This window comes from Actinoallomurus purpureus (assembly GCF_024055795.1).
GTDB lineage: Bacteria > Actinomycetota > Actinomycetes > Streptosporangiales > Streptosporangiaceae > Actinoallomurus > Actinoallomurus purpureus.
Genome location: NZ_JAMXMY010000010.1, coordinates 1 through 111,985, shown reverse-complemented (window position 1 = coordinate 111,985; position 111,985 = coordinate 1). Strand labels below are relative to the sequence as shown.

Genomic DNA, 111,985 nt, shown 5'->3' with positions numbered 1-111,985 from the left:
GTCTTCGACCAGGGCGGGGCGGTTCCGGCCGACCGGGCGGGCGCGGGCGACATCGTGAAGCTCTGGGGGCTGAAGGACGTCCGTATCGGTGACCGGGTCGGCGGCCCCGGCGACGGAGCGGACGAGGCGCACTTCGCGCCGCCGGCCCTGGAGACCGTCGTACGGAGCGTGCGCCCGTCCGACGCGCCGTTGCTGCACGCCGCGCTGCAACGGCTCGCCGAACAGGACCCGTTGATCAACATTCGGGTCGACGACCTGAACCGCGAGATCTCCGTGCTGCTGTACGGGGAGGTCCAGAAAGAGGTGCTCAAGGCCCAGCTCGAGGACGAAGAGGGCATCGCGGTCACCTTCGATGAGACGCGGGTCGTCTACCTCGAGCGGCTCGCCAGAGTCGGTGTGGCGGTCCACGAGATCGACCGGCACGGCGACCACGAGGTGTGCGCGACCGCCGGCTTCCGGATCGAGCCCGCCGCGGCCGGGACCGGCGTGCGGTACCGCCTGGAGGTCGAGCCGGGATCGCTGCCCGCCGCCTTCCACACCGCCATCGAGGACAGCGTGCGCGCCGCCCTACGGCGCGGGCCGCACGGCTGGGAGGTCACGGACTGCGTGGTCACGCTGACGCACTCGGGCTACGAGAGCCCGGTCACCACCGCCGGTGACTTCCGGACGCTGACGCCCCGGTTGCTGGAGAGGGCACTGCGCCAGGCCGGGACCCACGTGTGCGAGCCGGTCGCCCACGTCGAACTCGAGGTGCCGTCCGACCTCGTCAGCGGAGTGTCGGCCGCGCTGGCGGAGGCCGGCGGGACCCCGACCGATCTGACCGTACGGTCCGGCACCGCGTACGTGACGGGCGTGCTCCCCCTCGGCCGGGTGTACGAGTTCGGGCGGCGACTGCCGGGCCAGACCAGGGGAGAAGGGGTGTTCCTGTCGGAGTTCGCCGGGCACCGCCGCGTCGAGGGAGCCGCTCCGCGCCGGCCGAGTCCCGTGACCGGCGCGGCGGCGGCAGGGTGACGGGGCGCCTGGGCGGGTAGTCACCCCGCCAGGTTAGGGAGCACATTGGTCGGGCCGTAAGGACCAATTCGGGGGAGACCGATTGGGCCGATGGTCGGGGCCGACGTTGCCGAGGGCGACGGCGGATCGGCGGGACGACCGGTCGGCTCCATAGGATGACCCCGGACCTGCTGCGCCAGGCGGGAGGTGCGCTCGACGACGTTCCTGGGAGCCCGATTGGACAGTGACGAGCCGATGCGGCCTGATGTGACGGTCGTCGAGGTGCCGCAGTGGCAGGGGTCGTCGTCGGTGACCGCACACCGGCTCCGCGCCGGAGCCCGCCTCCTGAGCGACCTCATGCCCGCCGGCCGGCGGGTGTGCGTCGACGTCGCGGACCACGCGGGCCCACAGGCACTGGCCGTCAACGCCCTGCGGTGCCGGGCGGCGCTGGAACGCTCCGACGGCCGGTTCGCCGTCACGCTCGGCGGTGACTGCGGCGTCGAGCTGGAGCCGATCGCCGCGGCGGCGCGCCGGTACGGTGACCGGCTCGCCGTCGTCTGGTTCGACGCGCACGGTGACCTGAACACGCCGGGCTCCTCGCCGTCCGGAGCGTTCCACGGCATGGTCCTGCGCACGCTGCTGGGCGACGGGCCGGCGGACCTGGTGCCCGGCCGCCCGCTGAAACCACGCCAGGTCGTGCTCGCCGGAGTCCGCGACCTCGACCCGGCCGAACGCGACTACGCGGCCGCCACCGGCATCCCCACGGTGACCGACCCGGAGGGGCTCGTCGAGGCGGTCGGCGACGCATCCGCCGTGTACGTCCACATCGACCTCGACGTCCTCGACCCGGCGGTCTTCCGCTCCGTCGGCGTGCCCGCACCAGGGGGGCTCACCCCGGACCGGCTGCTCGCGATGGTGACCGCCCTCGCGCGGCGGTTCGAGGTGGCCGGTCTCGGCATCACCGAGTACGAGCCCGCGCGGCCCGAGGACCAGGACCTCCTCGCCGACCTGATCCCTTCCATGGTGGAGGCCTGCCGTTGGTCGGTCGCCGGGGTCGTCGAACCCCGGGCCCGCGCGGCCTGGCCGGCGGGGTCCGCCGAGGAACACGCGGGCTGGCTACTACGGCACACTCCGGGCGTCCGGCGGCGCCGCTCGAACTCCGCGGTGCCACCCCTGGCGGGCGGGGAGACGACGATCGGCGACATCGAGACGTTCTACCGCGAGCGCGACCGGCCGGTCGCGATCCAGGTCGGTGCCGGCCTCGACGACCTCGACACGTTCCTGGACCGGCGAGGCTACCGCCGGGAGGCCAGAACGGCCGTGCTGACCGCCTTCACCGACGAGGTCGTCGCCACCACGGCGCGCGCGGAAACGGTCCCCGTCGACCTGGACGCGGGCCCCGAGCGCTGGCTGCGGGCCTTCACCGAGCTGGACGACCACGCGGACACCGACGCGGTCGGCGAGAAAGTGATCTCCCGCATTCCCGGGCAGGTCGGGTTCGCGAGCGTGACGCGGGACGGGCGGCCCGCCGGCATGGGACTGTTCGTGGCCGACGCGGGATGGGCGGGCGCCTTCTGCATGGCCACTCGCCCTGAGCTGCGCCGCCAGGGCGTCGGCACCGCGATCCTCGGCGCCGGGGCCCGGTGGGCCGCCGGCCAGGGCGCGGACCGGCTCTACCTCCAGGTCGAGGCGGACAACGACGCGGCGTGGCGGCTCTACCGGAACGCCGGCTTTACCCGGTCGTACACCTACCACTACCGCATCGCGCCGTGATCCGTCAGCGACCGGCGCGGTCGGGCGAGCCCGACTCCACCCAGCGGTAGACCGACTCGATGCCCTCGGCGACCGTGGTCCGCGGCGTCCAGCCGAGGTCGCGCGCGGCGCTGTCGATCGCCAGCGCGCTCCGCTGCAGCTCGCCGGGGCGCGCCGGGGAGAACTCCGGGTCCAGCTCACGGCCGGAGGCCTGGCCGAGCAGGGCGATCAGCTCGCGGACGCTCGTCTCGCGACTCGTCCCGATGTTCCACACGCCCGGCCGGTCGGTCCGCGCCGCCGCCACGAAGGCCTCCGCGACGTCCCCGACGTACACGTAGTCGCGGGTCTGGTGGCCGTCGCCGAAGACCGTCGGCCGCTCCCCGCGAACGGCGCGGCCGCAGAAGATGCCGACCACGCCCGCCTCGCCGGCGGGATCCTGGCGGGGGCCGTAGACGTTGGCCAGGCGGAGCGCGGCGTGCCGGGTGCCGTACAGCCGGTTGTACAGGGCGAGGTACTGCTCGGCGCAGTACTTCGCGGTGCCGTACGGCGCCTCCGGCCCGGGCGCGACGTCTTCGGGCGTCGGCACCGGCGCGTCCACGCCATAGATCGCGCCTCCGGTGCTCGCGAACAGCACCCGGGCCCCGACCGTACGGGCGGCCTCCAGCACGTTGACGGTGCCGACGACGTTGACCACCGCGTCGTCGGCCGGGGCGTCCACGGAGACCCGGACGTCGATCTGCGCGGCGAGATGGCAGATCAGCTCCGGCCGTACGCGCTCGACGACCGCGCGCAGCGCGGGGGCGTCCGTGATGCTCGCCTTGTGGACGACGACCGAAGGGTCGAGGCGCCCCGGCCGGCCACGGGACAGGTCGTCGAGCACCGCCACCTCGTCACCGTTGTCGAGGAAGGCGTCCGTCAGATGAGAGCCGATGAAGCCGGCGCCGCCGGTCACGAGGATGCGCATGTTCGGCAAGCCTAGGCGATCCACGCTCTTGACGGCCTCGACCCCGCGAGGTGCACCGATACGGCCGGTGCCGTCTAGCTAGCCCCGATCGCCCAGCAGGTCAGGAGCCACAGCGATCAACATTGCTGTACCAGTTGGAGCCGCCGGCGGTGTGCCAGACAGTCTGCGCGTAATCGCCGGTAGGGCACGTCCACGCACCGGACTCGGCGACCTTCCCTCCATTGACGAGGGTGACGTAGCCCTTCTTCCAATGGATGACGGTCTTGCCTCCTCTGGGGTTACTGAAGGCGACGCCGATCCTGCCCCTGACGGACGACTTCCCCTTGACCCGGATCCCGGCGTACCCCTTGAACATCCGCACCCTCTTGTTCTTGCTGACAATTCGAGTCCACTGCGTGCTGCAGACCTTGGGCTTCGTCCACTGGCAGTGGTTCCCGGGCACGGGCGGCGGCTTGGACGGGCCGCTCGTCGTCGCCGAGGCGGCGGGGACGGTGAGGCCGGCGATGGCTGCGATCGCTCCGGTGGCGATGGCGGCGCGGATGACTGCTCTCAACCTGATCTCATTTCCCTGGGGGCACTTGACCTCAGCCAAAATAGTGATCGGCTCACGAAGTCGAACAGAGTTCGAGGTCCTGATTTGAGACGTCCCCAATGAGGCTCAGGACCTATGCCGAACCCTGTTCGCGGCGGTCGCCGAGCCGGCCCGCAGGGAGGATCCCGCGTCGGCTCGGGTCAGACGGCGGGCACCTTGTCGAGGAAGCCGTGGACGTTCTGGATCCGGCCGTCCTCCGCGAGAACCACCACGTCGAAGCCGATAACGACCGCTTCGGCCCCGGCCGGGCCGAGCTCCCAGGTGAACCGCGCCAGCTGGTGGTGGGCGTCGACCGCCGGGCCGGGCCGGAAGACGAAGTCGGGGAACTGCGCCTGCACGGCGCCGATCACCGCGTCGATGGCCTCGTGGCCCGCCACGTCGGCCAGCGGGTCGACGTAGGTGCCGTCCTCGGTCCAGAGTGCCTCGACCGCGGCGCGGCGGGCGGCGGGGTCCTTCTCGTTCCAGGTGTCGAGGTAGCGGCCGACCAGCTCGTTGATGTCGCTCATTGCGTTCCTTCCGTAGATCCGATGCCGCAAAGATGCCAAGGGACGAGCGGAAGATCGATTACGTGGGAGGTAACGGCCCGGCCGCTCCGGACCCGGAGTGGGGGCGCCGCTCGCTGCGCGGGGCTCGGCGTCGAATCCCCGAGTCCCGGGTATATCGAGACTCCCTTCCCCGATGCGGCTCTCGTCCGCGCGGGAGGCCGTGGCCTGACCCCAGGAAGGATTCACCCGGGATGAGGAGATTCGCGGATCGTCAGGTGGGCGCGGTCGGGCTCGGCTGTATGGGCATGAGCTGGGCGTACACCGAATCGGAGCGGGACGATCGTCGGTCGGTCGCGCTGATCAGGGAGGCCGTGGACCTGGGGGTGACCTTCCTGGACACCAGTGACGTCTACGGCGCCGGGCACAACGAGAGCCTCGTCGGCCGCGCCCTGCAGGGGATCCGCGACCTCGTGGTGCTGGGCACCAAGGTGGGGCTGGTCGTGGACCCGAAGACGCGGCGGATGATCCGCGACGGTTCACCGGAGCACGTCCGCGCGGGTGTGGACGCGAGTCTGTGGCGGCTGGGCACCGACGTCATCGACCTGTACTACCTGCACCGCGTCGATCCGGACGTGCCGCTGGCCGAGACGTGGGGAGCCATGGCCGAGCTGGTGACCGAGGGCAAGGTCCATCACCTCGGCCTGTCGGAGGTGACCGTCGCGCAGGCCGAGGATGCGCACCGGATCCATCCCGTGGCGGCGATCCAGTCGGAGCTGTCGCTGTGGACCCGCGACGCGCTCGGTGACGGCCGCGCCGACGGCCCGGGGGACGTCGTGGGCTGGTGCGCAGCCAACGGCGCGGCGTTCGTCGCGTTCTCGCCGCTGGGCCGGGGCTTCCTCACCGGCGCGGTGACCACGGGGGAGTTCGAGGACACCGACTTCCGCCGGAGGCTGCCGCGTTTCCAGGGGGAGGCGCTCCGGCTGAACCTGCGCATCGTCGACGTCGTGCGCAGGGTCGCCGAACGGCACGGGGTCACCCCCGCGCAGGTCGCCATCGCCTGGACGCTCGCCCAGGGCGGCCACGTCATCCCCATCCCGGGGACCAAACGGCAGAGTTACTTGTATGAGAACACCCGGGCGGCCGGCGTGGACCTCACCGAGGACGACCTGATCGAGCTCGACGCCGTGCCCCCGCCGGTCGGCGCCCGCTACTGAGTTCCGTACGGGCGTCGTCCGGCCCGGCGGTCACAGGTCCATGACGGCGAGGACGAAGCGTACGTCCTCATCCCCCTCGTTGGCGTACGAGTGCGGCCGGTCGCCGTGGAAGACGGCCGCGTCGCCCGTGCCGATCTCCGTACGGCTGGCGTCCACGGTGAGGGCCAGCCGTCCGGAGTCCACGGTGACGATCTCCCGGGTGCCGGGCGTGTGTGGTTCGCTGTCGCGGCGTTCGCCCGGGCGCAGCACCCAGCGCCACAGCTCGACCGACGGCCGCGGGTCGCTACCGGCGAGGAGCGTGCCGGTGCCGCCGGAGGGCCCGTGCCACAGGACGACGTGACGGCCGGCGGGGAAGAACTGGATCGGCGGCGCCTCCTCGACCTGCACGAGCCTGGTCAGTGGCACACCGAGCGCCTCCGACACCCGGATGAGCGTGCCCAGGTTGGGGTTGCCGCGGGCCTGTTCGAGAGCGACCAGGACGCCCTTGCTGACCCCTGCCCGCGCGGCGAGCTGGTCGAGGCTCCACCCGTGGGCGGCGCGCAGGGAACGTACGGTGCGGGCGACCGCGTCGCCGACCTTGTCCGTCACGGAGGACACCCTAGATGGTCATTCCATTGAACCGCACGGTATGCTGAACCGACCGAACGGGAAGGGAGATTGTCCGATGCTCGACCAGATCGCCATCGATGAGGCGGTCCAGGCCCTGCGGCCCGACTTCGCGGTGCTGCTCATGACCGCGGAGGGGCTGGCGAACGGGCCGTCGGACGGCCGCACCGATGACGTCACACCGGCCGACGGCGTCGACGGCGACCACGTGGAGGCCTGGCGCGAGGCGTACCGCGGCTTCGGCGTCAACCCCAAGCGGGCGCGACCGTCGGTCGACGCCCTGCTGCGCCGGGGCGACCTGCCGGAGATCAATCGAGTGGTGGACGCCTACAACGCGATCAGCGTACGGTTCGAGCTGCCCATCGGCGGCGAGGACCTCGACGCGTACGAAGGGCCCGCCCGGCTCGTCCGCGCCACGGGTGACGAGCCCTTCGACACCGTCAAGAACGGTGAGGCCGTCGTCGAGCAGCCGGAGCCCGGCGAGGTGATCTGGCGTGACGACACGGGAGTGACCTGCCGCCGCTGGAACTGGCGCCAGTGCACCCGCACCCGCATCACCGAGCGGACGAAGAACGCCCTGTTCATCCTGGAGCGGCTGGAGCCGTACCCGATGGACCGGCTGGTCGCGGCGGGTGAGGCGCTGGCCGGAACGCTCACCGGCGTCGCCCCCGGCGCCGTCATCCGTACGCGCCTGATCGAACCGTGATCGTTGTCCTGGCCCTGCTGTCCGCGATCGCCTTCGGCGCCGGTGACTTCTGCGGAGGCTCCGCCTCGCGGCGAATCGACGACCTGAGGGTCCTGCTGGTCAGCCTCCCCGCCGGGCTGTGCCTGCTCCTGCCCGTGGCGGCGTTCGGCGGGCACTGGCACGCCGAGGCGCTCGGCTGGGGCGCGGCCTCCGGGATCGCCGGAGGGTGCGGGCTGCTGGTCTTCTACCGGGCGCTGGCCATGGGGCCCATGAGCGTGGTCGCCCCGGTGTCCGGCCTGATGGCCGCCGTCGTGCCCGCGGCCGTCGGCATCGCCCGCGGCGACCGGCTGAGCCTCACGACGATCGCCGGGATCGTCCTGTGCCTCGTGGCCATCTGCTTCGTCAGCGTCGAGCGCGGGGCCGGGCCGATCCGGCTCACCGGCGGTCCCGTCCTCGCCGCCGTGGCGGGGACGTGTTTCGGCCTGTTCTTCGTGATCATCCATCTGGGCGACGACGGCACCCTGTGGCCGCTGGCGGCTTCCAAGGCGTCCGGCCTCGCGGTCGTGCTCGTCGTCGCCGTCGTGACCCGCCGCGGTCCTCTCCCGCTGCTCAAGGACCGCGGCACGCTCGGCGTCGCCCTGCTGGCCGGCGGGCTCGACATGCTCGGCAACGCGCTGTACGTCTTCGCCGCCCGGGCCGGGACGCTGAGCGTGGCCGGGGTGCTCAGCTCGCTCTACCCCGCCAGCACCGTGCTGCTCGCCCGGCTGGTGTACGGGGAGCGGTTGCGGCCGGTCCAACGCGTCGGCCTGGTCATCGCGGTCGCCGGCGTGAGCCTCGTCACGACCGGCTGAACGACGAGACGCCGGGCCCACCGCGAACGGTCGGCCCGGCGCGTCGGGTCAGCGGCTGCCGAGGTGGGCCACGACGTTCGAATGCTGCGGGCTGGAACGCAGGCCGGCGGACTCCAGCGCCTTGCGGTAGGAGTTCATCATCCCTTCGCTGTCTCCCGCCGCACCGAACAGGTCGCCCAGCTCTCGCCACACCCGCGCGGTCGCCCGCGACGGCGGAAGCGAACCGAGCTCGTCACCGGTGGCGCGCAGCGCCGTCAACGCCTCCTCGCGCTCGCCGGTCGCCACCAGCGCCTCGGCCAGCATGAGCCGGGCACGGATGACGGTCACCGAACCGCCAGGGTGCGAACTCAGCTCGGTCAGCACCCGCTGGGCGATCGTGACGGCGGCACCGGGCTCTCCGAGCACCATCTTGGACCGGGCCGTCTCGATGAGGCACTCGGCCGCGTCGACGCCGCTCAGCGCCTGCTCAGCCGAGCGCAGGAGCTCTAGGGCCTGCTTCGCGGACTCCGGCGACGCGTCCGCGGGCAGGAGGCTGCGCGCCGAGGCCACGCGGAGCCGGGCCTGTGCCGTGGTGAGGATGTCGCCGGCGTGCAGCGCGAGCGCCTGGTCGGCGAGATAGAGGGACTCCCCTCCCGCGCCTTCCTCCAGCGCTCGCTGGCTGGCCTTCCGGTAGGCCATGATCATGACGGTGGGGTCCGGCTGGGACGCGGTGAGCAGGCGCTCGGCGAGCGTCCGCGCCTGCGTGGCGTCACCGCGATCGAGGTAGGTCGCGATGAGGGTGCGTCCGACCTCGGCCGCCTCCTCGCCACCGAGCAGACCCAGCTCCGCGAGGCGTTCGAGGGCCGACTCGCCGAGCGCGATCGTACGGCCGAGGTCGCCGGCGGCGCGGTAACAGCGGGCGAGGACGACGATGACCGGCAGCCAGCCGGCCCGGCCGCGGTCTCGTCCGGCCTCCTCGCGGAGTTCTTCCAGCGCCTTGATCGCCTCTTCGCCGTCCCCACGGGCCTCCAGCGCGCGCGCCTGACCCCAGTGGGCGCGCTTGGCCAGGTCCGGGTCGTTGTCGACGGCGGAGAGGATGTCGGTGAACAATCGGAGCGCCTGGTCGGCGTCGCCGCCCAGCAGGGCGAGCTCCGCGTGGCGGACGCGCACCTGCAGGTGCAGGCGCTCCTCCGGCTCGATGCCCTCGGACAGGTACTCAGGCAGGCAGCCCAGTCGGCTCGCGAGCAGCCGGACAACTGCGGGCGTCGGGGTTCGCTTACCCGACTCGATCAATGAGATGTAACTGTCGGACAGCTCTGTCCCCGCAAGCTGCGCCTGAGATAGATGCTTACTCAGACGTAGGTTACGGACTCGCTCACCGACGCTTCCTTGACCCGGCATCTCGACTCACTTACCGAAGGGCTTCACCCGTAATGGGTTACGTCTTGTTCGTAGGGTGCACTACCTCACACATGGAGAGTAACCCAAACAACACGGACAACGTGGAGAAGTTTTGGTCAAGGCGGGGGTCGAATCAGTCGTCAGCGTCGTCCTTGCTCGGAAAGATCATGCTGCAGACCTCGAGGTAGAGCTGTTCGGGGTAGGGGAGGAAGCTGACGACGCGGAACGCCTGGTCCTGACCTGCGGATTCCAGCACGAACTCGCCGTAGCCGAGCATCCGCCCGGTGATGGACCGCTGGAAGCTCATGTCGGTGACCTTCGACAGCGGCATCATCGCCACCTTACGGGTGAGCAGGCCCGTGGTCAGGAGCATGCGCTGGTTCGTGATGACGAAGTAGTCGACCGACCACTCAGCGACCTTCCACACGAACCAGGCCAGCAGTATCAGCCACGCCCACCAGATCCAGCTGACGACCGCACCGCCCTGCTTGGCCAGCAGGTTGCTGAGCACGCCCGCGACGATGAGGCCGCCGAGCACGAAACCGATCGGTGTCATCAGCACCGCGGGGTGGCGCCGGACGGTGATCACCTGATGCTCGTGCGGCAGGAGGTACCGGTGGATGGATGCGGGCGCCGAATCGCCCGGCGTCACCAGCCTCATAGCGCGTTCACGAATTCGGAGGGCGAATCGCTCGCCGAAGCCGGGCCGCCGGCCGCGTCGGAGGCGATCTGCGCCGCACCCCGGGACTTCGGCAACGAGAAGGCCGTCAAGGCCTCGCCCGCCCGAGTGAGGTACTTCTTCAAGGAAACCCCGCCTCCTGAAGGCCGACCCACTGACCCATTTAATTTGTACACCAGGCGGCGTTCCAGCCGCAAAGAGACGCGCGCCTGGATGTTCGGACCGCCCGGATCGCCCCGATCCGGCGGCCGCCGGCGTACGGCGGCTGGCCGGGAGGCCGAGACTCGCCCCGCACGGGCCGCCTCAGGGGGCGTTCGGAGCTCGCGCGGCATCCACCCTCACGGCTCGGCCGAGAGGGCGTGAGACGCCCGGAGGCGCGCGCTACACGACGCCGTACAGGCGGTCCCCCGCGTCGCCGAGCCCCGGCACGATGAAGCCGTTCTCATTCAGGTGCGAGTCGACCGCGGCCGTGACGACACGGACCGGCACCGGGCAGTCCGCGAGCTTCTCTTCCATGTGGGCGATGCCCTCCGGTGCCGCGAGCAGGCAGATCGCCGTGACGTCGTCGGCGCCCCGGTTCATGAGGAGCTGGATCGCCGCGGCCAGCGTGCCGCCCGTGGCCAGCATCGGGTCCAGCACGTAGCACTGGCGGCCCGACAGGTCGTCCGGCAACCGCGTGGCGTACGTCGTCGCCTTCAGGGTGCCCTCGTCGCGGACCATGCCCAGGAAACCGACCTCGGCGGTCGGCAGCAGCCGGGTCATTCCGTCGAGCATCCCGAGCCCGGCGCGCAGGATCGGCACGACCAGAGGCTGCGGCCGCGTCAGCCGTACGCCTTCGGCCGACGCGACAGGTGTGTCGACCGTCACAGCGGCGACACGGACGTCGCGGGTCGCCTCGTACGCCAGCAGCGTGACCAGCTCGTCGGCGAGCCGGCGGAACGTGGGCGAGTCGGTGGTCGCGTCGCGGAGCGTCGTGAGCTTGTGCGCGACGAGGGGGTGGTCGACGACAAGGGTCTTCATATCCCGAACGGTATCTGAATGGATGCCTGAGCATGGGGAACGTACCCGCCATGAGCGAAGGGATGAGCCCCGAGGAGGTCCGTGACCGACTGCGTCGCAGGGCGGTCTTCCTCCGGGAACTGGCCGAGGCGAAGGAGCTCCGCAAGCGCGTGAGCCCACGCCGATCGCGCCGTGAACGCGTCCGTGAAGCACTCCGCATGCGCACGTTCAGAGCCAACTGACCGAACCCGGGTTTCCCGTGCCGCGACTCTTTGCCCCCGGCATCTGCAAAGATGCCCGAGCAGGACGCGCGCGGGTGGGGTGGAGATGACTGAACTGGATACGGCCGACTTCGCTGTCGTCGTCTATCGCGAGGACGACGCCTGGGAGGTGGAGCAGCTTCCCATCGCACTGACCGAAGACCTTGAGGGGCTGATCCACGCCCTCAGACAACAGCCCAGCCTGGCGGGCACCATCGGGCTGATCGCGGTCGGCGACGACTTCTTCGTCGCGCTTCGGGCGCGCGCCGACGAGGTGATGGTCTTCCTCTCCGACGTCACCGCGTCCGTGGACTGGGTCCTCGCGCAGCAGATCGTCGAGTACCTCGAACTCGACATCCCCGACGACGAGGAGCTCGACCAGGTGCTCCCCGCCGGAGACATGTCGATCTTCGCGGACCTCGGCCTCGACGAGATGGAGCTCGGCGCCGTCTCCGGCGACCTCGACCTGTATCCCGACGAGATGCTGTCGAGCATCGCCAAGCGACTCGGGTTCGGCGCGGCGTTCGAGCGCGCGATCGACTGACGCGCGCTTCGGGAGAGAATGGAACCGTGCCGTACTTCTCCGCGGTGTTCGCACGCAGCGACACCGGATGGATCGGGACCGAACCCGACCTCACCGAGGTCACCGGTCTGGATGACATCGCAGACATCATGCGCGAGGCCGCCGTCGAGACGGCGGCCGACACGGTCGTGCTCCTCGTCGAGCAGGAGGACGAATGGTTCGCCGTGGTCCGCCTGGACGACGGTGAAGACCCCCGAATCTTCCTCTCCGACGACAGAGCGCCCCTCAGCAGCGAGCTGGCCGACATGCTGAGCGAACAGTTCGACGACTCCGAGGACGCGGCGACCGGGGACCCGGTCGGCGACCCGGAGCTCCTCGGCGACCTCGGCACCCGCCCCGACGCCCTCGCCGCGCTCGGCGAGCGGACCCTCCCCGGTGACGCGCTGTCGGTCATCGCCGAAGGCGCCGGGTTCGCCGAGGAGTACGACCGGCTCCGGTAGCCACGGCCGTGAGGGGCGCCGCCGGCGGGCCGACGATGGACGAGGCGATGAGGCTCGCGCTGAAGGAGGCGCGGCGCGCCGCCGCCGACGTGCCCGTCGGCGCGATCGTGCTCGCCCCCACCGGCCAGATCATCGGAGCCGGCCACAACGAGCGGGAACGCACCGGTGACCCGACCGCGCACGCCGAGATCGTCGCCATCCGCCAGGCCGCCGCGTACCGAGGCGAATGGCGGCTGTCCGGCTGCACCCTCGTCGTCACCCTCGAGCCCTGCACCATGTGCGCCGGGGCCGCCGTCCTCGCCCGGCTCGACCGCATCGTCTTCGGCGCGTTCGACCCCAAGGCCGGCGCCGTCGGCTCCCTGTGGGACGTCGTACGCGACCGCAGACTCAACCACCGCCCCGAAGTCATCTCCGGCGTCCTCGCCGACGAATGCGCCGCCCTGCTCACCGAGTTCTTCACCGCCCGACGGGACCGAGGACCGTCCGACTTCCGGTAGGCTCCCCTCTTGGTGGAGTCGCCTAGTGGCCGAGGGCGCACGCCTCGAAAGCGTGTGATGGGGCAACTCATCCGTGGGTTCAAATCCCACCTCCACCGCCATGTTCGGTGGTCCTGCGGACCGCCTTCCCGCTTCCGGATCCCATCCGGGGGGGCGACCCCCCGGACCCCCCGGGGCGCGGCTACGCCGCGCCGCTGCGGTCGCTCTTCGGCATCGCATGCTCGATGTCCCTTTCGGGCCACCCACCGCTGCGTTCGGCGGCCTTTGGTCGTCTTCGCGCGTGCGACCGACGTCCAGGGAGGCCACGACGTTCACCGCACACCGCTACGCAGACCCCGAGCACCGGCCGGAGGGCTCCGGCTCCCCGTGATCATCGGGGGTCTCGGCATCGCCAACGCGTGGAAACCTCGATGATCAGGCGGTGTGCGCGGCCCGGCACCCCGCATCTGCGGTCGCTCCCGCACGTGGTGGGTGCGCTTGCGGCTGTACCTACTAGTATGTACGGTCGGGGTATGGATACGCGGGAGCGGCTGATCGAGAGCACGCGCGAGTTGCTGTGGGAGCGCGGGTACGTGGGGACGAGTCCCAAGGCGATCCAGCAGCGGGCCGGGGCCGGTCAGGGCAGCATGTACCACCATTTCGCCGGTAAGCCTGATCTCGCGCTGGCGGCCGTACGGCGCAGCGCCGAGGAGATGCGGGCCAAGGCGGAGGGGGAGCTGTCCGGGCCGGGCACGGCGTACGAACGCATCGAGACCTATCTGCTGCGCGAGCGGGAGATCCTGCGTGGATGCCCGGTCGGGCGGTTGACCCAGGATCCGGACGTCATCGCCGACCCCCTGCTCCGCCGGCCTCTGGAGGAGACCTTCGGCTGGCTGCGGGAGCGGCTGGCGCGGGTCCTCGCGGAGGGCCGGGAGCGGGGGGAGCTGGCGAGCGGCCTGGATCCGGTCGCCACCGCGGCGACCATCGTCGCGACGCTGCAGGGCGGCTACGTGCTGGCCCGTGCCGCCGCGTCGGTCGAGCCGTTCGAGTTTGCGATCAAGGGCGTGCTGGGCCTGCTCGCCGCCCAGACGACGCCGTCCGCCTGATCACGAGAGAGACCACCTGTGCACGCGATGCAGTACGAGATCACACTGCCCGCCGACTACGACATGAAGATCATCCGTGATCGGGTCGCGACGCGGGGCGCGGCCATGGACGACTTCCGGGGGCTGGGGCTGAAGGCGTTCCTCATCCGTGAGCGGGGGGTCGACGGATCGCCCGTGAACCAGTACGCGCCCTTCTACCTGTGGGACGCCGTCGGCGGCATGAACCGCTTCCTCTGCGGCGGTGGAGGGTTCGGCGGGATCGTGGACGACTTCGGCCGTCCGGACGTGCGGCACTGGACGGGGGCCGCCTTCGAGCGCGGGCCGGCGTACGGCGGGACGCCCAAGGCGGCCACGCGCCGTACGGAGCCGGTTCCGGCCGGGGAGGACCCGCAGGCGGCGGTCGCGGCGGCGTTGGAGGAGGTCGGGCGCCTCGCCCGTACGCCCGGAGTGCACGCGACGGCGCTCGCCGTCGATCCCGGGCGGTGGGAGCTCGTGCACTTCACGCTCTGGACGGACGAGCCCTCGGTGACGGACGGCGCCCGCTACGAGGTGCTGCACCTGTCGGCTCCGCACCTGCACGACCTCCCGGGGGGACGGCACTGGTGACCGGCGAGGCGGCAGAGGCGCGGCTGGACGGGGAGGCCGTGGAGGAGATCGTCGAGGTGTTCGTGCACTTGGCGCCCTACATCGGGGTGCCGAAGGCGCTGGCCGGGCTGCGGATCGCCGCAGCGGCGCTTGCCGGGGAGGGACGATGACGGTCGCGCGTACCGTCCTCGGCGATGTTCCGGCGGACGCACTCGGGATCTGCGACGCGCACGACCATCTGTTCTTCCGCAGCCCGCGGCTGCCGGGCCAGGAGCTCGACGACGTCGACGCGGCAGTGGCCGAGCTGCGCGGGTTCCGGGCGCTCGGCGGCCGTACGGTCGTGCAGTGGACGCCGTACGGGCTGGGCCGGCGCGCGGACGCGCTCGCGAAGGTGGCGCGGGCCGGTGACGTGCACGTGATCGCCGCGACCGGGCTGCACCAGGCGGTGCACTACGACCCGGACGTCCTCGAGAGGGTTCGCGGGCGGCTGGACGAGCTGTTCGTCGAAGAGCTGACCGAGGGCATGCACGGGGGCGGGCTCCCCCGGGCCGGGATGATCAAGGTGGCGGGTGGTTTCCACGGCCTGGACGACCACGCCCGTACCGTGATGGCCGCGGCGGCGCGCGCCCACCATGCGACGGGTGCCCCCATCGGCGTGCACCACGAGCTCGGCACGGCCTCGCTCGACGTCCTCGACCTGCTCTGGGGCCGGCACGGCGTGCCGCCGGAACGCGTCATCCTCGGGCATCTCAACCGCTTCCCGGACCCGAGCGTGCACGTGGAGGCGGGTGAGGCGGGGGCGTTCCTGGCGTTCGACGGCCCGTCCCGGGCGAACCACGCGACCGACTGGCGGCTGTTCGACCTGCTCGCGGCGCTCGTGGAGGCGGGGCACGCCGACCGGCTGCTGCTGGGCGGCGACACGACGACCGCCGCCGCGCGGGCGTCGACCGGCGGCGGGCCCGGCATGCCGTACCTGCTGCGGGTGATGCGCCCGAGGATCGTACGGGACCTCGGCGAGGCCGTCGCCGAAAAGATCTTCGTCGAGAACCCGGCACGGGCGTTCGCCGTCGACTGGCGGCGCTGAACGCTCTGTGCCGGAAGTGGGTAAAGGAAACTTGGTGTTCCGGCAGGCTTCATCGGGATCTATCACGCTGCCGCGGACGTCATGCTTACTGACCGGAGTCGTCCGGCCGAGCGTCGAGGGCACGGGGTAGGGAGGGTCGTGTTCGGTCCACAGGGCTTCCTCACCTTCACCGCGCTCGCGATGGGCTTCATGGGCGCGCTGTACTGGCTGGTTCGGACCCGGATGCTCGCGTTGAAGATGGTCGCCGGGGCGGTCGCCTTCGCCCCGGCGATGCTGTTCGGCGTGGCGCTGGTCAACAGGTTCTACGGCTACTACCAGAGCTGGGACGACGCGTGGCGTGACCTGACCAACCAGGCCCCGGCGAGCGTGGCGCGCGTACCCGACCTCGGTGACCGCCTCGACCAGGTGCTCGGCGAGGCGGTGAAGAAGCGGCAGGCGCGCAAGAACGGCTTCGCCCTCGAGACGGTGCTGACCGGCGCGAAGAGCCACATCACCCGCCAGGGCATGATCTACCTGCCGCCGCAGTACTTCCAGCGGCAGTACGCCTCGCAGCGCTTCCCCGTCATCGAACTCATCCATGGCGCCCCCGGGAACCCGGGCGACTACGAGGGCCGCCTGAAGATCTCCGGGATGTTCCGGAAGCTGATCGCCGCTCGGAAGGCCAAACCGGCGGTGCTCGTCATCCCCGACGTCGGGGGCGGCCCGGACCGGGCCACGCAGTGCCTGAACACCGTCGGCGGCGAGCAGGACGAGACGTACGTGGCCTATGACGTGCCCGATCTCGTCGCGGCCCGGCTGCGCGTGCAGCCGGCCGGTCCCGCCTGGGGGATCGCGGGGTTCTCCGAAGGCGGGTACTGCGCGGCCAACCTCGCGCTGCGCCATCCCGACCGGTACGGCATCTCCGCTTCGCTGAGCGGCTACTACGAGCCGTTGCGGCGCAACCGGCTGCCGCTGCCGGTGGATCCGTTCGCCGGCAGCAGGGCGCTGCGCGACGCGAACTCCCCGCTGAAGGTGCTGGCACAGCCCCGGCAGGACGCGGGGTTGCCCCGGTTCTGGGTGATGACGGGCAGTGGTGTGCAGGTCGACCTGGTGCAGGCGCAGGCGTTCGTCGACCTGGTGAAGCGGTACCAACCCGACGTGCCGTTCCTGGTCCTCAAGGGCGGTCAGCACAACTACGGGGCCTGGCGGGAGGCCTTCCCGAAGATGTTCTCGTGGGCGACGCCACGGCTGTGGAACGCGTCGCAGTGCCGGCCGGCCCCCGGCCGTACCTGTTACTAGGGGCTAGCGCGCGCCTTCGTCCAGGTCGAGGACGCGGGCGTGCAGGACGACGCGCTGGTGCAGCGCCGCCCGCAGGGCCCGGTGCAGGCCGTCCTCCAGGTAGAGCTGGCCGTGCCACTGCACGACGTGCGGGAACAGGTCGCCGTAGAAGGTGGAGTCCTCGGCCAGCAGGGAGTTCAGGTCGAGCCCGGCCTTCGTCGTGATCAACTGGTCGAGGCGGACCTGGCGTGGGGGAAGGTTCGCCCAGTCCCGGGAGCTGAGCTGGTGCTCCGGGTAGGGGCGTCCCTCGCCTACTGCCTTGAAGATCACCCCATGCAGTTTAGTGCCGTGCCGGTCGACCTTTGCCTTCTTTGCTCGGCGAAGTGGCCGATCCATGCCACCTGGGCGCGGTGTCCGCCCGCATGGGAGCGCTTACCCGGCACGGGAGGGGCCGTGCCGGGGAAGGTTCGGCCGGCGTGGTGTCAGCGGCGCCTGCTCCGCACGGAGCGGCCGCCTGCACGCCAGTCGTACCCGGCGCCGAACCCGGCGAAGTGCAGCGCGAGGAGCAGCAGGCCGAGCGTGTCCAGCGTGGGGTAGTTGAAGAAGTCCGAACCGGTTCCGAGCTAGTCCGCGACAAGAGCGACGGCGAAGCAGATCGCCGCGACGATTGGCAACATCGATGCCTCCTGAGGTGTATCCGCGTCCCCCCGAGACGCCCAAGAGATCTCCAGGAGGACGAAGATCAAACCCCCGGCCGCGGTCAGCGTACGGGCCGCGCCGTCTTGTGGCGCAGAGTGGTCTTCTTGGCACGATTGCCGCACGTGCCCATCGAGCACCAGCGGCGTGTGCCGGGCCGTGAACCGTCCAGGAAGAGGGCCCCGCAGTGCGGATCGGCGCACTCGCGGACGCGGGTGATGGCGGCCGAGGTGACGAGGTCCAGTGCGTCCCGCGCGATCAGGGCGAGCGTGGCCGTGACGGGGTCGTCCGCCCTCCAGCGGATCCGCCCGGACGCGTCCAGGGCCGGCACGGGCACAGGGGCGGCCGCGGCCCGGTTGAGGTGCCGGAGGGCGGTGTCGCCGCAGGACGCCGGGTCTTCGGTACGGACGGCCGCGATGACCAGCGCGTGCACCGCCTCCCGCAGTTCGCGGGCGCGGGCGGCCTGAGCGGGGTCGGGCGCGACGGTGTCGTCGGGCGCACAGGGGCCGCACTGCCGGACCCAGGTGGCCAGAGCGGCGCCGTCGGGGAGCTCCTCCGACGCGGACGACGTCCCCCGGTATCGCAGCGTACGGATGAAGTCCAGGCACAGGCGGCCCGCTCCCTCACGGAACCGAGGGGTGTCGGTGGTCGTGGGCATGGACCCAGCCTACCGCTGGAACCGGTTTAACTGGTACCGTCCGGAGAACCAATTAAACCGGTTCTAATTGCGAGGTGCCGTGTCTCTCCGACCCTCTCCCCCCACCGAGGCGTCACCCGCCCGCTCCGCGCCGGAGTCCGGCCCGCCGGGCTGGCTCGTGCTGCTGCTCGCGGTGTCGTGCGGGATGACCGTCGCGAACCTCTACTACGCGCAGCCCCTCCTGCCCGAGTTCACCCGTGCCTTCCATATCAGTGGCCTCGCCGCCGGTGCGCTGATCACGGTGACGCAGATCGGATACGCGGCCGGGATGGTGTTCCTCGTCCCCCTCGGCGACCGCCTCGAGAGCCGGCGGCTCGTCTCCACCCTCCTCGCGCTGACCTGCGCGGCACTGCTCGTCGCCGCCACCGCGCCGGTGTTCCCCGTTCTTCTGGCCGCCTCGCTCGTCAGCGCGGCGACCTCCGTCGTCGTCCAGATCCTCGTGCCGTTCGCCGCCGACCTGGCCCCGGACGCCACGCGCGGCCGCATCGTCGGCCGGGTGGTGAGCGGACTGCTCACCGGCATCCTGCTCTCCCGTACGGTGGGCAGCGTGCTGGCCGACCTCACCGGCTGGCGCGTCATCTACCTCGCGTCGGCCGTCCTCATGGCGGTCCTCGCGATCGCCCTCCGGGCGGCCCTGCCGCCCCGTGCCCCCAGCACCGGCCTTCCGTACGGCCGCCTGCTGCGCACCACCGTCCACCTGGTGCGCGTCCACCCGGCGCTGCGGCGGCGGGCGCTGTACCAGGCCGCGATGTTCGGCGCGTTCAGCGCCTTCTGGACGACGATCTCCTTCGTCCTCGCGGGCGCGCCGTTCCACTACTCCCAGCTCGGCATCGGACTGTTCGCCCTCGTCGGCGCGGGCGGCGCCCTGGTCGCCCCGTGGGCGGGACGCTGGGCCGACCGGGGGCTGACCCGCCCGATGACGGCGGTCGCCTTCGCCGGCGCGGCCCTGTCCTTCGGCGTGGCGGGGGTGGGCCGGCACAGCGTGATCCTGCTCGGCGTCGCGGCGGTCCTCATCGACATGGCCGTGCAGACCACCCTCGTGCTCGGCCAGCACACCATCTACGCCCTGGACCCGACCGCCCGTGCCAGGCTCAACAGCGCCTACATCGCCACCCTCTTCCTGGGCGGGGCGGTCGGGTCACAGCTGGGGTCGCTCGCCTACCACGACGGGGGCTGGACGACGCTGACCGTCTTCGGCGCGGCCCTGCCCGTCCTGGGGCTCCTCGCGTGGTGCACCGAACGCCGCCGTTAGAGGGACAGCACCCGCAGCGCGAGGGCCGCCGCTGCGACGATCAGCATCACCAGTGCGTTGGGCAGGCCCTTGAAGTCGCTCTTGCGCAGGTGCGCGCCGGCGGCGCCGACGAAGTAGAGGACGACGCCGATCGCGGCCGCGACGCCCAGCGGGGCGTACCAGAGCCCGATCACGAGCCCCACCGCACCGGCGATCTCGCAGGCGGCCAAGAAGGGGAACATGCCGAGCGGCACGCCGATGCCGGTGATGCCCTCGACGATCTTCTCGTTGCGGGTGAGCTTGCCGGATGCCGAGAGCAGCAGGACGACCGCCAGGAGTATCCCGACGATGGCGTAGGAGAGGAACATGGGCGCTCCCGATGATTGGGGATCGAGGAGAATGGAGACTAACAGATAGTTGAATGTCTTCAACTATATGCCATGGTCGATCGTCTGCTGCTTGTATGATCGGTGCGTGCTCTCCAACCGTCCCGGCCTCGTCCTGGCCTATTCAGGACAGATCGCCAACGGTCGGATCAAGAAGGCCATGGCGGCCCACGGCCTCAAGCCCGGCCATGGCGGCGTGCTGATGCAGCTCGCCGACAAGGGCGCGATGGGGCAGCAGGCCCTCGTCGAGGAGCTCGGCCTCGACCCGAGCGTCCTGGTGACCATCCTCAACGACCTCGAGAACGACGGCCTGGCCGAACGCCGACGCGACCCGGCGGACCGGCGCCGCCACATCGTCGAGATCCGTGACCGTGGCACCGAACTCGTCGGTGAGATCCATCGCGCCGTCGCGGCCGTCGAGGCGGAGCTGTTCGCCGACCTCAACGCCGACGAGCTCGACACCCTCCAGGGCCTCCTCGAGCGCATCAGACCCGGCACCGACGACGGAACCTGCACCGAGGACCACTGACCCGTCCTCGCGTCGTACGGCGGGCGGTTCTGGCTCACAGCGGAGCAACGGCGCCGCGCCCGCCTGGACTTCATGATTGTCCCAGCGGCATGCTCGGCGTATGAAGGTACTTCTCGTCGGCGCGAACGGCACCCTCGGACGCGCGGTTCACACGGTCCTGCAGCGGCGTGGCCACGAGGTCGTCACCGCCTCCCGCAAGGGTGGTGACCTGCACGTCGACATCACCGACCCCGCGTCCATCGGAGAGCTGTACCAGCGGGTGGGGCGGGTCGACGCCGTCGGGTGCGCGGCGGGCCCCGTCCCCTGGCGCCCCCTCGCCGAACTCGATCTGCGCGACTTCCGCGACGGACTGGAGGGCAAGGCCCTCAGCCAGGTCGAGCTGGTCCGTCAGGGTCTCGACCACGTCGCCGAGGACGGCTCGTACACGCTGATCACCGGCATCCTGGCCCGCGACCCCGTCCGTACCGGCGCGGTCGCCTCACTGGTCAACGGAGCGGTGGAGGCGTTCGTACGAGCGGCCGCGATCGAACTCCCCGGCCGGCAGCGCATCAACGCGGTCAGCCCCACCGTCTTCGAGGAGTCGCTCGCGGCGTACGACACGATCTTCCCGGGCTTCGACGCCGTACCGGTGAGCCGTGCGGCCGGGGCGTACGTCCGCTCCATCGAAGGCCCCGAGACCGGGCGGATCTACCGCGTGGAATGAGCGATCACCAGGCGCCACAGAGCCGGAGCTGTTCGCCGGCCTGAACGCCGACGAACTCGCCACCCTCCAGGCACTCATCGAGTGCATCAGACCCGGCGCCGACGACGGAACCTGCACCGAGAACCCTGACGGGCTCCAGCGTCTTCCGGGGCGATCGGCGGGTCAGTGCCGCCACCGAGTCCGACCCTGAAATTGCGCGCGCCCCCGAACCATGAGGTCCGGGGGCGCATCAGCTCACGCCGCCGGCGAATGACGGTCGCGGTTGGTCCGCGCTTCGGCCGGGGACCCCGTACCATCCCGGGCCGATCCCGCCCATCAGATCAGACGTCGATGCGGCATTTCCACGTGATGGAGCTGGTCCTGTTGTCGCCCACCCCGTGATGGGCGGTCGTGAGGGCGGGAATCCGCCATTTGACTCCCGGCAGGTGCTCCGTCCGGGCGCATGGACTCGGAAGGTGATCTACAATTCGCTTTCCGTGGATGCCGGAAAGACCCCCCAATCAGCGGACCGCATCCGCGCCGCAGAGCGAGGCGACCACAGTCAGGCCGCCGCGGTCGTGGACCGCCGCGCGTGACCCGGGCGCATCGGTGTCTCAACCATGGCTGATGATCACCTTGCCGAAGCCTCCGCCCGCCTCGCAGTAGGCGAAGGCCCCCGGGACGCGGTCGAACGGGAAGACCCGGTCGATCACGGGACGCAACCGGTGCGCTGTGACAGCCCGGTTCAGCTCGAGGAAGTGCGCCCGGCTGCCCGTGGCGATGCGCCGCAGCACCGCACCCGCGCCGAAGAACGTCGCGGGATCGACCGGCCTGGCCCCCTTGGTGCCGGACAGCCAGTAGCCGACGAAGGCCACTTCGCCGCTCGGCGCGACGGACTTCAGCGACTGCTCAAGCGGGCCGGTCGCGTCGATGACGCGATGGGCGCCCACGCCATCGGTCAGGCCGCGTACGTCCTCCGACCACTCGGGGTTCTCCCGGTAATCGATCACCTCGTCCGCTCCCAGCTCCCGCAGTCGTGCGGCCTTGGCGGCACTGGACGTGGTCACGATCACCCGGGCGCCCGCCAGCTTGGCGAATTGCAGGGTGAACAGCGACACCGCCCCCGATCCCAGCGTCAGCACGGTCTCGCCGGCGAGCGGTGCGCCGCCGCTGGTCAGGGCGTTCCACGCGGTCACGGCCGCCAGCGGCAACGCCGCCGCCTCCTGGAACGACAGGTGCTCCGGGATGGGCACGACACCGTCCTCGCTCAGTACCGCGTACTCGGTGAGCATTCCGTCGATCATGGTGCCGAGCTGAGCGGCGTTCTCCCGCCGGAACGGTCCGTCGAGCCAGCGGGGGAAGACGGTGGCCGCCACCCGGTCACCCGGTTTCACCCGGCTGACGTCCTCCCCGACTGCCACGACCTCTCCGGCCCCCTCGCAGCCGGGAACCACGCCCGGTCTGATCGGCAGGGGATAGTCGTCGGCCAGCACCAGGAGGTCACGGAAGCCGAGTGCGCCCGCGCGCATCCTGACCACCACCTGCCCCCGCCCGGGTTCAGGCTCGGCGTGGTCCTGGACCGTCAATCCGGCGAGTCCCCGGCCAGGATCAAGGTGATAGCTCTTCATCGAACGGCCTTTCGGAGTCTTCTCGTGAGCGCGTGGGTCATGTCGCGAGGGGCACCGCGGTGATCCGCCCGGCCCACGCTGGGGGTGATCCTGCGGAAGGGGCGTGACATCCGGCAATTCCCCCGAGGGAATCGCCGGCTCCCCTGGCGCCCCGGTAGAACAGCCTGGTGACCATTGCGACGGAGCGGATCGGCGTGGGCGCGGAGCTGAGGCGCTGGCGCCGGGTTCGGCGACTCAGCCAGCTCGAGCTCGCCGTGCTGGCCGGCACGACCCAGCGTCATCTGAGCTTCATCGAGAGCGGCCGCTCCCAGCCGGGCCGCGCGATCGTGATCCGGTTGGCCGAGTCGCTCGGTCTGTCGCTGCGGGAGCGCAACGACCTGCTCACCGCCGCCGGTTACGCTCCGGCGTTCAGCGAGTCGGGCCTGGACGAGGCGGCGCTGCGCCCGGTCCGCACCGCCCTCGAGCAGATCCTGGACGCCCACCTGCCGTATCCGGCGCTCGTCACCGCCCCGTACGGCCGGGTGGTGGCGGCCAACGACGCTGTCGAGGTGTTCACCGAGGGCGCGTCGCCGGAGCTGTTCGCGCCCCCGTTCAACATGCTGCGGCTCATGCTTCATCCGGACGGGATGGGGCGACGGGTTCAGAATCTGGGCGAGTGGGGCCGCCACGTCATCGAGAACCTCCGCGCCCGGGCACGCCGCAGCCCGGATCCGCGCCTCGACGACTTCGTCGCCGAGCTGGCCGGATACGTCTCCGAGACCCCGGTCGGCCCGGAACACCTCGGCTTCTCCGTGCCTATGCGGCTGGCGTCGGCGGACGGCGAGCTGCGACTGATCACCACGCTGACGTCATTCGCCACCGCGACCGACATCACGCTCGCCGAACTCCACCTGGAGGCCTTCCTGCCCGCCGACCAGGCCACCGCCGACCTCCTCCGACTCCGAGCCGAGCGCCATCGGGCGGGCGGAACGACCGACAAGCCTGCGGCGCAGGATGCCGACGCTTCGGCCGGTGCCGCCGCACGACATCGGAGATGAGCCGACGTCGCCGTTCAACCTTCCCTGTTGATCAGGGAAGCGTGCGCCTCGCCAACTACTATTCCGGCGTGCGGACTCTGGCCCTATGGGACATCGATCACACGTTGGTCAGTATCGGCGGGCTCAGTGCGGAGATCTACGCGACGGTGTTCCGTGAGGTCACCGGCCGCGCTCTTGAACGTCTCGCGGACATGGCGGGGAAGACCGATCGGGCGATCATCTCCGATACGCTCCGCCTTCATCGCATTACGCCGAGCGAAAATCTTCTGGCCGCCTTCGGCAAAGAGCTGGCGACCGCCTTCGCGGACCGCGAAGACGACATCGAGCGATGTGGAAAGACGCTACCTGGTGCGCGGGAGGCATTGTCAGCCCTCGCGGTCCGGCCTGAGGTGGTGCAGTCCGTCCTCACAGGGAACCTGGATTCGATCGCGTTCGGCAAGCTGGCGGCCTTCGGCCTGCACGCCTACGTTGACTTCGAGATCGGTGCCTTCGGCTTTGATGAGCTTGAGCGTCCGCCGCTGGTTGGGATCGCTCGCAAACGCGGACGATCGCGTCAGTGGGCTTGGTGATCTCCGGATCGGGGTGCTCTTCGAAGCGCACGACCCCGGGCGCGTGAATGACGGCTCCGCGCATGATGATCGTTGAATGCCCCGGCAGCACATGACGTAGCGGCCGCTGGACCCGTTCGCACACAAAGGGGCTTCATGATCTCCATTGACCTGGGGGAACCCGCTCCGGCGAGTGGGTTTGTGTGCACGCGGGCTCTGATCCGCCATCAGGGACCGTGCCGGTCCTTTACGCTGAGGCTGTGATCTGCCCAAAGTGCCACAGCCCAATGCAGACGTTCAACCGACAAGGCATCCACATCGAACAGTGCGCGGGGTGCGGCGGCATCTTCCTCGACCGGGGCGAGCTTGAGCAGATCATGCACGCGGAGCAGCGGCACTATGCCGCGCCGCCGCCCTACCCCGGCGGTTACTCGGACTCACCGCCTCCGTACCAGGGGCGCCGCGACTCCCCGCCGCCGTACCAGCCGGGCCATGCCCCGCACCAGGGTCACTACAAGGATTCGCCCCCGCCGTACGGACACCAGCGCCGCCGACGGGGATTCCTCGAGGAACTGTTCGACTGACGGTCCAGTGAATCCGCTCATCTGCGCACGCTGTGGGGCGCGCGCAGATCCTCCCCATGTCATCGCCGAGCCGCCGGCCGTCGTCTGCGCCGTATGCGGCCACCAGCAGCCGTTCGTCCGGCTGCCACTGTGGTCGCTCACCGGGCCCAGCGGCTGCGGCAAGTCGACCGTGGCCCGCCTTCTCGTCGAGCGGCTGAGCGGGCATTTCGTCGTACTGGAGCAGGACGTGCTCTGGCAGGCGGGCCTGTGCGATCCGGTACGGTTCCGGTCGGCGTGGCTGGCGATGGCCGCGATGATCCAGCAGAACGGCCGGCCGGTGCTGCTGTGCGGCACCGTCGTGCCGCCGGAGTTCGAGCCGCTGCCCGAGCGGGCGCTGTTCAAGGAGATCAGATACCTAGCGCTGACCTGCGATCCGGACATCCTTGCCGCCCGGCTCCGGGCGCGTCCGGCGTGGCGGGAGTGGTCCGAGCCGCGGATCGCCGAGATGCTGGAGTACAACGACTGGGTCCGAGCCGAGGCCGTCTCGATGGAACCCCCGATGCGGCTCCTGGACACGACGAGAGAGACCGTCGAATCCACCGCCGACCAGGTCTGCGCCTGGGTGCTCGAGAGCGAGAAGATCTAGCGTCGAAGGACACGCGTTATCGCAGCTGGGGGCGGTCACGTGGGCGTTCTGCCGATACCTTGGTGGGCGTTCTGCCGATACCTTGGTGGGCGTTCTGCCGAAAACCGTGTGGGTGATCCGCCGGAGATCCGTGGGCGTTCTGCCGCCACGGGGATTGTCCGTATGCCGCCTATGGCGGGTGTCACCCCGAGGTGCCGTTCGACGCGCTGCCCGGCTCACCCACCGAACCAGCCGAAGTCGTCGGCATCCTCACTGACGCCGCCAAGGCCGTGAGCGGCAACTAGACCTCCTACAACGGCCCCGTCGGCGGCGGTACCCGCGCCGCGTTCCTCATCGAACACCCGGACTTCCATCTGCCACCGCCCGAGCCCACCCGCGTCATCGCATCATCCAGCAGACGCTCGTCGGCCTCTGGATCACCGACCACCGGCGCGCTGGACGCCTACGCGGTACGGCGGCGGCTCGGCGCGGCATTCAGCCCCGACGGCACCAGTCAGCGGGCGCGCCGGCACCCTGCTGGGGTGCCGGCCCGGAAGCGAGGTCCGATCCTCAGCCGGAGAAGTAGATCTCGCGGCTGATCACACCGTCGTAGTCGCCGGTGAGCTTTGTGGTCAGCACGCGGTAGTACCGGCGGCTGGCGGGCAACCTGACCTGGAAGGCACCACCCTTGCTCGTCGTGACGATCGTGACGCGATGCTCGGCGGTCCCCTTACGGGTGCGGTATTCGAGGGCGATCTTCTGGCCTGCCAGCGGTCCGTTCTCGGAGTACAGCCGGCCTTCGAGGTAGGCCTTCTTATGTGCCTTCTTGACCTTCAGACCGTGGAAGGAAGTCGACAGGTAAACCTGTACGGGCAAAGCCTGGGTCGCCGCTGCCTGGAGCAGCGGAGTCGCCGCCGTGCGCATCTGCCACGAACCCTCACGCGGCCGGCCCTTCGCGACGTATCCGGAGATGCCCGAGACCGTGACGTCGCCGAACTGCTCAACCGGGTAGGAGTCCATCAGCTTCCAAGCCGTCGATCCGCGCGGCCGGAAGTACAGATCGGCGGTCTGGCCGCCTACGTATGGCCAGACGCTCGCCCTGAAGGCAAGTCCTTGGGAGGCGGCGACCGAACGCACCGGGATTCCGTTGTAGACCGCTGTGAAGTCGCTGATCTGAACCGGCGTCGGTGCCACGTTGATCGTCTGCGCGGCGCTGCGCGCGGCGCCGGCGAAGGTCCAGTCGTCTCCAGTGCTGGCGGCGGTCCACGGGCCTGACGACGTCACGTAGGCATTGGTGCGGAACGCGCCGGAGCCGTCGGTGCTGACGGCTATCCGCGTCTGCTGCGGGTCGCCGTCGTCGTCGATCCGAACGGTGGTGTCGGGCGCGGGGATCCACTGGCCGTCGGGGGTCTGCATCTCCACGTTTCCAGAAATCGGCACCGTGCTGTACGCGACCGCGGTCGCGGGAAGCGGACTCAAGGTGATCCGGGCTGGCAGGTGCGTGGTGGGCCTTGCTGTCCTACCGCTTTTCGACTGGCCGTAGTCCGCGTCTCCGGAGTACGTGGCCATGACCATGCCGGGTTCGGGAAGCGTGGTGGTCAGCGAGAATGTGCCGTCGTCCCCGGTCGTCACCGTACCGAGGTCCTTCCGAGGCCAACTGTTCTGCAGAGCCAGGTCCACCGGCTTTCCGGCGATCGGGCGGGCGTCGCTCGCGTTCGAGGCGCGGGTTTCAAGTGTGCCGTGGATCGTCACCGTCGAATCGCCGTAGGCGATGTTCCGGATCGGTGACATCACGATCACAGTCTGGGCGGGTGCCGCCGCTATCGCGCCGGATGCCGGACCAATCGACAAAGCAAGCGCGATGAACCCGGAAACGGCGCTCACGGAACGGCCGAAACGAGAAATGCGCATTACGCCTCATGTCACTGAGATCTTGGGAGACACGAGACTCTAACACCATGATCGCCACCACAGCGCGGCGCTCGCGGGGGTGTCCCCGGCCGGTTCCGGCGGCGACGAAGCCGGGCGTAGGTTCTCAATGGCACTGGCGCCGCCGGTGAACGGTGCTGTCGCAACGACGTGGGGTTACTCGCAAACAGCTCAGCGGAGCCGGCCCTTGTCGCTCACCAGCTTTTGGGTCTGGACGGCGCTGGCGCTCATCAGGGTGCCGGCCCTGCCCTGGCTGGAATTGTTGATCAGGTAGTCGCGATCACCGAGGTAGGCGAAAGAGGTCTTGTCGAACACCCACTCGGTGCGCTCCCCGTGCGCGTCGAACGACACGGCGATCCCCTTGCGGCCGAGGGCGTCCTCGGAGGCATTGACCACGCGTACGCCGGGGATGAGCGCGGTCGCCCGGTAGAGCGCGGCACGGGTGGCCGGCGGCACGATCTGTTCGTTCATCAGAGTCTGGATCTGATCGAACGCGCGCGCCGGATCCCGGTCACCCTGACGGACGTAAAGGCGGTTCAACAGCGTGGCCGGATCCGTGGGCAGCGTGGCGAGCTGCTTGTAGCCCAGGCTGTCGATGGCCGAGTGCAAGGTCGTGTCCTGTCCGCTCTCCCGGGCGAGCCCCGTCTTTTTGAGCAGGTCCAGGGGCATCCATACCTGGCGCGGGTGCAGAGCGATCATTTCGACGGGGCCGTCGAAGCTGCGCTGCTCCGTGGGTCGCGTGCTCTCCACCATGCTCTTGGTGTAGGCGTACTGGCCGGCGGTGACCGCTGGTACACGAGCGGCGGCGTCCGCGATCTGGTTCAGCGTCCGGGCGACGCCTTTCTTTGAGGCGACAGGGACATGGATGATTTTCACCGGGACGTACGCCACCTCCTCCGAGTGCGAACCGTGACCGACCAATCCCGGAATGGCCAGGCTCAGCGCGGCTGCTCCTGCGGCGAGCGGAGCCAGCAGGGCGGCCAGGCGGATCCGCCGGCCGGCCCGGCGATGTCCAGTGACCTCACGCATGAAGTGCTCTTTGAGCTGGCGGTGTCGCATCGAGGGAAGTTCCGGGTCTCCGATGCCCGGAAGCATGTCGGCGATCTCTTTGAACTCGGTGTTCATCGGTTCTCTCTCTGCATCATCGTCGCGGTGAGTTCACGCAGGCGGACCTTTGCCCGCGACAGCCTGGACCGCACCGTGCCCACCGGGATTCCCAGGGCCTCCGCGGCGGCCGCATAGTCCAACCCTGCCCAGACGCACAGCATGACGATTTCCCGGTCGGTGTCACTCAGCGTCTCCAGTGCCGTACGAGCGGCCGCCACTCGTTCGGCATCCTCGAACCGGGCAATCAGTTCGTCGCTGAAGTCGGGAATCAAATCGCGGGTGGGCAACCGGGACATCGCCGCTTTGTGTCGCCGGGCGGTACGAGCCTGGTTACGTATAACGTTGGTGGCAAGTCCGAAAAGCCAGGGGAGCACGCTGCCCTCTTCGGGCTTCAGCCGCTTACGCAACCGCCATGCTTCCAAGAAGGTCAAGGACACTGCGTCCTCGGCGACGGTCCGATCCCCGGTCAACCGGGCGGCATGACGATAAATCGCTGATGCGTGTTCATCGAACAGCTCGCTGAAGGCGGCTGAATCGCCGGCTCTGAGCCGGGCACGCAGTGTTCGTTCCACAACCGTATCTGTCCGTTGCCGCCGACGAGTTCCCGTGATCTAGGTCACTGACGCCGATGATCAAGCGCGAGCCGCGGGCCCGGGCCGAACTGCGGGCACGACATCGATCGCGCCGTGTGAGCGTATCCCGTCGGTGCCCGAAGGCCTGTCTGTGTGACCTGGTCGTATTCGTCGAGGAGTTCACTGATCCGGTCTCGTCGGGTGACCTTGATGCCGACATCGGCCGGTTGGGGGCGAGCCCGCAGAGGGCTGGCCTGGTTCGGCCAGAGAAGCGCGGGCGGGACGGCCGCAGGGCCGTCGGCAGACTCGCTTCGCTTGCCTACGGGTGGTCGTCGGCCCATCAGACGGCAGCCCTGCTCCTGGGTCACGAGGGGCTGTTCAAGCGTCTCCGGCGGCGCCTCAGGCGTCCCGGAAATCAGGCGCCTGCTCGCTGCCGCCCTCCAACGCGCGTACCCACCTGACCACACCGCGCGCTGGCTGGATAGGCGACGCCGCCACCAGGCAGCTCACGCTGGTTCCACCGACGCACTCGCCTAAACCGAGGAAATGCCCTGGTCAGCTAACAATTGGCGGCTGCCGTACTAGATCTCCCGATCAGGACACCGCGACCAGCGGCATCGAACAACAACCCCATGACACCGGCAAACCGGCCCCAAATATCCGGCATTGCGGCTAGACCTCATTTAGACGATCATGAACGAGTGGTCGCGGCCTACCGGTGCCCATAGGTTCGGGGAGAGGACGCATGTCGTGATATTCGCTGTAGTGGGGCTGGTGCTGGTCGGCGTCGTCGGTGTGCTGAACCTGGCGATCCTTCTGGTCATGCTCCGCCGGTGGCGAGAGCTGGACGCCATGGGTGGCCTCCCTACCGGAGCCGTCTCCAACGTCCGGATGATCGATCGGATTCCGAGCTTCTCGGCCCGTGCCCTCGACGGCACCGCCGTGACGGAGCGGACCCTGCTCGGGAAGGAGACCCTGGTCGGATTCTTCTCGCTCACGTGCAAGGCCTGCGTCGAGGCCGTGCCCGTCTTCGCCGGGCACGCCGAGCGGCTGCGGGCCGCCGGAGGGACCTCCTTGGCGATCGTTCACGGAGACGACTCGGCCGACAGCGAACTGGCCGCGATGCTCAGCGACGTGATGGACATCGTGATCGCCGAGGACTCGAAGGCCGAGCTGTCGCAGCGGTACGGAGCCAAGCACTACCCGACCTACGCCTGGTACGGCCCCAACGGCATGGTGACCTCGGCGGGCGTGGGCGTCGCCGCCCTGCGGACCGAGCTGGTCGCCCCTTAACGCGCCGAAGGGCCATCCCCCATACCCCGCCGGCCCCGGCCGCCGCGTTCGCCTCTTTCCCGGCGGCACTCGGCCCGTGCGTGGAAACAGATCACCCCACCACAAGGAGGAACCATGTTCCAAAGCGCGACCCGGCGTGTCACCCGCGCCATCGAGGCGCTGCTTCCCACGACCACCGCCGACGCCGGTTGCCCGCCGGACACGCAAACCCAATTCAAGAGGTTTGACGGGGAGTGCTGGGTGCGCACCTGCTCGACCAGCGGCAACTGCGTGACTCACTGCACCGTCTGGTACATCACCAGCCAGAACAACTGCTGATGCCTTGTCGGCCTGCGTAACGCCTGCTTGACAGTCGCGTGGCCGTCCTCGGCGAGGGCGGCCACGCCGGCCCCGGCTCTCCCTGAACGCGTGTGCCCGCCTCCGCCAGGGTGCCCGCGCGCTCCCGCACCACCTCGTCCAGGAGCTTCCGTGCTGTACGTATCGTTCGCCTGCCGCCTCACCCTGGCGGCGGTGATGACACTGGCGGCGGTGGCCAAGCTGCGTTCACCAGGTGTCTTCGCCGCCTCCCTGAAAGGCTTCGACTTCATTCCCGCGCGGCTGCGCCGCCCGCTGGCCGTGCTGGTCCCGGCCGCCGAGCTGCTCATCGCGCTGCTGCTGGCCCTGCCCGCCACCGTCACCGCCGGTTTCCTCGCCGCCGCACTGTTCTGCTGCGGCCTGACGGCCGTCCCGATCCTCGTCGTGGCCCGCGGGAAAAAGGTGACGTGCGCCTGCTTCGGTGCCGGCGAAGTGCCCATGAGCGGCTGGCACATCGCCCGCAACGCGGTGCTGCTGGCGGCGGCGAGCCTGGGCTCGTTCATGGCGATATCACTCGGCGACGGCGTTCCCGGCCAGGCACCAGGGATCGCGCTGGCCGTGGTCTCGGCGGGCCTGCTCACCACTTTGACCGCCTTCGTCGATGACATCGCCGCGCTCTTCCAGTCCCCGGTCGCGGCCGGGGACCTCGGCCGGTGAGACGCCGGAGCCGGAAAGGACATCCGTGGAATACCTCGTCGCAGGGCTCGTTCTGGTCGCGGCACTCACCGCGCTGAACCTCGTGCTGACCGTGGCCGTGGCGCGTCGCTGGCGTGCCCGTCTGAGCGCTCCGCCGGCCGCCCACCACCACGACCCCGACTCCTTCGACAGGGACCCGGAACTGGGCATCGCGCCCGGAGACCGGATGCCCGAGTTCACGGCGACCACCGCCGACGGCGCGACGGTCACCAGGGACGAGCTGGCCGGTCGGCCGGTGCTGATCGCCTTCCTGTCGCTGGACTGCTCGAGCTGCGACGACAGCGTGCCGGAGTTCGCCGAGCACGCGCGCCGGGTGCGGGACGCGGGAGGTCAGGTACTGGCCACGGTGGTCGGTGTCGACGCGGCCGGTAGTGAACTGGCCGCCCGGCTCGTCGGCGTCGCGGACCAGGTGGTGCCTGAATTCCTCGACGCGCCCGTCGGCACTGCCTTCGGGGTCCGCTTCTACCCCGGGTTCGCCCACTACGGCCCTGACGGGGTCGCCACCGCCGCCAGTGTCGGCCTGCAGGGGCTGGGCGAGCCCGCGCGGCCTTCGGTGCCGTGAGCGGCGACGATGACGTGACGGAGTCCGGCGTCTCCGTCGTCCGCGGGATGAAGGCGGCCTACGCGCTCGCCTGGCAGGCCTGCCCCAGCATGCTGTTCCTCCAGCTTGTCATGGCGGTGATCGGTGGCATGGCGCCAGTGGCCACCGCCTGGCTGACCAAGGTCGCGCTCGACGAGCTCACCGCCGCCCACCCCCGAACCGGGGCGCTGGGGTGGATGGCGGCCGGAATCGGTGCCCTGGGCATCGCGATGGCCACCACCTCGGCCGTCACCACTTATGCGCAGGGGCGCGCCCGGCGCGCCATCGGCCTGCTCTCACAGGACCGGCTGTTCGGCGCGGTCAACCGGATGAACGGGCTGGCACGCCTGGAGGAGCCGCGCTTCCACGACCGGCTGCGGCTGGCCCAGCAGTCCGCCGAACACGCCCCGGACCAGCTGGTCCACATGGGCCTGTCCGCCCTGCAGGGGACCCTGGCCATCGCCGGGTTCCTGGGTACCCTGGTGGCGATCAACCCGATCATGGCGGGCGCCGCGCTGGCGGCCGCCGCACCCGCGATGATCGCCCATCTGACGCTCAGCCGGCGGCGGGCAGGGCTGATGTGGCGCACCAGCCCCGGCATGCGGCGCAAGATCTTCTACCAGATGCTGCTGACGGACCTGCAGGCCGCCAAGGAGGTCCGCCTGTTCGGGCTGGGGAGCTTCCTGCACGGCCGGATGCTCACCGAACTGCGCGCGGCCAACAACGCCGAGGACCGGCTGGAGCGGAGCGTGGTGCGCGTCCAGGTCTTCCTCGCCGCCCTCGGGGCGCTGCTGGCGGCCGGGGGGCTGCTGTGGGCCGTGCACGCCGCGGCCGCCAGGACGATCAGCATCGGCGATGTGTCGGTCTTCATCGGCGCCCTGGCCGGGGTCCAGTCCGGGCTCAGTGCCCTGGTGCAGGGCATCGCCATGGGACATCAGTCCGCTCTGGTCTTCCACCACTATCTGACGGTGGTCGGGATCCGGGACGACCTGGCCGGGCCCTCGCAGCCGCGGGAGCGCGCCCCGCTGGCCCATTCCATCGAACTGCGCGATGTGTGGTTCCGCTACGGCGAGGACGCCCCGTGGGTGCTGCGCGGGCTGAACCTGACCATCCCGCACGGCACCAGCCTGGCCGTCGTCGGGCTCAACGGCGCCGGCAAGAGCACACTCGTCAAGCTGCTCTGCCGGTTCTACGATCCGCAGCGCGGCGCTGTGCTGTGGGACGGGGTGGACATCCGCGACGTTCCCGTGGCGCAGCTACGTCAGCGGATCGGGGCGGTGTTTCAGGACTACATGGACTACGACCTCACCGCCGCCGAGAACATCGGACTCGGGGACCTGGAGGCGATCGACGACCCGGACCGGGTCCGTGCCGCCGCCGAGCGCGCCGGGGTCCACGAGACCGTCGAGCGGCTGCCGGCCGGCTACCAGACGATGCTGAGCAGGCTGTTCCACGCAGGAGATGAGGAGGACGACAAAGAGGAGGCCGCGCGGACGACCGGCGTCCACCTCTCCGGCGGACAGTGGCAGCGCCTGGCGCTGGCCCGCGGGCTGATGCGTCAGGGCCGCGACCTGATGATCCTGGACGAGCCCAGCTCCGGCCTCGACGCGGTGGCCGAGGCGGCGGTCCACGACCGGCTGCGGGAACTGCGCGCGGGCTCCACCAGCGTCCTGATCTCCCACCGGCTCAGCGCCGTCCGCCGGGCCGACCGGATCGTCGTCGTGCAGGACGGCCAGATCCTGGAGAGTGGCGACCACGCCTCCCTCATCGCGTCCCCGGACGGTGTCTACGCCCAGCTATTCCGCAGTCAGGCGGAGGGCTACCAGGAGGACCCGGCGCCGTCGGCGGGCAGCGCCGGGCCGCTGCCCGGGGAGAGCGAGACGGCGCCGACCACGGTGTCCGCCGGATGAGCCAGGCCCTGGGCTGGGCCGTCGCGGCGGCCCTGGTGATCGGGGCCGCGCTGGCAGCCCGGCTGCTGCTGTCCACCGTCACCGTGCGGGGCGGCAGCATGACCCCGACCCTGCACCACGGTGATGTGCTGCTGGTGCTGCGCCACCGCCGCCGGGCCCGGCCCGGCCAGATCGTGGTCGTCCAGCGGCCCGACCGGCACGCGGGGTGGAACGGCCCCGTCGACCCCTTCGGAGCCGCCGGGTGGTACGTCAAACGGGTCGTCGCGGCGACCGGGGACCCGGTACCCCCCTGGGTGGCGGGGAACCGGCCCGGCCGCGTACCGCCGGGCATGCTGGTGCTGCGCGGAGACCACCCCCGCTCGGAGGATTCCAAACAGTGGGGCCTGTGCCCGGCGGACCGGATGTACGGAGTGGTGCTGCTGCGGCTGCGCACCGGGGGCGAGCGCGCCTGACCGGAGGTGGGATCACCCGTGCTCCGCGATCTGTTTAACGTAGCCTCGGCCCCATGAGCTGGCTGCCCGACGATTTCGCCCACCCCGTCCACGTCCCGCTGCCCGGCGGCGCACATCACCTGCGGCCGATCAAGGAGGCCGATACCGAGCTCGACTACCCGGCCGTGATGGGCTCCCGTGAGCGGCTGTGGGGCATCTTCGGTCCGGCCTGGGGCTGGCCCAAGGAGACGATGACCTACGAGGAGGACCGTGTGGACCTCCTCCGGCACGAGAAGGAGATCGCTGCCCACCAGTCCTTCAACTACGCACTGTTCGACGCGACGGAGACCGCCATCCTCGGCTGCGTCTACATCGACCCGCCCGAGCGGGTCGGCGCCGACGGCGAGATCTCCTGGTGGGTGGTGGACGAACTGCTCGGCAGCGAGGTGGAGCACGCGCTGGACGCGCTGGTGCCGCAGTGGATCGCCGCCGACTGGCCGTTCCGGCGGCCCCGCTACCTGGGCCGTGACATCTCCTGGCAGGACTGGCTTGCCTTGCCCCGGCACACCTGACCCCAACCCACCTGTGTCCGGCGAGTATCAGCTCCGGGCATGTCGTGGCCGCCTCCGCCATCGCATTGTGGCCCCCAGCCGCTTGGCGAGAGGCTCGACCGCCACCGTGGCCAGGCCGCCCTCGCCGATGGCTGCGAGGGCCACGTCGACCCAGTCCTGCGCGGTCAGCCGTCGCCCGCTGGGGTTGTGCCTCTTTGGGTCTGCCGTGGACCACGTGCGAACGCCCGGCCGGCGGTGTGCCCGTCGCCGACGAGGCGCATCCGCATGGGATCGAAATCTGACTTGCATGCGACCATACGGTGCCGTATTGTCTCCATACGCAACCGTACGGAGGCTGTCGTTGGCCAGTTGTCCTCTTGGGGGTGGGACACACGGCAACGCCACATACTCCATAGGCCGGAAGGGAAATAAGCTGTGAAGACAAGTAAGTCGGCAGCGGTCCGCGGCGTGCGGACATCATTGGTCGCCGGAGCTGTTCTCGCGGGAACTGTCGCAACCGGTTCGGCTGCCGTTGCGCAACCGGTGCGCGTGCCCGGAACGACAGCTACCGCGGTCACCAGTGACAGAGTTAGCCCACCGAATTCCGCCTCCCCGGCGGCCGCCCGTCGACCGTTTCATCCGCTCGTCTACAAGCACATCAAGTACGTCGGCAAGAAGTGCGGCAAGAAGACGGTGATCACGGCGCAGGGACCCGGCCCCATGACCCTTACCCTGACTCAGACCAGGACTGTCAGTAACACCTACTCCTCGACGATAGGCGTCGAGGTCGATGGTCTTTCGGCCGCCGTCGGGTACGACGTGACCAGGTCATACGCCATGGCCGCGGCTGGCTCGTACGTCGTCCCGCGCGGCAAGTACGGCAAACTGATGGCCCACCCGCTCTATAAGGTGAAGTCGTTCAAGGCGTACATTAAGATTACCGGCCAGTATTTCGGCAAGGGGAAGACGTACCACGTGGTCGGCTACTGCTACACGCATACCGCGAGGTAGCATCAGCACGCAATTGCCCTGCTCGAAGTCTCCTTCGCTCAGGGCGAAGTAACGTAGGGCGGCGAACTCGGCTTCGATCCAGTTCAACCACGAGGCATACGTCGGCAAGAACACCAGCTCGATGTCGTTGTCGGCCGCCCGACAAGTCACGTCGGAGTGCTTGTGGGGCGAGAAGTTGTCGCAGATCAGATACAGCTTCTCGCCGGGCCGGCGGGCGCGCAGGATCTTCAGGAAGGACAAGAATTCACCGGAGCGTTTGCGCGCCCGAATGCGGTAGATCATCTTCCCGCTGGCCAGGTCGAGGGCGGCGAGCATGTGCCGGACCCCGCCTCGGCGGTTGTAGGTGGCGCGCAGCCGCGCCGGATGACCACTCGACCGCCAGGCGTGGCCGGGGCGTGGGTGCAGGTTCAACGGACCGAACTCATCAGCGCACACGACTCGCCCGTCGTCTGGGCGGCGACCCCGGCCGTTGTGCCACGGATCGCAGAGGTCGAGCTCAGCACGCCACTGTGGTTTTAGGCAGACTGCCATCAGGGGTGGGGCGGTGCGTCAGTCGGTGCCGAAGCCCTCCGAACGAGACTAGAACTGAGACTGACCGGTGCGGTGAAAAAGAAGTGTCCCGGCGGGAGCGGCGGCGTTGAAGCCGTCGCCCCACCGGGACACCTGTGTTCACCCGTCCCTGGTCAGATCAGGGGAAGGCGCGACCTACCGGCGCCGCGGTTACGACACGTCCTCGCCGTCCAGCCTGATCGACGTGACGACGAAGTCGTTACCGGCGCCCTTCTGCACCTCGGCCACCAGTGCGGCGGCGATCTCCTGCTGGGTCGGCGCGGGCTGCTGCTCGTTCGAGCCGGCGCTGTCCTGGTTGTTCGGCATGGCGTGTCTCCTTGGTGTCTTGATCGTCCGCGCTTTCCAACGCGGGGCCGTCTCCTGTTGGAGGGGCTAATCGACACCGTCCGGGCATGGCGAGGAGTTGCATGCCCGGTTCCGCTGATCCTGCGATGTTTCGCGCCATGTAGCGAGCAAGACGTAGGCCGGGGCCGGTACCGCCCTGTGGGTGAGCACTCCTGAGCGTCCGGAAGAGTTGAGGACGACGGTCTTCGGCGAGCGCACGATCTATGACAACCCGTGGGTCCGCCTGACCTTGGTCGACATGCGAGGAAGCACGTCGGGCCGGCACCCCTGGGGTGCGGGCCCGACGTCTTGCCTGATCAGGGTGGCGGAGGATGCGAGATTCGAACTCGCGAGGCGTTGCCACCAACACGCTTTCCAAGCGTGCGCCCTAGGCCACTAGGCGAATCCTCCGTCGCAGATCCTACCGGTTCTCCGGTAGTGCGCGAACATCGATGACCGCGCTCGGCGGGATCGGGCCGTAGATGTGGGGGAAGACGTCGTCGCCGACGGGTTCGTGCCGGACGTCCAGGTCCTCCGGGTCGATGACGAGGAGGACCAGGTCGTCGAGGCCGGCGTAGAAGGCGCGCCGGACGTTGCGTACCTGCTCCTCGTCGCGGGAGGCGTGGATGAAGCCCTCCTCCGCGAGGGTGCGGCCGCGGGTCGACACCTCGTACGGGCGGCCGGTGTCCCGGGCCGCCTCCCATGCCGCCCGTTCTGCGATGTGGAAGATCAGTGAACGCGGGTCGTCGAGATCGCCTGACATGAAGGAGAGCGTACGGGCCGAACCCGTACGACGGATGCCATAGACTCGGGGCAGACCCCTCGCACGGCGTCCATCCTGTGAACCTCCCCAGGGCCGGAAGGCAGCAAGGATAAGCAGGCTCTGACGGGTGTGCGGGGGGTCCTCTGCTTTTCGACGAGGACGGACCCTGATGAGTCTGGCTCTGTACCGCAAGTACCGGCCAGCGACGTTCGCCGAGCTCAAGGGGCAGGAGCACGTCGCCGAGCCGCTTCAGCAGGCGTTGCGTAACGGGCGCATCCACCATGCGTACCTGTTCAGTGGCCCGCGGGGCTGCGGTAAGACCTCCAGTGCGCGCATCCTCGCCCGCTCGCTCAACTGTGAGAAGGGTCCGACTCCGGAGCCGTGCGGCGAGTGCGAGTCCTGTGTCGCCCTCGGGCCGTCGGGCGTCGGCCACATCGACGTCATCGAGATCGACGCCGCCTCGCACGGTGGCGTCGACGACGCGCGTGACCTGCGGGAGCGCGCCTTCTTCGCGCCGGTGGCGGCGCGCTACAAGATTTACATCATCGACGAAGCGCACATGGTGACCCGTGAGGGGTTCAACGCGCTGCTGAAGCTCGTCGAGGAGCCGCCGCCGCACCTGAAGTTCATCTTCGCGACGACCGAGCCCGAGAAGGTCATCGGGACGATCCGGTCGCGTACGCACCACTATCCGTTCCGGCTGATCCCGCCGGGCACCCTCCGCGAGCTGCTCGAGGACATCCTCCAGAAGGAGGGCGTGCCGTACGAGCCCGCCGCCATCCCGCTGGTCGTACGCGCCGGGGCCGGGTCCGCCCGTGACTCCGAGTCGATCCTCGACCAGCTGCTCGCGGGCTCGGGCGAAGAGGGCATCACGTACGCCCGCGCGGTCTCGCTGCTCGGCTACACCGACTCGTCGCTCCTGGACGAGGTCGTGGACGCGGTGGCGTCCCGCGACGGCGCGGCGGTGTTCGCCGCCATCGACCGCGTGATGGAGGGCGGGCAGGACCCCCGGCGGTTCGCCGCCGACCTGCTCGAGCGCTTCCGTGACCTCGTCATCCTGTCGAACGTCCCGGACTCCGGTGCGACGGGCCTCCTGAACGTGCCCCCGGACGAGCTGGAGCGGATGCAGGCGCAGGCGGCGCGGCTCGGTCCCGCGGAGCTGACGCGCGCCGCCGACCTGCTCCACACCGGCCTCACGGAGATGCGCGGGGCGACGTCGCCGCGGCTGCTGCTCGAGCTGATCGGCGCCCGGATCCTGCTGCCCGGCGCGTACGACGACGAGGCGTCGCTGCTGACCCGTCTCGAGCGGCTGGAGCGCCGCGTCGCCATCGGGGGCCAGGCCGCTGCCGCCGCGCCCGTACCGACGGAGTCCCCGTCGCAGCCGTCCGCCGCCCCGAGCCGTCCCCAGCCGGCCGCTGCGCAGGGCCTGCCCCCGGCTCCGCCCGAGGCCGCGCGGCCGCAGCCCCCTGCGCCCGTCCCACAAGAGCACGAATCGCCACTCTCACGGCAGACGAGGCCGTCGCAGCCCCCTGCCGTCGAGAGGCGGCAGTCCCCGCCCGCCCAGCGGAATTCCGAGGACGGCTCGCCTGGCGGGGCCCGAAGCGGGAGCGCGGGCTGGCCCGTGACCGCCCGGCCCTCTGAGGCCGGGCAGTCGGCGGGGGGCGGCTCGACGCCCGCCTCCGGGCAGTCGTCCGCCGCGGGGCGGCCGACGTCCACGCCGTCCCCGTCGTCGCCCGCGCCCGAAGCCCCGACCGGTGCCGCCGCACCGGCAAGGGGGGTGGACGTCGCCGCGATCCGGGGGATGTGGGTCGACATCCTGGAGGCGGTCAAGCAGCGCAGCAAGGTCGCCTGGATCGTCCTGATGGAGGGCGTGGAGATCGCGTCGCTGCAGGGGGAGGTCCTCACTCTCGCGTTCGCCAACGAGGGGAAGCGGCGCGGCTTCACGACCGGAGGCAAGGACGCCGTCCTCCGCGACACGCTGAAGGAGATCCTCGGCGTCGACTGGCGCATCGACGCGGTCCTCGCGGGCGGCTCGGGACAGGGCTCGCGGCCGGTGCCGCCGCCACCGGATCCGGGCGGCTGGGGCGCTTCGGCGGCTCCGTCCCGTGAGACCCGTACGACGCCGCCGCCCGAGTCCGTGCCGGTCCCGTCGCCGAGCCCGGTCCCGCCACCGCCCGAGCCGGTGGACGAGGAGGATGAGGTCGATCGGGACGGTGACGCGGACGCGGGGAGCGAGTCCGTGCTCACTGGGATGGCACTGATCGAGCAGGTGCTCGGCGGGAAGGTCATCCAGGAGTTCGACAACACCTGACGCTCGGTAAAAGGCTCGGCAACGGTGTGGTCACGCCGCCGTGAAGGGGCGTCCTGCCTCGGTCGACCGGCGGCTTCACCGTGCCTTCCGTACGGGCCTCGCCGCCCGGTCGGAGGCGTTTCGGCACCGCCGTACCGGTTGCCCGGAGCCGCATACCGGATCCCGGTCGGACCCCGTAGTCTCGTCTCAACGGACGATCGAATGAGGAGAACACCGTGGAACCCGGTGGCCAGCCGAATATTCAGCAGATGCTGCAGCAGGCGCAGCGCATGCAGGAGCAGTTCATGGGCCTGCAACGCGAACTCGCCGAGACGGAGATCCAGGGCACCGCCGGCGGCGGGTTGGTCACCGCGACGGTCAACGGGCAGAGCGAGGTCGTCAAGATCGTCATTGATCCTGCCGCGATCGACCCCGAGGACCCGGCGGACACCGCGGAGACCATCGCCGACCTGGTGCTCGCGGCGATTCACAACGCGGGAGAAGAGGCCCAGAAGCTCGCGCAGGAGAAGATGGGACCATTGACTGAGGGATTGGGCGGCGGCCTGGGCGGCGGATTGGGTCTGCCCGGTCTGTGACCCGGGGCGGCGGGCCTCGGCCCGCCACCTCCCCGTGAACCGGCCGTGCCACGGCCGCCGGACACCCTTCGATCGGGAGGTCTCGAAGAGCGTCCGGAGACGTTCCCCATGGCCGCCGAGCGCCGCCTGGGGAACGTCCACCCGACGGTCCGGCGGCCGGGCCGCCGGAAACGGCCTCCAGGAGAACGCCCACTGAAGACAGCGCTCCCGGTGAGCGCGTCGACGAGGAGAAGGGAGGGACCGTGTACGAAGGGGTTGTCCAGAACCTCATCGACGAGTTGGGCAGGCTGCCCGGTGTCGGGCCGAAGAGCGCACAGCGGATCGCCTTCCACCTGCTCGCCGCGGATCCCGCCGACGTCACGCGGCTGACCGAGGCGCTGAGGGAAGTCAAGGACAAGGTCCGGTTCTGCAGCGTCTGCGGAAACGTCGCCGAGGCCGAGCAGTGCCGGATCTGCCGCGACGCTCGCCGCGACATGCATGTGATCTGCGTGGTCGAGGAGCCGAAGGACGTCGTCGCGATCGAGAAGACGCGTGAGTTCCGCGGCCGCTACCACGTGCTCGGCGGAGCGATCAGCCCGATCGAGGGCGTCGGCCCGGAGAATCTGCGGATCCGGGAGCTCATGCAGCGTCTCGCCGACGGCGAGGTCACCGAGCTGATCCTCGCCACCGATCCCAATCTCGAAGGCGAGGCGACCGCCACTTATCTTGCCCGGCTCGTTAAACCCATGGGTCTCACCGTCACCCGGTTGGCCAGCGGACTGCCGGTGGGAGGCGACCTGGAATACGCCGACGAGGTCACGCTCGGTCGCGCGTTTGAAGGACGGAGACTACTCGATGTCTGAGAACAGCAAGTCTGAGCACAGCTGGATGACGCTCGCCGACCGCGTGGCGAAGCACGCCGAGAACTACCTGACCGGCCTGAACGCCGTCGCGCGCGGTGAGGCCGGGGGGCACACGGTGCCGCTGCTGCTGCTGGAGGTGTCGCAGATCGCGCTGGCCGGGGCGCAGCTCGGTGCCAGCACGGACGTGATCCTGCCGGACAACTGGGAACCGGACGTCGGGGAGGATCCGGACCTCGACACGGTCCGCCAGGGGCTGGCCGAGCGGCTGACCGACGTCGACGAGTACGCCGAGGTGTTCGACCCGTACAAGGACGCCGAGACCACGGCGTACCGCCTGTCGGACGACCTTGTCGACGTGGCCAGCGACCTGGTGCACGGCCTCCGTCACTATGACGCCGACCGCAAGCTCGAGGCGCTGTGGTGGTGGCAGTACAGCTACTTCAACCACTGGGGCAACCACGCCGGCGCGGCTCTGCGGGCGCTGTACGCGGTCTCGGCGAGTGCGCGGCTCGACGTCCTGGAGGAACCGGTCGCCGGCTGACGCACGGCGTTTCGGGAGGGACAGGAGGCCGTGAGCGCGGTCCTTTCCGCGCCGAGTGCGGCGGCGAGCGCCCGCCCTTTCCGCGCCGAGTGCGGGTGGCCACCGCGAAAGACCATCGTCTCGGTGGGGTCGGGCGCGGATGCCGCGGAAGGTTTCCGGAGTGTTATGCGACTTTCGGGAAATCTCGCATAGCGGACTAATTTCGCTGGGTGTTGCGCTGACCTCGGTAGACTCGGGCTTCGACTGCCTGTTCCCGATCCGAGGAGTGCACACGCGTGGCCCTTGTCGTGCAGAAGTACGGTGGCTCCTCCGTCGCCGACGCTGAGAGCATCAAGCGCGTCGCCCAGCGCATCGTCTCCACGAAACGGGACGGAAACGACGTCGTCGTCGCCGTGTCCGCCATGGGTGACACGACGGACGAGTTGCTCGATCTCGCCAACCAGGTAAGCCCCCTGCCTCCCGCCCGTGAGCTGGACATGCTGCTCACCTCGGGTGAGCGGATCTCCATGGCGCTGCTCGCCATGGCCATCGCCAACCTCGGCTACGAGGCGCGGTCGTTCACCGGCTCCCAGGCCGGTGTGATCACGGACGGCACGCACGGCAAGGCGCGCATCATCGACGTGACGCCCGGCCGTCTCCGCGACGCGATCGACGAGGGCTCGATCGCGATCGTCGCCGGGTTCCAGGGTGTGTCCCAGGACACCAAGGACATCACGACGCTCGGCCGGGGCGGCACCGACACGACCGCGGTCGCGCTGGCCGCCGCGCTCGGGGCGGACGTCTGCGAGATCTATACCGACGTCGACGGCGTCTTCACCGCCGACCCGCGGATCGTGCCCGCGGCGCGCCGCATCCCGGAGATCTCCTACGAGGAGATGATGGAGATGGCGGCGTGCGGTGCCAAGATCCTGCACCTGCGCAGCGTCGAGTACGCCCGGCGGTACGGCATGCCGATTCACGTGCGCTCGTCGTTCAGCCACAAGACCGGCACCTGGGTCAAGAACAGCATCGAGGGAAGCCAGATGGAACAAGCGATCATCTCCGGCGTCGCGCATGACCGGAGCGAGGCGAAGATCACGGTCGTCGGGGTGCCCGACAAGGTGGGCGAGGCGGCGAAGATCTTCTCCACGCTGGCCGACACCGAGATCAACATCGACATGATCGTGCAGAACGTCTCGGCCGCGGCCACCAACCGCACGGACATCTCCTTCACCCTGCCGCGCACGGACGGGCAGGCGGCGATCAAGGCCCTCAACAAGATCAAGGAGCAGATCGGGTTCGACTCGCTCCGGTACGACGACCAGATCGGCAAGGTCTCGCTGATCGGCGCGGGCATGCGCTCCCACCCCGGCGTGACCGCCAAGTTCTTCGGCTCGATCGCCGACGCGGGCGTCAACATCGAGATGATCTCCACCTCGGAGATCCGGATCTCGGTGGTCGTCGACCAGGACGACGTCGACGCCGCCGTCACCGCCGCCCACCGGGCGTTCGACCTGGACGCCGACCAGGTGGAGGCCGTCGTCTACGGAGGTAGCGGCCGATGAGTCGTAAGCCCACGCTCGCCCTCGTCGGTGCCACCGGTGCGGTCGGCACCGTCATGCGGGAGATCGTCTCCTCCCGCGAGGACGTCTACGGCGAGATCCGTCTCGTCGCATCCGCCCGTTCCGCCGGCAAGCGGCTTCCGGTACGCGGCGAGGAGCTCGTCGTCCAGGAGCTGACGCCCGAGGTGTTCGACGGCGTCGACATCGCCATGTTCGATGTTCCGGACGAGGTGTCGAAGGTCTGGGTGCCGGTCGCCGCCGAGCGCGGCGCGGTGGTCGTGGACAAGTCCGGCGCGTTCCGGATGGAGCCCGACGTGCCGCTCGTCGTGCCCGAGGTGAACCCCGAGGCCGTACACAACCGGCCGCGGAACATCATCTCCACGCCGAACTGCACCACCCTGTCGATGATGGCCGCGATGGGCGCGCTGCACGAGGAATTCGCCCTGGACTCGCTCGTCGTCGCCTCCTACCAGGCGGTGTCCGGCGCGGGTGTGGCCGGCTCGGAGCGGCTGTACGCCGAGATCGAGGCGGTCGCCGGCGACCGTACGCTCGGCCAGACCGCCGGCGACGTGCGCAAGGCGATCCAGAACCGCCTCGGCGAGACCGAGTCGCCGTTCCCGGCGCCGATGGCGCTCAACGTCGTGCCGTGGGCGGGCTCGCTCAAGGACGGCGGCTGGGCGTCGGAGGAGCTCAAGCTCCGCAACGAGTCCCGGAAGATCCTCGGCATCCCCGACCTGAAGGTCTCCGCCACCTGCGTACGGGTGCCGGTGATCACCACGCACTCGCTGGCCGTCCACGCGACCTTCGAGCGGCCGGTCACGGTGGAGGGTGCCCGCTCGATCCTGGACGCCGCCCCGACCGTCGTGCTCATGGACGACCCGGCGAACGGCGTCTTCCCGACGCCCGCCGACGTCGTCGGCACGGACCCGACGTACGTCGGCCGGATCCGCCAGGCGATCGACTTCCCCAACACGCTCGACCTGTTCGTCTGCGGCGACAACCTGCGCAAGGGCGCCGCGTTGAACGCCGCGGAGATCGCCGAGCTGGTGGCCGCGGAGTTCACCGCCTGATCATCGGCGGCGGAGGTCCCGGCGGTGCACCGCACCGCCGGGACTCGGGGACCGCCGGCCGGTGCCGTCGGCCGAGCGCCTGCCGGGAGGCCCCGGGGCAGGACACCGCCCGCCCCGAGGCCTCACTTCAGGGTCGCTCATGTTTCACGGGAAACCCTCAGTCGTCATCGTCAGGGTCGATCAACCCGGAAACGACATCAGCGTGCCTGCGGTCGGTCCTGGTCCCGGCGGCCCGGGGCACGCCCGCCGACCGCAGGGCTCCGCGCCTTGGCCCGTGCCTGTCGTCACCGCGCCCGGTCTCCGCCTTGTCCGCGCCATGCGGCGTTCCCGGCTTGTCGGCGCCATGCGGCATCCCTGGCTTGTCGGCGCCATGCGACGTCCCTGGCTTGGCCGCGCCGGGAGACGCCCCAGGCTTGGCCGCGCCATGCGGCGTTCCCGGCTTGTCCACGCCAGGCGGTGTGCCCGGCTTGTCCGCGCCGAGAGACGTCCCCGGCTTGTCCACGCCAGGCGGTGTGCCCGGCTTGTCCGCGCCGGTGCCGGTCACGGCCCTGTCGTCGTCGCCACTGATGTCCGGGTCGCCGCCGCCCCCCATCAGAGCCTTATCGTCCCCGCCCCCCGTCATCGGCTTGTCGTCCCCGCGCCCGGTCATCGGCTTGTCCTCGCCGCGTCCGATGCTCGGCTTGTCGTCTCCCGGCCCGGCCGGCGGCTTGACGCCCTTGTGCTCGGGCAGTGAGTCCGGAACGCCGCCGAAGGTGATGTCCCAGTGGGACCCCTCGCGGGCGAACGTCACGGGCCCAGGCCCGCGGTATTGCGTCGAACCGTCACCCCGCGTCGGGACACGCTCGAAGTGGCGCGGGATGTAGTGGTCGAGGCACCGGTTGGGCAGGACATCGAGCTTGTAGCCGGCGTGGTGGCTGTAGCGGCCCACCGCGTGCCCCGCCTCCGTGCCGCCGGAGACGGTCAGATGACAGCGGCTGGCCTGCTTCAGCGCCAGCAGCCCGCTGAAGGTCGCTGCCCGCAGCCCCTCGAACGAGGTGCAGTGCGGGTTGCCGCGCCGGGTGCAGTGCCCGGAGGAGAACCAGCGGATCCCCTCGGCCCGGAACAGCGCCCCGGCCAGCCGCTGGTGCAGCAGATCGGGCGATGACGCCGGAGTGTGGGTGCGCGCCATCGCTGAACCGGCCATTAACGTGCAGAACCCCGTGGCGCAGCCGACGATCACGGCAGTGCGTATCGACATGAAGCCCTCCCGTACTGTCGCATTCGCCAGTCGCAGCATTGATCGCGTCGGGCGCGACACTCCGGCAGGCGACGCGCCGCTTTCCCGAATCCACACCGACTTCTGGCGCGTCGATGACGGACGCGGATGGTCGGCGGGGGGCCGTACAGTGTCGGCTGTGGCCGCACCGACCAAGTCCGAGCAGACGAGAGAGCTGATCGCCAAGACCGCCCTGCGGCTGTTCCGCGAGCGTGGCTACGAGGCCACGACGATGCGGGCGATCGCCGCCGAGGCCGGTGTGTCCGTCGGCAACGCGTACTACTACTTCTCCTCGAAGGAAGAGCTGATCCAGCTCTACTACGAGCACTCCCAGGAGGACCACACCGAGGCGTGCCAGGCGATCCTGGCCCGGGAGCGGGAGTTCCGGGCGCGCCTGCTCGGCGTCGTGCGCGCCCGCATCGACACGCTGCAGCCGTACAAGGAGTTCGCCGGGAAGTTCTTCAAGTACGCGGCCGAGCCGACGAGTCCGCTCAGCCCGTTCAGCGCCGAGTCGGCGCCGGTCCGCGAGGCCGCGGTGGCCGTCTACCGCGAGGTCGTGGAGGGGTCCACCCTGAAGACCGACGCGGAGATCCGCGCGGACCTGCCGGAGCTGCTGTGGCTCTACTCCATGGGCGTGATCCTGCACTGGGTGTACGACAGTTCGCCGGGCGCCGCGAAGACCTACCGGCTCGTCGAGCGCACGGTCCCGCTGATCGATCGTCTCGTCGGCCTCGCGCGGGTGCCCGGCATGCGGGGGATCGTCCGCGAGGCCCTGTCCACGTACCGCGACCTGCGGAAGTAAGCCGTAGGGCGCCCTCGCCGTGAAGGCCGGCCGGGGTCACCGCGTGACTCCGGCCGGCCTGCGGCTCACGTCATGTCGAGGTGCTTGCGGGCGAAGTCGATCGTCGCCGCCATCTGCCGGATGCGCTCCTCCACCACGAGGGAGCCGTGCCCGGCGTCGTACCGGTAGACCTCGTGCTCCTTGCCCAGCTCGCGGAGCCGGGCCAGGTAGTTGTCGATCTGGCGGATCGGGCAGCGCGGGTCGTTCTCCCCGGCCATGACCAGCACCGGGGCGGTGACCTGCTCGACGTACGTGATCGGGGAGGACGCCGTGTAGCGTTCGGGGACGTCGGCCGGCGAGCCGCCGAACAGCGACCGGTCGAACGCCTGCAGCGCCTCCATCTCGTCCTCGTACGCGGCGACGTAGTCGGCCACGGGGACGATGCCGATCGCGACGGACCAGTCGTCCGGGTGCGTCCCGATGCCGAGCAGGGTGATGAACCCGCCCCAGGACCCGCCGGTCAGCACGAGCCGCCGCGGGTCGGCGAGGCCGGAGGAGACCGCCCAGTCGCGGACGGCCTTGATGTCCTCGAGCTCGGTCAGCCCGGGACGGCCCTCGATGGCGTCGCGCCAGGTGCTTCCGTAGCCGGTGGACCCCCGGTAGTTGACGCGGACGACGGCGAAGCCGTGATCCACCCAGGCGGCGGCGTCCGGGGAGAAGGAGTCGGCGTCGTAGGCGGTCGGCCCGCCGTGGACGTCGAAGACCGTCGGGTACGGGCCCGCGCCGGCCGGTTTGGAGACCAGGGCGTGGATGTCGCCGCCCGGGCCGGTCACCCAGGCGTCCTCCACCGGGACGGACTCGGGCGCGGACGGGCCCGGCGCCGTGAGCACGACCGCGCCGGACGTGGACCGGATGACGGGTGGGGACGCCGACGACGACCAGGCGAACTCGACCGTGCCGTCCGGGCGGGCGGCCGCGCCGCCGATCACTCCGCGCGGCGTGTCGATCTTCGTCGGCTCGCCGCTCGTCAGGTCGTAGCGGTACAGCTCGTCGCGCGCGTGGTGGGAGTGCGAGACGAGCAGCGCGGACCCGTCGGGGTACCAGTCGGCGCCGATCTCCCCGGGCAGGTCTAGCGTGATCTCCTGGACCTCCCCGGTCAGCGGATGCCAGATCAGCGGCTCCGGCTTGCCACGGCGCTCGTGCTCGACGAGGAACCGCTGATCGCCGGGGACCGGCGAGAACGACAACCCGTTCAGCCCCTTGCCCGGGCCGTCCCACAGGTCGGCGACGACCTCGCCGTCCGGCAGGACGACCCGCAGCGCCATGTGCCGGCTGTCGCCGTGCTCACTGTGGTTGATCGCGACGAGCGACTCGTCCTGGGCCAGGTCGATCACGTACGCGTCCTCGGCGTGCGTGTAGAGGACGTACGGGTCGGTTCCCGGAGGGCACATGTGGATCGTCGTGCAGCCCTCCGTGGACCGGCCGACGACGGACAGTCCGCTGGACGCCACGGAGAGCCCGGCCGGGTAGGAGGGTTCCAGCGCGGGCACGGCGGGTTCGTCCGGACCGCCGCCGAACGGCTGGCGCTTCCACACGCCGAACTCGTTGCCGTCGCTGTCGGAGAACCACCAGATCCACTCACCGGTCGGTTCGATGCCGCCGGTCCAGGTGCCGTTCGGCCGGTCGGTGACCTGCCGGCGGTCGCCCGTCGTACGGTCCCAGGCGTAGAGCTCCCAGGTCCCCGTGGCGTTCGAGCGGTACACCGAGCGGTGCGGCGCGTCATGCGCCCAGCCGGGCAGGCTCACCCGGGCGGCCCGGAAACGGGCCTTCCAGAGTTCGTCGTCAACCATGTGTCAAGTGTGTCAGTCCGTGGCCGCGCCCGACGGCAGAGACCGCAGACGCATCTGCGCCGACTTGGTGCCGTACGCCCAGTCGAGCATCTTCGCCGCGTCGGTGAACCGGCGGTTCGTGTCGGTGGTCGTGCTGTTCAGGACGAGACCGTAGAGGGTGCGGCCACCGCGCTTGGAAGCGAACAGCAGGCAGTACCCGGCGCCGTTCGTGTGGCCGGTCTTGATGCCGATGGTGCCGCTGTAGGAGCCGAGGAGCAGGTTCGTGTTGGTCCACTTGTAGGCGTGGTGCCCGCTCGTCTTCGACAGCGAGTACGTCTTGCGGGCCACGACCGTACGGAAATTCGAGCTGGTCATGGCCTTCTTGGCCAGCTTCATCAGGTTGCTCGGCGTGGAGTACCCCTCCTTGTGCGAGGAGGTCGGCAGCCCGTCGAACGTACGGAAGTAGGTGCTCGTCATGCCGAGCGACTTGGCGGTCTTGTTCATCTTGGCGACGAACTTCGTGGGGCCGGGGCCGTACACGTCGGCGAGGGCGTACGCCGCGTCGCAGCCGGAGGGCAGCATCATGGCGTTCAGCAGCTGCCGGGCCGTGACCTTGTCACCGGTCTTGAGCCCGGCGGAGCTGGCGTCGTTGCCCGTGACGTAGTCGACGTACTTCTTCTTGACGGTGATCGTGCGGTCGAGGTTGCCGGCCTGGATCACGAGGAGCGCGGTCATGACCTTGGTCATGCTGCCGATGGGGCGTTTGGTCGTGGTGGCCCTGCCCCACAGCTTCTTGCCCTTGCCGGCGTCGTAGAGGTACGCGCCCTTGGCGTAGACGCCGGACGGCGCGGATGCCTGGGTGGTGGCCGAGGAGGAGACGAGGCCGGCCTTCGTGTCGGCGGCGGGGCCGGCGGTGGCGGCGAGGGCGTTCGGGGCGGTCAGCGGGAGTGAGCCGATGAGGGTGCCCGCGACAGTTGCGGCGACCAGGCGCGCGCTGGAACGCATGAATACTCCTGGGAATGATGGGGGGAGTAAGCATGCTCGCAGTTGATCAATTCGGACGCAAGCGCCTCTGAGGGGCATTCGGGCCGGTTCTGGTCACACAGGGAACGAACGTCGCAGACCGAGTCCGGGGAACGTTCGTCCGCGTGCGGGGGGACGCCGGGGAGGGCCCTGGCCGGGCGACGGACCACCGGGATGTTCCTGGCCGTTCCAGATCTGATCGGGACGTTCGGCGGCGCACGCCGTACCGTTGAAGGGTGACGCCGAGACCCTCGACAGACCTCGCCCTCAGGCCGGCCGGCGCCGGCGACGAGGAGGTCACACACGGATATCCCCCTCCCGTCCGGCCGGTGGGGAGCACCGTGGTCGCGTACTGCGGCGCGGTCATGACGGTGCGCGGAGAGTCCTCGTCCGCGCCTCCCCCGGACACCTGCGAGGAATGCGCCAAGATCTGGCGTCGCCGCCGGCGCCGCTCCCGCTGACGCCGGAGCCCGCCGCGTACGGGCATCCTGGGACCCATGGAATCCGAACTCACACTGATGGCCGTGCACGCGCACCCGGACGACGAGGTGCTCAGTACCGGTGGGATCTTCGCGCAGTACGCCGAGGAGGGCATCCGGACCGTCCTGGTGACCTGTACCAACGGTGAGCAGGGCGACGCCCCGGGCGGGATCAAGCCCGGGCAGCCGGGCCACGACCCGGCGGAGGTGAGCCGCCTCCGGCTCGCCGAGCTGCGCGAGTCCGCCGCCCACCTGGCGATCGGCCACGTCGAACTACTCGGCTATCCCGACTCCGGAATGGCCGGGTGGGACGCCAACGCCGACGCCGCCGTCTTCAGCAACGTGCCGGTCGAGCGGGCGGCCGCGCGCCTGAGCGAGCTCATGGAGAAGTACCGGCCGCAGGTGGTCGTCACCTACGACGAGAACGGCGGGTACGGACACCCCGACCACATCCAGGCGCACCGCATCGCGATCGCCGCGGCCGAGGCGACGGGCATCCCGCGCAAGCTCTACGAGACCGCCGTGTCCCGGGCCCGGATCGCCGAGATGATGGAGTACCTGCGGAGCACCGGCGCGGACATGGGCGACTTCGAGCTCCCCGACGACTTCGGCACCCCCGACGAGGAGATCACCACAGTGGTGGACGTCTCCGCGTACTTCGAACGCAAGCGCAAGGCCCTGGAGGCGCACGCCAGCCAGGGCGACAGCATCTTCCTGCTGCGGATGCCCGAGGAGGCCCAGCTTCGGGCGCTCGGCCACGAGGCCTTCGTCCGGCGCCTCAGCACCGTCACCGCGCCCGGCCAGGAGGACGACCTGTTCGCCGGCCTCCGCTGAGACCCTCGGTCAGAAGCGATCCGTACCCGGGCGTCCGCGCCATGGCGCCCGGGTACGGATCACGTGTATCAACGGCGTGTCACTTGCCGCCCAGGATCGCGACCCGCGCGCCGTGCTTCTTGCCCTGGAACACCTGCACCGTGAGCTGCTTCAGCCTCATCGGGATGGCGAACGTGACGTCGGCCGTGGCCTTGACGGTGAAGGGCTTGGTCTTGGCCTGGTGCGCGGCGTTGACGTAGGTGAAGACCACCGTGATGGCGCCCTTGTGCGTCTTCTTGTTGTAGGTCTTGTTGACGGCGTTCCATTTCACCGTCGTCCACGCGGTGACCTTCGCGGTTCCGGTCACCGTCTGGAGGTGGACGACCTTCCCGTGGACCTTCTTCACGGCGGGGCCATAGGCCGTGAAGTGGCCCGGCTTCGGCTTGGGAGGAACGATACCGGCGGAGGCGGTGCCCGCGGCTCCGGCCAGGGCCACACCGGCCACGGCGGTCGCGACGATCGCCTTACGGAGGAGTGCCATGACGAGTCTCCTTAACGAGGGGGGATATCGTGCCGCTTCTCGACCGACGGCGAGCGGAAACTACCAACAAAAAAGTTCTTGATGGAAGATCTGCCGACGGAATTAGGACGCCTTTCCCGTTGTGAATGGCGGAGATTGATGTGCGGGACTCTGTCGATTCCGCGACCCATGTGCTAAGGGACTGCGTTCTTCGCCATGCGGGCTCGGCGTCCGCGCGCCGAGCTCTGTGCGGCGTTTTTCCCCTCGTGTGACCAAAGTCCGGGATGTTAGGTTCTGCTGGCCACTGTCTGATCATGGGAGCGCGCCGCGTTGTCGCTGCACAGCCTGCTGGGTCCCCTCCTGGAGCCCGCCATCACCCTCGGCGGTACGCCCACGACCTGGGCGGAGGTCCTCGGCTTCGCCACCGGTGTGGTCAACGTCTGGCTCGTCGTACGGCAGAACATCGCCAACTGGCCGATCGGCATCGCCAACGTCGTCCTGCTCGGCCTGATCTTCGTGGACGGCGGCCTGTACGCCGACGCGGGGCTGCAGGTCGTGTACGTCGTGCTGCAGGCGTGGGGCTGGTGGGAGTGGCTGTACGGCGGGCGGGATCGCGGTGAACGGGTCGTCCAGCGCACGTCCGGCACCGAGTGGGCCGGGCTCGCGGTCGCCGGGATCGCCGCCACCGGCCTGCTGACGTGGGCGCTCAGCGCCTGGACCGACTCGAACGTCCCCTTCTGGGACGCGCTGACCACCGCGATCTCGCTGGCCGCGACGTACGGTCAGAGCCGCAAACTGCTCGAGTCGTGGTGGCTGTGGATCGCCGCCGACCTGATCTACATCCCGCTGTACGCCTACAAGCACCTCTACCTGACCAGCGCCCTCTACGTCGTCTTCCTGGCGCTGTGCGTCGCCGGGCTGCTCGCCTGGCGGAAGGACTGGGCGGGCCGGCGGGCGGCGTCCGTCCTGGTGGCCCCATGACGTACCGGCACGGGCTGGTGATCGGCAAGTTCTATCCCCCGCACGCCGGCCACCACCATCTGATCGACACCGCGGCGGACGCCTGCGAGCGCGTGACCGTCGTGGTGGCCGCCTCGACCGCGGAGAGCATCCCCCTGGCCCTGCGCACGGCCTGGCTCCGGGAGCGGCACCCGCAGCCGCACGTCGAGATCGTCCCGGTCGTCGACGACGTCGAGGTGGACTACGACTCCGACGCGATCTGGGCGGCGCACGTCGCGGCGTTCCGGGCCGGCCTGAGCGCGGCGTCCGGGCACGGCGTCGGCGCGCTCGGCCTGCCCCCGGTCGACGCGGTGTTCAGCTCCGAGGAGTACGGCCCCGAACTGGCACGGCGGTTCGCCGCCGCGCACGTTCCCGTCGATCCGCCGCGCGGCCGGTTCCCGGTGAGCGGCACCGCCGTCCGGAGCGACCCCGTCGCCTGCCGGCCGTGGCTCTCGCCCGCCGTACGCGCGTATCTGACCCGGCGCGTCGTCCTCGTCGGCGCGGAGTCCTCGGGCACCACCACGCTCAGCCGCGCCCTCGCCGCGCACTACTCCGCCCGCGGCGGCGTGTGGGCGTCGACCCGCTGGGTCCCGGAGTACGGCCGCCTGTACTGCGAGGAGAAGCTGGCCGTCGCCCGGCGCACCGACCCCAACGTGTGGATCGGCGACCTCGCCTGGTCGTCGGAGGAGTTCACCCTGATCGCCGAGCGGCACCTCGCCCTGGAGGACGCCGCCGCCCGCTCCGGCTCGCCCCTGCTGATCTGTGACACCGACGCCTTCGCCACCTCCCTGTGGCACGAGCGCTACCTCGGCGCCCTCTCGCCCGATGTCGAGCGCCTCCACGCCCGCGCCCGCCACGACCTGTGGATCCTCACGGACACCGCCGGCGTGCCCTTCGAACAGGACGGCTGGCGCGACGGTGAGTCGATCCGGGAGCGGATGTCGGCGCGGTTCCGCGAAGAACTCGACCGGCGCGGCCTCCCGTACATCGTCGTGACCGGAACCCACGAGGAACGCCTCACCACCGCCGTCACCGAGATCGACTCCCTCCTGGAAAAGGGCTGGACGTTCTCCGACCCGTTGTAGTGCCCAGGTCCTGGTGAGGATTGGGTCTGGAGCACCAACTCGGGCGTACGGCACGAACGGCCATCGAATCGTGACCACTCCGTATGCGCTGGTCGGCTACGCTCCGGTCACACCCGGCCACACCTTCGTCGGAGACGCCGCATGTACAGCTACTACCTGTTCGAGGAGTCGGCCGTCGCGGGAAGCGGCGGCCGCGGACACCTGCGGACCTTCACCGACCTGCCCGGTCTGCGGCACGCCGTCGCCGGCTTCCTCCGCACCGGCTGGAGCCCGCACTCCGGCGGCACCCTCGCCATCCGCGTCTACCAGCGGGGCGAGGAGGTGTCGGCGCGCGACCTGTACCCGTTCGTCGGGCTGAAGCTCCCCGGGCTGACGGAGATCACCTGGGACTCCGAGCGGCGGGTCCACGGCGGGGAGCCCGAGCCGGTGGGCGCCTACGCGCTCCTCGCGACGCCGGACGGCGCGGAGCGCGTCCGGGTGCTGCCGGCCGAAGAGATCGTGGCGCCCGCGGAGCACCGGTCACTCGAGGTCCGCGTCGACTGGGCGGGGATCGACCTGCCGGCGCTCATCCCGCCTTTGCTGCCCGAAGGGACGGACGTCCTCCTCGGTGACCGTGAGTTGGCCCACGGCAGCATCGATCTCCGCTGACCACCGCCCGCCCTTGAGAACCCACGTTCCCGAGCCGCGTCATCGGCGGCGCGCAGGGGATCGCGGCCTTCCGCCCGCCCGGGCCTCGTCGGCCAGGCCGTTCAGGAGGATGGCGAGACCCCGGTGGAACTCCTCGTCCAACGTGATCCCCGCGGCCTGCCGCGCCGTCTCGGCCAGGAGCGGGAAATCGTCGCCCGGCAGTGCCGCCATCGTCCGCGTGCCCGTACCGGACAGCGGGCCGAGGTGCTCCAGCTGGATCGCCCCGATGAGGTAGCCGAGCAGGCCGCGCAGGGCGATGACGCGCCGCTCGCCGTCGATCCCCGCCTCGGTCAGGATGCCGAGGACGGACTCCGCCCAGTGGCGGCTGCTCGGAGAACTCTGGCGGTGGGTCAGCATCAGCGGCACCACCTGGGGATGGGCGCCGACGGCGCCACGGACGCGCTCGACCATGGTCGCGAGCCGTTCCCGCCACGATGAGCCGGCCGGGGGTGTGGTGTCGACCGCGCCGAGCACGCGTTCGACGACCAGTCCCTCGAGCTGCTCGCGGTCGTCGACGTAGCGGTACAGGGACATCGTCCCCATGCCGAGCTCCTTTGCGACCGCGCGCATCGTCAGGGCGGCGAGCCCGTCGCGGTCGATGACCGCGAGCGCCGCCGCCGCGATCTGAGTGTCGGTGAGTGAGCGTGGACGTGGCATGGTCCTGACAGCGTACAAGGTACGCCTACCCGTGTTAGCGTATGTTGTACGCCTACAGGGAAGGTGACGTGATGGCCGCGCACGGCGATCTCCACAGGCCCCACCCCGGCACCGTGATCGGGGGCCGCGAGTTCACCCCCGTCTCCGGGCCGCCGATCCGTGTCCCGGAGCCCGGACGCCTCGTCCACTTGCAGTTCCGCCGCTTCGCGGGCTGCCCGGTGTGCAATCTCCACCTACGGTCGATCGTGCGGCGCCATGCCGAGATCGAGGCGGCCGGCATCCGCGAGGTCGTCGTATTCCACTCGCCCGCCGACGAACTGCGGGAGCACACCGCCGACCTGCCGTTCGCCGTCATCGCCGACCCGGACAAGCGGCTGTACGTCGAGTTCGGCGTCGAATCGGCGCGGCGGGCGCTCCTGCACCCGCGTGCCTGGATCCCGATCCTCCGGGCGGTCCTGCGCAGCACGTGGGCCATCATCCGCAGGCGCGAGCACGGCCCCGCGGCCAACCCGCACGGCGGACGCTTCGGCCTGCCCGCCGACTTTCTGATCGCCGAGGACGGCCGCGTGCTGGCCTGCAAGTACGGCGAGCACGTCTACGACCAGTGGTCCGTCGACGAACTGCTCGCCCAGGCCTCCCGCAGCCCGCGCCCGGCGGCCCAGGACCGGTGACCAAGCCGCGTCGCGGAGCGGCGGTGCGGACCCGTCTGCACACAAACGCACGGTCGATCTCGCGTTCGGCCAGGTCACGGTGATCGAGAACATCACTTTGTGTGTGGTCGGCGCGGGCGGCCGTACGACGTGATCGACGACGAGAAGCCGCTGCCCGTGCCGCACGGGGAAAGGACCGAGACGGCAGGCCATGGACGGACAGTTCTTAAATCCTCGCCATACGTCTCCATTGTCGGGGCCTTGCCCGGAGCGGGAAGGATCCAGATCATGAGCCTTCCAACCGGCGGTCCGGGACGGCGAACGCTACTGGCAGGCTCCGTGTCCCTTGCCACGGCGTATCTCGCCGGTTGCTCGTCGGACGAGGCGGTGAACATGGCGGCGCCCACGCCTACGACAGGAGCGTCTCCGGGCTCGCCGAAGGCCGCCTACGAACGGCTGATGAACGGCAACAGACGCTGGGTGACCGGCGCACTTCAGCATCCTGACCGCGATCCCGCACGCCGCGAGTTGCTGGCTGCCAAGCAGCAACCCTACGGAGTGGTGTTGTCGTGCATCGATTCCCGGGTCCCGCCCGAGCTCGTCTTCGACACGGGGTTGGGTGATCTGTACGTGATGCGTACCGGCGGGCAGGCCGTGGGGCCGGTGGTCACCGGATCCGTCGAGTACGGGCCGATGACCAGCGGCACCCCCCTGATCGTCGTACTCGGTCACCAACGGTGCGGCGCGGTCTCCGCCGCGTACAAGTCCCTCCGGGAAGGCAAGCCGCTGCCGGGCAACCTGCAGGCGATCGTGCAGGCTCTGCGCTCGGCATACGAACAGGCCGCAAGGGAGCGCAGCGCAGACCCCGTCGACGCGATGACCAGAGCCCAGGTGAAGCTGACCGCGGATGCCCTACGCGGCAATCACGACCTCGCGCCGTTGGTGAGCAAAGGGACCCTGGCCGTGGTCAGCGCGTACTACTCCCTGGACACCGGCCAGGTCGAAGTCCTGAACGGCGCCCCCGCCTGAGCGCCGATTCCAGACCAGCGGTTCATTGGACAACGGCCGCACCACTGCAGATAATCGGCAAGCCTTCACTACATATTCCCCCGGAGCAGACCCATGCGCTCACGCATGCTCGCCGCAAGCGCGGCCGCCGTATTGATACCAGCTGCGACCACTTTCCTGAGCGGAATGCCCGCAGCCGAAGCCTCGACGATCTGCCACCAGGGAGCGATCAAGGCGTCGTGGAGCAACTCATTCCCCACGGCACACCGTCCCGGGCAGTCCGTCACGGTGCGAACCACCTTGTACAACAAGACCGGCACCACACTCCGTGGTCTGTTCTTCGACTACAGCATCGGGGTCCCGCCCAATCACAATCACTGGGGGCCGACCCCTACCGTCAGTTGGCGGTGGGGACACGGAAGCTGGCACCGGTTCGGGTTGTCGCGCAATAACTCCAGCCCGCAGCACGACTGGTACAGCGAGGACCACACCCTCGGAGCCCTGTACGCCCACAAGTCCAAGACACTGCAGTTCAAGGTTGCTTTTCACAAGGGCGACCCGACAGGCACTTACTCGGGAATCGCAATGATCGGCGCGCGCGCAACCTGTGGCATCACGCTGCTCGCAGTGGCCGGAAACCTGGGACCCGCATACCGGCCATGAACACTCATGATGTCCGCGCGCCGGTGTAGGACCTGGCGGACGAACCGGGCCCGGGCGTTCTGGGTCGGCGCCCGGCTCGCATAGATCGCCGGAAGCTCGTACTCGCAGCGTTGGCAATCACCAGCGATCACAGGGAATCGACCGCTTCACGGCTGAATCGGGGTCGATTGGTCTCTCTGTCAATGCGTGAAGACGCTTACGTCTCCGGGCTCGGTCTCGAGCACCTCGCGGTCGAATATCAGCAGGCCGAGCAGGAACAGCCCGCCCGCGAGGAGCAAGCCGACCACGATCAGGACGGGGACGAACGCCGTCGCGGGCGTCACCAGGAAAAACAGTGAGGCGACTGACCACACCAGCGCGCCGATCGCGACCGGCAGCTCGAAGCGCCCGAGGTCGAACGCGCCTTTCTTGCGACCTAGTCGTCTGCGCACCGCCAGGTAGAGGGTAACCGTCAAGCCGTAGATGATCGCCGGGAGGATCGTCGAGGCTGTGATCAGCTCCAGCAGTGCGGCACCCGGCAGCGCGACCATCAGGAAGCCCCCCACGACGAAGATCAGGATCGTCGCCGGGACTGGCGTATGCGTGCGCGGGTCGACCCGCCGCATCAGCCGGTGGGCAGGGAAGCGTGAGTCGCGTGACATCGCGAACACGATCCGCGAGCACGCGGCCATTATCACCATCCCGGCGCCGAAGAACGCGAACGTGATCGCGACCAGCAGCGTCCTCTCCATCACCGGACCGAGCTGATCGCGCATGATCGCGGCGACCGGCGCACCGCTCGCGCTGATCCGGGCGATATCGTCGATCGCGACGGTGAGCGAGATCAGGAACAGCAGTCCCAGCAGTCCGGCCGCCACGACCGACCCCACGATCGCGCGCGGGACGCTGCGATAGGGATCCTTGGCCTCCTCGGCCAGGTTCGCCGCGGCGTCGAAGCCGACAAGCGTAGCGAGGCCCGCGATCATCGCGAGCATCAACCCGCCGCCGACGGCGAAATAGCCGTGGGCGTTCTCGGTGACACCGCGCGAGGTGAGGTTGTCGACTGCGCCGTTGCCCGTGATCGCCACAGCGATGATGAGCGCGATCGACACCACCACGACGAGCACCAGTTCGAGCCCCACCGCGCTCCCGTTGATCATGCTGACGATGCGGGTCGAGGCCACTGCGAGCAAGGCCTGGATGAGCAGCACCACGAGCGTGATCAGGCGCGCGGTGCCCTCATCCGGCTTGATGCCGGCGAGCGGCATGAATGCCTGGCTCGCAAGCGCATTGTCGACCGCCACCACGGCGATCGCCAGATAGCAGAAGGTCAGCCAACCGAACCCCCAGCCGATCTTCGGGTTGGTCAGTCGCGAGGCCCATTGATAGGAGGACCCGCTGAGCGGGATGCGGGCCGCGAACTGCGCGACCACCAACGCCACCAGGACCTGCCCTACCGCCGCGATGACCCAAAGCCAGATCCCGACCGGCCCTGCGTTACGGAGCACGTCGTCATATGTCGAGAAGATGCCGACCGCCACCGAGATGAACGCGAACGAGATCGCGAACACCTGAAAGGAGCCGAGCGTCCGTTTCAGCTCTTGCTGGTAGCCCCCGAGATCGACGGAACTCTCGCCGGCCTGCCCACCCGCCGCAGCTTCCCTCACCTCAGCCACCCCGCCTTTCCCTAGGTGGGGGGGCTGCACCAACTCTACCAACGGGCTCCTTGTGCGCTTTGGGATCTGTCTGGTGCGTGGGCCCTCGCCGCAAGGGCGGCTTCCCCTGCAAGGTCACCAAGGTCGGCCGTAACCACCGCGTCTCGGTTGCCGACCTGCGTCGCGCCAAGCGCCGGCGGATCGTGGACGGACAGTTCTTGATGGCTGAAATCACGTGCCATTGGATGTCGTCGTTGTCGTCACAACTGTCGTCAGACGGGACGCGCAGGGAATCCGAGAACAGGCTGACCCGGAGCACAGGGCAGGCCAGCGACCCGGGACCTTCCGATCTGTAGCCGAAAGTAACCCTTCGTTCCGAGATGAGTGGAGGCAACATCAAGCCTCGGAGCGCATCATCGAGGGCACGATCGGCCTCTACGAGATGGGTCGTCTCGATACGATAGACGCCGAAGCCTCATCATGGTCATCCTGGGGGAACCGTTCGTATGCAAACCCATGCTCTAGAGCTCTGGGAGCGCCTGCTCGTCCGGGACATGCTCAGCGCGAAGCTCAACTCTCTACACGGCGAGGGCTTAGAGGAGTTCTTCCTGGACCTCATGTGCCAGCGCGACCCCGGATTCTTCGATGTCCGCACTCGCGGCAGTCTCGGAGATCGTGGAGCGGACGGGCTGATGATCGACGATCGAAATCTGTTCGCCTGCTACGGGCCGCAGACCGTCGATGAAAGGGAGGTGACCAAGAAGATAAACGGGGACTTGGCCAGCGCTCTGCGGCAGCGTCCTGGCGCCTTCGATATCTTCACCTTTGTACACTCCGACCGGCGCGGTATGGACCCAATTGTCTCAATTGCCCTGACTGAGGCCAAGAAGTCCTTTCCCGATCTCGCCTTCGCGAACTTCGGTTATCGACGCTTCCTCTACGAGATCTTCAGACTCGAACGACACCAGATCGAAGACCTGCTGGGGTGCCAATTCCCTGCAAAGAAGGTCGTTACCGGCGTCGCGTTGCGAGACGTGCGGCCTTTGCTGGAACACCTGGCCAAGGAGCGCAAGCCACACTTCGGGCTCGGGCCGATCCCCGTGCCGTCCCATCAGAAGATGGAGTTCAATGCGTTCTCGCCGGACGCTATGACCCAGATGACCCACGCGATGGCCTACGTGCCGTGTGTCGAGACCTACTACGCCAACGTCGTCGATCCGGTCGAGCGCGACGATGTTGCGGCAGGGTTCCGTGAGTACTACCTGATGCTGGCAGACCTCCACGACGACCCGGATCAGATCCTGGAGGATCTGGTCTTCCACATTCTCGGCAACGAGGCGAAGGGCTTCGCTGCGTCCTTGAACGCGCTCGTGGTCCTGATGTACTTCTTTGGGGAGTGTGACATCTTCAAAGTGCCGCCCCCGTCCGTCCCCACCGTGCCTGAGTCGAGAGTGAGTCCATGATCGTTCCCACGAAGGGGGTCGCGCCCCAACGAGCGCTGCTCGCTGTGGGGGCGCAGATCATCCTCGCCACGGGTACGCAGCCCGTCACCGTCACACAGGCCTGGCGGCGGCTACTGACCTGGCGAGAGGAACACAACCATCAAGCGCCCGTGTCTTTCTGGTGGTTCGCATTGGCGCTCGACGTGCTGTACGCCATGGGCTTGGTCGACTTGGACGACCGCAACGAGCTCCTGATGTTCCGCCCTCGGCCAGATGCTACGTAGCCTCGGGGCCGACGACGAGCGGTTCAAGACCCTCCGGTTCCGAGCGGGCCTGAATCTCCTTGTCGCCGACCGCACCCACCGCTCCGCCGACACCGATAGCCGCAACGGCGCCGGCAAGTCGAGTATGGTCGAGCTCCTGCACTACCTCCTGGGAGCCAACACCCAGAAGAAATCGCTATGGAGCCATGAGGCTCTCGCCAACCATCGTTTCCGGTTGGTCATGGACTGGCCTGGGCAGAGCGAACCCATCACGATTGAACGTCGGCCAGCCTCATCGAAGGTCTACCTTCAGCCCGACGTGTCACGGCGCGCGGACACTGGTCTGTTCGGCGAGCAGTTCGCAGCGGAGATCACCCTCAAAGACTGGCAGTGGACCATCGCACGGGATCTCTACCGGGTGCCCTCACCGGAGTCACCGGTCAGCGGCCGAACCTTGACGTCATTTGCGATCCGCCGCGTCGACGCGGGCGGTTTCCTAAATCCTACGAGCACCTTCTCTGGGCAATCACCCCACGAGGCAATGATCTGCCTTAGCTACCTGTTCGGCCTCGACGTCGGTCTTGCCATCGAATATCGGACTCTATCCCAACAGGACGCGACCCGTAGGAAACTCGTTGAGGCTGCCAAAGACCCTGTGTGGGGCAAGATCGTCGGCCGCTCGGCTGAGCTTCGCGGCGAGATTAGTGCTGTCGAACAACGCATCACCGAACTCCGTCGGCAAATCGAGCAGTTTCAGGTTGTGCCGGGCTATGAGGACCTCCGCCGCGAAGCCGATGCGCTCGACCGCCAAATCCGCGAACTCCGCGACCTTGACGAAGTCGAACGCCACAACCTCCAGCAGATGCGGCGCGCGACAACCGACGCTGCAGAACCCGACGACCACTATCTCGAACAGGCATTTCAGCAGCTTAACGTTGTCCTGGGCGGCGAGGTAAGGCATCGGTTTGACGAAGTGCGTGCCTTCCATCAGACCGTCGTTCGCAACCGCGAAAAGCAACTCAGAGAAGAAACCGACCGCGTCGAACGGCGACTGGCCGAACGTGAACGCGAACGCGAAGGCCTTGGGCAACGCCTCGCCTCACTTCTGCAAACTTTGAATGAAGGCGGCGCGCTCGACGCCCTAACCTCGCTCCAATCCGTCCTCGCGAGAGAACAGGCAACACTAGAAGCCTTGAGGAACCGCTTCCAAGCCGCACAGACCTTGGAGGCCAGCCGACGCGAGATCGAAAGCCGACGATTGGCCCTGGAATCGGTAATGGCCGACGACCTAGACGATCGATCAGAGATCACCTCCGATGCCAGCCGCCTGTTCAACATCTTCGCTCGTCAACTGTACGGCCCATCCCACAACCCCTACCTGACGTTCGAGGCTCGCAAACAACGCCTCGACATCGAAGCCAAGATCGACGCAGACGGAAGCCGCGGCATCCACAACATGGTTATCTTCTGCTTCGATCTCACGACTGCGGTGATCGCTCACCGCAACGGCCGTGGCCCGGATTTCCTCGTTCACGACAGCCACCTCTACGACGGAGTTGACGAGCGCCAAATCGCCGCCGCTCTGCAACTCGCCGCAGACGTTATGCGAGACGAGGGTATGCAGTACATCGTCACGATGAACTCCGATGACCTACGTAAAGCTGAGGATAAGGGCTTCGATTCCAGTCCCTACGTGATCGAACCGCTCCTTACAGACCAGCTCGACGGGGGCCTCTTTGGTTTCCGATTTTAGATCAAGCCAGTCAACCACCGGCAGAGTATGCCTGGGCGACCGGCGATTGTCGCAGGCCTGAGTACCGGGAGCCTCAAGGCAGCGATCGCTCCAACCACGGCGGCCGGCGACCACCCACGGCGATTGTCTTGTGCGTCCGTCGCCGGAATGAGCCCCGCTGTCCCTACGGCTCAGCTGATCTATCCTTATCGTCGGATGTTGTGTAGACAAGCGAAGATCGCACGAGTGCTCCAGCAACACTTCGACTGCGTCCACGGACGTGGTGTACGCGTTTCGCCAGGTGTTTCTGTAGTTCGCGCCGTACGGCATTGAAAAGGGCACTCCGTGATCGGAAGTGGCCCTTGACCTTGGTTGGGTTGGCGGGATTTGAACCCACGACCTCTTCGTCCAGAACACGGCACCAGGGCAGAATCGGCCACCTGATCCCCCGGCGGGGCGGTCTCTGCGTGGGCGGTCGTGAGGTACTGCCTGCGTTTCGGCAGCGCCGGTGTCGCCGGGCTTAGGGCGTGGTGGTCGCGGTGCGGTAGAACTCGGCTGCGGTGACGCTGACGGGGACGCCGAGTTCGGCGGCGACCGCGGTGATCGCGGTGGCGCCGACGGTGAGGTCGGCTTGGCCGTCGGTGGTGAAGTACGGTGCGATGAACGTCTCGTAGTGGGCTCGGGCTTCTTCTGTGGTGTGTCGGCCGAGGAACGTCTGGATGTGCCGCACCGTGGTGTCGGGTTCGTTGTGGATCACCTGCAGGGCGCGCCGGTGGGCTCGTACGACGGCCTGGACGGCGGGGTCGTCCGGGTGGACGTAGGTGGGGTCGACGGCCACGCCTACGGTGGGGATCTGGAAGTGGTCGCCGACCCAGGCCAGCACCTGCCAGCCGTGCTCGGCGGCTATCGCCTCCGGTGCCATGGTGCTGCCGACCAGGGCGGCGTCGATCCTGCCGTCGTGCAGCCCGCGCAGGTCCATGCCGTAGTCGCCGGGCGGGCGGACGATGGTGTGGACGTCTCGGTCCGGGTCGAGGCCGACCCGGCGCAGCACGATCCGGGTGAAGCACCCGGGTGCGGTGTGGGGGGCGTGTACCGCCAGCCGTCGGCCGGCCAAGTCGGCCAGCGAGGTCAGGCCGGGGCGGGCGAGGAACCAGAACAGCGGGCGGTGGGTGTTGACATTGAGTGCGACCCAGGGGGTGTCATCGGCCAGTCGGGACAGCAGTGCCCGGCCGAGTCCGATGGTGGCGCCGTGGCGCAGCCGCTCCTCGTCCCAGGTGCAGCCGTCGCGCAGCGCGACGTGGACGCCCTCGTCGGCGTAGTAGTCCTGCTGGTCGGCGATGTAGGCGACGATTTCCTCGTGCAGGCCCCGCCCGACGTAGGCGAGATCGATCGTGTACATGAACGTTTTCCTTGATCGTGTCCACCGCCATGCGCCCGCGCGTGCCGTGGGCCCGGCAGCTGCGGCCCATGATGCCGAGGTGACGGTGTGCCGGATGTGGTCCGGCCGTCGGCCGGACCGGGACGGTATGGCCCCGTGTGCGCAGGACAGCGGGGCGTCAGTACATGGACATCCCGCCGTTGACCGCGGCCGTGGTGCCGGTCATGAAGGCGTTGTCCTCGCTGGCGTAGAAGGCGACCGCTTGGGCGACGTCGCCCGGGTGTGCCAGGCGGCCCAGGGGGGTAGCGGCCACCTGCCGCTGCTTGTGCTCCTCGTCGAACACAGCCGCCATGCGGGTGTCCTCCACCGGGCCGGGCTCGACGACGTTGACCGTGATGCCCCGCGGGCCCAGTTCCTGGGCGAGGTACCGGGCGAACTGCACAAGTGCGGCCTTGGCCGTGCCCAGTGCGATCATGCCCTCCCGGGGCTGGTGGCTGAGGCCGGTACCGAGATAGATGATGCGTCCCCAGCCCTGTTCGGCCATGGCGGGCAGGACGGCTTTGGTGACCGCGAACGCCGCACGCATCTCGTCGTCGAGCTTGCCGCCCAGTTCTTCCCACGTCATGTCCTGGAACGGCTTGATCACATACGGGGTGAGCGCGTTGTGCACGAGCACGTCGATGCCACCCCATGCAGCCCGGACCTGCTCGATCATGCTCTCGACCGCCGCTGCCTCGCGCACGTCGGCCTGCACGGCCATGGCCTGGCCGCCTGCGGCCTCGATGCCGGCCACGACCTCCTCGGCCGCCGTGCCGCTGCGGAGATAGTTGACCACCACGCGCATCCCTCGCGTGGCCAGAAGGCGCGCGGTGGCCGCACCGATTCCGCTGCTGGCCCCTGTCACCAATGCCACCCTGCCGGTTGTCCCAGTCACGGGACCACCTCCTGCTCATTCCCGCGGGCCGTCGGGATGACCGCCCGGAGCCGTTCACCGTCGATGCCGGGGTGTGCTGAGCGGATCGCCCCGTAGAGCACGGTGTCGCCGGTCGCCCGCAGCAGATCGGCCCCGGTCCAGTCGGGTTCGCGCGGCGACTGCGAGGTGAGCAGCCACTCCAACGCGCCGCGGGTGATCTCGCTCAGCAGTTCGGGCGGCGCCGGCAGCAGTCCCCGCCGGTGCCCGTCCCGGAACAGCTCGTCGAGCCGCCGGTACCGCGTCCACACGCTGCTCCACGTACTGGCGCAGCATCGCCTCGCCCCGCCGGGTCGCGAGCTGAGCCGCGCCGATCCGCCCGAGCTCACTGCCCGCCGCGATCAGGAACCGGTGTACCCGCACACCGAACGGCTGCCCTTATGCGTCCTCGGCCGCCACTTCCAGCGTACGCTCCACCGCCGCGAACTGCCGATCGAGCACCGCGGTCAGCAGGCTGCGCGTCCGACGGCGTCGGCCCCGCTGACATCGGCCCGCTCGCGACCTACCTATTGCACATGGCGGAGCACGGCGAGGACCTCGCGAAGCTGGCGATTGCCGCGATCGACGCGACCGGATCACACGCCCTCCAGGCCACAGAGGACGGCGTGGCCGTACAGATCAACCTCGGGCATGCCGCCCACCTGCTCGACGCGGCCGTTCGCCGGAATGGCGGCGCACCGGCTGCGGAAGCTGAACGCCGGAACGGTTTGACCGCAGCGGCCCTGGGTGCGGAGAGGAAGCCGCCCTGGGGCCCTGCCCTCTACCCCGCGCGCAGTCGTCAAATCGATACTCGCTTTCATCCACATTGGAAAGGAACATCGAGATGCATCAGCAGCAGATGCGGTTCATGTGGTTAGAAATCACAGGTCAATGCCAACTGCAGTGCACGCACTGCTACGCCGAATCGGGTCCGGACGGTACGCATGGCACGATGACCACGCCGGACTGGCGTCGTGTCCTCGAGGAGGCGGCCAGGATCGGCGTTCAGCTGGTCCAGTTCATCGGCGGGGAACCCACCCTGCATCCTGCCCTTCCTGAGCTCGTCGGCCACGGTCTGGCCCGCGGACTGGAGATCGAGATCTTCACCAACCTCGTCCACGTCAGCCCGGAGCTGTGGAAGACCTTCACCCGACCCGGCGTACGGCTGGCCACCTCCTGGTACGCCGCGTGATCCCGGCGAGCATGCCGCGATCACGCGGCGGCCCAGCCACGCGCGCACCCGCGCGAACATCGCCGAGGCTGTGCGCCGCTCCATCCCGCTGCGGGTTGGAATCGTCGGCGTCCGTGACGGCCAGCGCACCAGCCAGGCGAAGGCGATGCTCACCGATATCGGCGTCACCGACATCGGCTACGACGGGCTACGACAGATCGGCCGGGGTGCCCGGGATCGCCCGCAAGGGGTCGACCAGCTGCGGGAACCTTGCGATCGCCCCGGACGGTACTGTGTGGCCATGCGTGATGGCACGCTGGCTGCCGATCGGCAACATCCACACCAGCGCGCTGCATGACATCATGACCGGCCCGCGGATGGCGTCGGTCACCGAATACCTGCAAGCACAGTTCACGCCGATCGAGATGCCATGCGTCCCGAAGATGTGCGACCCGCAGTGCGGACCGAGCTGCAGCCCGGCGTGCCGGCCGAAGGGCGACTGCCGTCCCGTGGGCGGCTGCGTCCCGGACTACCGTCCGAAACCGTGTCGCCCCCGGTAAGCGGCCTCCCAGCCGACCGATAGAAGGACCCAGCCCGTGATCGTCCAACGCCTTCACCTCCAGGCGCCCGAGACGGTGAACCGTACGCGGTGGCCGTACTCGATCCCCGCCGTGGCAGCGATGGGTGATCACGGGCTGGAGTTTCACCGGCCGGTGACATTCCTCGTCGGGGAGAACGGATCCGGCAAATCCACGATCGTCGAAGCCATCGCCGACGCCTGCAAGATCCCCTCCCACGGCGGTAAGGGCGGCACGAAATACGCGAGCACGACCACACTGACGCCGCTCGGCGAAGTCCTCCAGGCCGACCTGACCGTCGAAGGGCGGGCGCTGACCCTCGGGCCACGGCGCCGCCGCAAGGGCTTCTTCTTCCGCGCCGAGACCCTGTTCAACCTCGGCCAGAACGTCTCGGGGATGTACGGCTTCTGGGACGAACCCCTCACCGAGCAAAGCCACGGCGAGGGGTTCTTCACCGTGCTGGAGGCCATGTTCAACGACCCGGGCCTGTACCTGATGGACGAGCCCGAGGCCGCTTTGTCCTTCACCTCCTGCCTGCGCCTGGTCGCCTTGATGGACCACCTGGCCACGATCGGCGGCCAGATCATCTGCGCCACCCACTCGCCGATCCTGACCGCGCTGCCCGGCGCGGACATCCTTGAGCTCGGCGACCACGGCCTCCGTCGAACCGCCTGGGACCAGCTGCAGCTCGTCGACCACTGGCGACGGTTCATGGCCAAACCCGACCTGTACCTGCGGCACATCACCAATGACGAGGACATCCGGCGATGACCGAACTCGCCGACGAGAACCACCGAGCGTGGATGCGAGACGCCCTAGACCACGCGGCACGGCTGTTCGGCCTGGAACTGATCGGCGCGCCGGTCTTCGGATGGAGGGACCGCAGCATCAGCGCGGCCGTCGTCCCGCTCGCCGGCGGCGTGCGCCGCTGGCTGCGCGTGGTGGCCGAACACCTGTCCTGGACGGGCGACGACTGGTGGACCGGCAACCGGGACGCGGCCGCCATCACCGGCATCGCCAAGCCCCGCGTCATCGACGCGCGGGAATGGGCCGACGACGGGCAGGCGCTCCGCGCGGAAGTCATGACTTACATCGCCGGCCGCCCCTGCTCACCGACACCCGAGCTCCACCATGGCATCGACCTGCCGCCGTCTTGGTGGCATGCCCTCCGCGACGGACTCGATCACCTCGCCGACGTCCCCACCAACCGGCGCGCAATCGACCAGGACCGCGTCTCCACCCGGCTGCGGATCTTCTTCGGTGACCAGATCGACACGCGGATCGACCGGTGGACGACCGCACACGCCGACCTGCATTGGGCCAATCTGACTGCCCCCGAGCTCGCCGTGCTGGACTGGGAGATGTGGGGACGAGCCCCCTACGGCTACGACGCCGCCACGCTGCACTGCCACAGCCTCCTGCAGCCCGGCATCGCCCAGACCATGCACGACACCTTCGCCTACCTGCTCGACACCCCCGACGGTCGGCGGACGCAGCTGTTCGTGATCACCAACATGCTCATGCGGGCCGACCGCGGTGACTACCTCGACCTCGTCATCCCACTGCACCATCACGCCCACGCATTGCTCACCGAAGAAGGCGTGGGACGGTCACGTTCTTCCAGGTAGATACCATCATCGGCATGTTCGTCGACCGCGCTGACCCTCGGCGACGGATACGCGTTTGGTGCAGCGCGGATCCCAGACAGCATGAAGCCGCCCCGCTCTCCTCGGTCGGGAGGGCGGGGCGGCTTCGTGTCGTCTACTGCTCTTCGCTGGCGGGCATGCTTAAGATCTCCAAGCCGCGCAAGCGCGAGGTGAAGCCCTGGACGGTCGACGAGGCGAGGAAGTTCCTGGAGCCGGCCAAGCGCGATGGTGACCCGCTCCACGCGGCGTACGTCCTGATCCTCGTCCTCGGCCTCGGCCTCCGCAAGGGTGAGGTGATCGGGCTTGCGTGGAGCGCCGTCGACCTCGCCGCCGCCAACGTGTGGCGCGCGTCAGAATAGTAATGTGGCTGGAGAACCCGGTGAGGTGGCGTTGACCCATCCCCACCGGGCATCGTTGTCAGTGCTGGGCTAGCGCCTCGCGCTTATTTAATGGCCACGCGGCTTGCCCGGCCCGGCTCCCGAGGTTCCGGTGGGTCCGTGTCCGCCCTTCCGGCCCGGGGAGGTTCCCGACCCGCCGCTCGGGCTCTTCCCGGGCGGTCCAGAGGGAGGGTCCGCCGGTCCGCTTGGAGCATTCGGCATATTCGGTCCTTTGCGCTGTGTGTTGATCTGTGGCTTTTGCCGCAGAACCGCAGAGGACAGTCCGTGCTCCGCCTGCTTCGGCAACCAGCACGACCGGCGGCCCGACCGCGCGGGTCGTGGCCCGACTTGGAATGAGAGGCGATCTCCGCGCCCTCGCTGCAGAGCGCTAGTGGTGCGGCCGGGAGGACCGGTCGGAGTGGTTCCTAGCCACCTAGCCAGAGTCGATAGACGGCCGAGCATAGACAGAGGCCCTGTACCGTCGCGGTACAGGGCCTCTGAGCTGGTCGGGGTGGCGGGATTCGAACCCACGACCTCTTCGTCCCGAACGAAGCGCGCTACCAAGCTGCGCTACACCCCGGTGGTCACAGGTCGCCTTGCAACGCCTGCGCCTCGACGAGTCTAGCGGACTATCAACGGTGCCCGCGCCACAGTATTCCGCCGACCCGTCGATCGTGATCGTGTGCAACCGTACGGGAGCCGGGTCCCATCTATCGGGCATGGAGCAAAGGACGTGAGCCGCGCGGACGACGAGTACACCGCGCGCATCCAAGAGCTGTTGCCCCGGCTGCGGCGGACGGCGTATCTGCTGTGCGCCGACTGGCATCGGGCCGACGACCTCGTCCAGGCGACGATCACCCGGCTGTACGTGAAGTGGCGGCGGGCGCGGGCGGCGGACAACCTGGACGCCTATGTGAGGACCATGCTCGTGCGGCAGTTCCTCGGCGAGCAGCGAACCGGTTGGCGGTCCCGGGTCAGCGTGGTGGAGCGCACCCCCGAGCCGGTGGCGGCCGCTTCGGACGTCGACGCGGGGCTGGACGTACGGCGGGCGCTGACGGCCGTTCCGGCGCGGCAGCGGGCGACGCTGGTGTTGCGCTTCTACTGCGACCTCACCGTCGACCAGACCGCCGAGATCCTCGGATGTTCGTCCGGAAACGTCAAGAGCCAGACGTCTCGTGGGCTCGCCGCGCTGCGACGGATCCTCGAGCCCGCGTCCGTACGTGAGGAGGGAGCGTGACGATGAATGAGCATGAGATCAAGACGTTGATCACGGAGATGACCCAAGAGCCGCAGCCCGCATCCACGATCGACGTGGCACGTGCGGTACGGAATGGGCACCGGGCGCGGCGAACGCGGTCGCTGCTGCAGATAGGGGCCGTCTTCGCCACCGCCGGCCTGATCGTGGGCGGGATGAGCGTCATGGCTACCGGCCGTAAGGCGTCCGCCCCGGTAATGACGCCCACCGGCGCGCGGTTCGACCCGCTGGTGCGCTCTGCGGACTTCGGCTGGGTTCCCAAGGGCATGACCGAGCGATCCGTCTACGTCGGGACCAGATACATGTCCTTGGTGGCGGGTACCCCCAACGGCAGACCGTACGAGTTCTTCTTCCCCCAGGTCGGTGTGACGCTCTTCCCGGTCGGCCAGCGGATCGACTCCGAGGTCGTCACGCGTATGGCCCGCGACATTGACAACAAATGCCCACATGGGGACCAGGTCGGCGATACGCCGAGGATCGGTGGCCGGCCGACGCAGTGGGTCTACGCGCGAGACCTCGCCGGCAGCCACTGCCGCAGCACTCCTGTGGAACTCCGCTGGCAGTACGCGGCGGGAGCCTGGGCGGTCGCGAAGATCGAGCCTGACGCGGGCCTGGCGAACCAGGGTGTCTATCTCCGGATCGCCGATAACCTGCGGGTCGGTGAGACCGCGCCGGTGAGCAAGCCGTTCCGGCTGACGTACGTCCCGCCGGGCCTTCACGTCATCGAAACGACCGACGATCGGAGTTTCTCTACGGGAGTGAAATGGCGGACCTCACTCGACCTGTCCGCGGACGCCGATGGGCCGCCAACCCGCGGTTATCCGGACGACAAGCACACGCCGATGAGCATCAGGGTCGAGGTCTCGCCCGTGGCAGCGGTCGATCCGGCCGATGAGGACGGGCCGCTGAACACCACCGTCGACGGCCACCCGGCGTTCTGGAAAAAGAGCGGCGACGGCTGGGAGGCGCTGCGGGTCATCGGAGTCCACGGTTTCCAGGTGAGGATCAACGCGTTCAAGGCAGGGAACGGTGTCCCGCTGCGGGTGTTGCGCGGCCTCCGGTTGCTGGGCCCCGACCGTGCGGCCTGGACGACGAGGCCGGTGGGCTGAACGGCGATCCCTGACGGATACCGCTCCTCATCAGGGGCGGTGTTCGCCAGGGATCAGCGCCGTACGGCTCAGGCGGACGGGACGAGCGTCAGCAGGGAGGCCTCCGGCGGGCAGCAGAAGCGCACCGGGGCGAACGGCGAGGTGCCGAGGCCCGCGGAGACGTGCAGCCAGGCGGAGCCGTGCCGGTGCAGGCCCTTCACGCGGGCGCGCTCGATGCCGCAGTTGGTGACCAGCGCACCGTAGAGCGGCACGCACAGCTGGCCGCCGTGCGTGTGTCCGGCCAGCAGCAGCTGGTAGCCGTCGGCGGCGAACCGGTCGAGGTTGCGCGGCTCGGGCGAGTGCGTGACGCCGATGCTGAGCGGGCCCTTGGCGGGGCCGGCGATGTCGTCGTACCGGTCCTTGCGGATGTGGGAGTCGTTGATGCCGCCGAACCAGATCTCGGCGTCGCCCGCCTTGATCGTGCCGGTGGCGTTGTTGAGGTCGAGCCAGCCGGCGGCGGTCATGGCGGCGCCGAGCTCGCGGTACGGCAGGTCGGGGACGGTGCGCTTCTTGTAGTCCGTCTTGCTGGTGCGCCAGAGGTAGCGCGCCGGGTTCTTCGGGACCGGGGAGTACATGTCGTTCGAGCCGTACACGAACACGCCGGGGCGGTCCAGGAGAGGCCCGAGCAGGTCGAGGAACGGGCCGATGGCGTCGCGGTGCGCGATCGAGTCGCCGGTGTTGACGACCAGGTCGGGCTCGAGGGCGTCGAGCGCGCTGACCCACTTGATCATCCGGCGGCGGCCCGGCGTCAGGTGCGTGTCGGAGATGTGCAGGATCTTGATCGGCCGCTGGCCGGGCGCGAGCACCGGAACGTCGTAGCGGCGGAGGTGGAACCAGTTTCGCTCGATCAGCGAGGCGTAACCGACTCCGGCGACCCCGGTGCCGAGGACGCCCAGGGGGACCGCGTATCTCTTTCGCACACTCCCCATCGTGCCAGAACGACGCCCCGTTTATTGCCGGGCGTCGAACCCCGGGAGCAGGGCAAGATTGTCCTCATGTTGAAGGAGAAGCTGCAGGCCGACCTGTCGGCCGCGATGAAGGCACGCGATGAGGTGCGCACCCGTACGCTCCGCATGGCGCTGACGGCCGTCACCAACGAGGAGGTCGCGGGCAAGCGGGCGCGCGAGCTCTCCGACGACGACGTCGTCAAGGTGTTGCAGCGGGAGGCCAAGAAGCGTCGTGAGGCGGCCGAGGCGTTCGCCGATGCGGGCCGTACCCAGCAGGCGGAGGCGGAGCAGGCGGAGGGCGTCGTCCTGGAGGACTACCTCCCGGCCCAGCTGTCCGATGAGGAGCTGGCCGAGCTCGTCCGCGCGACGATCGCCGAGACGGGCGCCGAGGGTCCCCGGGCCATGGGCCAGGTGATGAAGGAAGTGACGCCGAAGGTCGCCGGCCGCGCCGACGGTAAGCGGGTGTCGGGAGAGGTCAAGCGCCAGCTCGCCGGCTGACGCGGCCGCCGGGCCGACCCGGCGAGCCGACGGCTCCGGCGACGTCCGCCGGTGACGTCCGCCTGACACTCGGCCAGGTCTCCCGCAGGGGGCTCGGTGACGTCTGCGCGGACGGGAACGCATGGCGGATACGGAAAAGGTCCCCGCACGCGGCCGGAGCCGTGTGCGGGGACCTTCCGTCGTTCGGGCGGGTCAGTTGCCGAACGGCCAGTTGCCCTTGCCGGGCTTGCCGTGGCCCTTGCCCCGGCCGCCGACCGCGCCGCTGCCGTTGCTCACGAAGAGCATGACGGTGGTGTCCTGGTCGACCTGGCTGCCACCGTTCGGCGAGGTGTAGGCGACGGTGCCCGCGGGCTGGTTCGAGTCGATCGCGCGCGGGGAGATCTGCACGCTGAACCCGGCGCCCTCGACGCGCTTCTTGGCCTGCTGGACCTGCATGCCCTGGACGTTGGGGACCGCCTTCTGGTCGAGGTTCCCGAAGTCGTTCACCGGCGTGTGGAACGACGAGGCCTTCACGCCCTGCAGCGCGCCCTCCATCGAGGCCCGCCAGATCGGCGCGACGTCCCGGCCGTAGGTGCCGTAGTTGCGGTTCCCCCAGGGTGCCTCCGGGTCGCCGAACCAGACGGCGGCCGCGAGGTCGGGGGTGTAGCCGGCGAAGACGGCGCAGGTGAAGCTCTCACAGGTGCCGGTCTTGCCCGCGGCGGGCCGGCCGAGGCCCATCCCCCTCGCGGTGCCCCTGGTGAGGACGCCCTGCAGGATCTTCGTGACCTCGTCGGCGGTCTCGGTGTCGACCGCCTTGGAGCACTTGGACTTCGGCACCCGGATCTTCTTGCCCGTCGAGTCGGTCACGTCGGTGATGGCGATCGGCGTGCAGTACTCCCCGCGCGCGGCGAACCCGGCGTAGGCGGCGGCGAGGTGGGTGACGTCGATCTCGTTGGTGCCGAGGACCTGGGCGGGGTTCTGCTGGAGCGGCTTGCCGTCGGCCCGCTTCATGCCGAAGTTCTGCGCCATCTTCACGGCGTCGCAGAGCCCGACCTCCTTCTCCAGGAAGGCGTAGAAGGTGTTGATCGACTCCCACGTCCCGCTCTGCAGGTTGGCGCTCTTGCCCTTGGACTTCTCGGCGTTCTGGACGGGCCAGGGGGCGGAGCCGTTGCCCTTGCAGTCGCGGTAGCCCGACACCGTCGTGCTTTCGGGCGCCGGGAACGAGCGGCCCACGTCGATGCCCTTGTCGAGGGCGGCCGCCAGGGTGAAGATCTTGAACGTCGACCCGGCGGAGTAGCCGAGGTTGCCGCCGTGCGCGTAGTCGGCGGCGAGGTTCAGCTGGGTCTGGCCCTTCTTGATGTTCGCGCCGTACGTCCGGCTGACGACCATGGCCTTGATCTCACCGGTTCCGGGCTTGACCATGGCCTCGGTGGCGGTCCTGCTGTGGTTGGGACGCCGGCTGAGTGCGTTCTGCGCGGCCTTCTGCGCGTGCATGTCGATCGTGGTGCGGATCGTCAGGCCGCCGCGGTACAGCAACCGCTCGCGGTCCTTCTCGGTCTTGCCGAACGCGGTGTTGCCGAGGATCTCGTTCTTGAGGTACTGGCAGAAGAACGGCACCTTGCTATCGACGCAGTCGCTCTTCGGCATCTTGGGGTGCAGCTTGATCTTCGAGGCGGCGGCCTGGTCGGCCTGCTGTTTGGTGATGATCTTCAGCTCGGCCATGCGGTACAGCACGGTGTTCCGCCGCTGCAGTGCGTGGTCCGGGTAGATCGTCGGGTCGTAGTAGCTCGGGCTGTTCGTGATGCCCGCCATCAGCGCCGCCTCGGGAAGGGTCAGCTTGGACGCGTCCTTGCTGAAGTAGCGCTGGGCGGCCGCCTCGACGCCGTACGCGCCGGCGCCGAAGTAGGCGATGTTGAGGTAGCCCTGAAGGATCTGGTCCTTGGTGAGCCGCTTCTCGATGTTCACGGCGTAGCGCAGCTCGCGCAGCTTCCGCCCGAAGTTGGCGGCCTTCGCGGCGTTCGCCTCGGCCTCGGTGTCCGCGCTCTCGACCAACAGGTTCTTGACGTACTGCTGGGTGAGCGTGGAGCCGCCCTGCTTGACGCCGCCCTCCTGCGCGTTGGTCACCAGTGCGCGGGCGGAGCCCTTCATGTCGAGGGGACCGTGCTGGTAGAAGCGGGAGTCCTCGATCGCGACGACCGCCTTCTGCATGATCGGCGCGACCTGGTCGAGGCGTACGGACTCGCGGTTGTGGTGGTAGAACACCGCGATCTCCTGGCCGTCCGCGGAGTAGACCGTGGTCCGCTCCGGCGGCGGCTGGATGTTGAAGTCGTCCGGGAGGTTCTTGAAGCTGTCGGCCGCGTCCCGGGTCGCCATGCCCGCGCTGCCGACGGCCGGCAGGGCGATGAGCCCGACCAGGAGTCCGGCCACGATCGCTGCCCCCAGGAGACGTAGCAGCTTGATGATGGCGTGTTCCTGATCTGCTTTCTCACCTGTCACGCGACATAGGTTACGCGGGACGAGAGGTGCATATGGGGCACCTCCCTGAGTTGGATGACTAGTTCGTTGCCGTCCTATGGCCCAGAGGGGCTATTTCAAGAATGGACCCATCGGGGGCTGTTGAAGCGCCGCACTCTTCCGTAAGTTTCTCCCCACGGCTTTCGTATGGCGGCCTGACGTCCGCGCCCGTCCGGCCGGGGCTCGCAAACGACAACCGACCCAAGGGGAGTGGGGCCCAAGATGTGGATCACTGATTGGACCGCCCGCGCCGCCTGCCGTAACGCGGATCCCGACGCGTTGTTCGTGCAGGGAGCGGCACAGAACAGGGCGAAGCTGATCTGCCGCGGCTGCCCAGTGCGCACCGAGTGTCTCGCCGACGCTCTCGACAACCGCATCGAGTTCGGCGTCTGGGGCGGCATGACGGAGCGCGAGCGCCGTGCGCTGCTCCGCCGGCGCCCGGACGTCTCATCGTGGCGAGAGCTTCTGGAGACCGCCAAGGAGCAGTACGAGCAGTCGCAGGACCCGGACGAGGAGCTCGTCGCGAGCTGACCGGCTGGATCCCCGGCCTGGCCGCACCCGGTCGGCCAGGCTCATCGCACGGGTGCGGCCCTCAGGCGGCTGGTTCCTCCGGCACGCCTGTGAGCTCCCGTGCGATGCACCGAAGACCCTCGAGGTCGTGGACGTCTTCGGCCATGGCCGTGACCGTGGCCTTGGGCACGGTCGGGTGCGATGAGGTGAAGCTCTCTTGCAGCCGCGTCTCGCGCGCGGTCACCTGCATCCGTTCGGCGTGCAGGCGCAGCAGCGCGGCGGCGAGCGGGTGCGTGCCGCGATCCTCCAGCGTCTCCGCGGCGGCCTGGCTGCGTACGGCCGACAGCTCGGAGGCGTCCGACCGGTGGACGCGGTTGACCACCAGCCCGGCCAGCGGCATGCGCTCCTCGGCGAGACGCTCGATGAAGTAGGACGCCTCGCGCAGCGCGTCCGGCTCCGGGGCCGCGACGACGAGGAACGCCGTGCCGGGCGCCTGCAGCAGCCGGTAGGTCTGCTCGGCCCGCTCGCGGAAGCCGCCGAACATCGTGTCGAAGGCCAGCACGAACGTCTGGACGTCCTTCAGCAGCTGCCCGCCGAGCACCTTCGTGATGGCGTTCGTGAACATGCTGAAGCCCGCGGTCACGACCTTCAGCCCGAACCGCCCGCCCGCCTTGGCCGGGGCCATCAGGATCTTGATGAGGCGGCCGTCGAGGAACCGGCCCATGCGCTCCGGAGCGTCGAGGAAGTCCAGCGCAGACCGGGAGGGCGGTGTGTCGACGATGATGAGGTCCCAGTCGCCGGACCGGTGCAGCTGGCCCAGCTTCTCCATCGCCATGTACTCCTGCGTGCCCGACAGGCTGGACGACAGCGACTGGTAGAAGGGGTTGGCCAGGATCTGCCGTGCGCGTTCGGGATCGGCGTGCGCCTCGACGATCTCGTCGAAGGTGCGCTTCATGTCCAGCATCATCGCGTACAGCTCGCCGTCGACCCCTTCGACGAGGCGCGGGGTGTTGTCCAGCTCGGTGAGACCCAGCGCCTGGGCGAGCCGGCGGGCGGGGTCGACGGTGAGGACGACGACGTCCCGGCCGCGTTCGGCGGCGCGGACGCCCACGGCGGCGGCGGTCGTGGTCTTGCCCACACCCCCGGACCCGCAGCAGACGATGATCTTCGTGTCGGGGTCGTCGATCAGGTCGTCGACGCAGAAGGCCGGTGAGGTCTTCTCGGGTGCGGGGCTCACGCTGCTCCTTGATTCCTCAGGTCGGCGGCGAGCTCGTACAGCCCGGCGAGGTCCATGCCGTCGCCGAGCAGCGGTAGGTCGTACTCCGGCACGTGAGCCTCGGCGAGCCGGGCCTTCTCGCGCTCCTGCAGGGCGGTGCGCCGCGCGTGGTCGGCGGCCTCGACGGCGAGCGCGTCGGCGATCTCGGCGGTGCGGTCCTCGATGCCGGCCGCCTTGATGCCCATCCGGATCGCCTCGACGTCGAGCTCGTCACGGGCGGCCAGGGTGAGGTCGTCCTCGGGCAGCAGCGGCGGGCGCACCATGTTGATCACCAGGCCGCCGACGGGCAGGCCGGTCTCCCGCAGCTCCGCGATCCCGTCCAGGGTCTCCTGGACCGGCATCTCCTCCAGGAGCGTGACGAAGTGCACCGCCGTCTCCGGGCTGCGGATCACCTTCATCACGGTGTCGGCGTGGTTGCGGATCGGGCCGACCTTCGCCAGCCCCGCGACCTCGGCGTTGACGTTGAGGAACCGGCCGATGCGGCCGGTCGGCGGGGCGTCCATCACCACCGCGTCGTACACGAACCGCCCGCCCTTGTCGCGGCGGCGCACGGCCTCGCTGGCCTTGCCGGTGAGCAGGACGTCGCGCAGGCCCGGCGCGATGGTGGTCGCGAAGTCGATGAGGCCGAGCTTGGTGAGGGCCTTGCCCGCCCGTTTGAGGTTGTAGAACATCTCGAGGTACTCGAGCATGGCCTCTTCGGGGTCGACGGCCAGGGCGTACACGTCCCCGCCGTCGGGCGCGACCGCGACCTTGCGCTCCTCGTACGGCAGCGGCGGGCAGTCGAACAGCTGGGCGATCCCCTGACGGCCCTCGACCTCGGTGAGCAGGACCTTCCGGCCGCCGGCGGCCAGGGCCAACGCGAGAGAGGCGGCCACCGTGGTCTTGCCGGTACCGCCCTTGCCGGTGACGACGTGTAGCCGTACACCGTCCCAATCGGTGTCTCTCCCGCTCACCCTTGTGAGGTTATCGTCCGCTCGCCGACGCGTTCGCGGCACCTGCAAGTGACATCTGACACCTCAGCGGATCCGGCGACTAGTGTCGGACATGAGGGAATCGGCCGACAGAAAGGTGAGCGCCGTGGCTGAAGCGGCATTCGTACTACTAGGACTCATAGGATTCCTGGTTCTGCTCGTCATCCTGTCGTCGATCAAGGTCGTTCAGCAGGTCGAGCGCGGCGTGGTCTTCCGCCTCGGCCAGGTACAACCGCAGTTCCGGCCGCCGGGCCTGACGCTGATCTTCCCCGTGGTCGACCGGATGACGAAGGTCAACATGCAGACGGTCGCCATGGGCGTGCCCGCCCAGGAGGGCATCAGCCAGGACAACGTCAGCGTCCGCGTCGACGCCGTCGTCTACTTCCGGGTGATCGACCCGGTGAAGGCCATCGTCAACGTGCAGAACTACAACTGGGCGATCTCACAGGTGGCCCAGACGTCCCTGCGTGCGGTCATCGGCCGGGCCGACATGCAGCAGCTGCTGTCCGACCGCGAGTCGATCAACGCCGAGCTGCGCCAGATCATGGACGGCATGACCGAGGCCCCCTGGGGTGTCAAGATCGAGCGGGTTGAGATCAAGGACGTCTCGCTGCCGGAGGGCATGAAGCGGTCGATGGCGCGCCAGGCCGAGGCGGAGCGGGAGCGGCGGGCCCGCATCATCGCGGCCGATGGTGAGTTCCAGGCGTCCAAGCGGCTGGCGGCCGCGGCCGAGGTCATGGCGCAGGACCCCGCCTCCCTCCAGCTGCGACTGCTGCAGACGGTCGTCGAGGTCGCCGCCGAGAAGAACAGCACCCTCGTCATGCCGTTCCCCGTGGAACTGCTGCGCTTCTTCGACCGCGCGGCGGGCGGGGACCAGACGTCCCGCGAAGGCACGCCTGCCCGGGCCGACCTGGCCGAGCGCCTCGCCAAGGCCGAAGCGGAGCTGGCCCAGGCCGGCGAGCCGGCGTCGATCGACTCCGCCGACAAGGTGCCGCCCATGTCCGGCATGGAGGGGGCGGAACAGCCGGGCATCGCGCCGCCCGTCCACCAGGAGGAGCCGCCCGCGCAGCGTTAGGCCCTAGAGCCCGCATCCGAACCCCCGCGCGCGTACGACACGAGGAGCCGCCCGCGCAGCGTCGGCGAATGGGCGCGCCACTAGGCCAGCCACCGCAGTGCGTCTTCCATCAGGTGCGGCTCGTCGATCGGCCGCCCGCTCATCCGGAACCGGATCCCATTGGTCGCCGATGGCACGAGTCTGCACGGAAGGACAGGACGGCGTTCGGACCTGTGACGAGCGGATTTCGCCGGGGCTGTCACAGATCGCGGGGCTGTCTTGTCCTAGCCGGCGATGGGCTCACCCTGCTGCAGGACGCAGCACCGCCCTTCATCCCCGCCGGGGCGCACGCGATGACCGCGGTCATCGAGTTACCGCCCGGCGCGCCGCCACACGGCCAATGTCGTCGCGGTCGATGACTGAGATCGCCGGCGGTAGAGGGGCATGGCGGCCGGCTCCCGGCGATCCGCCGGGCAGAGGCGGCGGAGCACTCGCGGGGGAGGCCTTAACCGGATGATGGCGAGAAGGTGACTGATGCGGGTGATCTCGGAGTCGCGGCTGGCGGCGGTGCTGTCGGGACTGCCGGAGCGGGCACGGGTGGTGGCGGGCGGCAATTTCGCCACCCCTTGGCAAGCCCTGGCCGTCCTGGACGGGGCGGTCGCCGAGTACGGGCTGTTCGTGATCAACGGCCAGGCCGGCCTGCCGGATCGGGACGGGGTCGTGCTGGAGACCCCGTTCGTTGGCCCGGGACAGCGTGGGCGGGCCGGACTGCGGTATTTCCCGTGCAGGCTGTCGCTGGTGCCGCAGCTGTTGAAGGAGATGCTCGTGCCGGACGTCGTGATGGTGCAGACGTCGCCGCCGGTGCACGGGACCGTGTCCCTGGGAACCGAGGTGAACATCCTGCCGGCGGCGATCGAGGCCGCACGGGCACATGGCGGCCTGGTGGTTGCACAGGTGAACCCGCGGGTGCCGTACACGTTCGGAGACGCGGTCCTGCCGGTGGACCAGTTCGACTACGGGATCGAGGCCGCCGTCGAACTGCCGGGGCCCGTACGGCGTCCACTTGGAGCGGTGTCGCAGGCGATCGGTGAGCGGATCGCGGAGCTGGTGCCGGACGAGGCGACGCTGCAACTGGGCATCGGAGCCGTGCCGGACGCCGTGCTGGAGTCACTGCTGTCCCGGCGCGGGCTGGGCATCTGGTCGGAGATGTTCAGCGACGGGGTACTCGCCCTGGAGAAGGCGGGAGCGCTGTCCCCGGCGAACCCGATCACCGCGTCGTTCGCATTCGGATCGCCGGAGCTGTACGACTGGCTGGACCGCAACGAGCGGGTGCGGATGCTGCGCACGGAGACGACCAACGACCCGGGACTCATCGCGCGCCGGCCGCGCCTGGTCTCGGTGAACGGGGCGTTGCAGGTCGACCTGTTCGCTCAGGCGAACGCGGCATGCGTGCACGGGTCGATCTACTCCGGGTTCGGCGGGCAGACCGATTTCGTGGTCGGGGCGCTGCACTCGCCCGGCGGCCATGCGATCATCGCGTTGCCGTCGTGGCATCCGAAGGCGAACGTCTCGACGGTGGTTCCCCTGGTGGCCGGACCGGTGACCTCCTTCCAGCACAGTTTCATCGTCAGCGAGCAGGGCACCGCCGCGATTTGGGGAAATGACGCGGCGTCCCAGGCGCAGCAGATCGTGGACCGGGTCGCGCACCCCGACGCCCGGGAGGAACTGCGCGAGGCGGGCCGGGGCCTCGGCCTCCCGATGCGCTGACGCCCGGCCTGGCTCCTGCGGGCGGGCAGTTCGGCAGGCACCTCACGGCCGGTGGCGCGCAGCCGGCGCACCGAGCAGGCGCTCCCGGCGGTCATACGGCGCGCCGTCGAGGACCTTCGACTAGGTGTCGAACCGGGCTCGGTTGGCTTTCCGCTGACTTGCCGGGCTCGCTTCGCTTCCATTGATCCTGCCGAACGACTGCCGTACGTAGGATGCGGCGTGCAGGTTCATGCCAGTTACGACCCCTGGGGAGATCATGAGCGAATCAGGCCATCGTTCGTTTGAGTACGCGACCGTTCCACTGCTCGTGCACGCGACGAAGCAGATCCTCGACAACTGGGGGCAGGACGGGTGGGAGCTCGTCACCGTCATCCCCGGGCCGAACCCCGAGAACCTGGTGGCCTACCTCAAGCGGGAGAAGCAGTGAGCACGCCGGAGGAGCGGGTTCGGGAGCTCGGGCTGGAGGTGCCGGACGTCGTGGCGCCGCTGGCGTCGTACGTCCCCACCGTGCGGACGGGGAACCTGGTCTACACGTCCGGGCAACTGCCCATCGTCGACGGCAAGCTGCTCGCGACCGGCAAGGTCGGCGCGGAGATCGGCGAGGAGCAGGCCGCCGAGCTGGCCCGTGCCGCCGCGCTGAACGCGATCGCCGCCGTCAAGGCCGAGGTCGGCGAGCTGTCGCGGGTGCGCCGCATCGTCAAGGTCGTCGGTTTCGTGGCCAGCGCGCCGGACTTCTACGGTCAGCCGCAGGTCATCAACGGGGCGAGTGACCTGCTGGGCGAGGTGTTCGGCGACGCGGGCCGGCACGCGCGCAGCGCCGTGGGCGTCGCGGTCCTGCCGCGTGACGCGCCCGTGGAGGTCGAACTGATCGCCGAGGTCGAATAGCGTTCGGCTGACAACCCCCGCGGGGACGTCGTCCTACTTCTCGGACGGCGTCCCGGCCCGCCGTGAACGAGGAGGCCCCGTTGGCGGACGTCCCCGGCCTTCGGCTGCCGGACCAGATGGCCGAACGCGCGCGCGACATCGAAGAGGGCCGGGCGGAAGCGGCCGTGCCACGGGACGCCTCGACGGTCGTCCTGCTCCGCGACGCCGTCGGCGGCATCGAGGTGTACATGCTGCGCCGGGTGACGTCGATGCCGTCCGCGGCGGGGGCGTACGTCTTCCCGGGCGGTTCGGTGGACGTACGGGACGGCGACAGTACGGTCGGGTGGTCCGGGCCGTCGCCCACGGAGTGGGGCGCGGCGTTCGGGGCCGGGGAGACCCTCGCCCGCGAGCTGGTCTGCGCGGCCGTACGCGAGACGTTCGAGGAGTCGGGCGTGCTCCTCGCCGGGCCCACGCCGGACACGATCGCCGGTGACATCAGCGGCGACGACTGGGAGGCCGACCGGCTGGCCCTGCTCGACCGTTCGCTGTCGCTCGCCGCGCTGCTCGACAAGCGCGGCCTGGTGCTGCGGGGCGACCTGATGCGGCCCTGGGCGCACTGGATCACGCCGGTGATCGAGGCACGCCGCTACGACACGAGGTTCTTCGTCGCGGCGCTGCCGGCCGGGCAGCGCACCCGCGACGTGAGCACGGAGTCCGACCGGGTGGCGTGGGTACGCCCCCGCGAGGCGGTGGAGGCCGCCCGGCGCGGCGAGATGGCGCTGCTGCCGCCGACCATGGTGACGCTCACCGAGCTGGCGGCGTACGACTCGGTCGCCGCGGTGCTCGCCGCCGGACGGGGCGTACGGCCCCGGCTGCCCGAGACACGGGTGACGGGCGACGGCGTCTACCTCATCCTGCCGCCGGAGCTCGACGGGCACGTCCCCGGAGCCCGGCCGTGACGGGTGGGAGCACGATGCCGGGCATCGACGGAATGGGCACCGAGCGGGCGCGGTGCGTGCTGGCGCCGAACCCCTCACCGATGACCCTCGACGGCACCAACACCTGGGTGCTGCGCGAACCGGGCGCCGAGCGGTCGATCGTCGTCGACCCGGGGCCGGAGCACGAGGAGCACCTGCGCAGGGTCGCCGCCGAGGCGGGGCGCGTGGCCCTCGTGCTGCTCACGCACGGCCATCCGGACCACGCCGAGGGCGCGCGGCGCTTCGCCGAGCTGGCCGCCGAGGGCTCACGCCCCGTACCCGTCCGTGCCCTCGACCCGGCGCTGCGGCTGGGCGAGGAGGGATTGGGCGAGGGCGACGTCGTCGAGCTGGACGGGCTGGAGCTGCGGGTCATGGAGACACCGGGCCACAGCCCCGACTCGCTGTCCTTCTGGCTGCCGGGCGACCGTGCCGTCCTCACCGGCGACACGGTGCTCGGCTACGGCACCACCGTCGTGCACCGGCTCGGGGACTACCTCGCGTCCCTGGACCGGCTGCGGGCGATGGCCGAGGGCACCCGCGTGATCCTCCCGGGCCACGGGCCCAGGCTCGACGACCCCGTCGGCGCGCTCGACCACTACATCGCCCACCGGCGCGAACGCCTTCAGCAGGTCGAGGTCGCGGTCGCGGCCGGGGCCCGCACGGCGCGGGAGGTGGTGGAGCGGGTGTACGCCGACGTCGACCGGTCGCTGTGGCCGGCCGCCGAATGGTCCGTCCAGGCCCAGCTCGACCATCTCGCCGAGCGGGGCGCGATCTGAGGACTGCTTCTCGGCGCCGCGCAGCGGGCCGGTGACACAGGCCCCAGGGCCTGTCTCGAAGTCGCCGCGCAGTAGGACAGTGGGGCTTTGAGACAGGCCCTTAGCGCGAGCGCCTGCGGAGGCGGTCGATGTCGAGGACCTGTACGGCGCGGGCCTCGATCCGCAGCCAGCCGCGCTGGGCGAAGTCGGCCAGAGCCTTGTTCACCGTCTCACGCGACGCGCCGACGAGCTGGGCGAGCTCTTCCTGCGTCAGGTCGTGGTGGACGTGCAGGCCGCTCTCGGACGGCTGGCCGAACCGCTCGGCGAGGTCGAGCAGGGCCTTGGCGACCCGGCCGGGCACGTCCGTGAAGACGAGGTCGGCCATGTTCTCGTTGGTCCGGCGCAGGCGCTGGGCGAGGGCGCGCAGCAGGTGGACGCTGATCTCGGGGTGGTCCTTGAGGAACGGCCACAGGTCGCTGTGGCTCAGCGCGGCCAGGCGGGACTCCGTCACGGCGATGGCGCTGGCCGTGCGCGGCCTGGGGTCGAACAGTGACAGCTCGCCGAACATCTCGCTGGGGCCCAGGACGCTCAGGAGGTTCTCCCGGCCGTCCGGTGCCGTCCGAGTGAGCTTGATCTTGCCGTCGAGGACGACGTAGAGCCGGTCGCCCTCTTGATCCTCGGAAAAGAGCGTCTGACCGCGGGACAGGTGGACTTCTGTCACGATGGCGCGGAGCGCCTTGGCCCCCTCGTCGTCGAGTCCTTCGAACAGCGGGGCCCGTCCCAGAACCTCCACGTCGCGGTCGTTCACGTTTCCTCCTAGCTGACGTACGACCACAGTGTGACGCACATCGCAGGATGAGTTTTGGGCGACCCCCCCGTTACCCTTGCGTTCGTGCCACGCAAACCGGAGTCGCGTCTCGCCCTCGTACGCCGGGCCCGCCGGATCAACCGAGAGCTCGCGGAAGTGTACCCGGACGCACATTGCGAGCTTGATTTCGTCGATCCGTTCCAGCTCCTGGTGGCGACGATCCTGTCCGCGCAGACGACGGACAAGCGCGTCAACATGGTCACCCCGACCCTCTTCGCCCGGTACCCGACCGCGGCGGACCTCGCGGCGGCCGAACGCGAGGAGGTCGAGAAGATCATTCAGTCGACGGGCTTCTTCCGGGCCAAGACGAACAGCCTGCTGGGGCTCGGCCACGAGCTGTGCGATCGTTTCGGCGGCGAGGTGCCGCGCACCCTCGAGGAGCTCGTGACGCTGCCCGGTGTGGGGCGCAAGACCGCCAACGTCGTGCTCGGCAACGCCTTCGACGTCCCGGGCATCACGGTCGACACCCACTTCTCGCGGCTGTCCAAGCGGTTCGGGTGGACCACCGAGACCGATCCGGTCAAGATCGAGTACGAGGTCGGAGAGCTGATCCCGCGCAAGGACTGGACGATCCTGTCCCACCGGCTGATCTGGCACGGCCGGCGCATCTGCCACTCGCGGCGCCCGGCCTGCGGGGCCTGCCCGCTCGCGCGGCTGTGCCCGTCGTACGGCGAGGGCCCGACCGACGAGGAGACCGCCCGCAAGCTGGTGAAGTCCGGCCCGTTCTCGTGACCGGGAAGGATCAGGAGCCGGACTCCGTTGAGCCTTCAATGATGTCGGTCGAGCCCTCGATGGAGACGGACTGCCCGGAGTGGCTGCGCGACTTCGCGGCCGAGGCCCCCCGCATGCAGGTTCCCACCCTCCTGCGTCCCCCCGCGAACGGCGCCCGCGCCGCCGCGGTGCTCATCCTGTTCGGCGAGGGGCCCGACGGCCCCGACCTCCTGCTCCTCCAGCGCGCGGACACCCTGCGCAAGCACGCCGGGCAGCCGGCGTTCCCCGGCGGCGGCGTCGACCCCGGTGACGGCGGACCCGTCGGAGCCGCCCTGCGCGAGGCCGCCGAGGAGACCGGCCTGGATCCCTCCGGCGTCACGGTCCTGGCGGCGATGCCGGAGATGTACGTCGCGCACAGCGGGTACCGCGTCACCCCGGTGGTCGCGTGGTGGCGGGAGCCCTCCGCCGTCGACGCGGCCGACCCCCGCGAGGTCGCCTCGGTCGCCAGGGTCCCGCTGTCCGAGCTGACGGACCCCGCCAACCGGCTGCGCATCCGCGGCCCCTCCGGCCACCTCGGTCCGGCGTTCCGCGTCCGGGGGATGCTGGTCTGGGGGTTCACCGCCGGCCTCCTGCACGCGGTGCTCGAGACCGCCGGCTGGGACCTGCCCTGGGACACCGGCCGGGTCGAGGACCTTCCCGCCCAGGTCATCGACCTCGCGAGCCGCGAGTAGTCCTCCATTCGTATCCCGTCCTCGCGGATGTGGTCCGCAGAGGGGACTTCCCCGGCTCCCAATGCGCTATACGGTTGACCGGTGCTGGGCGATCACATCCTTGATCTCATCCTGCTGGTCCTCGTCGTGCTGTTCGCGATCTCGGGCTACCGGCAGGGCTTCATCGTGGGCGTGCTCAGCTTCATCGGCTTTGTCGGGGGCGTCGTCCTCGGCATGCTGATCGCCCCGCCACTGGTCAAGTCGGTCGTCGACGGCGCCGCGCAACAGGCGCTGCTCGCCGTCGTCATCGCCTTCCTGGCCGCGACGCTCGGGCAGCTGATCGCCTCCTCCGTCGGCTCCGCGCTGCGCAGCCGCGTGACCTGGGAGTCGGCGCGGAGCGTCGACGCCATCGGCGGGGCGTGCGTCAGCATCGTCGCGTTGCTCGTGGTGGCGTGGTTCATCGGCACTGCCGTGATCTCCTCCCCGGTCGTCTGGCTGAGCACCCAGGTGAAGAACTCCGAGGTGCTGCACGGCGTCGACACGTTCATGCCGCAGCAGGCCACCACCTGGTTCTCCTCCTTCCGTGGGTTCGTCTCGAAGACGGAGTTCCCGCAGGTGTTCGGCGGGCTCGGCGGCGAACCCATCGCCGAGGTGCCACCCCCGGACACCAAGGTCCTCACCACCCCGGAGCTGATCGCGGCCCAGAAGAGCATCGTAAAGATCATGGGGACGGCCCACAGCTGCCAGCGCCGGATCGAGGGCACCGGCTTCGTGTACGCGCGCGGCCGCGTGATGACCAACGCGCACGTCGTCGCGGGCGTCGACAGCGGTCCCACCGTGTACCCCCTGGGCGACCACAGCTACCGCGCCAAGGTCGTGCTGTACGACGACAAGCGCGACATCGCCGTCCTCGACGTCCCCGGCCTGCGCCTGCCCTCCCTGAAGTTCGACGAGGGCGCCCAGAGCCGCGACAACGCCGTCGTCGCCGGCTATCCGAAGAACCAGAAGATCACCGCGCGCGCCGCCCGCGTCCGCGCCAAGCAGAAGGCCAAGGGCCCGGACATCTACCACTCCGGGCAGGTCACCCGCGAGATCTACAACATCCGCGCACTGGTCGAGCAGGGCAACTCCGGCGGACCGCTGCTGTCGCCGGGCGGCAAGGTGTACGGCGTGGTCTTCGCCGCCGCCCTGGACAACAAGGACACCGGGTACGCCCTCACCGCCCACGAGGTCTCCCCGGACGCACAGGCGGGCGTCACCGCCGCCGGAAGCGTCTCCACGGAGTCGTGCTCGGACTAGGGCTGTTTCATGAGCCCGCTGTCCGGCTGCGCTACGAACGGGGCTGATGAAACAGCCCCTGGCCACGCAGCCGGGGAGCCAGGTCGGTGTCCGCGACCGCGCCAAGGCCGTCGCGCTCGATCAGGTCCGCCAGCGCGCGCGCCTCTCGCGCGAGGTCGGCGACCGCGATCCCGTGCGGCGCGCTCCCGGCGTACGGGGCGATGCGGTCGGCGGCGCGGTGCAGGAGCGTACGGGCCCCCTGCGCGTTGCCGCGCCGTACGTGCGTGAATCCGACGGCCAGCTGGGCCAGCCCCTGCCACAGGGTGCGCTCGGCCTCCGGAGCGGCCTTCCAGGCGGCCTCCAGCACCTCGTGGGCGTGGAAGGGCCGGTCGGCGTCGAGTAGCCGCTGCGCCTCGGCCAGGGCCTCGGCGGGCTCCGCCGCGTAGTCGTCGGGGACGCGTTCCTCCCCGGCCGCTCCATGCGGCAACGGCCGTCCGTACGCGTCACGGGGCCGCGCGTTGCGCGCCCGTCCCGTCTCGTCCCGATCGCGCATGTTCCCCATTCTCCGCCCCACGCGCCAGGCCTCGAACCAGGCCGGCGCTCCGCCCCGTACGCCAGCCCTTGAGCCAGGACGGCACTCCGTGCGGTGCGCCGGGCCTCGAGCCAGGACGGCCCTCCGCCCCGTACGCCAGCCCTTGAGCCAGGTCGGCACTTCGTGCGGTGCGCCGGGTCTTGAGCCAGGTCGGCCCTCCGCGCCGGGCGGGGCCTCATTCCGGCCGGTGGCCCTCGGAGGTCGCGCGGCGGCCCGCTTCGGGGTCCGTCAGCCAGGAGAGAAGCTCGGTGTCGAACGCTCCGGGGCGTTCCTCCTGGGGGAAGTGCCCGACGCCCTCGATCAGCCGCCACCGGTACGGCGCCTCGACGTATCGGCCCGACCCCTGGGCGCTGCGGGGGAGGACGTAGCGGTCCAGCGAGCCGTGCAGCTGGAGCGTGGGGACACGGACGGGCGTGCGCATCCGCCGGGCGTACCGCATGCCGTCCGGGCGCAGCACCGAGCGCACCGCCCACCGGTGGTACTCCAGCGCGCAGTGCGCGACGCCGGGGATCTGGAAGGCCGAGCGGTACAGCCGCTCACTGCCGGAGTCCGGCCAGCCCGGTGCCGACCAGGCGTGCAGCACCCGGCCGACCTGGGCCGCGTCGTCCCGTACGAGCAGCCGCTCCGGCCCCATCGGCAGCTGGAAGCCGAACGTGTGCCGGGCCGCCCAGGCCTGGCCGCGCAGGTCCGTCGCGATCGCGGTGCGGATGCGCAGCGGGTGGGGCGCCGAGACGACGACGAGCCGCTGGACGACGCGGGGTTGGTAGACGCCCATCGTCCAGGCGAGCAGGCCGCCCCAGTCGTGGCCGACGACGGTCGCGTTCGCCTCGCCGAGCGCGCGGATCAGCCCGGCGGCGTCACGGGCCAGCGTGATCAGGTCGTATCCGCGCGGCGGTTTGTCGCTGCCGCCGTACCCGCGCAGGTCGACGGCTGCCGCGCGGAACCCGGCCTCGGCCAGCGACACCAGCTGACGATGCCAGGTCCACCAGAACTGCGGGAAGCCGTGCAGGAGCAGGACCAGCGGTCCTTCGCCGATCTCGACGACGTGGAAGCGCGTGCCGCCCGCGCTCACCGACCGGTGCCGCCACGGGCCATCGATCTGGACGACGGACTCGTCGGTCATGGCCGGGCCCCCTCTTCATCGGCCCGCGGGCGCGACTCGACCCCCGCCGGCGGGCGTCACTCCGTCAGCGCGGGCTGCTCTTCCGAACCGCCGCTCCGGCGGAGCATGGCGAAGTCCTCCATCACGGACTGCCGGGACCGCTTGGCACCGCTCATCTTCTTCATACGCCACAGGCCGATGAGGATGAGCACGCCCGCCAGCAGAACGTAGAAGCCCGCCACGATGAGGAACGCCGCCCAGTTCCAGATGCCGACCGTGATCAGACCGTACGCCGCGGCGATCGACAGCAGGATGACGACGACGCCACCGATGACCCCCGCCACGGCGAACAGCGTGCCACCGAGTGCGGCCTTCTTGGCGTCGCCCTTCAGCTCCAGCTTGGCGAGCTCGATCTCCGACTTTACGAGGCGTGAGACGCTGCCAGTGGCGATGGCGACCAGCTCGCCGAGTGATTTGTCGTCATACTGCCCGTCCGGCCGTACCTCGGTCATGTTTCTCCTCTCAGTGCCGCTCGCCACTCTCTCGGATGGCGCGGGATCCGAATAGGCCGAATCGCCGATGAGGAGTGAACCGGCGAAGTCCCGGCGAAAGAACGGCTTATCGGCACGCGATGTCCGAGGTTACCGGTGGCGGGTGCCGTCGCCTCCGGCGGCGGGCCGTTACCGCCGCGACCCCGTCACCACCGTGGCCGCAGCGAGGACCACGCCGCGCTCCCGGTGCGAACACGCGGCGTACCGGGGTGGAGCCGCGACGGAGACCGGGATGGAGACGACGCGGCGAGGCGGCCGCGAGAGCCGCGGTGAGGCGGCGGCAGCGGGGCACCTGTGAGGGCCGTCGTGAGGCGGCGGCAGCGGGCAGCCCGTGAGGGGTTGCGGTGAGGTCGGCGGCGAGGCGCCGGCCGGGCCGCGGTGAGACCGGCGGCGGAGGAGAGCGCGGCCCGTGGGGCCGCGCTCACACTCCCTCGTCGTGGCTACTCGTCGCTCGTCGCGGCGGGCAGCTTGTCCTTGATGAGGTCCATCACCGCGCTGTCCGTCAGCGTGGTCACGTCCCCGAGCGAGCGGTTCTCGGCGACGTCGCGGAGCAGCCGCCGCATGATCTTCCCGGATCGGGTCTTGGGCAGCTCCGGCACGATCATGATCTGGCGGGGCTTGGCGATCGGGCCGAGGTGCTTGGCGACGTGGTCGCGCAGCTCGGCGACGAGCGCCGCACCGTTGTCGACCGTCTCCCCGCGCAGGATGACGAACGCGACGATGGCCTGCCCGGTGAGCGGGTCGGTGGAGCCGACCACGGCCGCCTCGGCGACCTTCGGGTTCGACACCAGCGCCGACTCGACCTCGGTCGTCGAGATGTTGTGACCGGACACGAGCATGACGTCGTCGACCCGGCCGAGCAGCCAGAAGTCGCCGTCGTCGTCCTTCTTCGCGCCGTCGCCCGCGAAGTACAGCCCCTCAAAGCGCGACCAGTACGTCTTGATGTACCGCTCGTCGTCGCCCCAGATCGTGCGCAGCATCGAGGGCCACGGCTCCTTGACGACGAGGAATCCACCGCCCCCGTTCGGCACCGGCTTGCCCTGGTCGTCGACGATGTCGGACTCGATGCCGGGCAGCGGCCGCATCGCCGCTCCGGGCTTGCCGTGCGTCACGCCCGGCAGCGGACTGATCATGATGGCGCCCGTCTCCGTCTGCCACCAGGTGTCCACCACCGGCGTACGGTCGCCGCCGATGTTGCGGCGGTACCAGACGTACGCCTCGGGGTTGATCGGCTCGCCGACCGAGCCCAGCAGCCGCAGCGACGACAGGTCGTGCTGGGCGGGGATGTCCTCGCCCCACTTCATGAACGTGCGGATCGCGGTCGGCGCGCAGTACAGGATCGAGACCTTGTACTTGGCGACGGTCTCCCACCAGCGGCCCTTGTGCGGGGTGTCGGGCGTGCCCTCGTACATGACGCTCGTCGCGCCGTTGGACAGTGGCCCGTAGACGATGTACGAGTGGCCGGTCACCCAGCCGATGTCGGCCGCGGTCCAGAAGACGTCGGTCTCCGGCTTGAGGTCGAACACCGCGTGGTGCGTCCACGACACCTGCGTGAGGTACCCACCGGTGGTGTGCAGGATGCCCTTCGGCTTGGCGGTCGTGCCCGACGTGTACATGACGTACAGCGGGTGCTCCGCGTCGTGCGGCTCCGCCTCGTGCTCCTCGCTCTGCCGGTCGACGACGTCGTGCCACCAGACGTCGCGGCCCTCGGTCCACGCGACGTCCTGACCGGTGCGGCGCACCACGAGGACGTTCCGTACGTGGTCGATGCCCTCGACGGCCTCGTCGACGTTCGGCTTGAGCGCGCTCGGCGCGCCCCGGCGGTAGCCGCCGTCCGCGGTGATGACGACGTGCGCGTCACAGTCCTCGATGCGGCCGCGCAGCGCGTCGGCGGAGAACCCGCCGAAGACCACCGTGTGCGGCGCGCCGATGCGGGCACAGGCCAGCATCGCGAACACCGTCTCGGGGATCATCGGCATGTAGATCGCGACCCGGTCGCCCTTCTGGACGCCGAGCTCGATGAGGGCGTTCGCCGCCTTGGACACCTCACGCTGGAGATCGGCGTACGTGATGGTGCGGGTGTCGCCGGGCTCGCCCTCCCAGTGGTACGCGACGCGGTCGCCGCGGCCCGCCTCGACGTGCCGGTCGACGCAGTTGTACGCGACGTTCAGCCGCCCGCCGACGAACCACTTGGCGAACGGTGGATTCGACCAGTCGAGGACGGTGTCCCATTCAGTGTCCCAGTTCAGGCGCCTGGCCTGCTTCTCCCAGAACGCCAGCCGGTCCGCCGCCGCCTCCTCGTACGCCGCCGAGGTGACGTTGGCCGCCTCGGCGAGGTCTGTGGGGGGAGCGAACCGCCGGCTCTCCTGAAGAAGGTTGGAGAGGGTCTCGTGTGGGGTTTCCTGCGTCACGGCGCGCTCCTTCGGAGGCTCAGAAGGTCAGGACGGTCCATGCCAACTTCAGCAGCTTCGCGTGTGTCGTTACAAGGGGTGCTCGCCGCGTAGGGTCATCGGGTGGCGCCATCTCCTGCTGCGGCCGGGATGGCGCCGCGTCCACCCGTGCCGTGCCGTGTTCGGCCACCGACATCCATCCAAGGAGGAAGCGGCGTTCCGGCCCGGCCGCCACCGGGACGACCACCGAACGCCGCGCGCCCGATGAGCGACCCCTTTGCCAACGTCGCGAGCCTGCCCGAGGTGCCCGAGGCCGTCGCGCGAACCCGGGAGGCCGTCGACCGGCTGCTCGGCCACCGGATCCTGCGGCGGCGCAGCGCCGAGGTCTCCGCCGAGTCGGCGCTGCGCGGCGCGCGGGCGTCGGCCGCGCTCGAAGGCGTCGCGGTTCCCCTCGAGGACGTACGCGGCGGCGGCCTGACGAGCGACCCGGTCGTCCAGGGGGCACTGCGCGTGTCGGCCGAGCTGGGGTCGCTGGCGGACACCTGGCGGAAGGCACCGCGCCAGGCGCTCGCCCGGCTGCACGCCCTCGCGGCCGCGGACGCCGTCGACCCCGACACGCTCGGCAGGCCCCGCCCGGACGACGACGCGAGCGATCCCCTCGAACTCGGGCCACCCCCGTCGCCCGCGGACGTCGCCGGGCGGCTCGACGTGCTCAGCGACCTGCTCACCTCGCCGACGGAGGCACCGGCGATCGTCGTCGCCGCGATCGTGCACGGGGAGCTGCTCGCGCTGCGGCCGTTCGGCTGGGGTGACGGCATCGTGGCCCGGGCGGCGGCGCGGCTCACCATCGTCGACCGGGGCCTCGATCCCAAGTCGCTGATCGCCCCGGAGGTCGGGCACCTCGAGCTCCAGACCGCGTACGGCGATGCCCTTCGCGGCTACGCGGCGGGCACCTCCGACGGCGTCGCGCGGTGGGTACGCCACTGCGCCGAAGCCGTCGAGCTGGGGACGCGTGACGCGCTCGCGGTCTGCGAGGCGTTCATGCGCGGCTGACCCGCCGTACGACGTCCTCGTCATGGGGCGGCGTCCGCGAGGCCCATTCGCGGCCGACTCGCCGTACGGGGACTGGGACCTTGCCGTGGGGCGGCGTCCGCGAGGGACAGGTGCGAATGCCGCAGGCCGTCGCACGGGTGGCGCCAGGTCGGCGCCCGGGGTGGCGCTCCCGAAATCGGCGGGTCCGAAACCGGTGGCTGGGAGCAACATAGCGAACGGCGTTCCCGTAGGAACGCCGTCGCCGGCACGTCACACCGGGTTACCAAGCGTGCACCTCAAATCGTCGGATCGGGTCAAGCCCGTCTCGACGCGCCTCCCGCGGCTGGTCGCGCGTGGGTGCCCGGCTGCCGTGCTCGGACACTTGGTCCGTGCAACCTGTCTACGCCGAATCAGCCCAGTTGGCAAGCCCCCCGATTCGGTGAACGGGCGCCCGACGAAGGATCTTCGTCCGGTGGAACGGTATCCCCGCACAAGAGATCGACTTCATAAAGTGGCTTTGGCGCCGATGATCACGAATCGTTCCAGCGGCCGGAAAGTGATCACTCAGCGTGATCTACCTTTGTTTCAACCAACCCTGCCCGACGGCAGAACGATCTCGTCTGCTTCCGCTACGCTGCAGCCACTTACGGCAGGCGTTCTCACCGCACCCCCCGCGTGGCATACGCCCGAATGCTCCCGTTATGGGTGATCGACCAATGATCACGAAATGGTCGCCACTCAGACGGAACACCGAGTGATCGGGCGACATTATGTTGAACCTGCATACACTGGGGGCGCCGGGTTTACCGTCCGCTGACGAGCGCCCGGCCTTGGCTTGGCCTTCGAGACCTCCCGGGAAAACGGGACCGGCTCTACCCCCCCCCGGAGCCGGACCGTCCGGCGACCCCCGCTCTCCCCCCCGGCGGGGGTCGTCTCGTTTCCGGGGGTATTCGATCCTCACCCTGCTCCCGAACGAAGTTATCCACAGGGTGTGGAGGGGTCTTTCGGGGCGGACGGCCAGGGGCGCATCGTTGAACTCGCCGAAGCGAGGAGATGCCATGTCCGCCACCGTGCTGATCGTCTCTGCCGACTCCCTGCTCGTCGACGACCTGTTGCGCCTGTCGACGGCGGCCGACGTCGAGACCCGGCTCGCCGCCGATGCGACGAGCGCGCGGGCCGCGTGGCGCGATGCCGCGCTCATCGTGGTCGGCGCTGACTTAGCCGCCGGCATCGCCCGGTCGTCTCCCGAGCGACGGCCGGGGGTGATCCTCACCGCCGCAGAGCCCGACGGCGACGAGCTCTACCGCCTCGCCGTCGAGATCGGGGCGCAACAGGTCGTGGCCCTGCCGGAGGGCGAGACCTGGCTGGTCGACCAGATGGCGGCGACCGCCGAGCCGACCGGCCGACGCGCGGCCGTGGTCGCCGTCCTGGGCGGGCGCGGCGGCGCGGGCGCGAGCGTCCTGGCCGCCGTGCTGGCCGGCATCGCCGCACGGCACCGGCTGCGCACGCTTCTCCTCGACGGTGACCCGCTCGGCGGCGGCATCGACCTTGTCCTGGGCGCGGAGGGGACGCCCGGGGCAAGGTGGTCCGACTACGCCGACCGGCACGGGCGGCTGAGCACCGCCGCGCTCCACGACTCGCTGCCGACGCGCGACGGCCTCGCCGTGCTGTCGTGGCACCGTGGGGCCGCCGAGCCGGTCTCCGCCGAGACGATGCGGTCGGTGCTCGACGCGGCCGCCCGGGGCTATGACCTCGTCGTCGCCGACCTGCCCCGGCAGCTCACCGACGCCGGTGCCGAGGTCCTGGTCGCCGCCGACACCACGTTGATCGTGGTGCCCGCCGAGGTGCGCGCCACCGTGGCGGCCGACCGCGTCGCCGACCTGGTCCGCAACTACTCCCGTGACCTTCGGGTCGTCGTCCGCGGCCCGGCTCCCGGCGGTCTCAAGCCCGCGGTCATCGCGGAGTCGCTGCGCCTTCCCCTCGCGGGGGTCGTGTCCACCGACAGGCGCCTGGCGACCGCGATCGAGCGCGGCCATCGTCCTGGCAGGAGCGGGGCGCTCGACGGCTTCTGCCGCCGCTTCCTCACCGACCTCCGGCAGGTCCGGCCGATGACCGGAGAGGCGCGCTGATGCGCTCCGCGATGAGGTCCGGAGGGGTGCGCTGATGCGTTCCGCGATGAGGTCCGGAGAGGCGCGCCGATGGGCTCCGCGATGAGGTCCGCAGAGGGACGGCAGCGCCCCGCCGGCCACCCCCGGCATCTCCGGGTGGGCGGTCTTCGCGAACGGCTCGCGGCACCTGATGAAGGAGGGAGGTCGTCATGAGCGATCTGACCGAGGCGGTCCGCGGCCGGCTCGTCGGTACGGGCGCGGCTCCCACTGCCGCGCAGGTGGCGGCGGCGTTGCGAGCCGAGGAGCCCGTGCTCGGCGACACCGAGGTGCTGTCCCTGGCCGACGAGGTCCGGGCCGACCTGGTGGGAGCCGGGCCGCTCGAGCCCCTCCTCCGGGATCCCGGGGTGACCGATGTCCTCGTCAACGGCCCCGGCGAGATCTGGGTCGACACGGACACCGGCCTGCGGCTGACCCGCGTGCGGTTCCCGGACGAATCCGCGGTGCGGCGGCTGGCCCAGCGGCTCGCCGCCGCGGCCGGTCGCCGACTCGACGACACCGCGCCCTACGCCGACGCGCGGCTGCCCGGAGGCGTCCGCCTGCACGCGGTGCTGCCGCCGATCGCGTCCGGGGGCACCGCCCTGTCGCTGCGCCTGCCGCGCCACCGGGCCTTCACGCTCTCCGAACTGGTCGCGGCCGGCACCCTGCCCCCGGAGGGAGCCGACCTGATGGACGCCCTGGTCGCCGCCCGGCTTGCCTTCCTCGTCACCGGGGGTACGGGCACCGGCAAGACGACGGTTTTGTCGGCATTGCTGTCACTGGCCGACCCGGGCGAGCGCATCGTTCTCGTGGAGGACTCCGCGGAGCTGCGACCCGCGCACCCGCACGTCATCGGCCTGGAGACCCGCCCGCCGAACATCGAGGGCGTGGGCGGGGTGACCCTTCACGACCTCGTCCGCCAGGCCCTTCGGATGCGGCCCGACCGCCTCGTCGTCGGCGAGGTCCGCGGCGCGGAGGTCGTCGCCTTGCTCGCCGCGCTCAACACGGGGCACGAGGGCGGCTGCGCCACCCTGCACGCCAACGCACCCGCCGACGTGCCGGCCCGACTGGAGGCCCTCGGGTGCGCGGCCGGGCTGAGCCGGGAGGCCGTCCACAGCCAGCTCGCCGCGGCCCTCGACGTCGTCGTGCACCTCGTCCGCGAGGCGCCCGGCGGGCGGCGCAAGGTCGCGGAGATCTGCGTGTTCCAACGGCGGCCCGACGGCCTGGTGGAGGTGGCCCCGGCCGTGTCCTACGGGGCCGAGGGGGCGATCCGTGAAGGTCCGGGCGCAGCGACGCTGGCCGCACGTCTCGAGGGCCCGACGTCGTGATCGCGCTGTCGGCCGCACGACTCGGGAGTCCGCCGTCGTGATCGCACCGCCTGCCGTACGACTCGGGGGTCCGCCGTCGTGATGCGCTGTCGGCCGTACGACTCCGGGATCCGCCGTCGTAATGACGCTGCCGGTGCGCGCAACTCGGCGTCGAGCGTGACGGTGAAGACGTGGTCCGGCCGCACGATTCGAAAGTCCGGCCTCATGATGGCGCTGCCGGCCGCACGACCGGGGAGTCCGGGTGTCGCGATCGCGCTGCCGGCCGTACGACGCGGGGGTCCGGCGTCGTGATCGCGCTGCTGGCCGTGGTTTGCGTGTTCGCGGGAGTCTGGGCCGCGTCGTTGCCCCCGCCGGCCATGCTCCGGCTGACCTCGATCATGCCGACGCGGTCGGCCGGGGAGGCCGCCGAGCGGGCAACCGCCCACCGCCTCGCCGACCGGCTTCTCCGCGCACGCGACCTGCTCTCCGGCGGGCGACGAGACGTCACGGCGCGCCGGGCGGCGATCGTCGAGCTGTGCGACGGGATCGCGGCCGAGCTGGCCGGCGGCCGGCCGCCCGGCGCCGCGCTGACCGGAGCGGCCGAGGGGCTGTCGGCTCTTCCCCGGATCGCTTCCGTCATGGACGCCGCGCGGTCGGGCGACGACGTCGCCGCGTGCCTCGAACGGGCGGCCACGGCCCCGGGCTGCGAAGGGCTCCGTCTGCTCGCCGGATGCTGGCGCATCGGGATCGACCGGGGCGGCATGCTCGCCTCCGTCATCGAGGGGCTGGCCGAGGCGCTTCGTGACGAGCAGACGCACCGTGAGGAGGTCGCCCTCCAGCTCGCCGGTCCGCGCGCGACGGCGCGGCTGCTCGCCGGGCTGCCCGTTCTCGGCCTGCTCATGGCCGTCGCACTGGGCGCGCGGCCGTTCGCCTTCCTGTTCGGCACGCTCCCGGGCGGGCTGTGCCTCGGGCTCGGCACCGGTCTCGACGTTCTCGGGGTGTGGTGGACCAGGCGACTGGCCACCGCCGCCGAGGAGCTCCGGTGACGCCTCTGAAGTCCGGCCCGGCGCGAGGAGCTCCGGTGACGCCGCTGAGGTTCGTCGAGGAGCGTCGTCGAGCGCATCCGGTCGCCCGGAGGGACCGTCGGTGTTCCTCGAGCTGAGCGCCATCGGCTGCGCGGGACTCGCCGGACTCATCGCCGTCTCGCGCGACGATGCGGGTAAGCGACTCGGCAGGCTGTTGCCCGACGAGCACCGCTCCGCGGTGATCCGCACGCGGTCAGGCGGTTCCGATGGCGGCTCAGGCCTGGCGGGTGGTTCGGGGGTGGCCGAAAGGCGCTCAGGGCCATCGGAGGGCCGGAGAGACGACCGGCTTCGGCCGGTGGCCGGCCTGCTGGCCGGTCTCGTCTGCGCCATGGTGCTCGGCGGCCCGGTGGGCTGGGCGGCCGGCGTTCTGGTGGCGGTCGGGCTCATGCGTTTCCTCGCGCGGCTGGAGCCACGGGCGGCTCGCCTTCGTCGGGCCCGTGTCGTCGCCGAGCTGCCGATCGCCATCGACCTGCTGGCGGCGTGTCTCCGGGGAGGTGGCGCGTGGCACGAGTCGGTCGAGGCCGTGGCCGGTGCTGTCGGCGGGCCGCTCGGTGCCGAGCTGGCGCGTGTGGCGGCCCGTATCCGGCTCGGTGCGGACCCCGCCGCGGAGTGGCTCGCGCTCGCGTACGACCCCGTCCTGGCACCCTTGGGCCGCGCAGCGGCCCGTGCCGCGTCCGGTGGGGCACCGCTTGCCGCCACCCTCGCTCGTCTGGCCAGAGATCAGCGACGAGTGGCCCGGGTCGCCGCGTCCACGCGAGCGAGGGCCGCCGGCGTACGAGCCGTCGCGCCGCTCGGGCTGTGCTTCCTACCGGCGTTCGTCCTGCTGGGCATCGTCCCGGCGGTCGCCGGTATCGCCGCCACCGTGCTCCTGCCCTGACCGCAGCCGCGTTCTGATGCGTTTCGCCCCCAATGGACGGGCTACGGAGGAAGATCTTTGCGGCAGGCGCCCGATACCGTGCGCTCCATGGTCGAGAACGACAGAGCCCAGGTGGTGGGGCAGAGCGATGTGGCGATCGATGCTTTCCCGGCCGATCGGCCGGATGGTTCCGGCAGAGTGACCCTGCGCCCGCTCGCCGGCCGTGATCAGAGTGAGTTCCTTGATCTGGTGAGCGCCAGCAAGGACCTGCACCGCCCGTGGATGTCCCTGCCTTCCACTCCGCAGGACTTCCAGGCCTACCTCAGCCGGTACGAGCAGCCCAATGAGGAGTCGTTGCTGATCTGTGTGCGGAGCACCGGAGCCGTCGCCGGCATGGTCAACATCAACAGCATCATCCGCGGGCGTTTCCAATCCGGCTCCCTCGCCTACGCGGCTTTCGCCCCCACCGCCGGTCAGGGCTATCTGACCGAAGGACTCGAACTGGTGGTGCGCCATGCCTTCGAGCAGTTGCGGCTCCACCGGCTCGAAGCCCAGATCCAGCCCGGCAACGATGCGTCCATCCGGCTGGTGCGACGAGTCGGCTTTCGCCACGAGGGCTGCTCACCCGAACTCCTGTTCATCGACGGTGCCTGGCGGGATCACGAACGGTGGGCCATCACCAACACCATGATCGACATAGCCCCCACCGATCCCCATCCCACCCTGCCCGAACGCTGAGCCCGATCAGCCGGTGGCGCCGGAATCCTGCGGCCGGTGCGCAGAACAGTGCCGTCGGGGCGGACGATGGCGGCTTTCGTGGGTCCCCGGTGCAGCCAGCCGCTTGGTTTTCCACAGAATGGCGTTCGGGCATGGTCGGTGCCGGCGGCTTGGACAACCCTGATTAGAGGACGTGCTCGCGTCCGTCATCCGATCAGGAGGTTCACATGCACATCGTTTCCGCTCTGAAATGCCGGTGGCGGGACCGCAGGGGTGACGAGGGCATGTCCACCGCCGAATACGCCGTGGGCACCGTGGCGGCCGCCGCGTTCGCCGGTCTGTTGTTCAAGATCGTGACGAGTCCCGAGGTCCGGCGAATGCTTTTAATGATCATTCATCGGGCGCTCAACCTCGTCGGTTGACGGACCGCCGAGCGAAGCGGCGACCAGTGAGGCGCCCGGCTCGGGCGTCTCGCCGATGTATTCCGCGCCTGATGCGGCCGCGGGCGGTGACCGGCACGTCGAGTCCGTGCCGGGCGTCCCTCATCGCCCCGGCAGGGTGCGCGACCGCTTCGGCGGGGTGTGAGGTCGCTCCGGCAGGGTGCGTGACCGGCCGGGCAGGGTGCGCGGTCGCTTCGGCGGGGTGCGTGACCGCTCTGGCGGGGTGCGTGACCGCTTCGGCGGGGCGGGCGGTCGCTCCGGCAAGGCGCCTGTCAGGACCACCCGACGACGTGCGGCCGGGCGGCGATCGAGGGTCGGTGACCGTGGAGACAGCGGTCGCCTTTCCCGCGCTCGTTCTGCTGTTCGCGACCGCGATCTGGGGCGTGAGCGCCGCAGCGGCTCAGGTCGCCTGTGTGGACGCCGCGCGAGCAGGCGCCCGCGCCGCCGCCAGAGGCGAGCCTCTGGCAGCGGTCCGCGCCGCCGCGCGTCGCGCGGCCCCTCCGGGCGCGAGCGTCTGGATCCGCCGCGACCCGCGGTTCACCCGTGTGGTCGTACGAGCCACGGTCAGCTCTCCGATACGAAGCCTGTTCCCGCCGCTGCGGCTGCGGGACCAAGCCGTCGCCGCCACCGAGCCGGAGGGGAATGCCCAGACGCTGCCGGCTCGCCGTTGACCGACCCATGAGGGCACCGCCTCCGCGCATTGACAAAAAGGCGGAGCGGGCCTCTACGCGCACTGGCAAGAGGCGGAGCGAGCCCCTGCGTGTACTGGCAAAGAGGCGGAGCGAAGAGGAGACCGAGAGGTGACGGTAAGGGGTCGGCGGCCGGGGACGACGAGCACAGCTGTCCGGGCCGTTCCTGGCGGAGCGCGGGTTCCTTCCCGGTCTGAGGGCCGGGGCATCCTTCGGAGGACTAGGTGAAAACCCGCTTCGGCGATCGGGGGTCGGGCACCGTGTGGGTCGTCGCGTTGATCGGCGCCGTCTGGACGGTGGCCGTCATGGCGATGGGGGTGGGTGCGGCGCGCGTCGCACGGCATCGGGCGCACGCCGCCGCCGATCTCGCGGCCCTCGCCGCGGCGGCGCACGTGGCCGAAGGGTCGGGGCGCGCGTGCCGGCTGGCCGCACGGGTCGCCCGCGACTCCGACGCACGGGTCCGCCGGTGCGCGTTCCACGGCCGGATCGCGGATGTCATCGTCACATCCCGCGCCGGCGCTCTGCCGCGATTCGGCACGTTGACCGCCACCGCCCGGGCACGTGCCGGGCCAGTGGATGACGACCCGGTGCCCTTCCCCGCTTTCCCGGCGCCGGGCGTCACCCGCGGGCCTTCCGCTCGTTGAACCCGGCGCACGGATCCGCACTTCCGTCCCACCCAGAGTGGGGCATTGGTATGGATCTGTGACTCTATTGGAGATAGTGTCCGATAAGCTGCTTCGAACAATTACCATCATCGGCCCCAGAAAGCCCTACAGTCACTCGGAACGGCCGAGAGGCGTTTCCTCGCCCGGTCGTTTGCGATCAAGGGTTCAGCGTCGCCGCCGGTACTCACCGGCCGGTGCGACGAAGAGTTATCGACGAAGGGACGGCGTCGTGAGGAAGGTCGGCAAGGCCGCCGCAGTCGCCCTGATGGCTCCGCTGACCGCAGCCGCCATCGCCGTCGGCACGAGCGGCTCCGCGAACGCCGAGAGCACCTGCTGGCCGTTCGCGCACGCGACCATCACGCCTCCCTCCGGATCGATCACAGCGGGTTCCACCGTCCACGTGAGCGCGACGGTCAGCGGCATGCTGGCCAAGGCACACCTCCAGGTCTCCGGGCCGGGCCTCAGCCGGCAGGTGGGGGCGAGCGTCTCCGACGGCGTGATCTCGGGTGACGTCGCGGTCTCCCAGTCCGGATACTTCACGCTGGCCGTGGTCGGCAACCTCACCACCTGTACGTACGACACGAGCGGGTTCTCGGTCAACGCGCGGTCGACGTCGCCGAAGCCGAAACCGACGCACCACAAGACGCCCAGCAAGACTCCCAAGTCGGGCGGGGACACGACCGTTCCGGGGTCGGCTCCACCCCTGCCGGGTAGCACCGGCACCGGCGGCGTCCCGGGCGCGCAGTCGCTGAACAACAACTCGCCGTTCAGCCTGCCGTCGTTGGCGCCGGGCGGCTCCGGCGTCGGATTCCAGTACCCCACTCCGGATCCGCAGATCGCCGCGCCGGCCGCCAAGCAGGTGCGGGCGGACGACGTCTCCGCGACCACTCCGATCAAGTGGGGCCAGAGCATCGCGGCCGCGCTGGTGCTCCTGCTGCTGTCGGGGCATTTCGGCATGTGGTCCCGCCGGCAGCGGCTCGCGGCGGAGGCCCGCACCGGTCGGACCGGAGCCGGCTCCCGTGGCCCGGCCGGGGGAAGGCCCGCAGGCGGCGCGACGACGACCGCCGGGCGGCGCCGTAGAAGGGCCCCGGTCACGGAGTCCGCCACCGCGGTGACCGGCGTGTCCGGTGCCGCAGAGAGCGCCACGGCTGCCGGGGCGGACGGCTCCGGCGCCGCCGGTGCCGCGGCTGCGGGGACGAGCGCTATCGGCGCCGCCGAGGACGGCATCGCCGCCGAGCCCGGTGATTCGGGCGTTGGTGCTCCGGCGGCGGAGTCCGAGACGGGCCCGCGCCGGATCGCGGACGGCACCGTGGTCTCGGCGGACGGCGGGAAGGCAGGAGAGACCTCTGCCGCCGGAGCCGCGACTGAGAAGTCCTCGTCCGCCGCTGCGGACACGGAGGCCTCTCCCGCCCGCCGTGGCTACCGCGGGCGCCGTCGGCGGGGCTGACGGGCTCGATCCAGGCGAGCATCACGCCTACGCCCACGACCTGCTTCTTCACGACGCGGACGACTACGTTCACGACGCGGACGACCTGCTGGACGCCTTCGCGCGACCGTCTGCCGGCCGGCCCATTCCGTGTCCCGGCCGTGCGGAGAGCGGCGGTCGAGGCCGGAGCGGTGCTGAGTCGGCCCTGCCGGCGGGTCCGCGTCGAGCCAGGCGATCATCCGATGGGGATCACCGGGCGGGGCGGTCAGTCGGCGCGATCGAAGAACGAGGAGACCGGGTCGGGCGCCGGCCGACCGGCGACGGGGACATCGTTCGCCGTCATCGGGGTGGCCGTGGTGCTGCGGGCGCGGGCCAGCTCGCGCTGCAGACGCTGCTTCTCCATCTCCAGCGTGTTGATCGACTCGTGGTGCTCCTCCCGCAGGTCGCGGAGCTCGCGGCGTGTTCGCAGAGCGCGGCTCATCGTCAGGGCGGACAGCGCCAGACCGAGCAGGAAGACGAACGCCACGAGGACGCCCGCGGCGAAGACCTGTCCTTCGGTCTGGACACCGGGCAGATGCTGGCCGAAGACGTCGATCGAGGCGGGCGACGAATTCTCGGCGATGATGCCGATGCCCACCCCCACGGCTACGGCGGCCAGCACGATTCCCAGGATGACCATCGAAACGTCTCCTCTCCCATGGCATTGGAGCGCGAGCCACGACTTCCGCCGATCGCCGCCTGTTATATATCGAATTGGCCAAGTTAGCGGGAAGTCGCCGGGTTTCAACAGGCCCGCACGCATCACGGGCTGCCGGGAGCCGAGCCGATCGACTCCCGAACGGGTCCGTGTGGCGTGCGGATGGCTCGGGTGATCGCTGCCGGACGGACGTGAGGCTCGCCGCGAAAAGGGCGGAACCGGCCATCACTCGGCGGCTTCCCCGAGCGTTTCGTACGCCGCCGGGTCGTGTGGCCGACCGGGGGACCCCTCGGGTGGCGGCCTCAGCGTGGGGGTGCCTGCTTCAACAGGGCGTCGAGCAGGTCGAGCGCCCCCTGCTTGTCGAGTGGATCGTTCCCGTTGCCGCACTTCGGTGACTGGATGCAGGAGGGGCAGCCGTGTTCGCACTCGCAGTCGGCGATGGCCTCGCGGGTGGAGCGTAGCCAGCGCCCGGCCTGTTCGTAGCCGCGCTCGGCGAAGCCCGCTCCGCCGTCGTGGCCGTCGTACACGAAGACCGTCATCCGGCCGGTGTCCGGGTGGAGTGCGGTGGAGACGCCGCCGATGTCCCAGCGGTCGCAGGTCGCGAACAGCGGCAGCAGGCCGATGGAGGCGTGTTCGGCGGCGTGCGCGGAGCCGCCGACGTCGGCGTCGCCTAGGACGCGGAGGGCCTCGTCGGGCAGTGTCCACCAGACCGCGCGGGTGCGAAGCGTGCGGGGCGGGAGCTCGAGCGGGCGCTCGCCGAGGACCTCGCCGCTCGCGAGGCGGCGCATCTGGTACGAGACGACCTGCTGGGTGACCTCGACGGTGCCGAAGCACAGGGTCGCCTCGCCCCAGGACGTCGATCGGAGGGTCTCCAGGATGGAGATGTCGGTGACGTCGCGTGCGGTCGTGGTGTAGTCGGGGTCGGCGGCCTCGACCAGCGCCACCGAGTCGTCCAGGTCGAGGGTCTGGACGACGTACGACTCGCCCTGGTGGAGGTAGACGGCGCCCTGGTGGACGGTGGTGTGGGCGGACGGCTCGTCGACGGTGCCGAGCAGGCGTCCGGTGGCGGCCTCGACGACCTGGACGGGGGGCCCGCCGGCGCCGCGGATGTCGGCGAGGTCGGTGGCGCGCTCACGCTTCGTCCAGTACCAGCCGGTGGGCCGGTGCCGGAGCATTCCCCGGCGTACGAGATCGGGCAGGAGCTCCTTGGTCGACGGTCCGAACAGCGGCAGGTCCTTCTCGGTGAGCGGGAGCTCGGAGGCCGCGGCGCACAGGTGCGGGGCGAGGACGTACGGGTTGTCCGGGTCGAGGACGGTCGCCTCGACGGGCGTCCCGAAGATCGCTGACGGGTGGTGCACGAGGTAGGTGTCGAGGGGGTCGTCGCGGGCGATGAGGACGGCGAGGGCGTCCTGCCCGGAGCGGCCCGCGCGGCCGGCCTGCTGCCACAGGGACGCGCGCGTGCCGGGCCAGCCGCAGATGATCACCGAGTCGAGGCCGGAGACGTCGACGCCGAGCTCGAGCGCGTTGGTGGAGGCGAGCCCGATCAGGTTCCGGGACCGCAGTGCCTTCTCCAGGGCGCGCCGCTCCTCGGGCAGGTATCCGGCGCGGTAGGCGGCGACGCGGGCGGGCAGCTCCGGCGCGACCTCGGCGAGGGCCCGTTTGGCGCCGAGTGCGACCGACTCCGCGCCGCGTCGCGAGCGTACGAACGCCAGGGTCTGCACGTCCTCGACGACGAGGTCGGCGAGCAGGTCGGCGGCCTCGGCGGTGGCCGTGCGGCGTACGGGGGCGCCGTGCTCGCCGCGCAGCTCGGTCAGGGGCGGCTCCCACAGCGCGAAGGACGTCGCGCCGCGCGGTGAGGTGTCCTCGGACACCTCCGCCACGTCGACGCCGGTGAGCCGGGACGCCGAAACGCCGGGTTCGGAGGCGGTGGCCGACGCGAGGACGAACACCGGCTCGGCGCCGTACCGGGCGCAGACGCGCCGCAGGCGGCGGAGCACGTGGGCGACGTGGGAGCCGAACACACCGCGGTAGCCGTGGGCCTCGTCGACGATGACGTAGCGGAGCCGTCGCAGGTACGGCGCCCAGCGCGCGTGGCCGGGCAGCACCGTGCGGTGCAGCATGTCGGGGTTGGTGAGGATGTAGTCGGCGTACTGGCGGACCCAGGTGCGCTCGTCGGCCGGGGTGTCGCCGTCGAACGTCGCGGCGCGCAGCCGGGCGAGTTTGAGGCCGCGCAGCGAGCGGAGCTGGTCGGCGGCCAGGGCCTTGGTCGGCGCGAGGTAGAGCACCGAGCCGCCGTCGAACACGGCGTGGAGGGCGGGCATGAGGTAGGCCAGGGACTTGCCCGAGGCGGTGCCCGTGGCGATGATCACAGACCTGCCCGCGTGTGCGAGCTCGGCCGCCTTTGCCTGGTGCTCCCAGGGCCGGTCGATGCCGGCCAGGCGTAGCCGGTCGACCAGGAGGGACGGCGCCCAGTCGGGCCAGTCGGCGGTGCGGCCGTCGCCTGCGGGAACGTCCTGGACGTGGGTGATACGGCCGCGGCGGCGGGGATCGTCGAGCAGGCGGCGCAGGATGAGGGGGGCGCGTCCGCTCGGGCCACCGGCCGGCGGGGCGCCGTCGTCGCAGGGGAAGCCGGAGTCGGTTTCTATGGCCTGCGTCACCCCTTCGATGGAAAGCGGTTCGCCATGCGGAGGTTTCCAGTCTGGCATCCTGGGCAGAACGGTTTGACCGTCATCCGTGCTACCCCCTGCTCGCACGAGGCGCAGCACGCTGGGCAGGGTCGCCCTGTGTGGTGATTTCGTGTAGACACGATGGCGGAGCGTGGTTGAATCACGGCGGGGTGCCATGGCCCCGACTTCCATACGCGGCACGGCGCAGGAGGATCTGTGGACCTGAAGGTGAACGACTACACCACCGACGATGACCTCACCGTCATCAACGTGGAGGGAGAGATCGATGTCTACACCGCGCCGAAACTCCGCGAGAAGCTCATCGACCTTGTGAACAAGGGCAAGTACCACCTCCTGGTCGACATGGAGAAGGTCGAGTTCCTCGACTCCACCGGCCTCGGGGTGCTGGTCGGCGGGCTCAAGCGGGTACGGGCGCACGACGGCTCGCTGGAGCTCGTCTGCACGCAGGAGCGCATCCTGAAGATTTTCCGGATCACCGGCCTGACCAAGGTCTTCGGCATCTTCGACTCGGTCGACGACGCGCGAGAGCACCGCAAGAAGCAGAAGTAGGGCCGGGATGGCGCCCGAGACAGCCACCGTCGAGCTCACGTTCAGCCCCTTGCCGGCTCACGTCCGTACCGCTCGGCTGATCGCGACTGCCGTCGCCCGGCGTGGCGGGGTGGAAGAGACGTTGCTCGACGAGGTGCGGTTGGCGGTCGGTGAGGCCTGCTCCCGCGCGGTGGAGGCCCATCGGCAGCAGTGCCCGGAGGAGCCCGTCCGGGTGGAGCTGCGGGACGGCGCGGAGCGGTTCGAGGTGGTGGTGACCGACTGTGTGCCCGACGACGATCCGACAGGCGGCGGGGGCACGGAGCCGGTCGACCTCGCGGAGCTGAACGGCGAGCTCAATCTGGGGTTCGCCGTCATCGCGGGGCTGGCCGACGACGTGGACATCGCGTCGACGCCGGCCGGTGTCGAGATCACGATGAGCTGGCCGGTCAAGAAGGACTGACGGGCACGGAGCTCCCCGCCCCCGGGGTCGCGCGAGGCGCGACCCCGGGGGCCTCTGCTTTATACGGACACTACACTTTTCCCAGTTTTCGCAGTCCTAATCATGTGCGCCGCTTATGGACTGATTTTTGATCAAGATGTGGATCGCCGCATAAGTCGCGATTGACCAGCGCAGACGCATCCCGCTAGCGCCGTAGGATTAATTTCAGGTGCAGCGAGTGTCACATCTCGGTCGCATTACCGTTAAGCAACCGAGCAGGCTTCTAATTCCGGCTACGCCTGCGTAGACTCCCGGCACCATTGCCCCGCCCGACGCGTGGCGGTGGCCGGTCACCCCTCGGGCGACCGGATCGAACGCGGCTGTCGAGGAGGATGCATGTCTGGGCTTTCCCTGCCCGCCCAGGCCGGCGCGGAGGTGAGTCTCGGCGGCAGCGACCTGAGTCTGGTGGTCGTTGTCGGCGTGATCGCCCTGTTGGCGCTGGCCGTCGCAGGTGTCCTGGTGCGCGAGGTACTCGCCGCCGACCAGGGCACCGAGAAGATGCAGGACATCGCGCGGGCGGTGCAAGAGGGCGCGTCGGCGTACCTCAAGCGCCAGTTCCGTACGGTGGGCATCTTCGTGGTCCTCATCCCATTCCTGTTGCTCCTGCTTCCGGCGGAGTCGACCGGGGTGAAGATCGGCAGATCGGTATTCTTCGTCATCGGCGCGCTGTTCTCCGGCATCACCGGATTCACCGGCATGTGGCTTGCCGTGCGCGGCAATGTCCGGGTCGCGGCGGCGGCGCGCGAAAGCGGCGAGAAGATCGCGATGCGCATCGCCTTCCGCACCGGCGGCGTCGCCGGAATGTTCACCGTCGGCCTCGGCCTGCTGGGTGCCGCCGTCGTCGTGTTCGCCTACAAGGGCAAGGCCCCGGGCGTGCTCGAGGGCTTCGGATTCGGCGCGGCGCTGCTGGCGATGTTCATGCGGGTCGGCGGCGGCATCTTCACCAAGGCGGCCGACGTCGGCGCGGACCTCGTCGGCAAGGTCGAGCAGGGCATCCCCGAGGATGACCCCCGCAACGCCGCCACGATCGCCGACAACGTGGGCGACAACGTCGGCGACTGCGCCGGCATGGCCGCCGACCTGTTCGAGTCGTACGCCGTCACGCTCGTCGCGGCCCTCATCCTGGGCCGGGTCGCGTTCGGTACGGAGGGCCTGGTCTTCCCGCTGATCGTGCCGATGCTCGGCGTGGTCACCGCGGTGATCGGTATCTTCGCGGTCGCCCCGCGGGCCAAGGACCGCTCGGGCATGAGCGCGATCAACCGGGGCTTCTTCATCTCCGCGATCGTCTCCGCGGTCGCCGTGGCCGTGGCCACGTTCCTGTACCTCCCCGACTCGTTCGCCAAGCTCCACGGCGCGAACGCCTCGATCAGCGGCGACGCGAACCTCGCCGACGTCGACCCGCGCTGGGTCGCCCTCGGCGCCGTACTCGTCGGCATCGTGCTGGCCAGCGCCATCCAGTTGCTCACCGGGTACTTCACCGAGACGAACCGCCGGCCGGTCAAGGACGTCACCGAGAGCGCCCGTACGGGCCCGGCGACCGTCATCCTGTCGGGCATCTCGCTCGGCCTGGAGTCGGCCGTCTACACCGCGCTGATCATCGGCGCGGCCGTGTACGGCGCGTTCCTGCTCGGCTTCAACAACACGACCGTCGCGCTGTTCGCGGTGGCGCTGGCCGGCACGGGCCTGCTGACGACGGTCGGCGTGATCGTCTCGATGGACACGTTCGGCCCGGTCTCCGACAACGCCCAGGGCATCGCGGAGATGTCCGGCGACGTCGAGGGCGAGGCGGCGAGCGTGCTGGAGCGCCTCGACGCGGTCGGCAACACCACGAAGGCGATCACCAAGGGCATCGCCATCGCCACCGCCGTGCTGGCCGCGACCGCGCTGTTCGGCTCGTTCCGTACGACGGTCGTGAGCGAGCTGAGCGGGGCGAGCGACAGTGTGAAGAAGGCGCTGGGCCCGACGTTCCAGACGTTCAACCTCGGCGTCGACAACCCGAACGTGTTGATCGGGTTGCTCATCGGCGCCTCGGTGGTGTTCCTGTTCTCCGGTCTGGCGATCATGGCGGTCGGCCGCGCGGCAGGACGGGTCGTGGTCGAGGTGCGCGAGCAGTTCCGCACCAAGCCGGGGATCATGGACTTTACCGAGAAGCCCGACTACGACCGCGTGGTCAGCATCTGCACCGCCGACGCGCAGCGGGAGCTCGCCACGCCCGGCCTGCTGGCGATCATGACGCCGATCGCGGTCGGGTTCGCGCTCGGGTACGCGCCGCTCGGCGCGTTCCTCGCGGGAGCGATCGCCTGCGGCGCGCTCATGGCGGTGTTCCTGGCCAACTCCGGTGGCGCCTGGGACAACGCCAAGAAACTCGTCGAAGAGGGCTACCTCGGCGGCAAGGGCTCTCAGGCCCACGAGGCGACGATCATCGGGGACACGGTCGGCGACCCGTTCAAGGACACCGCGGGCCCGGCGATCAACCCGCTGATCAAGGTGATGAACCTCGTCTCGCTGCTGATCGCCCAGGCTGTCGTCACGTACGCCGCGAACACCGCCCTGCGGGTCGGCGTCACCGTGGTCGCGGTCGGCATCATCGTCGGCGCGATCGTCATCTCCAAGCGGCGGGCCTCCTCCATCGGCGGGGAGAGCGAGCCGGCCGTCGAGAGCGGCGAGAAGACGCCGGGCGGTGCCGACGCCACGGACGAGGAGAGCGAGCCGGCCAAGGCGTCATGATCTCAGCCACCCTGTGAAGAAGGGCAGAGGGGGCCGGACGGATCACCGTCCGGCCCTCTCCGCACGTACGGGGGGGTGGTCGGGGCACGGCGGAGAGGCGGCAGACTGGTGGCATGCAGAAGTCCCAGCCGTCCGGCGCGAAGGGATTCGCGCTCCTCGTCGGCATCATGGTCGCGATCGTCCTGGTGATCATGGTGATCGCCGTGATCTTCTCGCCGCACCACTGATGCCCACGTTGATCGTGCTCCGGCACGCCAAGGCCGACCACCCCCTGGGCGTGCCCGACGTCGAGCGCCCGCTCGCCGCACGCGGCCGGCGCGACGCGCAGGTGGTCGGCGACGAGCTCCGCGCGGCCGACCGCGTGCCCGACCGGGTGATCTGCTCGCCCGCCCTGCGCACCCGGCAGACCCTCGATGGGCTCCGGATCGACGCCCCCGTCGACTTCGAGGACCGGGTGTACGACAACGACCCCGGAGCCATCCTCGACCTGCTGCGCGGCCAGGCCGACGACGTGAAGACGCTCCTGCTGGTCGGCCACAACCCGTCGATGCAGCGGCTGGTGTTCGACCTCACCGGGGGGCCGGGCGAGGGTTTCCCCACCTCGGCGACGGCCGTGATCGAGTTTGACGGTGACTGGTCCGACCTGTGGCCGGGAGCCGGCCGCCTCGCCGCGTACTGGACTCCTCGCGGTCGTTGACAGGAGCGAGGCTCGTTCTTTCGGAAACGAGGGAAAGCAGGCTGGCGTCACCCCGGCTCCGGCCATGACCGCCTGACGATGCCGGGGCCGCGCGGGCCCCGGCATCGTGCTGTAGTAGAGCCGGAGGTTTTCGGACAGAGGGGACACAGTTGCGGTCGTCGCTGGCCTGGCTGCGAGAGACGTACGCGGAGTCCGAGGGACGCGCGTCGCCGGTGTACGGCGTCGTGGCGTCCATCGGCATGGGCGTCCCGCTGACCATCGGTACGGTGACCGGTCATCCGGCCGAGGGCGGGGTGGCGGCCCTCGGCGCGTTCTTCGTCGCCAACACGACGCCTCAGGGCCCGTACGGCGCCCGGGCCCGGGCGCTGCTCGTGGCGGTGGCGGTCGTCACGGGCTTCACGATGCTGGGCGGCCTGGCGTCCGGCCACGGCTGGCTGGCCGTGGCGGTCGTGCCGGTCGTGGCGGCGCTGGCGGCGTCGGTGCCCTGGATGGGCGTGACCGCGACACTGTGCACGGTGGTCGCCACGGTCCGCCCGCCTGGCAGCCCCGTGCTGTTGAACGGCTTCATGGAGATGCTGGGCGGGCTGTTCGTCTCCCTGCTGATGGTGGTGCCGCTGGTGACCCACCGCCTCCAGCCGCTGCGCACGGCGCTGGCGGAGGCGGGCCGGCCGGTGGCCGCGGCTCTCGACGTGCTGGCCGCGCCGGAGCCGGACGGTGAAGAGTGGACGCGGAAGCGGCGGCAGGCGTACGAGGCGCTCAGGAAGGCCCGCGCGACCTACGGGCTGTACCTGTCGGGCGGGCGGGACGACGAGCAGCGCCCGAAGCGCCTGATCGACGCGTTCGCGCGATTGATGGACGAGGCGGTGGCGCTCCGCGCCCTGCTCGACGCGGCGCGGACCGCGTCTCCCCCCGAAGAATGGCAGCGCGAGCGGCGCGTCGCCGTGGCCGCCCTGGCCGCCCGGATCCGGCTGGTCGCCGAGGCGATCGAGACTGGCGGGGGCACACCGCTCGGCGACGATGAGCCGGTCGCCCTCGACCGGTTCGTCCGGGTGAGCGAGGAGGTGCGCCAGGACTGGCTCGCCGGGCAGAGCGACCTGGTCGCCACGGCGCTGATCGTGCAGATCCGGCGGTCGGTGTCGCGCATGGCGGCGACCGTCGACGGCGCACGGCAGGTCACCGCCCGTGGCCTGAAGATCGGCTTCGACACGCCGCACCTGCCAGAGCGGCCGCAGGGCGGCTGGGAGCGGTTCACGGAGGCGCTCCGCACGCGGTCGCCCGGCGTCCGGTACGCGGCGCGGATGGGCGTGTGCATCGCGATCACGATGGCGCTCGTCACCGGGCTGAGGCTGCCGCACGGCCACTGGCTGACCATCTCCGCCGTCGTCTGCCTGCGCGACTCGTACGGCGACACGGTCACGCGGGTCGTCAAGCGGATCGGCGGCACGGCGATCGGAGCGATCGCGGCGGCGCTGATCCTGGCGCTCGTGCCGCAGCAGACCACGCTGATCGTCCTGATCTTCGTCGGGGCGGCGCTGGGCTTCACCGTGCGGCCCGTGAACCACGCTCACTGGATGGCCTTCGCCACCCCGATGATGATGCTGCTGGTCGACTACTCGAAGCCGATGAGCTGGTCCGCCGCCGGGTGGCGGATCGGGCTCACCATCGCGGGCGGGGCGTTCGCCCTGGTCTCCGCCCGCGTGTTGTGGCCCGCGGGCACGATCTCTCTCGTGCCGGGCCGGCTGGCCCGGCTGCTCCGCTCCCATGCCCAGCTGGCGCGGGCCGTCGCGGCGCGCTTCGATGGCGACAAAGAGGCCTCCGTCCGCCGCCGGATGGAGGACGCCACGTCGGCGGCGACGGACGTCGAGGAGTCCGCCCTCAGCCTCGGCCGAGAACCCGCGCCGCCGGAGGATCTCATCCGGCGGCTGCGCGAGGTCGGCGCACTGGCGCGGCGGGTGCGGGACGACGTCAAGGCCCTCGGCGCGCTCCATGAGGAGGACCCCTCGGACGCCGGCCCCCTGCCCGCCATCCTGGAACGGGTCGCCGAGCACCTGGACGAGGGCGCGGACGCCCTGCTGTGCGACGAGAACACGGCCGCCGAGCTGCGGCTGAGCGATCTGCTGGAGGAGTTCGACCATCACCTGTCCGAGCTCACGCGCCGTCGCCGTGCCGAGCTGGACAGCGGCGTCGGCACGGACGCCGTCACGACGCTGCGACGCTCGCTGGTTCAGGTCGCGGCCGCCCGGCACGCGCTGCGCGGCCTCGCCTCCGACGCCGAACGCCTCCGGAGGACCGTCCAGCCCGAGAACCCGGGCTGAGGCCTGTCCGGCCAATGGTCACCGGCGGCTCGCCGGTTTTCGGTACGGATGTGACTGGTGGGAACGATGCTCATTCGGGCTGCGTCTAAAAGGGGACGGTTCGGAACAAGCCGCCTCTTCAAGGAGTCGGCGTTCACCGACGTCCTCCCCGCTCATCTGCGTTGACAAGAGGTGAAAGCATTGGGTCTCCGCATGAGGGCCGTCGCGGCCCTGGCTGCCGCCGGCATCGCCGCCGGTGCCCTGGTCTCCACGGCGACAGGCGCGAGCGCCGCCAGTAACCCCTGCGGCGCCGGCTACACGCTACGCCACAAGGTAGACATCAAGAAGCCCTTGTACGGCAAGGAAGGCTACAAGCCTCGGACCGTCGGGCAGGTGTGGTGGTACCAGAAGGACCCCCGGCATTCGGCCCCGCGGGTGTGCGCCATCACCAAGCCGCTGGACACGCTCGTCGGCAAGACCACCTGGCTCGACGTCTACCTCATCGGCAAGGACAGTTCTGACCGTGACAGCGGCAACTTCAAGTACTACGCCGGCCCGGTCTACGTGGCGCGGACCGG

At 70.0% G+C, this 111,985-nt stretch carries 119 protein-coding genes, 3 tRNA genes, 1 other RNA gene and 1 pseudogene (1 of these 124 cut by a window edge); 84 read left to right on the top strand and 40 right to left on the bottom strand.

Translation table 11 applies throughout. The features are described from left to right. Positions 1–1,011, top strand: the 3' portion of a protein-coding gene (locus NE236_RS19815) for an elongation factor G (RefSeq protein WP_252843517.1). Its footprint begins 957 nt before the window's first position; the window shows 1,011 of its 1,968 coding nt (coding positions 958–1,968); its start codon lies off the left edge, out of view; its stop codon occupies positions 1,009–1,011. A gap of 234 nt (positions 1,012–1,245) precedes the next feature. Beyond that, complete coding sequence (locus NE236_RS19810) at positions 1,246–2,763, top strand: GNAT family N-acetyltransferase (protein WP_252843516.1); 1,518 nt, start codon at positions 1,246–1,248, stop codon at positions 2,761–2,763. A 4-nt stretch (positions 2,764–2,767) separates the two neighbouring features. On the opposite strand, the gene NE236_RS19805 is transcribed toward NE236_RS19810, so the two are convergent. The 3 genes from NE236_RS19805 to NE236_RS19795 form a co-directional block, all read right to left on the bottom strand. Further along, entirely contained in the window at positions 2,768–3,706 is a 939-nt protein-coding gene (locus NE236_RS19805) for an NAD-dependent epimerase/dehydratase family protein (RefSeq protein WP_252843515.1), read from the bottom strand. Between the two features lie 100 nt (positions 3,707–3,806). Beyond that, positions 3,807–4,259, bottom strand: a complete 453-nt coding sequence (locus NE236_RS19800; protein WP_252843514.1) for a hypothetical protein — start codon at positions 4,257–4,259, stop codon at positions 3,807–3,809. A 179-nt stretch (positions 4,260–4,438) separates the two neighbouring features. Next, on the bottom strand, positions 4,439–4,804 hold the full coding sequence (locus NE236_RS19795; RefSeq protein WP_252843513.1) for a nuclear transport factor 2 family protein: 366 nt from the start codon (positions 4,802–4,804) through the stop codon (positions 4,439–4,441). A gap of 230 nt (positions 4,805–5,034) precedes the next feature. Here NE236_RS19795 and NE236_RS19790 point away from each other — a divergent pair, with 230 nt between their 5' ends. Next, positions 5,035–5,997 (top strand): aldo/keto reductase, encoded by a 963-nt coding sequence (locus NE236_RS19790; protein ID WP_252843512.1) that lies wholly within the window; start codon positions 5,035–5,037, stop codon positions 5,995–5,997. Positions 5,998–6,027: 30 nt separating this feature from the next. Here NE236_RS19790 and NE236_RS44545 read toward each other — a convergent pair whose 3' ends face one another. Further along, positions 6,028–6,585 carry a helix-turn-helix domain-containing protein gene (locus NE236_RS44545; RefSeq protein ID WP_252843511.1) on the bottom strand — a complete coding sequence of 186 codons (558 nt, stop codon included), beginning with the start codon at positions 6,583–6,585 and terminating at the stop codon, positions 6,028–6,030. A 76-nt stretch (positions 6,586–6,661) separates the two neighbouring features. Between NE236_RS44545 and NE236_RS19780 the strand changes: the two genes are divergently transcribed. Both NE236_RS19780 and NE236_RS19775 read left to right on the top strand, forming a co-directional pair. Beyond that, on the top strand, positions 6,662–7,309 hold the full coding sequence (locus tag NE236_RS19780) for a B3/B4 domain-containing protein (RefSeq protein ID WP_252843510.1): 648 nt from the start codon (positions 6,662–6,664) through the stop codon (positions 7,307–7,309). Further along, on the top strand, positions 7,306–8,139 hold the full coding sequence (locus NE236_RS19775; protein WP_252843509.1) for an EamA family transporter: 834 nt from the start codon (positions 7,306–7,308) through the stop codon (positions 8,137–8,139). The genes NE236_RS19780 and NE236_RS19775 overlap by 4 nt, the downstream gene beginning before the upstream one ends. Before the next feature lie 48 nt (positions 8,140–8,187). Here NE236_RS19775 and NE236_RS19770 read toward each other — a convergent pair whose 3' ends face one another. The 4 genes from NE236_RS19770 to upp all read right to left on the bottom strand — a co-directional run bounded on the left by NE236_RS19770 (position 8,188) and on the right by upp (position 11,218). Then, complete coding sequence (locus tag NE236_RS19770) at positions 8,188–9,519, bottom strand: helix-turn-helix domain-containing protein (RefSeq protein WP_252843508.1); 1,332 nt, start codon at positions 9,517–9,519, stop codon at positions 8,188–8,190. A 133-nt stretch (positions 9,520–9,652) separates the two neighbouring features. After that, positions 9,653–10,180: a PH domain-containing protein gene (locus tag NE236_RS19765; protein ID WP_252843507.1), complete on the bottom strand. Its 528-nt coding sequence runs from the start codon at positions 10,178–10,180 to the stop codon at positions 9,653–9,655. Continuing rightward, positions 10,177–10,323, bottom strand: a complete 147-nt coding sequence (locus tag NE236_RS19760; RefSeq protein WP_252843506.1) for a hypothetical protein — start codon at positions 10,321–10,323, stop codon at positions 10,177–10,179. Before NE236_RS19760 ends, NE236_RS19765 begins: the two co-directional genes overlap by 4 nt. 256 nt (positions 10,324–10,579) lie before the next feature. Beyond that, entirely contained in the window at positions 10,580–11,218 is a 639-nt protein-coding gene (gene upp, locus NE236_RS19755; RefSeq protein ID WP_252843505.1) for a uracil phosphoribosyltransferase, read from the bottom strand. A 32-nt stretch (positions 11,219–11,250) separates the two neighbouring features. Here upp and NE236_RS19750 point away from each other — a divergent pair, with 32 nt between their 5' ends. The 10 genes from NE236_RS19750 (at position 11,251) to NE236_RS19705 (ending at position 17,009) form a co-directional block, all read left to right on the top strand. Then, positions 11,251–11,439: a hypothetical protein gene (locus NE236_RS19750; protein WP_252843504.1), complete on the top strand. Its 189-nt coding sequence runs from the start codon at positions 11,251–11,253 to the stop codon at positions 11,437–11,439. A gap of 85 nt (positions 11,440–11,524) precedes the next feature. Then, complete coding sequence (locus tag NE236_RS19745) at positions 11,525–12,001, top strand: tRNA adenosine deaminase-associated protein (protein ID WP_252843503.1); 477 nt, start codon at positions 11,525–11,527, stop codon at positions 11,999–12,001. Positions 12,002–12,027: 26 nt separating this feature from the next. Further along, positions 12,028–12,480, top strand: a complete 453-nt coding sequence (locus tag NE236_RS19740) for a tRNA adenosine deaminase-associated protein (RefSeq protein ID WP_252843502.1) — start codon at positions 12,028–12,030, stop codon at positions 12,478–12,480. Positions 12,481–12,527: 47 nt separating this feature from the next. Then, the gene (gene tadA, locus NE236_RS19735; protein ID WP_308209123.1) at positions 12,528–12,977 is read left to right on the top strand and encodes a tRNA adenosine(34) deaminase TadA; all 450 of its coding nucleotides are present in this window, start codon (positions 12,528–12,530) and stop codon (positions 12,975–12,977) included. A gap of 11 nt (positions 12,978–12,988) precedes the next feature. Further along, a tRNA-Ser gene (locus NE236_RS19730) sits at positions 12,989–13,078 on the top strand. Between the two features lie 411 nt (positions 13,079–13,489). Beyond that, complete coding sequence (locus tag NE236_RS19725; protein WP_252843500.1) at positions 13,490–14,062, top strand: TetR/AcrR family transcriptional regulator; 573 nt, start codon at positions 13,490–13,492, stop codon at positions 14,060–14,062. 27 nt (positions 14,063–14,089) lie between these two features. After that, positions 14,090–14,668 carry a DUF4865 family protein gene (locus tag NE236_RS19720; protein ID WP_252843499.1) on the top strand — a complete coding sequence of 193 codons (579 nt, stop codon included), beginning with the start codon at positions 14,090–14,092 and terminating at the stop codon, positions 14,666–14,668. Next, the gene (locus NE236_RS19715; RefSeq protein ID WP_252843498.1) at positions 14,665–14,817 is read left to right on the top strand and encodes a carboxymuconolactone decarboxylase family protein; all 153 of its coding nucleotides are present in this window, start codon (positions 14,665–14,667) and stop codon (positions 14,815–14,817) included. Before NE236_RS19720 ends, NE236_RS19715 begins: the two co-directional genes overlap by 4 nt. After that, the gene (locus NE236_RS19710) at positions 14,814–15,731 is read left to right on the top strand and encodes a phosphotriesterase family protein (protein ID WP_252843497.1); all 918 of its coding nucleotides are present in this window, start codon (positions 14,814–14,816) and stop codon (positions 15,729–15,731) included. Before NE236_RS19715 ends, NE236_RS19710 begins: the two co-directional genes overlap by 4 nt. 138 nt (positions 15,732–15,869) lie before the next feature. Next, on the top strand, positions 15,870–17,009 hold the full coding sequence (locus NE236_RS19705) for an alpha/beta hydrolase (RefSeq protein ID WP_252843495.1): 1,140 nt from the start codon (positions 15,870–15,872) through the stop codon (positions 17,007–17,009). 3 nt (positions 17,010–17,012) lie between these two features. Here the strand turns inward: NE236_RS19705 and NE236_RS19700 are convergent, their stop codons facing one another. Then, on the bottom strand, positions 17,013–17,318 hold the full coding sequence (locus NE236_RS19700) for a type II toxin-antitoxin system VapB family antitoxin (protein WP_252843494.1): 306 nt from the start codon (positions 17,316–17,318) through the stop codon (positions 17,013–17,015). Between the two features lie 430 nt (positions 17,319–17,748). Further along, positions 17,749–18,342 (bottom strand): CGNR zinc finger domain-containing protein, encoded by a 594-nt coding sequence (locus NE236_RS19695; protein ID WP_252843493.1) that lies wholly within the window; start codon positions 18,340–18,342, stop codon positions 17,749–17,751. 79 nt (positions 18,343–18,421) lie between these two features. Here NE236_RS19695 and NE236_RS19690 point away from each other — a divergent pair, with 79 nt between their 5' ends. Further along, positions 18,422–19,633: an MFS transporter gene (locus NE236_RS19690; protein ID WP_252843491.1), complete on the top strand. Its 1,212-nt coding sequence runs from the start codon at positions 18,422–18,424 to the stop codon at positions 19,631–19,633. Here NE236_RS19690 and NE236_RS19685 read toward each other — a convergent pair. Then, on the bottom strand, positions 19,630–19,980 hold the full coding sequence (locus NE236_RS19685; protein WP_252843490.1) for a DoxX family protein: 351 nt from the start codon (positions 19,978–19,980) through the stop codon (positions 19,630–19,632). The two genes, NE236_RS19690 and NE236_RS19685, sit on opposite strands and share 4 nt — an antisense overlap. Positions 19,981–20,086: 106 nt before the next feature. On the opposite strand from NE236_RS19685, the gene NE236_RS19680 reads away from it, so the two are divergent. Further along, positions 20,087–20,527 (top strand): MarR family winged helix-turn-helix transcriptional regulator, encoded by a 441-nt coding sequence (locus tag NE236_RS19680; protein ID WP_252843489.1) that lies wholly within the window; start codon positions 20,087–20,089, stop codon positions 20,525–20,527. A 100-nt stretch (positions 20,528–20,627) separates the two neighbouring features. Then, positions 20,628–21,230 carry a short chain dehydrogenase gene (locus NE236_RS19675; protein WP_252843488.1) on the top strand — a complete coding sequence of 201 codons (603 nt, stop codon included), beginning with the start codon at positions 20,628–20,630 and terminating at the stop codon, positions 21,228–21,230. Between the two features lie 593 nt (positions 21,231–21,823). Here the strand turns inward: NE236_RS19675 and NE236_RS19670 are convergent. Beyond that, positions 21,824–22,837 (bottom strand): zinc-dependent alcohol dehydrogenase family protein, encoded by a 1,014-nt coding sequence (locus NE236_RS19670; protein ID WP_252843487.1) that lies wholly within the window; start codon positions 22,835–22,837, stop codon positions 21,824–21,826. 167 nt (positions 22,838–23,004) lie between these two features. On the opposite strand from NE236_RS19670, the gene NE236_RS19665 reads away from it, so the two are divergent. The 4 genes from NE236_RS19665 (at position 23,005) to NE236_RS19650 (ending at position 25,631) form a co-directional block, all read left to right on the top strand. Then, positions 23,005–23,874, top strand: coding sequence for an MmyB family transcriptional regulator (locus NE236_RS19665; protein WP_252843486.1), 870 nt, complete (start codon positions 23,005–23,007; stop codon positions 23,872–23,874). 41 nt (positions 23,875–23,915) lie between these two features. Continuing rightward, a complete protein-coding gene (locus tag NE236_RS19660) occupies positions 23,916–24,443 on the top strand; it encodes an HAD family hydrolase (protein WP_252843485.1) in 528 nt (175 codons plus the stop codon). Between the two features lie 239 nt (positions 24,444–24,682). Next, positions 24,683–25,006: a TFIIB-type zinc ribbon-containing protein gene (locus tag NE236_RS19655; RefSeq protein ID WP_308209122.1), complete on the top strand. Its 324-nt coding sequence runs from the start codon at positions 24,683–24,685 to the stop codon at positions 25,004–25,006. A gap of 7 nt (positions 25,007–25,013) precedes the next feature. After that, positions 25,014–25,631 (top strand): ATP-binding protein, encoded by a 618-nt coding sequence (locus tag NE236_RS19650; protein WP_372494389.1) that lies wholly within the window; start codon positions 25,014–25,016, stop codon positions 25,629–25,631. A gap of 549 nt (positions 25,632–26,180) precedes the next feature. On the opposite strand, the gene NE236_RS19645 is transcribed toward NE236_RS19650, so the two are convergent. The 3 genes from NE236_RS19645 to NE236_RS19635 all read right to left on the bottom strand — a co-directional run bounded on the left by NE236_RS19645 (position 26,181) and on the right by NE236_RS19635 (position 29,218). Next, positions 26,181–27,404: a hypothetical protein gene (locus NE236_RS19645; RefSeq protein ID WP_252843483.1), complete on the bottom strand. Its 1,224-nt coding sequence runs from the start codon at positions 27,402–27,404 to the stop codon at positions 26,181–26,183. Positions 27,405–27,710: 306 nt separating this feature from the next. After that, positions 27,711–28,664 (bottom strand): CU044_5270 family protein, encoded by a 954-nt coding sequence (locus NE236_RS19640; RefSeq protein WP_252843482.1) that lies wholly within the window; start codon positions 28,662–28,664, stop codon positions 27,711–27,713. After that, a complete protein-coding gene (locus NE236_RS19635) occupies positions 28,661–29,218 on the bottom strand; it encodes an RNA polymerase sigma factor (RefSeq protein WP_252843480.1) in 558 nt (185 codons plus the stop codon). The genes NE236_RS19640 and NE236_RS19635 overlap by 4 nt, the downstream gene beginning before the upstream one ends. A gap of 405 nt (positions 29,219–29,623) precedes the next feature. On the opposite strand from NE236_RS19635, the pseudogene NE236_RS45495 reads away from it, so the two are divergent. The 8 genes and pseudogenes from NE236_RS45495 to NE236_RS19600 form a co-directional block, all read left to right on the top strand. Next, positions 29,624–29,781: pseudogene (locus NE236_RS45495) on the top strand (IS701 family transposase); the annotation flags it as partial. 187 nt (positions 29,782–29,968) lie between these two features. Next, positions 29,969–30,511 (top strand): TlpA family protein disulfide reductase, encoded by a 543-nt coding sequence (locus NE236_RS19630; RefSeq protein WP_252843479.1) that lies wholly within the window; start codon positions 29,969–29,971, stop codon positions 30,509–30,511. Positions 30,512–30,625: 114 nt separating this feature from the next. Continuing rightward, positions 30,626–30,829: a hypothetical protein gene (locus NE236_RS19625; RefSeq protein WP_252843478.1), complete on the top strand. Its 204-nt coding sequence runs from the start codon at positions 30,626–30,628 to the stop codon at positions 30,827–30,829. Between the two features lie 150 nt (positions 30,830–30,979). After that, on the top strand, positions 30,980–31,522 hold the full coding sequence (locus NE236_RS19620; RefSeq protein WP_252843477.1) for a MauE/DoxX family redox-associated membrane protein: 543 nt from the start codon (positions 30,980–30,982) through the stop codon (positions 31,520–31,522). 25 nt (positions 31,523–31,547) lie between these two features. Further along, positions 31,548–32,123 carry a peroxiredoxin family protein gene (locus tag NE236_RS19615; protein WP_252843476.1) on the top strand — a complete coding sequence of 192 codons (576 nt, stop codon included), beginning with the start codon at positions 31,548–31,550 and terminating at the stop codon, positions 32,121–32,123. Continuing rightward, a complete protein-coding gene (locus NE236_RS19610; protein WP_252843475.1) occupies positions 32,120–34,051 on the top strand; it encodes an ABC transporter ATP-binding protein in 1,932 nt (643 codons plus the stop codon). Before NE236_RS19615 ends, NE236_RS19610 begins: the two co-directional genes overlap by 4 nt. Next, the gene (locus NE236_RS19605) at positions 34,048–34,503 is read left to right on the top strand and encodes a S24/S26 family peptidase (RefSeq protein ID WP_252843474.1); all 456 of its coding nucleotides are present in this window, start codon (positions 34,048–34,050) and stop codon (positions 34,501–34,503) included. The genes NE236_RS19610 and NE236_RS19605 overlap by 4 nt, the downstream gene beginning before the upstream one ends. A gap of 53 nt (positions 34,504–34,556) precedes the next feature. Further along, positions 34,557–35,054 (top strand): GNAT family N-acetyltransferase, encoded by a 498-nt coding sequence (locus tag NE236_RS19600; RefSeq protein ID WP_252843473.1) that lies wholly within the window; start codon positions 34,557–34,559, stop codon positions 35,052–35,054. An 807-nt stretch (positions 35,055–35,861) separates the two neighbouring features. Here the strand turns inward: NE236_RS19600 and NE236_RS19595 are convergent. The 4 genes from NE236_RS19595 to NE236_RS19580 all read right to left on the bottom strand — a co-directional run bounded on the left by NE236_RS19595 (position 35,862) and on the right by NE236_RS19580 (position 37,701). Next, the gene (locus tag NE236_RS19595) at positions 35,862–36,575 is read right to left on the bottom strand and encodes an IS630 family transposase (protein WP_289850626.1); all 714 of its coding nucleotides are present in this window, start codon (positions 36,573–36,575) and stop codon (positions 35,862–35,864) included. Positions 36,576–36,764: 189 nt separating this feature from the next. Next, the gene (locus tag NE236_RS19590; protein ID WP_252843471.1) at positions 36,765–36,920 is read right to left on the bottom strand and encodes a hypothetical protein; all 156 of its coding nucleotides are present in this window, start codon (positions 36,918–36,920) and stop codon (positions 36,765–36,767) included. A gap of 341 nt (positions 36,921–37,261) precedes the next feature. After that, positions 37,262–37,349, bottom strand: a tRNA-Ser gene (locus NE236_RS19585). 10 nt (positions 37,350–37,359) lie between these two features. Further along, positions 37,360–37,701 (bottom strand): DUF952 domain-containing protein, encoded by a 342-nt coding sequence (locus NE236_RS19580; RefSeq protein ID WP_252843470.1) that lies wholly within the window; start codon positions 37,699–37,701, stop codon positions 37,360–37,362. A 50-nt stretch (positions 37,702–37,751) separates the two neighbouring features. Between NE236_RS19580 and ffs the strand changes: the two genes are divergently transcribed. The 7 genes from ffs (at position 37,752) to NE236_RS19545 (ending at position 44,581) form a co-directional block, all read left to right on the top strand. After that, an RNA gene (gene ffs / locus NE236_RS19575) (signal recognition particle sRNA small type) lies at positions 37,752–37,848 on the top strand. 22 nt (positions 37,849–37,870) lie between these two features. Then, positions 37,871–40,012 (top strand): DNA polymerase III subunit gamma and tau, encoded by a 2,142-nt coding sequence (locus tag NE236_RS19570; protein WP_252843469.1) that lies wholly within the window; start codon positions 37,871–37,873, stop codon positions 40,010–40,012. Positions 40,013–40,227: 215 nt separating this feature from the next. Beyond that, positions 40,228–40,587: a YbaB/EbfC family nucleoid-associated protein gene (locus NE236_RS19565; protein WP_252843468.1), complete on the top strand. Its 360-nt coding sequence runs from the start codon at positions 40,228–40,230 to the stop codon at positions 40,585–40,587. A gap of 242 nt (positions 40,588–40,829) precedes the next feature. Further along, the gene (gene recR / locus NE236_RS19560; RefSeq protein ID WP_252843467.1) at positions 40,830–41,429 is read left to right on the top strand and encodes a recombination mediator RecR; all 600 of its coding nucleotides are present in this window, start codon (positions 40,830–40,832) and stop codon (positions 41,427–41,429) included. Beyond that, complete coding sequence (locus NE236_RS19555; RefSeq protein WP_252843466.1) at positions 41,422–41,970, top strand: DUF5063 domain-containing protein; 549 nt, start codon at positions 41,422–41,424, stop codon at positions 41,968–41,970. The genes recR and NE236_RS19555 overlap by 8 nt, the downstream gene beginning before the upstream one ends. Before the next feature lie 275 nt (positions 41,971–42,245). Next, the gene (locus NE236_RS19550; protein WP_252843465.1) at positions 42,246–43,514 is read left to right on the top strand and encodes an aspartate kinase; all 1,269 of its coding nucleotides are present in this window, start codon (positions 42,246–42,248) and stop codon (positions 43,512–43,514) included. Further along, a complete protein-coding gene (locus tag NE236_RS19545; protein ID WP_252843464.1) occupies positions 43,511–44,581 on the top strand; it encodes an aspartate-semialdehyde dehydrogenase in 1,071 nt (356 codons plus the stop codon). The genes NE236_RS19550 and NE236_RS19545 overlap by 4 nt, the downstream gene beginning before the upstream one ends. A gap of 157 nt (positions 44,582–44,738) precedes the next feature. On the opposite strand, the gene NE236_RS19540 is transcribed toward NE236_RS19545, so the two are convergent. Further along, the gene (locus NE236_RS19540) at positions 44,739–45,818 is read right to left on the bottom strand and encodes a hypothetical protein (RefSeq protein WP_252843462.1); all 1,080 of its coding nucleotides are present in this window, start codon (positions 45,816–45,818) and stop codon (positions 44,739–44,741) included. Between the two features lie 157 nt (positions 45,819–45,975). Between NE236_RS19540 and NE236_RS19535 the strand changes: the two genes are divergently transcribed. Further along, positions 45,976–46,638: a TetR/AcrR family transcriptional regulator gene (locus NE236_RS19535; RefSeq protein WP_252843460.1), complete on the top strand. Its 663-nt coding sequence runs from the start codon at positions 45,976–45,978 to the stop codon at positions 46,636–46,638. A gap of 65 nt (positions 46,639–46,703) precedes the next feature. Here NE236_RS19535 and NE236_RS19530 read toward each other — a convergent pair whose 3' ends face one another. Beyond that, positions 46,704–48,467, bottom strand: coding sequence for a S9 family peptidase (locus NE236_RS19530; RefSeq protein WP_252843459.1), 1,764 nt, complete (start codon positions 48,465–48,467; stop codon positions 46,704–46,706). A 12-nt stretch (positions 48,468–48,479) separates the two neighbouring features. Continuing rightward, positions 48,480–49,451 (bottom strand): D-alanyl-D-alanine carboxypeptidase family protein, encoded by a 972-nt coding sequence (locus tag NE236_RS19525; protein ID WP_252843458.1) that lies wholly within the window; start codon positions 49,449–49,451, stop codon positions 48,480–48,482. Positions 49,452–49,705: 254 nt separating this feature from the next. Between NE236_RS19525 and NE236_RS19520 the strand changes: the two genes are divergently transcribed. Together NE236_RS19520 and NE236_RS19515 are read left to right on the top strand one after the other, a co-directional pair. Beyond that, on the top strand, positions 49,706–49,930 hold the full coding sequence (locus NE236_RS19520) for a hypothetical protein (protein ID WP_252843457.1): 225 nt from the start codon (positions 49,706–49,708) through the stop codon (positions 49,928–49,930). Between the two features lie 36 nt (positions 49,931–49,966). Further along, the gene (locus NE236_RS19515; RefSeq protein ID WP_252843456.1) at positions 49,967–50,782 is read left to right on the top strand and encodes a PIG-L family deacetylase; all 816 of its coding nucleotides are present in this window, start codon (positions 49,967–49,969) and stop codon (positions 50,780–50,782) included. Between the two features lie 79 nt (positions 50,783–50,861). Here NE236_RS19515 and NE236_RS19510 read toward each other — a convergent pair whose 3' ends face one another. After that, complete coding sequence (locus NE236_RS19510; protein ID WP_252843455.1) at positions 50,862–51,302, bottom strand: hypothetical protein; 441 nt, start codon at positions 51,300–51,302, stop codon at positions 50,862–50,864. Positions 51,303–51,611: 309 nt separating this feature from the next. On the opposite strand from NE236_RS19510, the gene pnuC reads away from it, so the two are divergent. The 3 genes from pnuC to NE236_RS19495 all read left to right on the top strand — a co-directional run bounded on the left by pnuC (position 51,612) and on the right by NE236_RS19495 (position 54,013). After that, complete coding sequence (gene pnuC / locus NE236_RS19505) at positions 51,612–52,262, top strand: nicotinamide riboside transporter PnuC (RefSeq protein ID WP_252843454.1); 651 nt, start codon at positions 51,612–51,614, stop codon at positions 52,260–52,262. Next, positions 52,259–53,365: an AAA family ATPase gene (locus NE236_RS19500; protein WP_252843453.1), complete on the top strand. Its 1,107-nt coding sequence runs from the start codon at positions 52,259–52,261 to the stop codon at positions 53,363–53,365. The genes pnuC and NE236_RS19500 overlap by 4 nt, the downstream gene beginning before the upstream one ends. A gap of 141 nt (positions 53,366–53,506) precedes the next feature. Continuing rightward, on the top strand, positions 53,507–54,013 hold the full coding sequence (locus tag NE236_RS19495) for a hypothetical protein (RefSeq protein ID WP_252843452.1): 507 nt from the start codon (positions 53,507–53,509) through the stop codon (positions 54,011–54,013). 39 nt (positions 54,014–54,052) lie between these two features. On the opposite strand, the gene NE236_RS19490 is transcribed toward NE236_RS19495, so the two are convergent. Beyond that, positions 54,053–54,709 (bottom strand): TetR/AcrR family transcriptional regulator, encoded by a 657-nt coding sequence (locus NE236_RS19490; protein WP_252843451.1) that lies wholly within the window; start codon positions 54,707–54,709, stop codon positions 54,053–54,055. Positions 54,710–54,780: 71 nt separating this feature from the next. Between NE236_RS19490 and NE236_RS19485 the strand changes: the two genes are divergently transcribed. From NE236_RS19485 to NE236_RS19475, 3 genes are all read left to right on the top strand, one after another. Next, on the top strand, positions 54,781–55,380 hold the full coding sequence (locus NE236_RS19485; RefSeq protein WP_252843450.1) for a peroxiredoxin-like family protein: 600 nt from the start codon (positions 54,781–54,783) through the stop codon (positions 55,378–55,380). 129 nt (positions 55,381–55,509) lie between these two features. After that, positions 55,510–56,388 (top strand): carbonic anhydrase, encoded by an 879-nt coding sequence (locus NE236_RS44540; protein ID WP_252843449.1) that lies wholly within the window; start codon positions 55,510–55,512, stop codon positions 56,386–56,388. Positions 56,389–56,481: 93 nt separating this feature from the next. Continuing rightward, positions 56,482–57,030: a hypothetical protein gene (locus NE236_RS19475; protein ID WP_252843448.1), complete on the top strand. Its 549-nt coding sequence runs from the start codon at positions 56,482–56,484 to the stop codon at positions 57,028–57,030. A gap of 179 nt (positions 57,031–57,209) precedes the next feature. Here the strand turns inward: NE236_RS19475 and NE236_RS19470 are convergent, their stop codons facing one another. After that, positions 57,210–58,685 (bottom strand): APC family permease, encoded by a 1,476-nt coding sequence (locus NE236_RS19470; protein ID WP_252843447.1) that lies wholly within the window; start codon positions 58,683–58,685, stop codon positions 57,210–57,212. Positions 58,686–59,170: 485 nt separating this feature from the next. Here NE236_RS19470 and NE236_RS19465 point away from each other — a divergent pair, with 485 nt between their 5' ends. From NE236_RS19465 to NE236_RS19455, 3 genes are read left to right on the top strand one after another with little or no spacing between them, the layout of a single operon-like run. Further along, a complete protein-coding gene (locus tag NE236_RS19465; protein WP_252843446.1) occupies positions 59,171–60,127 on the top strand; it encodes an ABC-three component system protein in 957 nt (318 codons plus the stop codon). Beyond that, on the top strand, positions 60,124–60,390 hold the full coding sequence (locus tag NE236_RS19460; RefSeq protein WP_252843445.1) for an ABC-three component system middle component 6: 267 nt from the start codon (positions 60,124–60,126) through the stop codon (positions 60,388–60,390). The genes NE236_RS19465 and NE236_RS19460 overlap by 4 nt, the downstream gene beginning before the upstream one ends. Beyond that, positions 60,380–62,122 carry an ABC-three component system protein gene (locus tag NE236_RS19455; RefSeq protein WP_252843444.1) on the top strand — a complete coding sequence of 581 codons (1,743 nt, stop codon included), beginning with the start codon at positions 60,380–60,382 and terminating at the stop codon, positions 62,120–62,122. The genes NE236_RS19460 and NE236_RS19455 overlap by 11 nt, the downstream gene beginning before the upstream one ends. Positions 62,123–62,621: 499 nt before the next feature. On the opposite strand, the gene NE236_RS19450 is transcribed toward NE236_RS19455, so the two are convergent. The 3 genes from NE236_RS19450 to NE236_RS19440 all read right to left on the bottom strand — a co-directional run bounded on the left by NE236_RS19450 (position 62,622) and on the right by NE236_RS19440 (position 64,700). Beyond that, positions 62,622–63,500 carry an ABC transporter substrate-binding protein gene (locus tag NE236_RS19450; protein ID WP_252843443.1) on the bottom strand — a complete coding sequence of 293 codons (879 nt, stop codon included), beginning with the start codon at positions 63,498–63,500 and terminating at the stop codon, positions 62,622–62,624. A gap of 157 nt (positions 63,501–63,657) precedes the next feature. After that, positions 63,658–64,413: an SDR family NAD(P)-dependent oxidoreductase gene (locus tag NE236_RS19445; RefSeq protein ID WP_252843442.1), complete on the bottom strand. Its 756-nt coding sequence runs from the start codon at positions 64,411–64,413 to the stop codon at positions 63,658–63,660. Continuing rightward, on the bottom strand, positions 64,410–64,700 hold the full coding sequence (locus NE236_RS19440) for a hypothetical protein (protein WP_252843441.1): 291 nt from the start codon (positions 64,698–64,700) through the stop codon (positions 64,410–64,412). The genes NE236_RS19445 and NE236_RS19440 overlap by 4 nt, the downstream gene beginning before the upstream one ends. A 572-nt stretch (positions 64,701–65,272) precedes the next feature. On the opposite strand from NE236_RS19440, the gene NE236_RS19435 reads away from it, so the two are divergent. From NE236_RS19435 to NE236_RS19410, 6 genes are all read left to right on the top strand, one after another. After that, a complete protein-coding gene (locus NE236_RS19435) occupies positions 65,273–65,620 on the top strand; it encodes a radical SAM protein (protein ID WP_308209121.1) in 348 nt (115 codons plus the stop codon). A 70-nt stretch (positions 65,621–65,690) separates the two neighbouring features. Beyond that, a complete protein-coding gene (locus tag NE236_RS19430) occupies positions 65,691–65,957 on the top strand; it encodes a hypothetical protein (RefSeq protein WP_252843729.1) in 267 nt (88 codons plus the stop codon). Then, positions 65,908–66,159 (top strand): hypothetical protein, encoded by a 252-nt coding sequence (locus NE236_RS19425; RefSeq protein WP_252843440.1) that lies wholly within the window; start codon positions 65,908–65,910, stop codon positions 66,157–66,159. Before NE236_RS19430 ends, NE236_RS19425 begins: the two co-directional genes overlap by 50 nt. A 36-nt stretch (positions 66,160–66,195) precedes the next feature. Further along, complete coding sequence (locus tag NE236_RS19420) at positions 66,196–66,948, top strand: AAA family ATPase (protein ID WP_252843439.1); 753 nt, start codon at positions 66,196–66,198, stop codon at positions 66,946–66,948. Beyond that, a complete protein-coding gene (locus NE236_RS19415) occupies positions 66,945–67,805 on the top strand; it encodes an aminoglycoside phosphotransferase (RefSeq protein WP_252843438.1) in 861 nt (286 codons plus the stop codon). Before NE236_RS19420 ends, NE236_RS19415 begins: the two co-directional genes overlap by 4 nt. 155 nt (positions 67,806–67,960) lie before the next feature. Continuing rightward, on the top strand, positions 67,961–68,182 hold the full coding sequence (locus NE236_RS19410) for a hypothetical protein (protein ID WP_252843437.1): 222 nt from the start codon (positions 67,961–67,963) through the stop codon (positions 68,180–68,182). A gap of 521 nt (positions 68,183–68,703) precedes the next feature. Here NE236_RS19410 and NE236_RS19405 read toward each other — a convergent pair. Beyond that, positions 68,704–68,780, bottom strand: a tRNA-Pro gene (locus NE236_RS19405). Between the two features lie 153 nt (positions 68,781–68,933). Between NE236_RS19405 and NE236_RS19400 the strand changes: the two genes are divergently transcribed. Together NE236_RS19400 and NE236_RS19395 are read left to right on the top strand one after the other, a co-directional pair. Next, on the top strand, positions 68,934–69,437 hold the full coding sequence (locus NE236_RS19400) for a SigE family RNA polymerase sigma factor (RefSeq protein WP_252843436.1): 504 nt from the start codon (positions 68,934–68,936) through the stop codon (positions 69,435–69,437). Positions 69,438–69,439: 2 nt separating this feature from the next. Next, complete coding sequence (locus NE236_RS19395; RefSeq protein ID WP_252843435.1) at positions 69,440–70,564, top strand: hypothetical protein; 1,125 nt, start codon at positions 69,440–69,442, stop codon at positions 70,562–70,564. Between the two features lie 68 nt (positions 70,565–70,632). Here the strand turns inward: NE236_RS19395 and NE236_RS19390 are convergent, their stop codons facing one another. Continuing rightward, positions 70,633–71,532, bottom strand: a complete 900-nt coding sequence (locus NE236_RS19390; protein WP_252843434.1) for a metallophosphoesterase — start codon at positions 71,530–71,532, stop codon at positions 70,633–70,635. A 66-nt stretch (positions 71,533–71,598) separates the two neighbouring features. On the opposite strand from NE236_RS19390, the gene NE236_RS19385 reads away from it, so the two are divergent. Beyond that, positions 71,599–72,048 (top strand): GatB/YqeY domain-containing protein, encoded by a 450-nt coding sequence (locus tag NE236_RS19385; RefSeq protein WP_252843433.1) that lies wholly within the window; start codon positions 71,599–71,601, stop codon positions 72,046–72,048. A gap of 192 nt (positions 72,049–72,240) precedes the next feature. Here NE236_RS19385 and NE236_RS19380 read toward each other — a convergent pair whose 3' ends face one another. Further along, positions 72,241–74,523, bottom strand: coding sequence for a penicillin-binding protein (locus tag NE236_RS19380; RefSeq protein ID WP_252843432.1), 2,283 nt, complete (start codon positions 74,521–74,523; stop codon positions 72,241–72,243). A gap of 240 nt (positions 74,524–74,763) precedes the next feature. On the opposite strand from NE236_RS19380, the gene NE236_RS19375 reads away from it, so the two are divergent. Continuing rightward, positions 74,764–75,072: a WhiB family transcriptional regulator gene (locus tag NE236_RS19375; RefSeq protein WP_252843431.1), complete on the top strand. Its 309-nt coding sequence runs from the start codon at positions 74,764–74,766 to the stop codon at positions 75,070–75,072. 61 nt (positions 75,073–75,133) lie between these two features. On the opposite strand, the gene bagB is transcribed toward NE236_RS19375, so the two are convergent. After that, positions 75,134–76,288, bottom strand: coding sequence for an ATPase BagB (bagB, locus tag NE236_RS19370; protein ID WP_252843430.1), 1,155 nt, complete (start codon positions 76,286–76,288; stop codon positions 75,134–75,136). Then, positions 76,285–77,280, bottom strand: coding sequence for an ATPase BagA (gene bagA / locus NE236_RS19365; protein ID WP_252843429.1), 996 nt, complete (start codon positions 77,278–77,280; stop codon positions 76,285–76,287). Before bagA ends, bagB begins: the two co-directional genes overlap by 4 nt. Positions 77,281–77,404: 124 nt before the next feature. On the opposite strand from bagA, the gene NE236_RS19360 reads away from it, so the two are divergent. The 6 genes from NE236_RS19360 to NE236_RS19335 all read left to right on the top strand — a co-directional run bounded on the left by NE236_RS19360 (position 77,405) and on the right by NE236_RS19335 (position 82,736). Next, positions 77,405–78,373 carry an SPFH domain-containing protein gene (locus NE236_RS19360; protein WP_252843428.1) on the top strand — a complete coding sequence of 323 codons (969 nt, stop codon included), beginning with the start codon at positions 77,405–77,407 and terminating at the stop codon, positions 78,371–78,373. 513 nt (positions 78,374–78,886) lie between these two features. Next, a complete protein-coding gene (locus tag NE236_RS19355; protein WP_252843427.1) occupies positions 78,887–80,119 on the top strand; it encodes an acetyl-CoA hydrolase/transferase family protein in 1,233 nt (410 codons plus the stop codon). A gap of 256 nt (positions 80,120–80,375) precedes the next feature. Next, positions 80,376–80,546: a Sp36 family protein gene (gene sp36 / locus NE236_RS19350; protein ID WP_252843426.1), complete on the top strand. Its 171-nt coding sequence runs from the start codon at positions 80,376–80,378 to the stop codon at positions 80,544–80,546. After that, positions 80,543–81,004: a RidA family protein gene (locus NE236_RS19345; protein WP_252843425.1), complete on the top strand. Its 462-nt coding sequence runs from the start codon at positions 80,543–80,545 to the stop codon at positions 81,002–81,004. The genes sp36 and NE236_RS19345 overlap by 4 nt, the downstream gene beginning before the upstream one ends. 80 nt (positions 81,005–81,084) lie before the next feature. Further along, the gene (locus NE236_RS19340; RefSeq protein WP_372494388.1) at positions 81,085–81,942 is read left to right on the top strand and encodes an NUDIX hydrolase; all 858 of its coding nucleotides are present in this window, start codon (positions 81,085–81,087) and stop codon (positions 81,940–81,942) included. A gap of 14 nt (positions 81,943–81,956) precedes the next feature. Then, on the top strand, positions 81,957–82,736 hold the full coding sequence (locus NE236_RS19335) for an MBL fold metallo-hydrolase (RefSeq protein ID WP_252843718.1): 780 nt from the start codon (positions 81,957–81,959) through the stop codon (positions 82,734–82,736). Between the two features lie 100 nt (positions 82,737–82,836). Here NE236_RS19335 and NE236_RS19330 read toward each other — a convergent pair whose 3' ends face one another. Further along, positions 82,837–83,523 carry a Crp/Fnr family transcriptional regulator gene (locus NE236_RS19330; protein ID WP_252843424.1) on the bottom strand — a complete coding sequence of 229 codons (687 nt, stop codon included), beginning with the start codon at positions 83,521–83,523 and terminating at the stop codon, positions 82,837–82,839. An 84-nt stretch (positions 83,524–83,607) separates the two neighbouring features. Here NE236_RS19330 and nth point away from each other — a divergent pair, with 84 nt between their 5' ends. From nth to NE236_RS19315, 3 genes are all read left to right on the top strand, one after another. Next, positions 83,608–84,315: an endonuclease III gene (gene nth / locus NE236_RS19325; protein WP_252843423.1), complete on the top strand. Its 708-nt coding sequence runs from the start codon at positions 83,608–83,610 to the stop codon at positions 84,313–84,315. A gap of 41 nt (positions 84,316–84,356) precedes the next feature. Next, the gene (locus NE236_RS19320) at positions 84,357–85,025 is read left to right on the top strand and encodes an NUDIX hydrolase (protein ID WP_252843422.1); all 669 of its coding nucleotides are present in this window, start codon (positions 84,357–84,359) and stop codon (positions 85,023–85,025) included. Positions 85,026–85,121: 96 nt separating this feature from the next. Further along, positions 85,122–86,303 carry a MarP family serine protease gene (locus NE236_RS19315; RefSeq protein WP_372494398.1) on the top strand — a complete coding sequence of 394 codons (1,182 nt, stop codon included), beginning with the start codon at positions 85,122–85,124 and terminating at the stop codon, positions 86,301–86,303. Between the two features lie 31 nt (positions 86,304–86,334). On the opposite strand, the gene NE236_RS19310 is transcribed toward NE236_RS19315, so the two are convergent. The 4 genes from NE236_RS19310 to acs all read right to left on the bottom strand — a co-directional run bounded on the left by NE236_RS19310 (position 86,335) and on the right by acs (position 90,938). After that, positions 86,335–86,835, bottom strand: coding sequence for a DUF309 domain-containing protein (locus NE236_RS19310; RefSeq protein WP_252843421.1), 501 nt, complete (start codon positions 86,833–86,835; stop codon positions 86,335–86,337). Between the two features lie 214 nt (positions 86,836–87,049). Next, complete coding sequence (locus NE236_RS19305; protein WP_252843420.1) at positions 87,050–87,997, bottom strand: alpha/beta fold hydrolase; 948 nt, start codon at positions 87,995–87,997, stop codon at positions 87,050–87,052. A 56-nt stretch (positions 87,998–88,053) separates the two neighbouring features. Continuing rightward, positions 88,054–88,488, bottom strand: a complete 435-nt coding sequence (locus tag NE236_RS19300; protein WP_252843419.1) for a phage holin family protein — start codon at positions 88,486–88,488, stop codon at positions 88,054–88,056. Positions 88,489–88,967: 479 nt separating this feature from the next. Further along, complete coding sequence (gene acs, locus NE236_RS19295; RefSeq protein ID WP_252843418.1) at positions 88,968–90,938, bottom strand: acetate--CoA ligase; 1,971 nt, start codon at positions 90,936–90,938, stop codon at positions 88,968–88,970. Positions 90,939–91,181: 243 nt separating this feature from the next. Here acs and NE236_RS19290 point away from each other — a divergent pair, with 243 nt between their 5' ends. The 10 genes from NE236_RS19290 to NE236_RS19245 all read left to right on the top strand — a co-directional run bounded on the left by NE236_RS19290 (position 91,182) and on the right by NE236_RS19245 (position 101,299). Beyond that, positions 91,182–91,970: a Fic family protein gene (locus NE236_RS19290; RefSeq protein ID WP_252843417.1), complete on the top strand. Its 789-nt coding sequence runs from the start codon at positions 91,182–91,184 to the stop codon at positions 91,968–91,970. Positions 91,971–93,007: 1,037 nt separating this feature from the next. Next, the gene (ssd, locus tag NE236_RS19285; RefSeq protein WP_252843416.1) at positions 93,008–94,078 is read left to right on the top strand and encodes a septum site-determining protein Ssd; all 1,071 of its coding nucleotides are present in this window, start codon (positions 93,008–93,010) and stop codon (positions 94,076–94,078) included. A gap of 188 nt (positions 94,079–94,266) precedes the next feature. Further along, the gene (locus NE236_RS19280; RefSeq protein WP_252843415.1) at positions 94,267–95,421 is read left to right on the top strand and encodes a TadA family conjugal transfer-associated ATPase; all 1,155 of its coding nucleotides are present in this window, start codon (positions 94,267–94,269) and stop codon (positions 95,419–95,421) included. A gap of 287 nt (positions 95,422–95,708) precedes the next feature. After that, on the top strand, positions 95,709–96,446 hold the full coding sequence (locus tag NE236_RS19275; RefSeq protein WP_252843414.1) for a type II secretion system F family protein: 738 nt from the start codon (positions 95,709–95,711) through the stop codon (positions 96,444–96,446). A 100-nt stretch (positions 96,447–96,546) separates the two neighbouring features. Beyond that, positions 96,547–97,362 carry a type II secretion system F family protein gene (locus NE236_RS19270; protein ID WP_252843413.1) on the top strand — a complete coding sequence of 272 codons (816 nt, stop codon included), beginning with the start codon at positions 96,547–96,549 and terminating at the stop codon, positions 97,360–97,362. Between the two features lie 87 nt (positions 97,363–97,449). Then, positions 97,450–98,079, top strand: coding sequence for a GNAT family N-acetyltransferase (locus tag NE236_RS19265; protein ID WP_252843412.1), 630 nt, complete (start codon positions 97,450–97,452; stop codon positions 98,077–98,079). Positions 98,080–98,285: 206 nt separating this feature from the next. Next, a complete protein-coding gene (locus NE236_RS19260; RefSeq protein ID WP_252843411.1) occupies positions 98,286–98,480 on the top strand; it encodes a DUF4244 domain-containing protein in 195 nt (64 codons plus the stop codon). Between the two features lie 335 nt (positions 98,481–98,815). Beyond that, positions 98,816–99,169, top strand: a complete 354-nt coding sequence (locus tag NE236_RS19255) for a TadE family type IV pilus minor pilin (protein ID WP_252843410.1) — start codon at positions 98,816–98,818, stop codon at positions 99,167–99,169. 242 nt (positions 99,170–99,411) lie between these two features. Beyond that, positions 99,412–99,831, top strand: coding sequence for an Rv3654c family TadE-like protein (locus NE236_RS19250; RefSeq protein ID WP_252843409.1), 420 nt, complete (start codon positions 99,412–99,414; stop codon positions 99,829–99,831). A 250-nt stretch (positions 99,832–100,081) separates the two neighbouring features. After that, positions 100,082–101,299 carry a hypothetical protein gene (locus tag NE236_RS19245; protein WP_252843408.1) on the top strand — a complete coding sequence of 406 codons (1,218 nt, stop codon included), beginning with the start codon at positions 100,082–100,084 and terminating at the stop codon, positions 101,297–101,299. A 244-nt stretch (positions 101,300–101,543) separates the two neighbouring features. Here the strand turns inward: NE236_RS19245 and NE236_RS19240 are convergent, their stop codons facing one another. Further along, positions 101,544–101,957, bottom strand: coding sequence for a hypothetical protein (locus tag NE236_RS19240; RefSeq protein WP_252843407.1), 414 nt, complete (start codon positions 101,955–101,957; stop codon positions 101,544–101,546). Positions 101,958–102,277: 320 nt separating this feature from the next. Next, positions 102,278–104,503: a DEAD/DEAH box helicase gene (gene sftH, locus NE236_RS19235; RefSeq protein WP_372494397.1), complete on the bottom strand. Its 2,226-nt coding sequence runs from the start codon at positions 104,501–104,503 to the stop codon at positions 102,278–102,280. Between the two features lie 354 nt (positions 104,504–104,857). Here sftH and NE236_RS19230 point away from each other — a divergent pair, with 354 nt between their 5' ends. The 6 genes from NE236_RS19230 to NE236_RS19205 all read left to right on the top strand — a co-directional run. Next, positions 104,858–105,211 (top strand): STAS domain-containing protein, encoded by a 354-nt coding sequence (locus NE236_RS19230; protein ID WP_252843406.1) that lies wholly within the window; start codon positions 104,858–104,860, stop codon positions 105,209–105,211. 7 nt (positions 105,212–105,218) lie between these two features. Continuing rightward, on the top strand, positions 105,219–105,650 hold the full coding sequence (locus NE236_RS19225) for an ATP-binding protein (protein WP_252843405.1): 432 nt from the start codon (positions 105,219–105,221) through the stop codon (positions 105,648–105,650). Between the two features lie 375 nt (positions 105,651–106,025). After that, positions 106,026–108,416, top strand: coding sequence for a sodium-translocating pyrophosphatase (locus NE236_RS19220; RefSeq protein WP_252843404.1), 2,391 nt, complete (start codon positions 106,026–106,028; stop codon positions 108,414–108,416). Positions 108,417–108,642: 226 nt separating this feature from the next. Further along, entirely contained in the window at positions 108,643–109,113 is a 471-nt protein-coding gene (locus NE236_RS19215; protein ID WP_252843403.1) for a SixA phosphatase family protein, read from the top strand. Between the two features lie 149 nt (positions 109,114–109,262). Next, positions 109,263–111,428, top strand: a complete 2,166-nt coding sequence (locus NE236_RS19210; protein WP_252843402.1) for an FUSC family protein — start codon at positions 109,263–109,265, stop codon at positions 111,426–111,428. Between the two features lie 192 nt (positions 111,429–111,620). After that, positions 111,621–111,985 (top strand): hypothetical protein (locus tag NE236_RS19205; protein WP_252843401.1); only part of this gene is annotated, 365 nt, incomplete at its 3' end.

Coding starts and splice junctions, on each gene's coding strand:
- NE236_RS19810 (WP_252843516.1), top strand. CDS start 1,246: ATGCGGCCTGATGTGACGGTCGTCGAGGTGCCGCAGTGGCAGGGGTCG.
- NE236_RS19805 (WP_252843515.1), bottom strand. CDS start 3,706: ATGCGCATCCTCGTGACCGGCGGCGCCGGCTTCATCGGCTCTCATCTG.
- NE236_RS19795 (WP_252843513.1), bottom strand. CDS start 4,804: ATGAGCGACATCAACGAGCTGGTCGGCCGCTACCTCGACACCTGGAAC.
- NE236_RS19790 (WP_252843512.1), top strand. CDS start 5,035: ATGAGGAGATTCGCGGATCGTCAGGTGGGCGCGGTCGGGCTCGGCTGT.
- NE236_RS19780 (WP_252843510.1), top strand. CDS start 6,662: ATGCTCGACCAGATCGCCATCGATGAGGCGGTCCAGGCCCTGCGGCCC.
- NE236_RS19770 (WP_252843508.1), bottom strand. CDS start 9,519: ATGCCGGGTCAAGGAAGCGTCGGTGAGCGAGTCCGTAACCTACGTCTG.
- NE236_RS19765 (WP_252843507.1), bottom strand. CDS start 10,180: ATGAGGCTGGTGACGCCGGGCGATTCGGCGCCCGCATCCATCCACCGG.
- upp (WP_252843505.1), bottom strand. CDS start 11,218: ATGAAGACCCTTGTCGTCGACCACCCCCTCGTCGCGCACAAGCTCACG.
- NE236_RS19750 (WP_252843504.1), top strand. CDS start 11,251: ATGGGGAACGTACCCGCCATGAGCGAAGGGATGAGCCCCGAGGAGGTC.
- NE236_RS19745 (WP_252843503.1), top strand. CDS start 11,525: ATGACTGAACTGGATACGGCCGACTTCGCTGTCGTCGTCTATCGCGAG.
- tadA (WP_308209123.1), top strand. CDS start 12,528: ATGAGGCTCGCGCTGAAGGAGGCGCGGCGCGCCGCCGCCGACGTGCCC.
- NE236_RS19725 (WP_252843500.1), top strand. CDS start 13,490: ATGGATACGCGGGAGCGGCTGATCGAGAGCACGCGCGAGTTGCTGTGG.
- NE236_RS19720 (WP_252843499.1), top strand. CDS start 14,090: ATGCAGTACGAGATCACACTGCCCGCCGACTACGACATGAAGATCATC.
- NE236_RS19710 (WP_252843497.1), top strand. CDS start 14,814: ATGACGGTCGCGCGTACCGTCCTCGGCGATGTTCCGGCGGACGCACTC.
- NE236_RS19695 (WP_252843493.1), bottom strand. CDS start 18,342: ATGCCCACGACCACCGACACCCCTCGGTTCCGTGAGGGAGCGGGCCGC.
- NE236_RS19685 (WP_252843490.1), bottom strand. CDS start 19,980: ATGTTCCTCTCCTACGCCATCGTCGGGATACTCCTGGCGGTCGTCCTG.
- NE236_RS19675 (WP_252843488.1), top strand. CDS start 20,628: ATGAAGGTACTTCTCGTCGGCGCGAACGGCACCCTCGGACGCGCGGTT.
- NE236_RS19670 (WP_252843487.1), bottom strand. CDS start 22,837: ATGAAGAGCTATCACCTTGATCCTGGCCGGGGACTCGCCGGATTGACG.
- NE236_RS19640 (WP_252843482.1), bottom strand. CDS start 28,664: ATGAACACCGAGTTCAAAGAGATCGCCGACATGCTTCCGGGCATCGGA.
- NE236_RS19625 (WP_252843478.1), top strand. CDS start 30,626: ATGTTCCAAAGCGCGACCCGGCGTGTCACCCGCGCCATCGAGGCGCTG.
- NE236_RS19605 (WP_252843474.1), top strand. CDS start 34,048: ATGAGCCAGGCCCTGGGCTGGGCCGTCGCGGCGGCCCTGGTGATCGGG.
- NE236_RS19600 (WP_252843473.1), top strand. CDS start 34,557: ATGAGCTGGCTGCCCGACGATTTCGCCCACCCCGTCCACGTCCCGCTG.
- NE236_RS19595 (WP_289850626.1), bottom strand. CDS start 36,575: ATGGCAGTCTGCCTAAAACCACAGTGGCGTGCTGAGCTCGACCTCTGC.
- NE236_RS19590 (WP_252843471.1), bottom strand. CDS start 36,920: ATGCCGAACAACCAGGACAGCGCCGGCTCGAACGAGCAGCAGCCCGCG.
- NE236_RS19580 (WP_252843470.1), bottom strand. CDS start 37,701: ATGTCAGGCGATCTCGACGACCCGCGTTCACTGATCTTCCACATCGCA.
- NE236_RS19570 (WP_252843469.1), top strand. CDS start 37,871: ATGAGTCTGGCTCTGTACCGCAAGTACCGGCCAGCGACGTTCGCCGAG.
- NE236_RS19555 (WP_252843466.1), top strand. CDS start 41,422: ATGTCTGAGAACAGCAAGTCTGAGCACAGCTGGATGACGCTCGCCGAC.
- NE236_RS19545 (WP_252843464.1), top strand. CDS start 43,511: ATGAGTCGTAAGCCCACGCTCGCCCTCGTCGGTGCCACCGGTGCGGTC.
- NE236_RS19540 (WP_252843462.1), bottom strand. CDS start 45,818: ATGTCGATACGCACTGCCGTGATCGTCGGCTGCGCCACGGGGTTCTGC.
- NE236_RS19530 (WP_252843459.1), bottom strand. CDS start 48,467: ATGGTTGACGACGAACTCTGGAAGGCCCGTTTCCGGGCCGCCCGGGTG.
- NE236_RS19525 (WP_252843458.1), bottom strand. CDS start 49,451: ATGCGTTCCAGCGCGCGCCTGGTCGCCGCAACTGTCGCGGGCACCCTC.
- NE236_RS19515 (WP_252843456.1), top strand. CDS start 49,967: ATGGAATCCGAACTCACACTGATGGCCGTGCACGCGCACCCGGACGAC.
- NE236_RS19510 (WP_252843455.1), bottom strand. CDS start 51,302: ATGGCACTCCTCCGTAAGGCGATCGTCGCGACCGCCGTGGCCGGTGTG.
- NE236_RS19500 (WP_252843453.1), top strand. CDS start 52,259: ATGACGTACCGGCACGGGCTGGTGATCGGCAAGTTCTATCCCCCGCAC.
- NE236_RS19495 (WP_252843452.1), top strand. CDS start 53,507: ATGTACAGCTACTACCTGTTCGAGGAGTCGGCCGTCGCGGGAAGCGGC.
- NE236_RS19490 (WP_252843451.1), bottom strand. CDS start 54,709: ATGCCACGTCCACGCTCACTCACCGACACTCAGATCGCGGCGGCGGCG.
- NE236_RS19485 (WP_252843450.1), top strand. CDS start 54,781: ATGGCCGCGCACGGCGATCTCCACAGGCCCCACCCCGGCACCGTGATC.
- NE236_RS19475 (WP_252843448.1), top strand. CDS start 56,482: ATGCGCTCACGCATGCTCGCCGCAAGCGCGGCCGCCGTATTGATACCA.
- NE236_RS19465 (WP_252843446.1), top strand. CDS start 59,171: ATGCAAACCCATGCTCTAGAGCTCTGGGAGCGCCTGCTCGTCCGGGAC.
- NE236_RS19460 (WP_252843445.1), top strand. CDS start 60,124: ATGATCGTTCCCACGAAGGGGGTCGCGCCCCAACGAGCGCTGCTCGCT.
- NE236_RS19455 (WP_252843444.1), top strand. CDS start 60,380: ATGCTACGTAGCCTCGGGGCCGACGACGAGCGGTTCAAGACCCTCCGG.
- NE236_RS19450 (WP_252843443.1), bottom strand. CDS start 63,500: ATGTACACGATCGATCTCGCCTACGTCGGGCGGGGCCTGCACGAGGAA.
- NE236_RS19435 (WP_308209121.1), top strand. CDS start 65,273: ATGCATCAGCAGCAGATGCGGTTCATGTGGTTAGAAATCACAGGTCAA.
- NE236_RS19425 (WP_252843440.1), top strand. CDS start 65,908: ATGGCACGCTGGCTGCCGATCGGCAACATCCACACCAGCGCGCTGCAT.
- NE236_RS19415 (WP_252843438.1), top strand. CDS start 66,945: ATGACCGAACTCGCCGACGAGAACCACCGAGCGTGGATGCGAGACGCC.
- NE236_RS19410 (WP_252843437.1), top strand. CDS start 67,961: ATGCTTAAGATCTCCAAGCCGCGCAAGCGCGAGGTGAAGCCCTGGACG.
- NE236_RS19395 (WP_252843435.1), top strand. CDS start 69,440: ATGAATGAGCATGAGATCAAGACGTTGATCACGGAGATGACCCAAGAG.
- NE236_RS19390 (WP_252843434.1), bottom strand. CDS start 71,532: ATGGGGAGTGTGCGAAAGAGATACGCGGTCCCCCTGGGCGTCCTCGGC.
- NE236_RS19385 (WP_252843433.1), top strand. CDS start 71,599: ATGTTGAAGGAGAAGCTGCAGGCCGACCTGTCGGCCGCGATGAAGGCA.
- NE236_RS19375 (WP_252843431.1), top strand. CDS start 74,764: ATGTGGATCACTGATTGGACCGCCCGCGCCGCCTGCCGTAACGCGGAT.
- NE236_RS19355 (WP_252843427.1), top strand. CDS start 78,887: ATGCGGGTGATCTCGGAGTCGCGGCTGGCGGCGGTGCTGTCGGGACTG.
- sp36 (WP_252843426.1), top strand. CDS start 80,376: ATGAGCGAATCAGGCCATCGTTCGTTTGAGTACGCGACCGTTCCACTG.
- NE236_RS19335 (WP_252843718.1), top strand. CDS start 81,957: ATGCCGGGCATCGACGGAATGGGCACCGAGCGGGCGCGGTGCGTGCTG.
- NE236_RS19320 (WP_252843422.1), top strand. CDS start 84,357: ATGTCGGTCGAGCCCTCGATGGAGACGGACTGCCCGGAGTGGCTGCGC.
- NE236_RS19310 (WP_252843421.1), bottom strand. CDS start 86,835: ATGCGCGATCGGGACGAGACGGGACGGGCGCGCAACGCGCGGCCCCGT.
- NE236_RS19305 (WP_252843420.1), bottom strand. CDS start 87,997: ATGACCGACGAGTCCGTCGTCCAGATCGATGGCCCGTGGCGGCACCGG.
- NE236_RS19300 (WP_252843419.1), bottom strand. CDS start 88,488: ATGACCGAGGTACGGCCGGACGGGCAGTATGACGACAAATCACTCGGC.
- NE236_RS19290 (WP_252843417.1), top strand. CDS start 91,182: ATGAGCGACCCCTTTGCCAACGTCGCGAGCCTGCCCGAGGTGCCCGAG.
- ssd (WP_252843416.1), top strand. CDS start 93,008: ATGTCCGCCACCGTGCTGATCGTCTCTGCCGACTCCCTGCTCGTCGAC.
- NE236_RS19280 (WP_252843415.1), top strand. CDS start 94,267: ATGAGCGATCTGACCGAGGCGGTCCGCGGCCGGCTCGTCGGTACGGGC.
- NE236_RS19265 (WP_252843412.1), top strand. CDS start 97,450: ATGGTCGAGAACGACAGAGCCCAGGTGGTGGGGCAGAGCGATGTGGCG.
- NE236_RS19260 (WP_252843411.1), top strand. CDS start 98,286: ATGCACATCGTTTCCGCTCTGAAATGCCGGTGGCGGGACCGCAGGGGT.
- NE236_RS19240 (WP_252843407.1), bottom strand. CDS start 101,957: ATGGTCATCCTGGGAATCGTGCTGGCCGCCGTAGCCGTGGGGGTGGGC.
- NE236_RS19225 (WP_252843405.1), top strand. CDS start 105,219: ATGGCGCCCGAGACAGCCACCGTCGAGCTCACGTTCAGCCCCTTGCCG.
- NE236_RS19220 (WP_252843404.1), top strand. CDS start 106,026: ATGTCTGGGCTTTCCCTGCCCGCCCAGGCCGGCGCGGAGGTGAGTCTC.
- NE236_RS19215 (WP_252843403.1), top strand. CDS start 108,643: ATGCCCACGTTGATCGTGCTCCGGCACGCCAAGGCCGACCACCCCCTG.